The 115,343-nt window shown below is 68.8% G+C and carries 97 protein-coding genes, 2 tRNA genes and 2 pseudogenes (2 of these 101 only partly in view); 43 read left to right on the top strand and 58 right to left on the bottom strand.

What is annotated here, in order from left to right; genetic code table 11:
* The 5 genes from OV287_RS02220 to OV287_RS02200 all read left to right on the top strand — a co-directional run.
* Positions 1–1,654, top strand: the final stretch of a protein-coding gene (locus OV287_RS02220; protein WP_267532300.1) for a serine/threonine-protein kinase. The gene continues 1,670 nt to the left of window position 1, outside the view; only the last 1,654 of its 3,324 coding nucleotides appear in the window; its start codon lies off the left edge, out of view; it ends in the stop codon at positions 1,652–1,654.
* Positions 1,655–1,663: 9 nt separating this feature from the next.
* Positions 1,664–3,067 carry a sigma 54-interacting transcriptional regulator gene (locus OV287_RS02215; RefSeq protein WP_267532299.1) on the top strand — a complete coding sequence of 468 codons (1,404 nt, stop codon included), beginning with the start codon at positions 1,664–1,666 and terminating at the stop codon, positions 3,065–3,067.
* 185 nt (positions 3,068–3,252) lie between these two features.
* Entirely contained in the window at positions 3,253–4,113 is an 861-nt protein-coding gene (locus tag OV287_RS02210) for an FG-GAP repeat domain-containing protein (protein WP_267532298.1), read from the top strand.
* Between the two features lie 245 nt (positions 4,114–4,358).
* Positions 4,359–5,216 (top strand): Uma2 family endonuclease, encoded by an 858-nt coding sequence (locus OV287_RS02205; RefSeq protein ID WP_267532297.1) that lies wholly within the window; start codon positions 4,359–4,361, stop codon positions 5,214–5,216.
* A 98-nt stretch (positions 5,217–5,314) separates the two neighbouring features.
* Positions 5,315–6,115, top strand: a complete 801-nt coding sequence (locus OV287_RS02200; RefSeq protein WP_267532296.1) for a hypothetical protein — start codon at positions 5,315–5,317, stop codon at positions 6,113–6,115.
* Positions 6,116–6,324: 209 nt separating this feature from the next.
* Here OV287_RS02200 and OV287_RS02195 read toward each other — a convergent pair whose 3' ends face one another.
* Positions 6,325–6,909, bottom strand: a complete 585-nt coding sequence (locus tag OV287_RS02195) for a thioredoxin family protein (RefSeq protein ID WP_267532295.1) — start codon at positions 6,907–6,909, stop codon at positions 6,325–6,327.
* 71 nt (positions 6,910–6,980) lie between these two features.
* Positions 6,981–9,248, bottom strand: coding sequence for a protein-disulfide reductase DsbD family protein (locus OV287_RS02190; RefSeq protein ID WP_267532294.1), 2,268 nt, complete (start codon positions 9,246–9,248; stop codon positions 6,981–6,983).
* Between the two features lie 151 nt (positions 9,249–9,399).
* On the opposite strand from OV287_RS02190, the gene OV287_RS02185 reads away from it, so the two are divergent.
* Positions 9,400–9,597, top strand: a complete 198-nt coding sequence (locus OV287_RS02185; protein WP_267532293.1) for a hypothetical protein — start codon at positions 9,400–9,402, stop codon at positions 9,595–9,597.
* Positions 9,598–9,607: 10 nt separating this feature from the next.
* On the opposite strand, the gene OV287_RS02180 is transcribed toward OV287_RS02185, so the two are convergent.
* The 4 genes from OV287_RS02180 to OV287_RS02165 form a co-directional block, all read right to left on the bottom strand.
* A complete protein-coding gene (locus OV287_RS02180; RefSeq protein WP_267532292.1) occupies positions 9,608–10,846 on the bottom strand; it encodes a vWA domain-containing protein in 1,239 nt (412 codons plus the stop codon).
* 175 nt (positions 10,847–11,021) lie between these two features.
* A complete protein-coding gene (locus tag OV287_RS02175; protein WP_267532291.1) occupies positions 11,022–12,404 on the bottom strand; it encodes an AAA family ATPase in 1,383 nt (460 codons plus the stop codon).
* Between the two features lie 177 nt (positions 12,405–12,581).
* Positions 12,582–12,743, bottom strand: coding sequence for a hypothetical protein (locus tag OV287_RS02170; RefSeq protein WP_267532290.1), 162 nt, complete (start codon positions 12,741–12,743; stop codon positions 12,582–12,584).
* Positions 12,744–13,030: 287 nt separating this feature from the next.
* On the bottom strand, positions 13,031–16,852 hold the full coding sequence (locus OV287_RS02165; RefSeq protein WP_267532289.1) for an ELWxxDGT repeat protein: 3,822 nt from the start codon (positions 16,850–16,852) through the stop codon (positions 13,031–13,033).
* A 286-nt stretch (positions 16,853–17,138) separates the two neighbouring features.
* On the opposite strand from OV287_RS02165, the gene OV287_RS02160 reads away from it, so the two are divergent.
* Complete coding sequence (locus OV287_RS02160) at positions 17,139–19,337, top strand: (Fe-S)-binding protein (RefSeq protein WP_267532288.1); 2,199 nt, start codon at positions 17,139–17,141, stop codon at positions 19,335–19,337.
* 164 nt (positions 19,338–19,501) lie between these two features.
* Positions 19,502–20,527: a hypothetical protein gene (locus tag OV287_RS02155; protein WP_267532287.1), complete on the top strand. Its 1,026-nt coding sequence runs from the start codon at positions 19,502–19,504 to the stop codon at positions 20,525–20,527.
* On the opposite strand, the gene OV287_RS02150 is transcribed toward OV287_RS02155, so the two are convergent.
* The 5 genes from OV287_RS02150 to OV287_RS02130 all read right to left on the bottom strand — a co-directional run bounded on the left by OV287_RS02150 (position 20,508) and on the right by OV287_RS02130 (position 25,228).
* Positions 20,508–21,086 (bottom strand): hypothetical protein, encoded by a 579-nt coding sequence (locus OV287_RS02150; RefSeq protein ID WP_267532286.1) that lies wholly within the window; start codon positions 21,084–21,086, stop codon positions 20,508–20,510. The two genes, OV287_RS02155 and OV287_RS02150, sit on opposite strands and share 20 nt — an antisense overlap.
* Positions 21,087–21,229: 143 nt before the next feature.
* Positions 21,230–22,186, bottom strand: a complete 957-nt coding sequence (locus OV287_RS02145; RefSeq protein ID WP_267532285.1) for a TolB family protein — start codon at positions 22,184–22,186, stop codon at positions 21,230–21,232.
* A gap of 137 nt (positions 22,187–22,323) precedes the next feature.
* Complete coding sequence (locus tag OV287_RS02140; RefSeq protein ID WP_267532284.1) at positions 22,324–22,857, bottom strand: non-proteolytic archaemetzincin-like protein; 534 nt, start codon at positions 22,855–22,857, stop codon at positions 22,324–22,326.
* A gap of 28 nt (positions 22,858–22,885) precedes the next feature.
* Positions 22,886–22,959: transfer RNA gene (locus OV287_RS02135), tRNA-Gln, on the bottom strand.
* Positions 22,960–23,089: 130 nt separating this feature from the next.
* On the bottom strand, positions 23,090–25,228 hold the full coding sequence (locus tag OV287_RS02130; RefSeq protein ID WP_267532283.1) for a sensor histidine kinase: 2,139 nt from the start codon (positions 25,226–25,228) through the stop codon (positions 23,090–23,092).
* Positions 25,229–25,294: 66 nt separating this feature from the next.
* Here OV287_RS02130 and truB point away from each other — a divergent pair, with 66 nt between their 5' ends.
* Positions 25,295–26,194 (top strand): tRNA pseudouridine(55) synthase TruB, encoded by a 900-nt coding sequence (gene truB / locus OV287_RS02125; protein WP_267532282.1) that lies wholly within the window; start codon positions 25,295–25,297, stop codon positions 26,192–26,194.
* Positions 26,195–26,206: 12 nt separating this feature from the next.
* On the opposite strand, the gene OV287_RS02120 is transcribed toward truB, so the two are convergent.
* Together OV287_RS02120 and OV287_RS02115 are read right to left on the bottom strand one after the other, a co-directional pair.
* Positions 26,207–26,482 carry a hypothetical protein gene (locus OV287_RS02120; RefSeq protein WP_267532281.1) on the bottom strand — a complete coding sequence of 92 codons (276 nt, stop codon included), beginning with the start codon at positions 26,480–26,482 and terminating at the stop codon, positions 26,207–26,209.
* Between the two features lie 100 nt (positions 26,483–26,582).
* Positions 26,583–30,401: a serine/threonine-protein kinase gene (locus tag OV287_RS02115; protein WP_267532280.1), complete on the bottom strand. Its 3,819-nt coding sequence runs from the start codon at positions 30,399–30,401 to the stop codon at positions 26,583–26,585.
* Between the two features lie 302 nt (positions 30,402–30,703).
* On the opposite strand from OV287_RS02115, the gene OV287_RS02110 reads away from it, so the two are divergent.
* The 6 genes from OV287_RS02110 to OV287_RS02085 all read left to right on the top strand — a co-directional run bounded on the left by OV287_RS02110 (position 30,704) and on the right by OV287_RS02085 (position 37,500).
* Positions 30,704–31,444, top strand: coding sequence for an energy transducer TonB (locus OV287_RS02110; protein WP_267532279.1), 741 nt, complete (start codon positions 30,704–30,706; stop codon positions 31,442–31,444).
* A 36-nt stretch (positions 31,445–31,480) separates the two neighbouring features.
* A complete protein-coding gene (locus tag OV287_RS02105; protein ID WP_267532278.1) occupies positions 31,481–32,236 on the top strand; it encodes a MotA/TolQ/ExbB proton channel family protein in 756 nt (251 codons plus the stop codon).
* Entirely contained in the window at positions 32,220–32,639 is a 420-nt protein-coding gene (locus OV287_RS02100; RefSeq protein WP_267532277.1) for an ExbD/TolR family protein, read from the top strand. Before OV287_RS02105 ends, OV287_RS02100 begins: the two co-directional genes overlap by 17 nt.
* 6 nt (positions 32,640–32,645) lie before the next feature.
* Positions 32,646–33,086, top strand: a complete 441-nt coding sequence (locus OV287_RS02095; RefSeq protein ID WP_267532276.1) for an ExbD/TolR family protein — start codon at positions 32,646–32,648, stop codon at positions 33,084–33,086.
* Positions 33,087–33,380: 294 nt separating this feature from the next.
* Complete coding sequence (locus OV287_RS02090; RefSeq protein WP_267532275.1) at positions 33,381–36,128, top strand: TonB-dependent receptor; 2,748 nt, start codon at positions 33,381–33,383, stop codon at positions 36,126–36,128.
* 28 nt (positions 36,129–36,156) lie between these two features.
* Positions 36,157–37,500, top strand: a complete 1,344-nt coding sequence (locus tag OV287_RS02085) for a beta-helix domain-containing protein (RefSeq protein ID WP_267532274.1) — start codon at positions 36,157–36,159, stop codon at positions 37,498–37,500.
* A gap of 123 nt (positions 37,501–37,623) precedes the next feature.
* Here OV287_RS02085 and OV287_RS02080 read toward each other — a convergent pair whose 3' ends face one another.
* Positions 37,624–40,020, bottom strand: a complete 2,397-nt coding sequence (locus OV287_RS02080; protein WP_267532273.1) for a sensor histidine kinase — start codon at positions 40,018–40,020, stop codon at positions 37,624–37,626.
* A 253-nt stretch (positions 40,021–40,273) separates the two neighbouring features.
* Here OV287_RS02080 and OV287_RS02075 point away from each other — a divergent pair, with 253 nt between their 5' ends.
* Positions 40,274–41,035, top strand: coding sequence for a glutathione S-transferase family protein (locus OV287_RS02075; protein ID WP_267532272.1), 762 nt, complete (start codon positions 40,274–40,276; stop codon positions 41,033–41,035).
* Positions 41,036–41,159: 124 nt separating this feature from the next.
* A complete protein-coding gene (locus OV287_RS02070; RefSeq protein ID WP_267532271.1) occupies positions 41,160–41,348 on the top strand; it encodes a hypothetical protein in 189 nt (62 codons plus the stop codon).
* A 160-nt stretch (positions 41,349–41,508) separates the two neighbouring features.
* Here OV287_RS02070 and OV287_RS02065 read toward each other — a convergent pair whose 3' ends face one another.
* Entirely contained in the window at positions 41,509–42,033 is a 525-nt protein-coding gene (locus OV287_RS02065) for a hypothetical protein (RefSeq protein ID WP_267532270.1), read from the bottom strand.
* Positions 42,034–42,287: 254 nt separating this feature from the next.
* Between OV287_RS02065 and OV287_RS02060 the strand changes: the two genes are divergently transcribed.
* Positions 42,288–43,055, top strand: a complete 768-nt coding sequence (locus tag OV287_RS02060; RefSeq protein WP_267532269.1) for a hypothetical protein — start codon at positions 42,288–42,290, stop codon at positions 43,053–43,055.
* Between the two features lie 32 nt (positions 43,056–43,087).
* Here the strand turns inward: OV287_RS02060 and OV287_RS02055 are convergent, their stop codons facing one another.
* Positions 43,088–44,191 carry a metallophosphoesterase gene (locus OV287_RS02055; RefSeq protein WP_267532268.1) on the bottom strand — a complete coding sequence of 368 codons (1,104 nt, stop codon included), beginning with the start codon at positions 44,189–44,191 and terminating at the stop codon, positions 43,088–43,090.
* Positions 44,188–45,333: a hypothetical protein gene (locus tag OV287_RS02050; RefSeq protein ID WP_267532267.1), complete on the bottom strand. Its 1,146-nt coding sequence runs from the start codon at positions 45,331–45,333 to the stop codon at positions 44,188–44,190. Before OV287_RS02050 ends, OV287_RS02055 begins: the two co-directional genes overlap by 4 nt.
* Before the next feature lie 169 nt (positions 45,334–45,502).
* Between OV287_RS02050 and OV287_RS02045 the strand changes: the two genes are divergently transcribed.
* Complete coding sequence (locus tag OV287_RS02045; protein WP_267532266.1) at positions 45,503–48,223, top strand: protein kinase domain-containing protein; 2,721 nt, start codon at positions 45,503–45,505, stop codon at positions 48,221–48,223.
* 375 nt (positions 48,224–48,598) lie between these two features.
* On the opposite strand, the gene OV287_RS02040 is transcribed toward OV287_RS02045, so the two are convergent.
* The 3 genes from OV287_RS02040 to OV287_RS02030 all read right to left on the bottom strand — a co-directional run bounded on the left by OV287_RS02040 (position 48,599) and on the right by OV287_RS02030 (position 52,237).
* Positions 48,599–48,997 carry a hypothetical protein gene (locus OV287_RS02040; protein WP_267532265.1) on the bottom strand — a complete coding sequence of 133 codons (399 nt, stop codon included), beginning with the start codon at positions 48,995–48,997 and terminating at the stop codon, positions 48,599–48,601.
* A gap of 202 nt (positions 48,998–49,199) precedes the next feature.
* On the bottom strand, positions 49,200–51,653 hold the full coding sequence (gene gyrB, locus OV287_RS02035) for a DNA topoisomerase (ATP-hydrolyzing) subunit B (protein ID WP_267532264.1): 2,454 nt from the start codon (positions 51,651–51,653) through the stop codon (positions 49,200–49,202).
* Positions 51,654–51,778: 125 nt separating this feature from the next.
* The gene (locus tag OV287_RS02030; RefSeq protein ID WP_267532263.1) at positions 51,779–52,237 is read right to left on the bottom strand and encodes a hypothetical protein; all 459 of its coding nucleotides are present in this window, start codon (positions 52,235–52,237) and stop codon (positions 51,779–51,781) included.
* Positions 52,238–52,336: 99 nt separating this feature from the next.
* Here OV287_RS02030 and OV287_RS02025 point away from each other — a divergent pair, with 99 nt between their 5' ends.
* Positions 52,337–53,095: a GNAT family N-acetyltransferase gene (locus OV287_RS02025; RefSeq protein WP_267532262.1), complete on the top strand. Its 759-nt coding sequence runs from the start codon at positions 52,337–52,339 to the stop codon at positions 53,093–53,095.
* Between the two features lie 4 nt (positions 53,096–53,099).
* On the opposite strand, the gene OV287_RS02020 is transcribed toward OV287_RS02025, so the two are convergent.
* The 4 genes from OV287_RS02020 to OV287_RS02005 are packed head-to-tail and all read right to left on the bottom strand — an operon-like array spanning position 53,100 to position 56,912.
* The gene (locus OV287_RS02020; RefSeq protein ID WP_267532261.1) at positions 53,100–53,471 is read right to left on the bottom strand and encodes a response regulator; all 372 of its coding nucleotides are present in this window, start codon (positions 53,469–53,471) and stop codon (positions 53,100–53,102) included.
* Entirely contained in the window at positions 53,468–55,114 is a 1,647-nt protein-coding gene (locus tag OV287_RS02015) for a hybrid sensor histidine kinase/response regulator (protein WP_267532260.1), read from the bottom strand. Before OV287_RS02015 ends, OV287_RS02020 begins: the two co-directional genes overlap by 4 nt.
* Positions 55,111–55,563: a response regulator gene (locus tag OV287_RS02010; RefSeq protein WP_267532259.1), complete on the bottom strand. Its 453-nt coding sequence runs from the start codon at positions 55,561–55,563 to the stop codon at positions 55,111–55,113. The genes OV287_RS02015 and OV287_RS02010 overlap by 4 nt, the downstream gene beginning before the upstream one ends.
* Positions 55,560–56,912, bottom strand: a complete 1,353-nt coding sequence (locus OV287_RS02005; protein ID WP_267532258.1) for a sensor histidine kinase — start codon at positions 56,910–56,912, stop codon at positions 55,560–55,562. Before OV287_RS02005 ends, OV287_RS02010 begins: the two co-directional genes overlap by 4 nt.
* Before the next feature lie 375 nt (positions 56,913–57,287).
* Here OV287_RS02005 and OV287_RS02000 point away from each other — a divergent pair, with 375 nt between their 5' ends.
* Both OV287_RS02000 and OV287_RS01995 read left to right on the top strand, forming a co-directional pair.
* Positions 57,288–59,384, top strand: a complete 2,097-nt coding sequence (locus OV287_RS02000) for a serine/threonine protein kinase (RefSeq protein WP_267532257.1) — start codon at positions 57,288–57,290, stop codon at positions 59,382–59,384.
* Between the two features lie 163 nt (positions 59,385–59,547).
* Positions 59,548–60,051, top strand: a complete 504-nt coding sequence (locus OV287_RS01995) for a hypothetical protein (RefSeq protein ID WP_267532256.1) — start codon at positions 59,548–59,550, stop codon at positions 60,049–60,051.
* A 23-nt stretch (positions 60,052–60,074) separates the two neighbouring features.
* On the opposite strand, the gene sitI6 (OV287_RS01990) is transcribed toward OV287_RS01995, so the two are convergent.
* The 8 genes and pseudogenes from sitI6 (OV287_RS01990) to OV287_RS01955 all read right to left on the bottom strand — a co-directional run bounded on the left by sitI6 (OV287_RS01990) (position 60,075) and on the right by OV287_RS01955 (position 66,481).
* A complete protein-coding gene (sitI6, locus tag OV287_RS01990; RefSeq protein WP_267532255.1) occupies positions 60,075–60,791 on the bottom strand; it encodes a SitI6 family double-CXXCG motif immunity protein in 717 nt (238 codons plus the stop codon).
* A 25-nt stretch (positions 60,792–60,816) separates the two neighbouring features.
* Positions 60,817–60,990, bottom strand: a pseudogene (locus OV287_RS01985) (DUF2380 domain-containing protein); the annotation flags it as partial.
* Positions 60,991–61,044: 54 nt separating this feature from the next.
* On the bottom strand, positions 61,045–61,761 hold the full coding sequence (gene sitI6, locus OV287_RS01980) for a SitI6 family double-CXXCG motif immunity protein (RefSeq protein WP_267532253.1): 717 nt from the start codon (positions 61,759–61,761) through the stop codon (positions 61,045–61,047).
* Positions 61,762–61,784: 23 nt separating this feature from the next.
* Positions 61,785–62,462, bottom strand: a complete 678-nt coding sequence (gene sitA6 / locus OV287_RS01975; RefSeq protein ID WP_444546326.1) for a SitA6 family polymorphic toxin lipoprotein — start codon at positions 62,460–62,462, stop codon at positions 61,785–61,787.
* 78 nt (positions 62,463–62,540) lie between these two features.
* Positions 62,541–63,257 carry a SitI6 family double-CXXCG motif immunity protein gene (gene sitI6 / locus OV287_RS01970; protein ID WP_267532251.1) on the bottom strand — a complete coding sequence of 239 codons (717 nt, stop codon included), beginning with the start codon at positions 63,255–63,257 and terminating at the stop codon, positions 62,541–62,543.
* 24 nt (positions 63,258–63,281) lie between these two features.
* On the bottom strand, positions 63,282–63,959 hold the full coding sequence (sitA6, locus tag OV287_RS01965; RefSeq protein WP_267532250.1) for a SitA6 family polymorphic toxin lipoprotein: 678 nt from the start codon (positions 63,957–63,959) through the stop codon (positions 63,282–63,284).
* Positions 63,960–64,812: 853 nt separating this feature from the next.
* Positions 64,813–65,961, bottom strand: a complete 1,149-nt coding sequence (locus OV287_RS01960) for a pyridoxal-phosphate-dependent aminotransferase family protein (protein WP_267542273.1) — start codon at positions 65,959–65,961, stop codon at positions 64,813–64,815.
* Between the two features lie 82 nt (positions 65,962–66,043).
* Positions 66,044–66,481 (bottom strand): GNAT family N-acetyltransferase, encoded by a 438-nt coding sequence (locus OV287_RS01955; RefSeq protein ID WP_267532249.1) that lies wholly within the window; start codon positions 66,479–66,481, stop codon positions 66,044–66,046.
* A gap of 95 nt (positions 66,482–66,576) precedes the next feature.
* Between OV287_RS01955 and OV287_RS01950 the strand changes: the two genes are divergently transcribed.
* The 4 genes from OV287_RS01950 to OV287_RS01935 all read left to right on the top strand — a co-directional run bounded on the left by OV287_RS01950 (position 66,577) and on the right by OV287_RS01935 (position 71,151).
* Positions 66,577–67,599 carry a ChaN family lipoprotein gene (locus OV287_RS01950; RefSeq protein WP_267532248.1) on the top strand — a complete coding sequence of 341 codons (1,023 nt, stop codon included), beginning with the start codon at positions 66,577–66,579 and terminating at the stop codon, positions 67,597–67,599.
* Positions 67,600–67,754: 155 nt separating this feature from the next.
* A tRNA-Asn gene (locus OV287_RS01945) sits at positions 67,755–67,915 on the top strand.
* Between the two features lie 108 nt (positions 67,916–68,023).
* Positions 68,024–68,410: a VOC family protein gene (locus OV287_RS01940; RefSeq protein WP_267532247.1), complete on the top strand. Its 387-nt coding sequence runs from the start codon at positions 68,024–68,026 to the stop codon at positions 68,408–68,410.
* Between the two features lie 11 nt (positions 68,411–68,421).
* Positions 68,422–71,151: a M1 family metallopeptidase gene (locus OV287_RS01935; protein ID WP_267532246.1), complete on the top strand. Its 2,730-nt coding sequence runs from the start codon at positions 68,422–68,424 to the stop codon at positions 71,149–71,151.
* Positions 71,152–71,256: 105 nt separating this feature from the next.
* Here OV287_RS01935 and OV287_RS56180 read toward each other — a convergent pair whose 3' ends face one another.
* Positions 71,257–73,167, bottom strand: coding sequence for an ATP-binding protein (locus OV287_RS56180; RefSeq protein ID WP_308809541.1), 1,911 nt, complete (start codon positions 73,165–73,167; stop codon positions 71,257–71,259).
* Positions 73,086–74,390, bottom strand: coding sequence for an adenylate/guanylate cyclase domain-containing protein (locus OV287_RS56175; protein ID WP_308809540.1), 1,305 nt, complete (start codon positions 74,388–74,390; stop codon positions 73,086–73,088). Before OV287_RS56175 ends, OV287_RS56180 begins: the two co-directional genes overlap by 82 nt.
* 509 nt (positions 74,391–74,899) lie before the next feature.
* Here OV287_RS56175 and OV287_RS01925 point away from each other — a divergent pair.
* On the top strand, positions 74,900–75,856 hold the full coding sequence (locus OV287_RS01925) for a hypothetical protein (RefSeq protein ID WP_267532245.1): 957 nt from the start codon (positions 74,900–74,902) through the stop codon (positions 75,854–75,856).
* A gap of 36 nt (positions 75,857–75,892) precedes the next feature.
* Here OV287_RS01925 and OV287_RS01920 read toward each other — a convergent pair whose 3' ends face one another.
* Together OV287_RS01920 and OV287_RS01915 are read right to left on the bottom strand one after the other, a co-directional pair.
* Positions 75,893–76,225, bottom strand: a complete 333-nt coding sequence (locus OV287_RS01920) for a hypothetical protein (RefSeq protein WP_267542607.1) — start codon at positions 76,223–76,225, stop codon at positions 75,893–75,895.
* A gap of 59 nt (positions 76,226–76,284) precedes the next feature.
* Positions 76,285–76,653: pseudogene (locus tag OV287_RS01915) on the bottom strand (SAM-dependent methyltransferase); the annotation flags it as partial.
* Positions 76,654–76,714: 61 nt separating this feature from the next.
* On the opposite strand from OV287_RS01915, the gene OV287_RS01910 reads away from it, so the two are divergent.
* Entirely contained in the window at positions 76,715–77,542 is an 828-nt protein-coding gene (locus OV287_RS01910) for a metallophosphoesterase (protein WP_267532244.1), read from the top strand.
* 21 nt (positions 77,543–77,563) lie between these two features.
* Here OV287_RS01910 and OV287_RS56170 read toward each other — a convergent pair whose 3' ends face one another.
* The 8 genes from OV287_RS56170 to OV287_RS01865 all read right to left on the bottom strand — a co-directional run bounded on the left by OV287_RS56170 (position 77,564) and on the right by OV287_RS01865 (position 86,211).
* Complete coding sequence (locus OV287_RS56170) at positions 77,564–79,270, bottom strand: AI-2E family transporter (RefSeq protein ID WP_308809539.1); 1,707 nt, start codon at positions 79,268–79,270, stop codon at positions 77,564–77,566.
* Positions 79,267–80,628 (bottom strand): metallophosphoesterase family protein, encoded by a 1,362-nt coding sequence (locus tag OV287_RS01895; RefSeq protein ID WP_267532243.1) that lies wholly within the window; start codon positions 80,626–80,628, stop codon positions 79,267–79,269. The genes OV287_RS56170 and OV287_RS01895 overlap by 4 nt, the downstream gene beginning before the upstream one ends.
* Before the next feature lie 17 nt (positions 80,629–80,645).
* Positions 80,646–82,094 (bottom strand): glucose-6-phosphate dehydrogenase, encoded by a 1,449-nt coding sequence (zwf, locus tag OV287_RS01890; protein ID WP_267532242.1) that lies wholly within the window; start codon positions 82,092–82,094, stop codon positions 80,646–80,648.
* A 3-nt stretch (positions 82,095–82,097) separates the two neighbouring features.
* Positions 82,098–83,105 (bottom strand): phosphogluconate dehydrogenase (NAD(+)-dependent, decarboxylating), encoded by a 1,008-nt coding sequence (gnd, locus tag OV287_RS01885; protein WP_267532241.1) that lies wholly within the window; start codon positions 83,103–83,105, stop codon positions 82,098–82,100.
* Between the two features lie 298 nt (positions 83,106–83,403).
* A complete protein-coding gene (locus tag OV287_RS01880) occupies positions 83,404–84,141 on the bottom strand; it encodes a hypothetical protein (protein WP_267532240.1) in 738 nt (245 codons plus the stop codon).
* Positions 84,138–84,818, bottom strand: a complete 681-nt coding sequence (locus OV287_RS01875) for a hypothetical protein (RefSeq protein ID WP_267532239.1) — start codon at positions 84,816–84,818, stop codon at positions 84,138–84,140. The genes OV287_RS01880 and OV287_RS01875 overlap by 4 nt, the downstream gene beginning before the upstream one ends.
* Positions 84,819–84,873: 55 nt before the next feature.
* A complete protein-coding gene (locus tag OV287_RS01870; RefSeq protein WP_267532238.1) occupies positions 84,874–85,404 on the bottom strand; it encodes a hypothetical protein in 531 nt (176 codons plus the stop codon).
* Positions 85,405–85,440: 36 nt separating this feature from the next.
* On the bottom strand, positions 85,441–86,211 hold the full coding sequence (locus OV287_RS01865) for an SDR family NAD(P)-dependent oxidoreductase (protein WP_267532237.1): 771 nt from the start codon (positions 86,209–86,211) through the stop codon (positions 85,441–85,443).
* A 143-nt stretch (positions 86,212–86,354) separates the two neighbouring features.
* Here OV287_RS01865 and OV287_RS01860 point away from each other — a divergent pair, with 143 nt between their 5' ends.
* The 7 genes from OV287_RS01860 to OV287_RS01830 all read left to right on the top strand — a co-directional run bounded on the left by OV287_RS01860 (position 86,355) and on the right by OV287_RS01830 (position 94,959).
* Complete coding sequence (locus OV287_RS01860; protein ID WP_267532236.1) at positions 86,355–87,473, top strand: Kelch repeat-containing protein; 1,119 nt, start codon at positions 86,355–86,357, stop codon at positions 87,471–87,473.
* A 252-nt stretch (positions 87,474–87,725) separates the two neighbouring features.
* Positions 87,726–89,198: an ELWxxDGT repeat protein gene (locus OV287_RS01855; RefSeq protein WP_267532235.1), complete on the top strand. Its 1,473-nt coding sequence runs from the start codon at positions 87,726–87,728 to the stop codon at positions 89,196–89,198.
* A 126-nt stretch (positions 89,199–89,324) separates the two neighbouring features.
* A complete protein-coding gene (locus OV287_RS01850; protein WP_267532234.1) occupies positions 89,325–90,992 on the top strand; it encodes an ELWxxDGT repeat protein in 1,668 nt (555 codons plus the stop codon).
* Between the two features lie 124 nt (positions 90,993–91,116).
* A complete protein-coding gene (locus tag OV287_RS01845) occupies positions 91,117–92,832 on the top strand; it encodes an ELWxxDGT repeat protein (protein WP_267532233.1) in 1,716 nt (571 codons plus the stop codon).
* A 148-nt stretch (positions 92,833–92,980) separates the two neighbouring features.
* Positions 92,981–93,304, top strand: coding sequence for a hypothetical protein (locus tag OV287_RS01840; RefSeq protein ID WP_267532232.1), 324 nt, complete (start codon positions 92,981–92,983; stop codon positions 93,302–93,304).
* A 37-nt stretch (positions 93,305–93,341) separates the two neighbouring features.
* Positions 93,342–93,632: a hypothetical protein gene (locus OV287_RS01835; RefSeq protein WP_267532231.1), complete on the top strand. Its 291-nt coding sequence runs from the start codon at positions 93,342–93,344 to the stop codon at positions 93,630–93,632.
* A 70-nt stretch (positions 93,633–93,702) separates the two neighbouring features.
* On the top strand, positions 93,703–94,959 hold the full coding sequence (locus OV287_RS01830; RefSeq protein ID WP_267532230.1) for a hypothetical protein: 1,257 nt from the start codon (positions 93,703–93,705) through the stop codon (positions 94,957–94,959).
* Between the two features lie 2 nt (positions 94,960–94,961).
* On the opposite strand, the gene OV287_RS01825 is transcribed toward OV287_RS01830, so the two are convergent.
* The 10 genes from OV287_RS01825 to OV287_RS01780 all read right to left on the bottom strand — a co-directional run bounded on the left by OV287_RS01825 (position 94,962) and on the right by OV287_RS01780 (position 105,455).
* Positions 94,962–95,294, bottom strand: a complete 333-nt coding sequence (locus OV287_RS01825) for a pyrophosphohydrolase domain-containing protein (RefSeq protein ID WP_267532229.1) — start codon at positions 95,292–95,294, stop codon at positions 94,962–94,964.
* 45 nt (positions 95,295–95,339) lie between these two features.
* Positions 95,340–96,791: a flavin-dependent monooxygenase QhpG gene (gene qhpG, locus OV287_RS01820; protein WP_267532228.1), complete on the bottom strand. Its 1,452-nt coding sequence runs from the start codon at positions 96,789–96,791 to the stop codon at positions 95,340–95,342.
* 5 nt (positions 96,792–96,796) lie between these two features.
* Positions 96,797–98,185, bottom strand: coding sequence for a radical SAM/SPASM domain-containing protein (locus tag OV287_RS01815; protein ID WP_267532227.1), 1,389 nt, complete (start codon positions 98,183–98,185; stop codon positions 96,797–96,799).
* A complete protein-coding gene (locus OV287_RS01810; protein ID WP_267532226.1) occupies positions 98,169–99,041 on the bottom strand; it encodes a hypothetical protein in 873 nt (290 codons plus the stop codon). The genes OV287_RS01815 and OV287_RS01810 overlap by 17 nt, the downstream gene beginning before the upstream one ends.
* Positions 99,038–100,432: a hypothetical protein gene (locus OV287_RS01805; protein WP_267532225.1), complete on the bottom strand. Its 1,395-nt coding sequence runs from the start codon at positions 100,430–100,432 to the stop codon at positions 99,038–99,040. Before OV287_RS01805 ends, OV287_RS01810 begins: the two co-directional genes overlap by 4 nt.
* 34 nt (positions 100,433–100,466) lie before the next feature.
* Positions 100,467–101,918: a ferritin-like domain-containing protein gene (locus tag OV287_RS01800; RefSeq protein WP_267532224.1), complete on the bottom strand. Its 1,452-nt coding sequence runs from the start codon at positions 101,916–101,918 to the stop codon at positions 100,467–100,469.
* A 97-nt stretch (positions 101,919–102,015) separates the two neighbouring features.
* Entirely contained in the window at positions 102,016–103,269 is a 1,254-nt protein-coding gene (locus OV287_RS01795; RefSeq protein ID WP_267532223.1) for an MlaD family protein, read from the bottom strand.
* Complete coding sequence (locus tag OV287_RS01790) at positions 103,266–104,087, bottom strand: ABC transporter ATP-binding protein (RefSeq protein ID WP_267532222.1); 822 nt, start codon at positions 104,085–104,087, stop codon at positions 103,266–103,268. Before OV287_RS01790 ends, OV287_RS01795 begins: the two co-directional genes overlap by 4 nt.
* Before the next feature lie 7 nt (positions 104,088–104,094).
* Complete coding sequence (locus tag OV287_RS01785) at positions 104,095–104,793, bottom strand: MlaE family ABC transporter permease (RefSeq protein WP_373371901.1); 699 nt, start codon at positions 104,791–104,793, stop codon at positions 104,095–104,097.
* A 146-nt stretch (positions 104,794–104,939) separates the two neighbouring features.
* On the bottom strand, positions 104,940–105,455 hold the full coding sequence (locus OV287_RS01780) for a hypothetical protein (RefSeq protein ID WP_267532220.1): 516 nt from the start codon (positions 105,453–105,455) through the stop codon (positions 104,940–104,942).
* 191 nt (positions 105,456–105,646) lie between these two features.
* Between OV287_RS01780 and OV287_RS01775 the strand changes: the two genes are divergently transcribed.
* Positions 105,647–106,021, top strand: a complete 375-nt coding sequence (locus tag OV287_RS01775) for a hypothetical protein (RefSeq protein ID WP_267532219.1) — start codon at positions 105,647–105,649, stop codon at positions 106,019–106,021.
* Positions 106,022–106,074: 53 nt separating this feature from the next.
* Here the strand turns inward: OV287_RS01775 and OV287_RS01770 are convergent, their stop codons facing one another.
* On the bottom strand, positions 106,075–106,434 hold the full coding sequence (locus OV287_RS01770) for a hypothetical protein (RefSeq protein WP_267532218.1): 360 nt from the start codon (positions 106,432–106,434) through the stop codon (positions 106,075–106,077).
* Positions 106,435–106,578: 144 nt separating this feature from the next.
* Here OV287_RS01770 and OV287_RS01765 point away from each other — a divergent pair, with 144 nt between their 5' ends.
* Entirely contained in the window at positions 106,579–107,655 is a 1,077-nt protein-coding gene (locus OV287_RS01765) for a hypothetical protein (RefSeq protein ID WP_267532217.1), read from the top strand.
* Positions 107,656–107,805: 150 nt separating this feature from the next.
* Complete coding sequence (locus OV287_RS01760; protein WP_267532216.1) at positions 107,806–107,958, top strand: hypothetical protein; 153 nt, start codon at positions 107,806–107,808, stop codon at positions 107,956–107,958.
* A 6-nt stretch (positions 107,959–107,964) separates the two neighbouring features.
* On the opposite strand, the gene OV287_RS01755 is transcribed toward OV287_RS01760, so the two are convergent.
* A complete protein-coding gene (locus OV287_RS01755; RefSeq protein ID WP_267532215.1) occupies positions 107,965–108,843 on the bottom strand; it encodes a LysR family transcriptional regulator in 879 nt (292 codons plus the stop codon).
* A gap of 117 nt (positions 108,844–108,960) precedes the next feature.
* On the opposite strand from OV287_RS01755, the gene OV287_RS01750 reads away from it, so the two are divergent.
* Genes OV287_RS01750 through OV287_RS01735 form a run of 4 tightly spaced genes read left to right on the top strand, consistent with a single transcriptional unit; the run spans position 108,961 to position 112,472 of the window.
* On the top strand, positions 108,961–109,257 hold the full coding sequence (locus OV287_RS01750; protein WP_267532214.1) for a YiaA/YiaB family inner membrane protein: 297 nt from the start codon (positions 108,961–108,963) through the stop codon (positions 109,255–109,257).
* A 53-nt stretch (positions 109,258–109,310) separates the two neighbouring features.
* Positions 109,311–110,873, top strand: coding sequence for a Ycf46 family AAA ATPase (locus OV287_RS01745; RefSeq protein WP_267532213.1), 1,563 nt, complete (start codon positions 109,311–109,313; stop codon positions 110,871–110,873).
* 3 nt (positions 110,874–110,876) lie between these two features.
* Complete coding sequence (locus OV287_RS01740; RefSeq protein ID WP_267532212.1) at positions 110,877–111,614, top strand: hypothetical protein; 738 nt, start codon at positions 110,877–110,879, stop codon at positions 111,612–111,614.
* A 54-nt stretch (positions 111,615–111,668) separates the two neighbouring features.
* Entirely contained in the window at positions 111,669–112,472 is an 804-nt protein-coding gene (locus OV287_RS01735; RefSeq protein WP_267532211.1) for a hypothetical protein, read from the top strand.
* A 103-nt stretch (positions 112,473–112,575) separates the two neighbouring features.
* On the opposite strand, the gene recF is transcribed toward OV287_RS01735, so the two are convergent.
* Together recF and OV287_RS01725 are read right to left on the bottom strand one after the other, a co-directional pair.
* A complete protein-coding gene (gene recF / locus OV287_RS01730) occupies positions 112,576–113,727 on the bottom strand; it encodes a DNA replication/repair protein RecF (RefSeq protein ID WP_267532210.1) in 1,152 nt (383 codons plus the stop codon).
* Positions 113,728–113,774: 47 nt separating this feature from the next.
* The gene (locus OV287_RS01725; RefSeq protein ID WP_267532209.1) at positions 113,775–114,992 is read right to left on the bottom strand and encodes a hypothetical protein; all 1,218 of its coding nucleotides are present in this window, start codon (positions 114,990–114,992) and stop codon (positions 113,775–113,777) included.
* A gap of 111 nt (positions 114,993–115,103) precedes the next feature.
* Here OV287_RS01725 and OV287_RS01720 point away from each other — a divergent pair, with 111 nt between their 5' ends.
* A protein-coding gene (locus OV287_RS01720; RefSeq protein WP_267532208.1) for a LysR family transcriptional regulator crosses the window boundary here: on the top strand, positions 115,104–115,343 show its start. Its footprint extends 696 nt past the window's final position; only the first 240 of its 936 coding nucleotides appear in the window; the start codon lies at positions 115,104–115,106; its stop codon lies off the right edge, out of view.

Genomic DNA, 115,343 nt, shown 5'->3' with positions numbered 1-115,343 from the left:
CGAAGGGATGGCGAAGCTTCGTCGCCAGGATAGCGCCGGTGCCCAGGCACTCTTCGAGCACGTGCTCGCGCTGGAGCCGGACCCTTCGCTCCCCCGTTCGCGTCTCGCCTCGGCCCTGGTGTCGAAGGGAGATCGCGGCCGTGCCCAGGAGGAATTGCTGAAGGTCCTCTCTCGCCCGGAACAGCTCTCGCTCAAGGACCGTCTCAATACCGAGGCCCTCCACGCCGGGTATACGCTGGACCGGAGACGGGCAGCGGAGCTCTACCAGCAGAACTTCGACCTCTTTCCGGACGAGCTCGAAATTGGGCTGGCCCTCATCCACGCACAGATCGCCGCCGAGGACGCGGCGGCGGCCTTCGCCACGCTGGCGAAGCTCCGCGAGCGGCCCCCACCGCTCGTCTTCGCCGCCATGCTCGACAACGCCGAGGCGAAGGCCGCCCAGAATGCACGAGACTTCCCCCGGGCCCAGGCCGCGGCGGCCCGCGCGGCCTCCCAGTTCGAGGTGTTGAAGGACTGGTTCTCCGCTGGCGTCAATCGAAGCCTGGAGGCGGATGCCTTGTCCCAGCAGGGGGCCAGCGAGCGCGCGCGTGAAGCCCTGAGGGCCGCCATCCAGCTCTTCCGCCGCTCTGGCAACCAGCTCGCGGAGGCCGACGCCATGCGGAAGCAGATGGAGCTGCTGCCAGAGGGGGACCTGAGGGGAGGGCTCCAGGTGGCACGGGAGGCGAAGGCCCTCTACGCCGGGATCGGCCAGTCCAACGGGCTGTGCATGGTGCTCCTCGAGATCGGGGACTACGAACACCTGCTGGGCGAGCTGCGCGAGGCCCTTCGCTCCGCGCAGGAGGCGTTGCCCCTCTGCCACGAAGCGCGCCTGCCGAAACTGGAGATGGAAGGATGGGCGCTGGTGGGCAGGATCCACCGGAGTCTGGGGGACCTCGACGCCGCCGGCTCCTCGTTCCGCGAGCAGCTCCAACTCGCACGGGAGAGCGAGAACCTGGCGGAGACCCTCAGGGGCGTCACGGAGCTGGCGGAGCTCGCGCTCGTCCGAGGAGACCTCGCCGGGGCACGGCGGCTCCAGGAGGAGGCACGAGGGCTCGTCCAGAAGCCAGGAGGACGAGCGCTGGAGGATGCCGGGCTGCGCCAGGCCCGGCTCACCTTCGAGGAGGGCCACCTCGACGAGGCCGGGCAACTGGCGGACGCGGCCGTGACGAGCGTGCCCGAGTCCATCGTTCCCGACGTCCACCACCTGCGAGCTCGAATCTTCATGGCCCGGGCCCGGTACAAGGAGGCGAACCTTGCACTCCTGGAGGCCGGTGAGCCCACCTCGCTGCTGACGTGGCTCGGGCTGAAGATCCAGAGCGCCCGCCTTCTCGCCTCACGGGGGGAGGCCTCGGAGCGCGAGTCCGCACGGGCGAGCCTCCGGGAGCTCCTGGCCCGGGCCGAGAAGGTGGCCTGGCTGGAGGGGCAATACGAGGCGCGCCTGGCCCTCGCGGAAGTGGAGCTGGCCTCTGGAAGGAGCGCGGCCGGGCTCGCGCGGCTGGAAGTGCTCGAGCGAGAGGCCCGGAAGAGCGGCTGGGAGCTCTGGGCGAAGAAGGCCGCCAGTCTCCGTGCGGGTGGCTCCGAGGGTGGCTCGCGAGCCGGCGGGCAGAACCGCTAGATTTGGGCCGTGCCTCCGGACGACGAGACGCTTTCCAACCAAGGGCCTGAGTCCCAAGCGCCCGCGGCGCGCCCCCGGCAATTCCTGCTCGTCGTCATGGAGATGGAGGACCCCCTGGCTCCCCCCTGCCTGTACGGGCTGGAGGCGCTGGACGAGGTGCTGCTGGGCCGGGGCGCGTCGCGGGTGTGGAGCCGGCAGGAGCACGAGGGGCGCAGACAGCTCGTCCTCCAGCTACCGGATCGCTGGATGTCTCGGGAGCACGCCCGGCTGATGCGCGCGGGCGACCAGTGGATGCTGGAAGATGTGAACTCGAAGAACGGACTCCGGGTGAACGACGAGCCCCGGACGCGGGGCTGGCTGGCGGATGGAGATCTGCTCGAGCTGGGCCACACCCTGCTGCTGTTCCGCGAGACGGCCAGCACGGGACCCGCGTTCGCGCCAGACGCCAGCGCCGGGGAGCCGCGTGTACCGGTACCCGGGTTCGCCACGATGAACCCCGGCCTGCTCCAGGAGCTGGCGAAGCTCGCCCGGGTGGCGCGGACGCCCGTGCCGGTGGTGCTGGAGGGCGAGACGGGAACGGGCAAGGAGCTGCTGGCGCGCGCCTACCATGCGCTGTCGGAACGGCCGGGCGAGTTCGTGGCCGTCAACTGCGGAGCGCTCCCGGACACGCTGGTGCAGTCGGAGCTGTTCGGCTACCGCAAGGGGGCCTTTTCCGGCGCCAGTGAGGATCGCCTGGGGCTCGTCCGGAGCTCGGATCGCGGCACCCTGTTCCTGGACGAGATTGGCGAGCTGCCGCTGCCGGCCCAGGCTTCGCTGCTGCGCGTCCTCCAGGAGAGCGAGGTGCTTCCGGTCGGTGGGACGCGGCCGCTCCCGGTGGACCTGCGGGTGGTGGCGGCGACGAACCGGGATTTGGGGAGGATGGTGCGGGAGGGCACCTTCCGGAGCGATCTGCTCGCGCGGCTGTCGGGGCTGCGGCTGTGGATTCCCCCTCTGCGCGAACGGCGGGAGGACATGGGGCTGCTGGTGGCGGAGCTGCTGCGGCGCCTGGTGCCTCCGGGAGCCCGCAGCCCGTCGTTCACCCCCGCGGCGGCGCGGGCCCTGTTCCGCCACGACTGGCCGCGCAACGTGCGCGAGCTGGAGCACGGACTGGCCCTGGCCGTGGCGCTCTCTCCGGAGCGCATCGACCTCGAGCACTTGCCCGCCGAGCTCCAGGCGGAGCCTCCGGGCCGGGCCACGAAGGCGGAGCCCCCCAAGACGTCCACCCAGGAACAGGAGCGGGACGAGCTGCTCACCCTGCTGCGCAAGCACCGGGGCAACGTCAGCCAGATCGCCGAGGCCCTGGGGACCTCACGGGCGCAGGTGCACCGGCTCTTCAAGCGGCACGGGCTGGACCCTCAGGGCTTCCGTTCCTGAAGGGTGTACCAGGTGTACCAGTGGTCCAGGGGTGTACCCGCCTCGGAACACCCGGTGGGGTACAGCCGGGCCGCGGCTCCCTTCTGAAACCAAGGGGTTGGCACGCCGCGGGCGCTGGCGCATGGCTTGCTCTGGCGCCCAGGCGTCGTCTGGTCAGTCAACCCTGGGAGAAGTCACAGATGAGGATGAACACGTTGTGGGCCGCTGCCGTGGTGTCTTGCCTGGTTCCGATGGGGACGGTCTGGGCGCAGCGCCAGATGGCACTCGGAGATTTCGATGGAGATCGCCGTGCGGAGGTCTTCCGGCCGGATGGCGGCAATTGGTGGTTGGCGTCTCCCAGTCCTGGTTCCTGGAGCTACCTGAACGTCTCGGCTGCCACCCTGGCGAACACCCGGCTGGCGGATATGAATGGTGATGGAAAGCTGGATGTGTTCCACGCCAACGGGACGGACTGGATGGTCTCCTACGGAGGCACCACCGGCTGGAACTTCCTGCGCAGTTCCCCCCTCACCGTGTCTCAGGTGGCTCTCGGCGACTTCAACGGTGACGGGCAGGCCGACGTCTTCTACCCGGATGGCGCCAACTGGTGGGTCTTCTACTCGGGGAGCGGCAGCCAGACGTATCTGAACGTCTCGGCCGCCACCCTGGCGAACACCCGGCTGGCCGATGTGGATGGTGACGGAAAGACGGATGTGTTCCACGCCAACGGGACGGGCTGGATGGTCTCCTACGGAGGCACCACCGGCTGGAACTTCCTGCGCAGTTCCTCCCTCACCGTGTCCCAGGTGGCTCTCGGTGACTTCAACGGCGACGGGCAGGCCGATGTCTTCTACCCGGATGGCGCCAACTGGTGGCTCTTCTACTCGGGGAGCGGCAGCCAGACGTACCTGAACGTCTCGGCCGCCACCCTGGCGAACACCGAGCTGGCGGATGTGGATGGCGACGGAAAGACGGACGTGTTCCACGCCAACGGAACGGGCTGGATGGTCTCCTATGGAGGCACCACCGGCTGGAACTTCCTCGCCAACTCTTCCTACACATTCTGAGTCGGCGATGGGCCATCGCCACATCAGGTGACCTCCGTTGCTCCGCGGGCGCGACTCCACACTCCGGGCGCCAGGCCCGCTGTGACGGCGAGCGGCGTCGCGCGTCCATCGGATGAGACGTACCGGGCCCGAGAGGGACGGCATACGCCGCGCGCTGTTCCGCCGCTCACTCGGAGCGGCGCGGCTGTGTCTCCTGGCCCACCGCTTGCTCACGGGTCGCTCCGGGGAGGTTGACCGGACAGGTCATGTGCCGCACCCTGACGGGCATGGCACGCGACGAACAGCAGCGGGAGGACGCCTTTCCCCGGGCGCCCTCCCGGGAAGAGTGGGCGCGGATGAGCGAGGCGGAGAGGGCCCGGGTGGTGGAGGAGTTGCCCGGGGAGGTGACGTGGGACGAGATGGCGATGCCCGAGGGAGACCTGCACTCCCAGGCGAAGATGGGAGCGTTGCAGGCACTCGAGGGCTACTTCTCGCGGCAGCGGCGGCGGGTGTACGTGGGCACCGAGCTGCCGGTGTACTACCCCGCCGAGCGCCGCTTCGCGCCGGACCTGGTGGTGGTGCTGGACGCGGAGACCCACCCTCGCAGCAAGTGGGTGGTGCTGCACGAGGGCAAGGGGCTGGACTGGGTACTGGAGGTCCACGTCGGCGGGGACCGCAAGAAGGACGCCGAGTACAACGTGAAGCGATATGCCCGCCTGGGCATCCCCGAATACTTCATCTACGACCGGGCCCGGCAGCGGCTGTACGGCTACCGGCTGCCCTCGCCCGAGGCGCGGGAGTATGTCCCCATCGCATCGGAGAGAGGCCGGTACAGCTCGGAGGTGCTGGGGCTGCAGCTGCAGATAGAGGAGGGGCGGTTGCGCTTCTGGTCGGGGACCGCGCTGCTGCTGGAGTACAAGGAGTTCATCGACCGGATGCAGGAGTCGGTGGCGGGGCTGCAGCAGCGAGCGGACGAGGATGCCCGTCAGTTGGCGGAGACGGAGCGGCTGCGCCAGGAAGCGGAGCGGCGGCTGGCGGAAGAGACGCGAAGGCTGGAGGAGTTGGAGCGGCGCCTCGCGGAGTCACAGGCCGAGTTGGAGCGCCTGAAACAGCGCGGAGGATGAACCATCTCCAGGCGCCAGCCCGTGGAGGTGACTTGCCAGATAAGGTGCGGCCTCCCATTTCGAGAGGTGATAGAAGGACGGGCGGAAGGAGGCCGCACATGGCAGACGAACCACCCTTCAAGGGCGGGAAACTGGGGCCGTTCCACCTCGGCAGGCGCTACAAGCACAAGGATGTCGGAGCGGGCCTGGGCCGCCTCTACGAGGCGCATAACGTCCACACCGGCAACGCGGCCCTGGTGCTGATGCCCGACCGGCACGCGGACTGGGAGCCGACGGAGGACTGGCGGCTCTCCGCCTCCTCGCACGTGTCGCCGCCCTACGTCGCGCTGGAGGTGGAGCAGGCCCCGGCCTCGGGTCGGCTGCCAGCCTTGTCGGAGCTGCTCGACCTGCTGGCCTCCGCCGTCGAGCGGGTGGAGCAGAAAGCCGAGGCGCGCGCCCATCTGACCCGTGAGCCCATCGGACTGCTGCGCAGGTGGCGCGGACGCTCACTCAGGTGGCTGCGCTCCCGAAGGGGACTCGTCACCATGGGCCTCGCCACGGTGGCCCTCGGCATGGGCCTCTGGCTGGGTTTCACCGGCCTCGACAGAGGTCTGGAGCCCGAGCCCGGCGCAGTCCATGGAGTGGGCGCGGAGGCAGCGGCCCGGCTCCATTCGCCCGCCTCTGTCGGCACCGATGGCCAGAGCATGGCGGCCATTGCCTATCCCATGCCCGGGGGTCCCTTCCGTGACCAGGCCAAGGCCCCCTGCAGGCCCAAGCACGGTGAAGTGGAGATCAACGGCGGGTGCTGGGTGGAGCTCGCCAAGCGTCCGCCCTGCTTCGAGACCCAGGCCGAGTACCAGGGCAAGTGCTACCTGCCGGTCTCTGCGGCGACCCGGAAGCCCCAGTCCATCCTCCCCTGAGCCAGGGAGCTTGCATGACCCGAAAAGTCATGTTCCTATAGGGACTCTCGAAGTAGTCCACGAAACCCACTGACTGCCAGCGGTGGATTTCGTGGGCTCCCTCCGAGAGCGCAATCCCGGCGTCCTCTCGTTATGGCGGGGCGCCACCTCAACGCTCCCCAAGGTGCCTGGCAGCCCTCGGTGGAGCGTTGTTCCTTCTGGCCTCGGGCTCAGCTCTTGTACTTCACCGAGCAGCCGTACGGCTCGGTGGTGGAGGCCGGCACGGGCTTGCCGGACAGGAGCGCGTCCACCGCCGTCTTCACGTGGTTGGTGGTGCCCTCCTTCTTGCTGCCGCGCGGATCGTCGTCGATGGCGCCCGCGTAGCGCACCACGCCCTGCTCATCGATGACGTACATGTGCGGCGTCGTCTTGGCGCCGTAGGTCTTGCCCACCGTGCCGCTCGCGTCCTGCAGCACCGGGTAGCTGAAGCCCTCGGTCTTCCTCCAGGCCGCGGACTTCTCCGGCGTGTTGCTCGCGGTGGAGTCCACCGCCAGCCACACCACCTTCTTCGCATCCACACCCGCGAACGTCTTCTGCATCGTGTCGGCCGTGTAGTGGCGCTTCACGAAGGGGCAGTCCGGGTTGGTCCACTCCAGCACCACGACCTTGCCCTTGTACTGCGACAGCGAGTGCTCCTTGCCGGACTCGTCCTTCAGGGTGAAGGCCGGGGCGGGCTGGCCCACCTGGGCATCGGCGGCGAGCGCCGCCACGGGCAGCATCACAGCGAGGGCCACTGCGGTGAAGAAAGGCTTCATTCGCTCTGCTCTCCTCTTGTGGGGGTACTGCGAAAGAACTCCAAAGAACTCAGAAGATGCGCGAGCCGCCGCTACGTCGCGTCGGCCACCCGCTCGGCCGCGCGGCGCACGGCGTCGGTGACGGAGTCGGAGGTGAGCAGCTCGGGCAGCACCTCGGGCTTGTCGGGCGCCGCGGGGCTCACCACCAGGTACATGGGCACTCCGGCCCGGCCGAACTCGGCCAGCTTCGCGCTGATGCGCTCGTCCCGCCGCGTCCAGTCCGCCACGAAGAAGGCCACCTTGTGCTGCGAGAAGGCGGCTCGCACATCCTCGCGCGTCAGCACCGTGCGCTCGTTGAACTTGCAGGTGAGGCACCAGTCCGCGGTGAAGTCGATGAACACCGGCTGCCCCGCCTTCAACGCCGCGGCCACCGCTGCCTCGTCCCACGGCTGCGCCTCGGCCACCATCGAGGACTTGCGAACGGCCGGGCCCGTCTCCTCGAAGCGCAGGGAGAAGACGCCGCCCACCACCAGCACCGCCACCACCGCCGCCACACCCGCCGCCTTGCGTCCTCCCGAGGCGCCCTGCACCAGGCCGTACAGCCACGCGCCCAGGCCCACCACCGCGAGGAAGGCGAGCAGTCGCGCCATGCCGTCCACGCCCGTGAGGCCCCCCATCACCCATACCAGCCACACCGTGGTGCCCAGCAGCGCGAAGCCGAGCAGCTGCTTGCCGCGCTCCATCCACGCTCCGGGCTTGGGGAGGAACTTCCTCAGCCCAGGCACCAGCACCAGCAAGCAGAAGGGCAGCGCCAGGCCCAGGCCCAGCATGAAGAAGGTGGCCAGCACCGTGAGCGGGCCCGCCGCGAGCGCGAAACCCACCGCGGTGCCCAGCAGCGGCGCCGAGCAGGGCGTGGCCAGCACCACCGCCAACACGCCCTCGCCCGCGCTGCGCGAGAAGCCGTGGCTCGAGTCCACCTTCTCCACCAGCGCGGTGCCGTCCGTGCCCACGTGGAAGACGCCGAAGAGGTTGAGCGCGAAGGCCACCAGCACCGCGGCCACCGCGGCCACGAAGAGCGGCTCCTGGAACTGGAAGCCCCAGCCCACGCTGCTGCCGCCAGCGCGCAGGGCCAGCACCACCCCCGCCAGCACCATCAGCGAGCCCACGATGCCGCCCGCGTACGCCAGCGCATGCAGCCCCACCTTGCCCTGCTCGGCGTGCACCGTGCGGGTGAAGCCGTAGGCCTTGAGCGCCAACACCGGGAAGACGCACGGCATGAGGTTGAGCAGCGCGCCCCCGAGGAACGCGAAGAGCAACACCAGGCCCAGCGACAGCGATGACTCCGCCGCTCCGGCCGGGGCGACCACGGCGGGCTTCGGTGCATCCACGGCCTTCGTCGCCGAAGCCGCGGGAGCGCCGGGCGCGGCGGCCACCACGGAGGCCAACGGCAGGCTCAACGTCAGCGCGGTGGCACCCGCGGAGGCCGAGCCCAGGCGCAGCACGCCCGCGAACCGAGGCTCCTGCGCGGGTACGTCCGGAGCCGCCTCGCCCTCCAGCTTGAAGGTGCCGGGCCTGCCCGCCACGGGCGACAGGGCCAGGCGCGCGATGCCGGGGATGCGCTCGGGCACGAAGAAGTCCTTCTCCACCGCGGGCACCGGCTGGCCCCGAGGAGCCGTCACGGTGAGCGTTCCGGTGAAGGGCTTGCCGGCGGTAAGCGGCCTGGTGTCGAGCGCGAGCGTCACCTCATGGCCGGAGCTCTCGGGCGACACGGGCACGCGCGCGCGGGCCGCGTCAAAGCCGGGGGCGTGCGCAGGGTCCGACTGCGTCTCGGGGCCCACCGGCAGGTTGCGGGTGAGCATGAGCTGCGCGGGCAGACAGTGCACCTCGCACACCAGCACGTCCGCCGCGGCCGAGAGTTGCAGCGAGCCCTCGGCCTTCTCGGAGGCGCGGGCGTCGGCGAAGAGAAGCACCTCGTCCGCGTAGCCATAGGTGGTGATGTAGCCGTCCGAGGTGCGGAAGGTGGAGGGCGCGGGCCACTGCTGCGCCCCCACGGTGGTGCCCGGCGTGTCCCACGTCACCTCGGAGGCCAGGCCCGACTCTCCTGGATTCTTCCAGTAGATGTGCCAGCCCGGGTCCATGCGAAAGCGCACGCCCACGCGGAAGGCGTCTCCCGCCTTCACCTGGGCCACGTCCGTCAGGAGGGCGGCCTCCACCCGATCGTTGCCCTCGTCCGGCGCGCCACTGGCCACCGCCGTGGAAGACAATTGTGCCCGGGCCTCGCCGGCGCCGAGGCAGAGCCCCAGCACCGCGGCGAAGAGAAGCCCCCCCCAGTTCGAACGTCGTACCCGCTGCAGCGTCATGCGCCTCCCGTTAACCCACCGGCCCGCCATCCGCCAGCCGTCCGCCCGTAGATTGGCGCCCACCAACCCTCCAGGCGGGCAGGCATTCCCGGAGGGCTGGCTCCCGGTGGTATGGCTGGTACGCAAGCCCCTGCCCCAAGGTTACAGAGGGTTGAAGAGAGCCAAGGTGATGGGGGTAGACACCTTCCATACCGCTCGAATGCTTGCCGAGCGGCCACGCCTGGAGGACGTGGTGGCCTTCACGCTGACCACCAACAAACAAAGCCTCGCGGCGCGTGATGGAGAAGGTGGGCTCACCTCAGCGGAGTGGCTTCGCGGCCCGGTGCGCGAGCAGTTCCCGCTGGTCTAGCGCTGAGCGCTCAGTTCCCGGCCTTCCGAATGGGAATCGCAGGCTGGATGATGCTCAGTCCGGTGTGCGCATCGGCGGCCCGGGCCCGGCGCACCACCAGCGCCGGCAGCTCGCCCGCGCGACGCTCCACCGCGAGCTTCAGGTCCGTCAGCCGCTCCACATGGCGCTTCGCCGGCACCTCATCCACCGCCAGCCGCACCAGCTCGCGCAGCGCCTCCTCGGCCACCTTCAGCGACTGCTCGGCGGCGATCGGGTTACGCCGCACCAGCGCCTTCCACGCCGCGGACTCGGCCGCCACCAGATCCAACTCCGAGCCCACCGCGCGAATGAAGCGGCCCTCGGGGCTGTCGGGCAGCACGCGCTGCACCGGCACCGTCACCCGCCGCGTGTCGCCATTCTCCGTCCACGTCGTCGTCACCCCGAGCGTCCAGTCCGCCAGCTCCAGCCGCCCGGTGAAGAGCGCTCGGCGCGCGAAGGCGTTCGAGAGCGAGCCCAGCCCCGCGCTCAGCGCGTCTCCCTCCACCCGCGCAGGGTAGCGGTGGCGGCACAGCAGCTCGGAGAAGCCCATCGGCTTCACGTACAGGCGCGCGTCCGTCCCCACCTCGCCGAACAACTCAGCCACCAACGCCGCGGCCGCCACCGGCAGGCCCTCGGCGTCGTCCACGTGGGTGAAGCCCGTGCCCGCGGGGCCCGTGAGCGCCTCGAGAATCTCCGGCAGGTAGTGCCGTCCCAGTCCCAGCGCGTGCAGCGTAATGCCCGACTCGGCCACCTTGCCGCCCAGCGTGCGGAAGTCCGCCAGCGAGCGCGGGCCCACCGAGGGCTCGCCATCCGTGAGCATCAGCATCTTCGGTCGCGCCCCGGGGACGAACAGCCGGCGCACCGCGGCCGCTCCGGACTCCACCGCCTCATGCAGCGCGGTGCCCTCGCCAGCCTGCATCGCCGAGAGCGCCTCGGCCAGCTCAGTCCGCGCCTCTGCATCCATGGGCCGCAGTGGCACGAGCTGCTCCGGCACCCCGTCAAAGGCGAGCAGTCCCAGGTAGTCCTTCGAGCTCGCGCGCTCGACGAGCAGCTGCGCGGCCTCCACCGCCGCGGCCAACGGCGCGCCTCGCATCGACGCGCTCCGGTCCAGCACGAGGTTCAACGCCACGGGTGCACGGGGCGCGTCCGACTCGGCCTCCACGGTGACGAGCAGATGTACATCCCGGCCGCGCTCACTATCGCGCTCGACCGCCCAGGCCGTCAGCTTCATCGCTTCATCCTCCGTGCGAGGCACATACGTGTGCCCCGGTACCACCGCGTCCCCTCAGTATCGCCGGACTGGCCCCCACGGCCGCAACCCGCAGGCGCTCACATTCGAGCCGCTCGTTCGCGGGACTTCCGGACACTCTCCCGGAATGCTGGACTCGGACGCCCCGCGAAACCCCTTACGAGCGGGTCCCAGCCACCCCACCCGGCTGCGTGCCCGGCTCCAACACCGCGCGCCCGTCCACCTTCTTCATCAGGGCTACCCTCTCGGGGGGCAGCCCGGCCAGGAGCGCGGGAGACTGCGTGGCCATGAGCAACTGCGTCTCGGAGGAAGCGCGCCGGAGCAGCCCGGCGAGCACCGGCAACACACGCGGGTGGAGCCCCAGCTCGGGCCCGTCGAGTCCCACCAGTGTCGGCTTCCGAGGCGACAGGCACAGCACCGCCAGGCACAGCAGGCGCAGCGTGCCGTCCGAGAGGTCCGCCAGCGTCAGCTCGTCCCTCACGCCAGCCTCTCGCCACACGCCAATGACAGTGCCCGGCCCGCCCCGGGGTTTGACGGAGAGCGACTGGAAGGACGGATGAGCCTCGCGCAGAGTGGCCTCCAGCTCGCGCCAGCGCTCCGGCCACTCCACCATCAGGTGGAAGAGCACGGCGCTCAGGTTGGAGCCATCCGCCGCCAGCAGGGGCTCGGGCTCCGAGGGCACCGGCCGCCGGAGCACCGCGTTCCGCGAGACATCGAAGCCCGGGTAGAAGCGCCAGCCGGAGACGAACGCACGGAAGCTGGCGGCCGAGCACAAGGCGGGCTCCAGCTCCTCACGCAGCGCGAGCACGTCCGGCGGCAGCGTGTGGGGCGCCGCTCGCAGGTGGGGCCGGGGCGACTCCCAACGCACCGTGCGCACCGTCCCTCTGCCATTCTTGAAATCCAAGAACGCGAAGGCCTCCAACTCCTGGCCGCTCGCGTCCGTCTCCACGGAGGCGAACCGCTCCGAGATGACGCGGGGCGCACTCTCCGGCCCGCCCAGGCCCAGCGAATACCGGAAGGCCCGGCCGGTACCGCTGGTGACGCGCAGCGACACGTGGGCGCGAGGAGTGCCCGAGGGAAGCGGATGGCGCACCGCGAAGGCAAGCAGCGCCAGGCAGTCGAGGAGTGAGGACTTGCCCGAGCCCGATTCACCCGTGAGGACGGTCAGGTCGCCGAGCCGCACGTCGAGCCCCTCGAGCACCCGGTACCCATCCACGCGCAGCTGCGTGAGACGGAGAGGAGCCTCCAGCGGACCCTGGGCCCCGAGCCGCGCACGCACGGTCTCGAAGGACTCTGTCTCCAACACGGTGGTCGCGAGCTGGATGGCGCCAACGAGGCCCACGTCATCCCCGAAGAGCACCTCCGCGAGCTCCAGCTCCGCGGCGAACCGCTCCAGCGTACGAGCCACCTCCGCCACCGGCAGCCCGGACAGCTCGCCGAGCTCCTCGGCCGACCAAGCCTTGCCTCGGTTGCGCTGATACGCCTCCTTCAGCGCGGGCAGCAACCGGTCGAAGCCCGCGAGCTCCTCCTCGGGACGCACCGCCGCCGCTTCACCTGTGCTCGATTCGCTCGGAGACCCCACGTGGGGTGGAAGATACACGGAGCCGCGGATTCCATCCCCGGAACGGGTGCCAGGCACCGGCTCGACAGGGAGACGCGTCCCTCCGCGTCATACTCGCGCCCCCGCGTCATGTCCCCAGACGCGGGGGCCCTGGTGCTACTCGGCGTCGTACCCGCCGTAGGCTTCTTCAGCCCCCCACAGCCGGCCTCCGGTGGTCACCCGGACCGGCATGATGGACCCCGACTCCTCGTCCTCGCCGCCTGGAACGACGTACGCCAGACCCTCGTCGTCCACATACGTCGTGTCGTCGTGCACCATGGCTCCTCCTGGGCGCTTTCCGTGCTGCTTCAGGTCGCCGGCCAACTGGCTCGCCGCCCCCACGGGCGCCTCTCTCTCGGTCTCCTGGGGCCCACCCCATGCGGTGCCCCTCCCAACATCGTTTGACCGATTTACCGACCATGGTGAGCATTGGCCGCTGTCTTGTAAAGTCCTTGAGCTCCCAAGCAGCCAGCTTCGTCTGATAGTGCACGCCTGCTTGCTTTTACACACCTACTTGTGCCTGCCCGCCCGACGCACCCCGCAGAGGAGCCGGGCGGGCCGTTTTTTCAGCTCCGTCGGGCTCGGGCCCGCCCGAGGGACGGCCAGGCGAGCAGGAGCAGCAGCCCCAGCAGCCCCGCGGGAGAGCCCCCCGCCGCCGCGCAGCCGGAGCCCTCTTCGTTCCCACCCGGCGAGCGCTTCACGGTGACGCCGAAGGAGCACGTGGCGCTGTTACCCGCCGCGTCCGTCACCGTAGCGGTGACCAGGGTCGTGCCCACCGGGAAGGCGTTGCCCGAAACGTGGCTGTACGTCACCTCGGGAATGGCCGTCACCGCGTCACTGGCCGTGGCCTCCGGGTACTCCACCGCGCGTCCCGAGGCCTCCCGTGTCTCCACCTCCACGTCCGCCAGGCAGGTGAGGACGGGGGCGGTGGTGTCGCGCACCACCACGCCGAAGGAGCATGTGGCCGCGTTGCCCGCCGCGTCCTTCGCCGTCACGGTGACGGACGTCTCCCCCATCGGGAAGGTGCCACCCGGGGCGGGGCTGTACGTCACCTTGGGGTGGACGGTCCCATCGTCCGTGGCGGTGGCGGCGAACGTCACCGGCGCACCCGAGGGCCCAGTGGCCTCGACCGTCATGGCCGCCGGACACGTGACCGAAGGCTTCGTGGTGTCCCTCACGGTGACGCGGAAGGTGCACGTCCCGGCGTTCCCAGCCACATCCCTCGCCGTCGCCGTCACCACCGTCTGTCCCACGGGGAAGGCGCTACCCGAGGCATGGCTGTACGTCACCTCGGGGCGGGCCGTCACCCCGTCGCTCGCCGTGGCCTCCGCGAAGGTGACCGGGGTGCCCTCGGGGCCGGAGACAGCCACCTCCACGTCCGCCGGGCAGCTCACCACCGGGGCAATGGAGTCGCGCACCACCACGTCGAAGGCACACCCGGCCTCGTTGTCCGCCGCGTCCCGCGCCGTCACCGTCACCACCGTCGTCCCCAGCGGGAACGCCGTGCCCGGGACATGGCTGTACGTCAGCGGGATGGATGCGGAGACATCATCGGAGACCCGGGCATCCGGCCAGGAGGCGGTTGCGCCAGAGGCCGAGGAAGCCTCGAGCGTCACCGCCGCCGGGCACACCAGCACGGGCAGCGTGGTGTCGGGGGACACCGGCGGCAGGGAGAGGAGCCACAGCTCGGAGCCATGCACCCCGTCGTCAGCGCGGAAGAACACGCTGTCGCCGCTGCGCGTGAACGCACGGGGATCGCTGGTCCGGGGCCCCGGCGCGACATCCGCGACCAGATAGCTCCCCACTTCGGTCCCATCCGATGTCCACATCTCCACGCCACTCGCCCCCTCCGAGGAGCGGAAGAGCACCTGGCCGCGGTCCGCGAGCCCCAGCATGGAGGAGGGGTAGTACGAGCCATCCAGGTGTCCCGGGGACCCGTCCATCACCGCGTACGTTCCAGCGGCCGTGCCATCGGTGCGCCACAGCCCCACGCCGCCCAGGCCGCTCCCCGCCTGGAAGTAGAGCACCCTGCCCGCGACCGCCGTGTCCACGAGGATGTAGTGCTGGTTCCTGGAGAGCAGGGTCGCATGCTCGGACGTTCCGTCGTACGACCACAGCGCCGGCACGAAGGAGGCATCGGTGAAGACGAGGAGCGTGCCGTTGACGACCCTCAGCACCTGCTGCTCTCCCATGGACAGCCCGGGCTCCTCGAGCGCGATCTTCCGCAACTGACCATCCAGACCCAGCCGCCACAGCACATTGCGGCCCGTGGGGACGGCATCGCTCGCGGTGAAGACGAGCGACCCGTTCAGGTTCTCCATCTCCATCGGAGAGGAGCCCGTCGCGCCCGGGACGAGGTCCTTCACCAGCACCGTGCCCGCCGCGGTCCCATCGCTCTTCCACAGCTCGCGGCCGTGCACGCCGTCATCCGCCGCGAAGTAGAGCGTCCCTCCCACGTTGAGCATCACCGAGGGGAGGGACGACGCGGGGCCCGGGCGGATGTCCTTCACCAGCACCGTGCCCTCGCGCGTGCCGTCGCTCACCCACAGCTCGGCGCCATGCTCGGCCGTGGTCGCGAAGAAGAAGAACCGGCCCGCCACCTCGACGCCGGTCTGCGCCATGCTGCCGCTGCCCACCGTGTAGAAGTCCCGGAGGAGGAAGGTGCCCTCCGGCGTCCCATCGCTCCGCCACAGCTCGGCACCGGAGTCATTCGTCGTGGACGCATTGAAGTACCGCACGCCGCCCATGCGCAGGCTCACACGGCCGAGGTAGCGCAACCCCGCGTGGAGCCGCCGAGTGCCCGCGTCCGTTCCATCGCTCGCCCACAGCTCCAGGCCGCTGCCCTCGACGGGAACCGAGAAGAGGACCCGCCCCCCGCCAACGTCCATCACATCCCGTGGAGCGCTGCCATGCGCGCCCCTGTCGAGGTCCTTCAGGAGGACGGTACCCTCCGGCGTCCCATCCGTCTTCCACGGCTCCACGCCGTGCACGCCATCGTCCGCCACGAAGAGCAGGCTGCCATCCGCGAAGCCCAGGGACTGGGAGAGCCCGGCACTCGAGCTCTCCGGCGCGAGGCTCCGCAGCTCCCGAGTCCCCACCGGAGTGCCGTCAGTCATCCAGAGCGCGTGGTTTCCCCAGCCGCGATCGGCGAAGAAATACGCGCGCGAGCCGGCCACGGCGAACCAGCTGTTCACGGACTCGGTGCCCCCGCCCGGCTGGATGTCCGTGAGGCGCACGGTTCCATCGGCCGTCCCATCACTCGTCCACACCTCACGTCCGGTGTCGGGGTGCCAGGCGAGGAACAGAAGGACCCCATTGGCGTCGGCCATGAGGGAGGGCCTGGAATCGCCAGAGGGATGGATGTCCTTCACCTGCACGGTCCCCTTGGGGGAGCCATCGCTCTTCCACAGCTCGTACCCGGCCGTGCCGTCATCCGCGGAGAAGTAGAGCGTCCCGCCCGAGACCTTCAGCCAGCCGGGGCCGCGAAGGGAGGGGCCCTCCGAAACAATGGGGCCCCCGAGCACGTTGGTGAGGGGCACGGTGCCCTCGGGGGTGCCATCGCTCTTCCACAGCGAGCCCGCCGTGGTGAAGTAGAGCACGTCCCCCGCTCCGGCGAGCTCCCCGAGCGTGGTGCTGGCGGCCCCCGGGGCGAGGTCCTTCACCATCCCCGTGCCCGCCGCGGTCCCATCGCTCTTCCACAGCTCGCGGCCGTGCACCCCGTCATCCGCCGTGAAGTAGAGCGTCCCTCCCACGGCGCGCAGCCCCTGGGGCGCTGTGCCTCCCGACGTGTAGACGTGCCTCACCAGCTGGGTGCCCGCGTTCGTCCCATCGCTCGTCCACAGCTCGAAGCCGGAGCCGCCATTCGCGGAGAGGTAGAGCGTGTCGTTGACGGCCTCGAGCTCCGAGATGAACAACGGCATCCGCCGATCGCCCAGGAGCGGCACCGTGCCCTCGATGGTTCCATCACTCCGCCACAGCACTCGTTGATACCCGTGGGTCGCGAGGAAGTAGAGCACCCCGTGGGCGACCGTGAACTCGCCGATGTTGGAGCCCTGGCTCCCCGGGACGAGGTCCTTCACCAGCACGGTGCCCTCGGGCGTCCCGTCGCTCGTCCACAGCTCGGCCCCGTGGAGCGGGTCGGACGCGACGAAGAAGCGCGTCGAGCCCACCGCCACGAAGTCCGAGGGATGACTGCCCGCCTGCGGCGATGGCGGCGGGGTCGGCTGGAGATCGCGCACCAGCACGGGCGCTCCCAGGGTGAGCGCGCTCCGCTCCTGGCCCAGCGGCACCTCGGCCGTCTTCCGGGCCTCCGGGCCCGAGTCCACACAACCCCCCATCGCCGCCAGCACCACGGCCAGGCGGCCCACGCTTCCTCGTCGGCTTCTCATCGGTCTGGAATCCCCCCGTGCGGAATGGCTTCCCAGTATGGAAGCCCCCCATCCGGCCATGGGTCCGCGGGGCGGGCACCGTGGGCGATGCACGTTGTGCTGTCAACGATGCTCCGCCTGGGGTACGTGCAGGCTTCGCCCCGAGTAGAAACGAGGCGACGCCTGACTCGGACAGGTGCTTGATTCGAGAATCAATCTTGTTAGGGTTGCAGGGTTACAGCAGTGCCGCAGCGCGGCAACCGGTCCTCCCCACCGCGCGCACCTTCGCGAGGTTCACCGAACCGCCATGAGCCCCATCATTACAGGCCTCCTCCTCGCCGTCGGCCTCTCCGTCTTCGGCATCACCATGTCCGGACGCATCGGCGTCCTGCTGGCGATGAAGAAGGAGAACCGGCTGGACAACATCCCCCAGCGAGCCTCGGCGCTGCTGCGCTTCGGCCTGGGGCAGAAGCGCATGGTGGACCCGGAGGAATTCACCCCGGGCCTCATGCACGTCTTCATCTTCGCGGCGTTCATGGTGCTGGCGCTGCGCACCATCATGATGTTCGTGATGGGCTTCTCCGAGACGGGCCTGGTGCTGCTCACGGACCTGGGGCACCCGTTCTGGGGCGGCCAGCCGGAGCTGCTCACCGCCTACCGCGTCTACCTGCTGATCAAGGACCTGGTGGCGGCCGGAGCGCTGCTGGGCTGTGCCTACTTCGTCTACATGCGCGCCGGAGTGAAGCCGGACCGCATGAGCCCCTCGTGGGAGGCCTTCCTCATCCTCGGCTTCATCTCGGGCCTGATGGTGACGGAGTTCCTCTTCGGCGGCAGCCACATGGTGCCCCGCGAGCAGACGATGCCGGTGGCCACCAGCAACTTCGTGTGGTGGGAGCCGGTCACCAGCGTGGTGGGCATGGGGATGAAGCCGCTGGGCTGGACCGCGGCGCACGTGCTGGGCGTGGCGGGCTTCTGGATTCACCTGACCATCATCCTGGCGTTCCTCAACTTCCTGCCCGTGGGCAAGCACTTCCACGTCATTACGGGCCTCTTCAACGTCTTCTTCCTGCGCCTGGGGAAGGACTCGCAGACCTCGGGGAGCGCGAAGCTGCCCACGCCGAACCTGGAGAAGGAGGAGTTCGGCGCCGCGACGGTGAAGGACCTCACCTGGAAGCAGGGCATGGACCTGTACTCGTGCACCGAGTGCGGCCGCTGCCAGACGCACTGCCCCACGTACATCACCGGCAAGCCGCTGACCCACAAGGCCGTGAACCAGGACCTGAAGCATTGGATCTGGGACCACGAGATGTGGGTGGAGGAGGGCCGGGGACCGTCGGGCACGGCGGAGCCGCTGCCGGAAATCATCGGGAGCGCGCTGAAGGCAGAGACGGTGTGGGCATGTACGAGCTGCGGCTGGTGCGAGACGGCGTGTCCGGTGTTCATCGAGAACGTGCCGCGGCTCATCGACATGCGGCGCTACCAGGTGCAGGTGAAGGCGGAGTTCCCGCCCGAAATCCAGCGCGTGTTCGAGGGCATGGAGCGCCAGGGCAACCCCTGGGGCCTGGGCCAGGACCGGCGCGACGAGTGGGCCGAGGACCTGGCGCTGCCCACGTGGGGTGATGGAGGCGGCCCGTACGAGTACCTGTTCTTCGTGGGCTGCGCGGGCAGCTACGACGACAAGCAGAAGAAGGTGAGCCGGGCGCTGGTGAAGATTCTGCGCGAGGCGGGGGTGAGCTTCGCGACGCTGTCCAAGCAGGAGATGTGCAACGGGGACTCGGCGCGCCGCATGGGCAACGAGTACCTGTACCAGACGATGGCGAAGACGAACGTCGAGACGTGGAACTCGATGGGCGTGAAGGCGGTCATCACGCAGTGCCCGCACTGCTTCAACACCATCAAGAACGAGTACCCGGAGTTCGGCGGCGAGTACCGGGTCATCAACCACACGCAGCTGATCAACGACCTGCTGAAGGAGAAGCGCATCAAGCTCTCGCAGGTGATGAACGAGAAGCTGACGTACCACGACCCGTGCTACCTGGGCCGGCACAACGGGGTGTACGACGCGCCTCGTGAGGTGCTGAAGGCGATTCCGGGGCTCGAGGTGGTGGAGATGCAGCGCAGCAAGCGCGAGGGCTTCTGCTGCGGCGCGGGTGGCGGACGGATGTGGATGGAGGAGCACATCGGCACGCGCATCAACCACAACCGGTTGAACGAGGCGGCGCTGACGCTGAAGCACGCCGAGGATCCGAGCACGCCGTACCCGGATGCGGCGGACAGGAAGAAGCCGGGCCTGGTGGGCGAGTACAAGGAGCCGGGAGGAAAGGGCATCGTGGCGGTGGCGTGCCCGTTCTGCTCGACGATGTTGAACGACGCGGTGAACGACACGGAGCGCGGGGAGCGCATCAAGGTGAAGGACATCACCGAGCTGGTGGCGGACGCGCTGGAGGTGAAGCAGGGCGCGGGCACGGTGGCGCCGAGCGCGGTGGTGAACGCCAAGCCCGAGTAGTCTGAGCACGCCACTCGAGCACCAACCCAAGCACCCCACTCGAGCATCAACCCCTCTCCCCCCGGGAGAGGGACGGGGTGAGGGTATCGAGATCCCAGGTTGAACCCGGAGGCCCGGAGACCCGATATGAGGGTCCCCGGGCCTTCGTTCATCGAGCCATGAGCATGAGCACCGTCCTGCGCATCCAACTCCTCGCGAGTCTCATCCTGGGAGCGCCGAGCGCCCTCGCTTCGGAGCCAACGCCACAGCCGGCCCCGACCGAACTCCCCGCCCCCGCCTCGGAGCCCGAGGACGATGACGCGAGGGAGACAGCGGCGCCCGAGCCCACCATCGCGGACGAGGCCTTCACGGCGGCCATGAAGAAGCCGCCGGAGGAAGTAGCGAAGCGGTGTGGTGCGGCGGTGGCGGGGATGGAGGAGGTGCTGACGCCGGGAGGGGTGCTGGTGCTGGGCGAGCTGCACGGCACGCGGGAGGTACCGGCCTTGGTGAGAACGGTGAGCTGCCACGTGGCGAGCGCGGGAGTGCCGGTGGTGGTGGGGCTGGAGGTGCCGCGAGAGGAGCAGCGGGCGCTGAGGTGCTACCTGAAAAGCAACGGGGGCAAGGAGGCGCGCGCCTCGCTCACAGAGGGAACGTTCTGGCGCCGGCCGCACCAGGATGGGCGCAGCAGCGAGGCAATCGCCGCGCTGATGGAGAGCCTGCGCGTGCTGCGGAGCCAGGGGCTGAACGTGTCGGTGTTCGCCTACGACGCGCCTGGGCAGGGGAGCCAGCGCTCGGCGCTCATGGCGAAGCGGGTGCTGGAGGTGCACGAGACGGCACCGAAGAGCAGCTTCGTGCTGCTGGGCGGCAACGTCAACGCGAGCACCGTGCGTGGCACCGAGTGGGACGAGACCTTCACGCCCATGGGCTGGCACCTGGTGAGGGCGAAGCTGCCGGTGCGCTCGCTGGACATCCGCTACAGCAAGGGCACGGCGTGGAACTGCAGCCTGGGCGAGGAGCAGAAGCTCTCCTGCGGCGCCGTGCCCGCCGTGCCTCCGGCGGCCCGCCGCAACGACAAGGTCGTCTACCGCGGGCCTCGGGCCTTCATGGAGCTCACGCCGGAGTCCAAGCACGAAGGCTTCGACGGAGTCTTCTACGTGGGCCCGCTGACGGCCTCACCGCCAGCGGTGTCCTTCACGGCGAAGTCCCACTGAGCACGCTCGCCTCGAGGCGCTGGGCCTCCTGGGGATCGAGCCGCTTCAGCAGCTTCCACTCCAGCTCCACGTCCCGGGTAAAGACGCGGTTCTGCGCTCGGGGCGTACCCATGTCGTAGCCGGCGCCCATCGAGCCATCGAGGGGATTGACCTCGTCCGCGGTGAGGACCATCAAGGAGGAAGCGTTGTTGCGCTCGCGGTGGGAGGGCCGCCCCTTGAGGCCCGTCATCCGGGACTGGCGATAGATGAGCACCTGGGTGTTGGCACGGTTGAGCTGCAAGCCACGCACGAAGATGCGCTCACCGGCACTGGCCACCCGGCTCTCACCGAACGAGGTCACCCAGTCCGAGAGCAGCACGTACTGCCCGGGACTCTCCTGAAGTGGGTAGCCTTCCTCGACGACGAACCTGCGCACCTCGGGCCAGATTTCCTCCAGCGGGCGCGCGTAGGTGTACTCGTACATCTGCTCGACAACGGGCTGCTGCTTCATGGTGGCGCAGCCGGACAGCGCCACCCCGGCGCCCAGTCCCAGACAGAGAGTCAAAGCCTTGATGCGCATGGAAGAGGTTCCCCCCTCACAGGAAGATGTAGGGGAGAACGCTCTTCCGCCCACCACCATATCGGCCGCCTCGATGGCGCCCGGGCCTGCTCCTCCCGACGAGCGCACAGCGGGAGGAGCATCCGGTGAGTGGCGACGAACGACTAACCGCCGTAGGAGGGCTCCAGGGCGCCCGGCACCACGAGGGTGCCCGCGCCCGTGGAGGCAATGCTGATGCGGTAGACGTTGTCGTTGCCGCCCGAGTTGGACAGGAAGGACAGCTCGGTGTTGCCGCGCCAGCTCGGCCAGGTGTCCTCCACGCCGAACTCGCCCGTGTGCGCCGTCACCTGCGTCACACTGGTGAGCGTCTGCCCGAGCTGCCCCACGAAGATCTGCGAGCCGCTGCTGGTGCGCCCATCGAAGGCCACCTTGGTGCCGTCCGGCGACACCACGGGGCGCGACACCACCACCTGCGCCGTATTGCCCAGGTTGAAGGAGATCTCCGTCGTGGCGCCGTTCGTCACGGCCACCTTCACGAGGAATTTGAGATCGCTGGTGGAGTAACCGCCCGCCGCGAGCACGTTCTGCCCGTCCGGGTAGAAGGAGGCCGCGCCGTAGACGTAGGAGCTGCCATTGGTGAGGAGCTGGAAGCTGCTGCCATCCGCGTTCACCCGGGCCAGCTTCGCGTAGCCGCCCTGGTCCAGGGTGAAGACGATGGTGCTGGCGCTGGGGTTGAAGGTGGGGAAGCGGAAGTTGCTGCAGCCCGAGCAGGCGGTGCTGGTGCTGGAGAACACCGTGGAGGGCTGGCCCGTGCCCGTGGTGGGTACCGTGCGAATCTCCGACGTATTGCCCGACCTGTACGCGAAGACCACCGACCGGCCATTGCGCGACACCGTGGGATGGTACGCCCCGCCCTGCGTGGTGAGTTGCAGCGGAGAGTTCGGATCCCCCGTGTCATCCACCGCGTACACGTTGCGGCCGCTGCTGCCGTTGCGCACGAAGACGAAGCCACGGGTGAAGGAACCGCCACCGCCGCCGCCACCACCGTCGTCGAAGTCGAAGCCCTCACAGCCCGACAGCCCCACCACCGCCGCCAACCCGAGAATCCGCAACACCTTCATACGCTCGTGCTCCTGTTTCTTCCGGCCCCGAAGACGTCGCCCCGGGAAGACCCGGGGCTGCTGCGCATGGAGACGTCCATGCGGGCGCGGCATTCAAGCACGAGTGGGAGTCGGGCGCGCGTAAGCGGCCGACGAGGCTAGCGGTTGAGCTTGTTCAGCTCGTTGCGGCAGTTGTTGCACAGTGACATCTGCTTGCGATCGCAGTCCTGTGGCGTCTGGGCGAAGAACATCACGCACCGAGAGTCCTCACAGTAGGACAGCCCCACCAGGTGTCCCGCCTGATGCACGGCCTCCACCTGCAGCCGGCGCCGGAGCTGCTCGCCGTCGGCGCCCTGGCGCAACCGGAACAGGCTCATCACGGCGCTCTTGGACTCCCGGTCCGCCTCGCCCAGCACGAAGGGGGAGTCCGGCACGAAGAGGTCCACGTCCGTGACGCCCAGCACCATGGACTGCCCCGGCTCCAGCAGCGTCACCAGCCGGCGCATGATGGCGTTGCAGTGGTACTGACCCCGGTCCTTGTTGAAGGCGTAGGCAGGGGCCGGCAACGACTGCTTGCTCACCACCGAGGAGAGGCCGAGTTGCAGCGAAATGGGGCCCTCTAGCTCCCTCAGGAGCACCGGTGTCGGGCTACCCAGGGGAACCAGGAGGAGCACCTTCTGCGGCTGCGGCATCGGCCCACCGTCCTTGAGAGAAGAAGGGTGGCTGGGGCGCAAGGATTCGAACCTTGATAATCAGATTCAAAGTCTGACGTCCTGCCATTAGACGACGCCCCAGCAAGATCGCACGTTTACAGCTCGTCACGGGATTGTATGCCATCCAGCGGGAGGCGGAAACATTTCCGTACATCGGTCGGCTGGAAGACAGCGGAGGGAGCCAGCGGCCACCCGCTGTGTCCCCTACTCTTCACGTCAGGTGCGGGTCGGCGACCGGCCGGGACCAGGACGGGGCGGACGTACCAGACAGGTAGGAACCCACCGAGGAAGCGGGCAGCTCCAGGACGAAGGTAGCCCCCTCGCCCGGCTGGCTGGTGACCTGAATGGTACCGCCATGGGCCTCGACAATCTGCCGGGTGAGGAAGAGGCCGAGCCCCAGGCCGCCATACTCCCGCGAGGGGACCGCCCGCTCGAAGCGGCCGAAGATGCGCCCCAGCGCCTCGGGGGAGACACCAATGCCCTGGTCCTCCACGATGAGCCGGGCCATGTCACCCCCCTGCTCCACCTGAATCCCGATGGGCCGGCCGGCGCCGAACTTCACGGCATTACCCAACAGGTGGGAGAGGGCCTGCTCCAGCCGGTTCCGGTCCCACAGACCGGTGACGTGTGGCTGGAGGGACAGGGACACCGCGCAGCCGGCGCGTCCCAGGTCCTCGGAGAAGCGCTCCACCACGTCCTGCACCAGCCCGCCCAGCTCCAGCGGCTCGCGCTCCAGCTGCAGCCGGCCGGTGTTGAGGCGCCCCACGTCCAGGAGGCTCTCCACCAGCCGCCCCAGGCGCGACACCTGCCGGGACACCGAGTGGAGGCGCGCCAGGAGTGGCTCGGCGTCGGGACTCTGCCTCAGCGGACGCTGCAGGCTCTGAAGCTGCAGCTTGAGCGCGGTGAGCGGAGTGCGCAGCTCGTGGGCGGCGACGGTGATGAACTCGTCCCGGATGTGGACCGCGGCCTGAAACTGCCCCAGCAGGCGCGCGTTCTCCAGGGCGAGCGCGCAGTGATGCGCCAGGTCCTCGGCAAAGGCCAGCGAACGCAAGCGGACCAGGTGAGTGTGTCCGGCCTGCACCAGCGCCAGGCCTCCCAACAGGCGACCTCGGTGCTGGATGCGCGCCAGTACGCAGGCCCCCTCCGGACCGAGCTGCCGCTCCGAGGGCCTGGCCAGCGAACGCAGCGCCTCGCGCAGCCGCTCCTCCACCTCCCTCGACAACCCCGTTCGCGCCGCCGGGACGAGCCGACCGTCCTCGTCCGCCAACCACACGACGAAGCCGGAGAACAGCTCGGGCGCGAGGAGCCGAGCCACGCGCGGCAGGGTCTCCTGGGGGTTGAGCGACTCGGCGAGCACCGCACCGGACTCCGCCAGCAGTCGCTGCTCCCGCTCCACCCGCCGACGGTCACACACCAGCGCGGCAAGGATGAGCGTGGACAGGCCTGCCACCGCGAGGAAGAGCTGCACCGAGAGCACGCGCTCGGGAATCGTGGCATCCATCACGCCGAAGGGCCCTCGTCCCGCCGCAGTGTGCCAGACAGCGAACGACCCCAGCACCATCGTGGCGGTGGCCGCCCCCCGAGGCCCCAGCCGCAGCGTCGACCAGAGGACGAAGGGCAGGCACAGGTAGGGCATCGACAGGGCGATGCCCCGGGGCGCGGGCCCGCCAAAGGCGGCATGGGCCACGAGCGCCAGCAGCACCATCGTCCCGAGCAGCTCGACATCCTCGCGGAAGCGCCAGGTCCAGGGCCGCCGGGCCGCCCAGGTGAGCAGCAGGGGCGCGACCAGTATCCCCCCGAGTCCATCGGAGAGGTACCAACCCAGCCACCCCTGTGCGAAGGCCTCGCGGCTCAGGGGAGCGGGGCCAAAGAGCGCGACGGCCCCCATGCCCAGCGTGGCACTGAGCAGGGGGCTGAGCAGGCCTCCGGCGATGAGCAACGCCACCACTTCCCGAGGCCGGGAGAACGTCACCGGACCGTCCAGCCAGCGCCGCATCAGCCCTGCTCCCACCACCGTCCTCAGACAGTTGGCCAGCGCAAAGAAAGGAACCGTGCTCCAGGTGTCGCCATGGAGGTGCACCAGGACGGACTCCGCGGAGAAGACGGCGACCAGGTACAAGGGCCAGCGGCGCGGGTCCTCGCGCAGGAAGACGGCGAGCGTCAACCCGCCGGGGAGCCAGACCGAAGAGGCCGCCATGCCCGGGAAGAGGAAGAAATAGCTGAGCGACTTCAGCCCGCAGAAGGCCGCGAAGAGCAGGAGGGCACGCCACCACACTTCCCCTGGTAGCACCCGCGCCTTGCCCCGCCCCAAGTAAGCCATCGAGTTGTCCTCGGAAATAAAGGTATGCATGCGCAATCTCCGGCGGCCCGCGAAACATCCCGCTGGCGCCGATGACCTTCCGAGGAATTCCGACGCATGAAGCCCGGCATCTATCTGGCCCACAAACAAGTTGGCGCCACCAGCTTTTCCCTGGTGCAGGCCTTCATGGGCGAAGTGGAGGCCGCGGGCCTCACGAGGAAGCAGCTTCCCGTCTGCCACGGCGGCACGCTCGACCCCTTCGCCGAGGGCCTGCTGCTGCTCCTGGCGGGCCCCGCCACTCACCTGATGGACCTGCTGCACGCCGTGCCGAAGACGTACGAGGCCGAGGTCATCTGGGGCGTGGAGACAGACAACGGAGACCTGCTCGGCCAGGTCGTCCGTGAAGGAGATGCTAGTGAGCTGAACGCCGAGACGCTGGATGCCGCGCTCGCTCCCTTCCTGGGCTGGACGGAGCAGGTGCCCCCCGCCACCAGTGCCAAGAAGATAGGAGGCGAGCCAGCCTACAAGAAGGCCCACCGGGGCGAGGCCGTGGAGCTGCCCCCTTCGCGCGTCTACCTCCACGAGGCGCGCTGGCTCTCCCACGAGCTGCCCCGCCGCAGCCGTCTGCGCATCACCTGTCGCGGCGGCTACTACGTGCGAGCACTCGCCCGGGACCTCGGCCGAGCGCTTGGGTGTGGAGCCCACTTGTCCCGGTTGCACCGCACCGCCATCGGCCCCTGGAAGGACCCGGGCCCGGGAGCGCGCGTCTGGCTGCAGGGTCCAGAGGTGCTGCCCTGGTGCCCCTCACGCCTCATTGCGGGCGACGAGGTGAACGACCTCAAGCACGGGCGCTCCATCCCCCTCGGCGAGGTGCGGCCCCCGGACTGGCGCCTGCCCGAGGGCTTCCCGGACCCCGAGGCCCCCGTGCGAGCCCTGCAACGTGGCCGGTTGGTGGCGCTGCTCCGCGAGCAGGACGGACGCCTGAGCACCACCACTCCCCTCTGGCCCGGGCTGTGAGTTCGCGCGCCGTCACTGCACTCGCGAAGCCCGGTCCGCCCCTGTCTCCCGCTTCCACCGCTCGAAGTCCCGCGTCTCCACCGGCTCCGCCTTGAAGAGGCCCCCGGATTCGTAGCGGTTGCCGTCCATGCGCAACCCCGGCCTCTGCCGGCCCAACCGCACGAGCTTCTCCGTCCGCACCTCGTTGCCCACCACCTCCAGCTCCTGACTGGGCGCACCATTGGCTCCGAGCCCGAGCATCATTCCGTAGCCGTCCGTATCCTCGATGCGGTTGTCGAGGACTTGCACCTTGCGGGCGTTCTCGACGCGAATGCCGGCGCCGTCACTGCCTCCCGCGGAGGAGATGTCACGGATGCGGCGGGGGGTGAGGGTGTGCCCTGCCTGTAGGCTACCGCGCCCGAAGCGCCTCGGCCTCGCGCAGCAGCCCGACACAGCCCAGCCGCGAGAAGCCCTCCACCGCCTGCCGCAGGGACTCCTCGCACTCGGGGCTCCCCGGCGCCGCGGCGCGCCCCAGCTCGAGCCAGGCCATCGCCTCGTCGTAGGGCATGCCCATCTCCCGAGCCAGCCGCGCGCTGCGCCTCCACGCCGAGCGCGCACGCCAATTGTGGCCGAGCAGCCAGTGCATCCGCCCCGTGCAGCGCAGCGCCACCGCCCGCGACAGCGGGAAACGGACCGCGAAGGACGACAGCCGCGCGCACGCTCTCCGCGCCTCCTCGGCCACCGGCGGGGGCGGCTTGCCGGGCACCCGCTCCCGCTCCCACAGCGCCAGGTACACCCGCGCCGCGCCCTCGTAGCCGTGGCTCTCCGTGTACAGCATGGGCTGGAAGCACCTCGCCAGCACCATCACCTTGTCGGCCTCGTCCCGCGCCCGCTCCCACTCCTCGCGCTGCAGGTACGCCATGCCCAGCAGTCCGCCGCAGATGAGGTGCGAGAGCGGATCATGCTTGCCCTTCAACATGACGCTCGCCTCACGCAACAGCGGCATCGCCTCATCCAGCCGGCCGAGCGGCAGCAGGCTGCGCGCCATGGTGTACGTGCTCCACACCTCGTGCTGGAAGTGGCCCCGCTTCCGAGCGGACTCGCGCACCCCGGCGAAGCGCGCCAGCGCCTCCTCGAAGCGGCCCATGTAGTAGTCCACGTGCCCCAACAGCACCTCGGACAGCTCCAGCTCGCCCTTGTCCCCCAGTCGCCGCAACACCTGCTGCGCCTTGCCCGACTTGTCCGCGGCCAGCGTCCAGCGCGCGAAGCTCGAGTGGAACATGGACTCGAGGATGAGCCCGAAGGCCGTGGCGCTCGGGTCCTCCAGCAACTGCCCCTCGCCACGGGCGCGGCGGAAGTAGGCGCGAGCCAGCGCATTCAGCCGTCCCAGACCCGCGATGGAGCCGAGCTGCCCATACAGCCGCAGCACCTCCGAGTCGCGGCCCGCGCGCTCGGCCAGGTTCGCCGCCAGCAACGCGGTGGCCACCATGCGCATCGGGTCGTAGCGCCAGTAGTAGCACTCGGCCAGCCGCATCGCCGCGAGCGCCGAGGCTCCCAGCGACGCGCGTTCCTGCCGGTCCTCCTCACGCACCCACCGCCGCGGCAGCACCAGGTGCAGCACCTGCCGCACCACCTGCGCCAGCAGGAAGCGGCCCCATCCGCCCTCCGTCTCCGGCAGCGGCTGGCCTAGCTCCTCCATCGCCCGCAGGCAGTGCGAGATGCACGCCTCGAAGTCCGACAGCCCGTGCATGGCCTCGGCCAGCAGCCGCTCCCAGCGCGCGCGCCGGCTCCCATCCACCCGCACGCCCGTGTCGCGCCCGCGCTGCACTTCCAGCTCCAGCGCTCGGCGCAGGTACCCGGAGGCCTCCAGGTTCGCCCCCGCTTGCAGCGCGTGCGTCCCCGCCTTCTCCAGGTACTCGAACGTCCACACGTCGTCCTGGGCCAGCTCGAAGTGGTGCGCCAGCACCGGGTAGAGCGCCGGCGGCACCCCATCCTCCGCGTGGTGCTCCTCCAGGGCCATGGCCGCCGCGCGGTGCAGCTTCCGACGCCGCTCGGGGAGAATGCCCTCGTAGGAAATCTCTCGCAGCTTGTCGTGGACGAAGCGCAGCCGCCCGCCGCCGATGTCCTCCAGCACGTGCCGCGCGCGCAGCTCCTCCAGGGCCTCCAGCTCCTGCAAGTCCCCCAGCCCGGCGGCCACGGCCAGCACGTCCGCGTTCAACTCTCGGCCCAGCACCGCCGCCACCTCCAGCAGGCCGCGCGCCTCCGAGCCCAGGCCCTCCAACCGCCGGCCCACCAGGTCATGCATCGAGCCGGGCAGCGGCAGCTCCTCGTGCAACCGCTCCAGGGTGTTGCCCCCCGCCGCCACCTGCCACCGGCCGAAGACATCCCGGAAGAGCAGCCGCTCGTCGATGGCCGTGCGCAGGTACTCGGCCACGAAGAAGGGGTTGCCTGCCGAGCGCGTGGTGAGGAAGCGCACGAAGGAGTCCGGCGCCGAAGGCAGCGCCAGCATGTCCTCCACCATCCGCGCCACCATCGACTCGTCGAGCTGCCCCAGCGCCCGGTGCATCACCCCCGGGGAGGCCAGCAACAGCCGCAGCGCCGCGTCCAGCTCCTCGGTGCGGTAGGTGCCCACCACCAGCACGCTCGACTCGCCGAGGAATCCGGACTGCAAGAAGTCCAGCACCCCCAGCGACAGCTCATCGGCCCACTGCAGATCGTCGATGACGAGCAGCAGCGGCTCCTTCTCGCAGAAGGCGGCGAGCGTCTCGGCCAGACAGCGCATGACGCGCTCTCGCGCGGCCTGGGGTGGGAGCCGGGGAGGCTCGGGCCAGGCGTCCTGTCCGGGCAGCGCCGCCAGCGCGGGCTCGTAGCGGGCCAGCAGCCGCCCGCGCTCGCCCAGCAACCGCTCCGTCGCCTCCAACCCTCGTTGCCGACACTCGTCGGTGATGGCCTGCAACAGCGGCTTGAAGGCGTGAAGCGGCTCGCCGTAGAGCTGCTCGCCCGAGCCGCCGCCGGAGAGCGGGAGACAGCCACCGGTGACGACCCGGAAGGCCGTCCGACTGGCGGACACCGCGCACTCCATCACCACGCGCGTCTTGCCCGCGCCGCTCTCGCCACCGATGAGCAGGCACCCTCCGCCGCCATCCCGAGCCCGCGCCAGACGCTGCTCCAGCTCCGTGAGCAGTTGCTGACGCCCTACGAACTCCGGCCGGTAGAGGTACGGCCGCGGTGTCCCCGGAGGCGGCCGGGGCAGCTCCTCCGCGCCCAGCTCGGCAAGCACGGCCCCCACATCCGCGGCGTAGCCGATGCGCTCGCGGGCCATCTTCGCCAGCATGCGCTGCACCAGCGCGTCCAGCTCCGACGGCACGCCGCACACCCACTCCGACAGCGTGAAGGGCTGCTCCTGCAGGTGCCGCCGCAGCACCTCCCAACCCGAGCCCGGGAAGGGCGGCTGCCCCACCACCAGCTCATACAGGATGCAGCCCAGCGAATAGAGGTCCGCCCTCGCATCCACCAGCCCGCCCTTGATCTGCTCGGGGGCCATGTAGACGTAGGAGCCCTCCATGCTGCCGGAGACGTCGAGCGACTCGCGGCCCAGGGGCCCTCCGAAGGCGGAGGCCAGGCCGAAGTCCACCAGCACCGGCGTGCCGTCCGCACGGACGACGATGTTCTCCGGCTTGAGATCTCGATGGACGATGCCCTCGCCATGGAGGAAGGCCAGCGAGGAGCACAGGCGGCGCGTGAGGGTGAGCACCTCGCCCAGCCGTGTTTGGGCGGCATCCCGCCGCTGCTCCTCCGGGGGAGGGCCGTAGGCGCGGAACGAGACTCCCGAGGGCGAAGCGCGCGGGGACTCCGGCGTGGAGACGACCTGGGTGACGACGTCCGTCACCGTGCGCGGATCACGCTTCCACAGCTCGTCGACGTAGCGCCGCAGGGTGAGCCCCTCGATGAGCTCCATCGCGTACCAGGGCAGCCCGTCCTGGACGCCCTCGGCGAGCACGCGCACCACGCCCGGGTGCTGGATGCGCCGCAGCGCGTGAATCTCCCGGCGGATGCCCCGCAGCATGGCGGCCTCCGGCACCCGCACCGTCTTGAGGGCGACCCGCTCGCCCGTCTCCTCGAGACAGGCGCGGTACACCACTCCCATCCCCCCCGAGCTCAACTTCCCCAGGAGGCGGTAGGGACCGATCCTTCCCTCCTCCGACTCCTGGAGCTCCGCGGCCGACATGGTTGGTCACGAGACTCGCACGGTTCGGTCTACCCCTCCAAGCCAGGCGCCTCCCGAGGGAAGCGACCGCCTGTCTCCCTGCTTATGGAACAGTCCAGATTGGGATGACTTTTGAAGTAACCCCCTCCATCCCACCGTGACCCATTCGTCACATTGAAGGTGAACGTGACAAATCGTGCGCGAAACGTCACCTCGTGACCCGGTTGTGAAGGGCTCGTAAGGAGGGCGTGACGCAGGGCGTGATGAACTGTTGCGGGGGGTGCACGTAGCTGAAACGTGACGTCGCTATACGGCTGGACGTCATGTTCGAGACCTTCGACAGCGCCACGGACGTGCAGTCGGCCCGCCGGTTCGCGCTCTCTGGCGTCGCCTCCATCGGGGTGTGCGGCCTGCTCGTGCTCACCGGGATGGTGGTGGGCAACCAGGTGAGGGAAGTCATCAAGGAGAAGAAGGTGGACGTGGTGTTCCGTCCGCCGCCTCCGCCTCCCCCGGTGGTCGAGGTGAAGCCGGCCCCGCCGCCTCCACCCCCGCCGCCCAAGCCCAAGGCGAAGCCGCCTCCTCCGCCCACCGTCGCCGCGCCCGCGGCCATGGTGGCCCCCAAGGAGATTCCGGTGGAGAAGCCGCCCGAGGCCGACGCCGAGCACGCCGTGGCCGCGGCCCCCGTCGCCGTGGGAGGCACGGGCCAGCTCGTGGCGGGCGCAATCGTCACGGGCGTGGACAGCCCCGGCGTGGCCGGTGGCACCCTGCGCCCCAGGCCCATCAACCTGCCCGAGGCCGCCACACCGCCCAAGGAGCTGAGCTCCAACCTGCTGCCTGAGTTTCCCTCCGACATGCGCGCGAAGGGCCAGGAGGGCATGGTCATCCTCAAGCTCGTCGTCGAGGTGGACGGCCGCGTCAGCAACATCAAGGTGATGCGCGGAGAGGAGCCCTTCGTGGGCGCCGCCATCGCCGCGGTGAGGACGTGGCGCTACGAGCCCGCGCTCGTGGACGGCCAGCCCACCGCCGTCTTCCGCATCGTGAAGGTCCCCTTCCGCCTCAAGTAGCTCGCAACGCCTGTCTTTCCCGCCGGAGCCCCCCAGATGAACTTCAATCTGATTGAGATCTACCACCACATGGGCTTTTTCGCCCGGTGCATCGCCTACACGCTGGTCGCCTTCGCGCTGGCGTCGATGGTCGTGTTCTTCGAGCGACTGCTCTACTTCTTCCGCTCGAAGGCGGCGGACCGGAAGTTCGCGGCGCGCGCCGGCAAGCTGCTGGAGTCGCAGCAGCACGAGCAGTTCGTCATCGAGGCCTCGACGGCGAAGGCGAGCAGCCTGGCGAAGCTGCTGGGCGGTGGCGTGAAGACGTACCTGGCCAAGAAGGCGGCGCCGCAGGGCAAGCTGGGCGCGGTGGAGCTCACCCGGAGAGACCTGGAGCGCATCTACGAGCGCGTCACCGCGGACGTGCGTCGCGGCATGAGCGTGCTGGCGTCGGTGGGCTCGGTGGCCCCGTTCGTCGGTCTGCTCGGCACGGTGGTGGGCATCATCGAGGCCTTCGCCGGTATCGCGAAGACGGGCTCGGGTGGCCTGGGTGCGGTGTCCGCCGGTATCGCCGAGGCGCTCGTCGTCACGGCGCTCGGCCTGCTGGTGGCCATCCCCGCGGTGCTGATGTTCAACTTCCTCACCACCCGCGCGGACGCCCTGCTGCTGTCGCTGGACCTGGCGCGCAAGGAGTTCATGGACCACCTGGAGGACGTGCACGGCGTGGTGGCTCCCACGGTGCGCGGCGAGGGCGCGGTGGCCCTGGACGTGGAGCGCGCCACGCGCAAGGAGGGTATCGATGTCCGCCCGGCGTAGCGGTGGGCTCGTGCCCGAGATGAACGTGACGCCGCTGGTGGACGTGGTGCTCGTCCTCCTCATCATCTTCATGGTGGTCACCCCGCAGCTCGAGGCAGGCGCGGCGGTGGAGCTCCCCGCGGTGGTGAACCCGGACAAGGGCGAGGACAACTCGCTCACGCCCACCACGGTGAGCCTCACCGCTCAGGGCGCCTTGTTCGTGGACAAGAAGGAGGTGCCGAAGGACCGGTTCGCCGAGCAGCTTCGCGCCGTCCACGAGAAGGACCCCGAGGCCCGCGTGGTGCTCAAGGCCGATCGCGCCGTGCGCTACGCCGAGGTGCGCGGTGTCTTCAAGACGCTGCAGGAGATTGGCTTCCCGGGCATCTCGCTCCAGGTCGTCGACCTGAAGAAGGGCCAGGAGTGAACCGCCATGGCGTTTGATCTCGGTGGTGGCAAGGCCGGCATCCGCCCGGCGATGAACGTGACGCCCCTGGTGGACGTGGTGCTGGTGCTCCTCATCATCTTCATGGTCGTCACCCCGCTGATGACCAAGCAGATGTGGATGGATGTGCCGGGCAAGGCGGACGAGCAGACCGAAGTGGCTCCGCCTCCTCCGGGCGCACTGCCTCCCGTGGTGCTCACCGTCACGAAGGCGGGCGCGGTGCAGATCAACCGCGAGGATGTACCGCGAGACCAACTCGTGGCCCGGCTGCAGCGGATGATCAACGCGCGCCCGGACAAGATTGTGTTCTTCGACGCGGAGAACGACGTGCCGTACGGAACGGCCATGGAAGTCATGGACCTGGCACGCGGCGGGAACCTCACCGTCGCCGTGGTCCCCGACGCCGTCGCCGAGCCCTCGGCGCCGTGACCTGAAGTCTTCATTCCGTTCTCCCCCTTTTCACCTTCCATCCATTTCGTTGCCACGGGCGTCGCGTTCTCTACGCGCGCCTGTCGGTGAGGTGCACCCGTCTTGTCTCTTCGTCTCCATTCCATTCGCGCCGCGCTGGCGGCGCTCGCACTGTTGGCCGCGCCTGTGATGGCCCAGGCGCCTGCCTCCGAGGATCCCGCGCCTCAGGTTGAGGCGGACTCAACCCCAAACCCTCACCCCGACCCTCTCCCAGAGGGAGAGGGAGGAGTGGGGGCACAGGAGACCACTGCTGACGTGGCCACTGAGGAAGTTGCCACGGATGATGTGGCCGAGGACGAGCTGATGGCTGAGTCGGCCACGCCGCCCCCGGGCTTCACCGGCATCTATGGACAAGTAACGGACGCCCAGACGAAGGAGACGCTCATCGAGGCCACGGTGAAGGCCGTCACCGGCGGGCAGAAGAGCGTGCTGACCGACGTCGACGGCAACTACCAGCTGGCCCTGCCGCCCGGGAAGTACGACCTGCGCGTCTTCTATGACGTCTACGAGGGCCGCCGCATCACCGGCCTCGTCGTGGAGCAGGGCAAGGCCACGAAGTTGGATGTGCAGCTGAGCGCCGACGCGGGCGCCGTGCAGGAAGTCGTCGTCGAGGCCCGCGCGGACCGCCGTGCTGAGGGCGCCATCCTCCAGGAGCGCAAGAAGGCCGCCGCAGTGTCCGACGCCATCAGCTCCCAGGAGATCGCCCGCACGCCAGACTCGAGCGCCTCGGACGCCGTCAAGCGCGTGGTGAGCGCCACCGTGGTGGGCGGCCGCTACGTGCTGCTGCGCGGCCTGGGCGGCCGCTACTCCACCACCCTGCTCAACGGCGCCATCCTCCCCAGCCCCGAGCCGGACGAGCAGGCCGTTCCGCTCGACATCTTCCCGACGACGCTGCTGGCCAACCTCAACATCCTCAAGAGCTACACCGCGGACCTGCCCGGCACCTTCGCCGGCGGCGTGCTGCAGATCGAGACCAACAACTACCCGTCCCAGTTCGAGCTCAAGCCGCGCATCAGCTTCTCGGGTGACACGCAGAGCACCTTCCGCGATCGCACCTCCTATAACGGTGGCACGCTCGGCTGGCTGGGCTTCGACGATGGCACGCGCCAGCTGCCCGCCTCGGTGCCGCGCAATGGCCCGCTGCTCGCCGGCCGGGGTGGCCTGACCAGCGCGGACGTCAACCGCATCACCCGGGACTTCCCCAACACCTGGGCGCTGAGCACGGCCCGGGCCCTGCCCAACATGACACTGGGCGCGTCCATGGGTGACACCCTGCGCATCCAGAACCAGCGCCTGGGCTACCTGGCCAGCGTCAACTACAGTCACCGCGAGGGCGTGCGCATCAGCGACATCATCCGCCCCGAGGGCGATGCCGACGGCACCGGCGTCATCGTGGACCAGGTGGGCCGCAGCGTGGAGGGCACCGAGAGCGCCAACCTCAGCGGCCTGTTGAGCGTGGGCTACCAGCCCGAGCGCAACCTGGACCTGTCCTTCTTCTCGCTCTTCACCCGCACCGGCGAGAGCCGCGCCCGCGCCATCCGGGGCGAGGAGCCCAACGGCGAGCCCAACAGCCGCAGCACCGCCGAGTTCGTCAGCCGCATGCTCACCTTCAACCAGCTGCGCGGCTTCCACCGGCTCAACGTGCTGGGGGACATGGAGCTGGACTGGCAGGCCAACTTCTCCAACGTCCAGCGCGACGAGCCCGACACCCACAGCATCTCCTACCGCCAGACCGAGTCCGGCGAGATGCGCTTCAAGTCCGACCCGGGTGGCGAGCGCTGGTACAGCACGCTGAACGAGTCCTCCTTCGGCGGCAGCCTCAACGCCACCGTCCCCCTGTCCGGCGTGCGCGTGCGTGCGGGCGGCCTGGCTCAGGGCTCGGTGCGCACCTTCGGCATGCGCCGCTTCCGCTACATCTACGCGGGCGGCAACCTGCCAGTGCTCAGCCAGGACCCGGACCGCATCTTCTCCGCGGACAACATCGGCAACGGCATCGAGATGCAGGAGTCCACCCTGCCCGAGGATGGCTATGACGCCCAGCTCGGCCTGTTCGCCGGCTACGTCAACGCCGACGTGAGCCTCTGGGAGCCGCTGCGCTTGGTGGCCGGCGTCCGCTACGAGGCCAGCTTCCAGAACCTCACCACCGGCACCGACTACTCCATCGTCGCCTCGCAGGCCAAGAACACCCGGCAGAGCTACGGGGACGTGCTGCCGGCCCTCAACCTCATCTACGCGCTCGGCCCCCAGGTGAACCTGCGCACCGGCTACAGCTACACGCTGGCCCGGCCCACCTTCCGCGAGCTGGCCCCCATCCTCTACTTCGACTTCGTCCGCGGCCGCGCCGTCACCGGCAACCCGGAGCTCGTCGAGACGCGCATCCACAACGTGGATGCCCGCGCCGAGTGGTTCCTCGGCGACAACGAGGTGCTCGCGGCCAGCGCCTTCTACAAGCGCTTCCAGAACCCCATCGAGCAGATCATCGTCACCCCCGCCCAGCTCGACCTGAGCTTCGACAACGCGCCGGCCGCCACCAGCTACGGCCTGGAGCTGGAGTCGCGCGTGGGCCTGGGGCGGCTGACGCCGGTGCTCGAGTCGCTGCGCGCGGGCGCCAACCTCACCCTCACCCGCTCCGAGGTGGACCTGGGCACCTCCGCGCCCCTGCAGACCAACCAGCAGCGCCCCCTGCAGGGCACCTCGCCGTACGTGCTCAATCTCAACCTCACGTGGGCCCGCCAGCAGTCCGGCACCGAGCTGACGCTGCTCTACAACGTGTACGGCGAGCGCATCGCCGAGGTGGGCACCCAGGGCCTCCCCGACGTGCTCGAGCGGCCCTTCCACCGCGTGGACCTCGCGCTCAGCCAGCAGCTCGGAAAGAACGCGCAGCTCAAGCTCACCGCCACCAACCTGCTCAACCAGTTCATCGTCCTGCAGCAGGGTGACCTTCAAGTCTTGAAGTACCGCCCGGGCGTCGCGTTCTCCGCGTCGCTCGGCTGGAACCTGTAGTCCCTTCCCTCTGAAAGGAAGTCACGCAATGAAGATGTCCCTGAAGATGGCCCTCCTCAGCGGCCTGGCGGCCTGCAACCTCACCGCGTGCGACCCGGACGATGGGAACCCGGATCCCGATCCGACTCCGACGGGCGAGCGCATCGAGGTGTCGGCGAAGATCTCCGCCGACACCACGTGGACGGCCAACAACGTCTACGTGCTCAAGGACCACATCTTCGTGGAGAGCGGGACGCTGACCATCGAGGCGGGCACCCGCATCGAGGGCACGGGCCGCAGCTCGCTGGTGGTCACCACCGGCGGCAAGCTCAACGCGGTGGGCACCAAGGAGAAGCCCATCGTCTTCACCGCCCCCACGGACGCGGGCAAGCGCCTGCCGGGCGCCTGGGGTGGCGTGGTGATGCTGGGCAAGGCCCCCATCAACGTGTCCAGTGGCAACGCGCAGATCGAGGGCTTCCCCGCGACCCAGCCGGGCATCGTCTACGGTGGCAACGACGAGGCGCACAACTGCGGCACCCTCAAGTACGCCCGCATCGAGTTCGCCGGTTTCAAGCTGACGGACAACAACGAGCTCAACGGCCTGACGCTGGGCGGCTGCGGCACGGGCACGCAGGTGGACTACGTGCAGGTGCACAAGGGCGCGGATGACGGCGTGGAGATGTTCGGCGGCACCGCCAACCTCAAGCACATCCTCATCACCCAGCCGGACGACGACGGCCTGGACTGGGACACGGGCTACCGCGGCAAGGTGCAGTTCCTCATCGTCCAGCAGAACGCGGACGTGGGCAACATGGCCTTCGAGAGCGACAACAACGCGCAGCAGGCGGCCACCGCCGTCCCCCTCTCCCAGCCCGAGGTGTGGAACGTCACGCTGATCGGCTCCAACGCGGACCCCACCAAGGCCGGCAAGCTCCAGGGCGGCATGCACCTGAAGAACGGCACCGGCGGGAAGCTCAACAACGTCATCATCGCCCACTTCGCCGACCTGGCGGTGGACATCGACAAGACCTCGACCGTCACCCGCTACGACAACGGTGAGCTGTTCATCAAGAACAGCATCTTCTGGGACAACAAGAACGTGGCCGACGGCAACACGCTCGGCGCGGATGGCACCGACAACGACGGCGCTTTCGACGAGGGCTCCAAGTTGCTGGAGTCCGCCACGGGCAACCGCATCGCCGACCCGATGCTGACCGCGGCCCTCAATCTGGACGCGCCCAACTTCGCGCCGAAGGCCGGTTCGTCGGCGCTGGATGCCGCCAAGGCGGGCTCGCCCACCAACGATGGCTTCTTCGACACCACCGCGAAGTTCGTCGGCGCCGTGGGCACCGAGGACTGGACGGCCGGCTGGACCGCGTTCCCCAAGGAGTAGTCACACGCAATACGAGGAATGCCGCGCCCGGAGCTGCCTCCCGGGTGCGGCCCCATCGCCCGGAGGTTCGTTCTTCTGACGGAGGGGGCTCCGGCAGAAGCCGCGCCTCCGGGCGGTGTCTTTTCACCTCCGCATCGTGCACAACGGCAGCTCCACGATGAAGGTCGCGCCCCGCGCGGGCTCGCTCTCCACGCGGATGCGGCCTTCCATGGCCTCGACGATTTGCTTGGAGATGAAGAGTCCCAGCCCCAGGCCGCCGTAGTGCCGCTCCGACACTGCACGTCCGAATCGGGAGAACAGGCGCGGCACGTCCTCGGGGGAGATGCCGATGCCCTCGTCCTGGATCGTCAGCCGCACCCACTCGCCCTCCACCGCCACACACACGCGGATGGGCTTGCCCGCCCCATACTTGGCCGCGTTGGAGAGCAGGTTGACGAACACCTGGTCCAACCGCAGTGGATCCCAATACCCACGCACCAGCGGCGTGACGGGGAAGTCCACCTCGCACCCGGCCTGGGCGAACACCTCCGAGAGCCGCTCCATCACCTCGCGCAGCAGGTGGGTAAACTCCATCTCGACGGGCTCCAGCCCCAGCCGACCCGCGCCGATGCGGCTCACGTCCAGCAGGCTGTCCACGAGCGAAGAGAGCCGATCCACCTGCCGCACCGCTTTGGGGAGCCTCGCGCCGACGGACTCCCTGCATTCCGGCGTCAGGTACTTGTCGATGAGGGTGTGTTGAAGCTTGAGCGAGGTGAGCGGCGTCTTCAGCTCGTGGCTCGCGACGGAGAGGAACTCGTCCCGTAGACCCACGGCCTGCCGCGCCTCCTCGTAGAGCCGGAGGTTCTCCAGCGACATGCCCACCCGGTGGGCCAGCTCCTCCGCGAGCGCCAGGTCCTCCTCGTCGAACCGCCGCTGCGAGCCGGCCGCCGCCAGGATCATGATCCCGTGCACCTTCCCGCCCGCCCTCATCGGAACGGTCATCACGGAGTGAGCATCCAGAGTGTTCATCAGCTCCAGGTGCTCGGGGCTGACAGCGAAACGCTGGCGGGTGGCCTGGTTGAAGTCCCGGAAGAGCGCCGACTTGCCGGTGTGGATCCCTTCTAGCAATGGGCTCGTCCCCGGCAGCTTGGGCATGAAGCGCAGGACCGCCTGAACGAGTGGCTCGCGGGACGGCTCCCGGTGCGCCCCGGCCACGCGCGGCAGCGCCCCATCCGGCTGCGTCACGCCGATGATGCAGTAGCTGCAGATGGAGGAAGCGGAGAGCCGGGCCACCTGCTGGAGGATGTCCTCTGCCCGGTCCAGGCGATCCGCGAGCAGGCGGCTGGCCTCCGAGAGGAAGCGGGCACTGGCCTCGGCCCGCTTGCGATGGGTGATGTCCAGCACCGTGCCATTGAAGCGAACGAGCTGGCCCTGGTCATCGAACCAGGCGCGCCCCTGGGAGAACAGCCATCGCTCGACACCACCCCGGACGCCGATGACACGGTACTCGATGCCAAAGCATCCACCGCTCTCTGGGCTCAAGGTCCGCTCGATGACCTGCCGCGTGCGCTCGCGGTCCTCGGGGTGAATGACGGAGAAGAACAGCTCGCAGTCCATCACCTGGCCCGGCGGGACGCCGAAGAGCTCCTCGGTGCGGTCATCACATAGGAATTGGTGAGTAGCCGGATTGTAGTCCCAGGTACCGATGGCGGCCGAGGCGAGGGACAACCGCAGCCGCTCCTCACCGATGCGGAGAGCCTCCTCGGCCTCCTTGCGCTGGGTGATGTCGAAGAAGGACGACACCACGCCCAGGGGACCGTCACCATCGGGGACAGAGAGCAGTAGGGCGTTGATGGACAACCAGACCCGCGTGCCATCCGGGCGCACCACGCCCATCACCTTGTCGAGCTGGGAAACACCCGTGCGCAGGGCGAGCATGGCCGGGTGCTCCTCTCCGGGATAGGGGCTGCCGTCTTCCTTCACCGCACGCCAGCGGGGATCCGCGCTCGTGCGGCCCTGCAACTGGTCCTGAGTGAGGCCAAGCAGCCGGGAAGCCGCTGCGTTGGAGAACTCGATGGCCCCCGACGGGTCTTGGACGACGATGCCCTCGCTCAGCGCGGCCATGATGCCCCCCAGCCGCGCCTCGCTCTCGCGAACAGCCTCGCGTGCAAGCCCCGGCTCGAAGAGCTCCTCCAGATACAGGCAGAGTCCCACCACCTCCGCGCCGTCGTGTAGGGGATGGCAGCTCACCCGGCCCCATTCCAGCTCGTGCCAGGTGAAGGGCTGGCCCGTCGCGAGGACCTGCTGGGAACGCCAAAGGACGTCTTGGGTGGCTTCTCCCGGAGGAAGTACATCGGCCAGGGGAATGCCCGACCAGATGCGGGCGCGTAGGCAGTGAAGCTCGGCCAGGGCCCGATTGAAACGCACCACCTGGAGCTCCCGGTCCACCAGGGCAATGCCAATGGGCGCGTTCCACAGCACCTCCAGCTGGAGCGACTCCAGATCGAACCGTGGGGCCGGCTCCATCAGGGCCCCATTCATTCCCGTGTTCCTCTGTCCATCCAGCCACCCCCAGCGGTAACAGCCACCGACCCGGCCCGAATGCCCTGGGCCTCCTCAACCGCCAGAACACGGAGTCACCTCCCTCGGGCGCGCTCCCGGAGCCCAGGCGTCCCAAGGAGCGCTCCAGACTCCCAGACGAAGTGTCTGACACCCTCTGACGAAGTGTCTGACGAAGAGTCTGACACCCTGTACGGGACCCGCAGAACGGCCCGTGCGGCTATCCTCGCGGAGCATGAGCCGCCCCATCTTCGTCGCCGCCTGGTTCTCGCCCTGGTCGGAGCGGGCCCGCTTCGCGCTCGACCACCACCGCATCAACTACCGGGAGGAAGCGTATGTCCCCCTCCTGGGCGAGCCGCTGCTCCGGCTGCGCACCCGGGTGTTCCGCGGCCCCCTCTCGGTGCCCGTGCTCTTCCACGACGGACGCGTCATCCGAGACTCCGTGGAGATCGCCCAGTATGCGGACAGCGTGGGCACGGGAGCGCCACTATTCCCCGCGAGCGCCAGCGCGGAGATCGCCCGCTACGTGGAGCTCGCCACCGGGCTGATGGAAGCATCGCGAGCGCTGAGCATGCCCCGGATGGCGCAGAACGAGGCCGCGCAGCGTGAGAGCCTGCCCTCGTTCATGCCCGCACCGCTCCGCTCGGTGCTGCTGCCGCTCGCCGGGATGGGAACGGCGTACATCGCTCGGAAGTACCGCCTGGACTCGCACAATCCGAACGAAGCTCGGGCGGCAATCCGGCGGGGCCTCGAACGGCTCCAGGCAGATCTCCGTGGGCGCGACACGCTGCTCTCCGACTTCACCTTCGCCGACATCGCCATCGCCGTCGCGCTGACCATGGTGCGGCCGGTGGAGCACCCTGTCCTCCCTCTCGGCCCCGGAATGCGCGCGGCCTTCACCGAGCCGGCCCTGGCGGAGGAGTTCGGAGACCTCCTCGCGTGGCGGGACAAGCTCTACGCCGAGCGTCGTTCCGCGCCAGGGACTGCGCGTGCTTGACCCGCGCTTCGCCTACGAACAGTTCGTCCGGACGGACGATCGCACCCGGCTCTGCCGCGAGCTCGAGCAAGTGCTGACCGAACGACTCCGATCGGCGCCTGCTCCCGACGCGGAGGGGCACAGGATGGCAATGGAGCTGCGGGAGCTTGGTCACGATCTCTGGAGCTTCGACGAGTCCACCCATTTTCAGGCCTGGTGTGGGAACTGGTCGAACCCGTCGCGCCCCACCGAGCTGATCGTCGAGTTCACCTACCGGGACGAGGAGGCGCCACGAACGGTGTCGGTGACCTTCCGCGACCGTGAGCCGGCCTGAGCGTCTAACGGATGGAAGCCGCCCTCACTCCACGTGAAATTCGAGACTCCTCACGTGCTACCCGTGAGCGACGAACCCGGGTGGAGATGACCCGGGAGAGAGAAGGAGCCCCGGCCTCCCTGGGAGGGGCCGGGGTGGAGTCCCTCTCCGCCGCTCGGACTCAGGCCGCCACGGGGCGGGCGACCACGGGCGCCTCGTCCGACTCGAGGGCGGCGGCGGTGACGGCCTCGGGCTGGCTCCCATCGGCGAACAGCGGGGCGCTCGGACGCGACTTCGGCGGACGACCCCGACGCTTCGGCGCCGACTCGTCATTCTGCGCGGGAGCCTCAGTGGCCACGCCACCATCCGCACGCGCCAGCTTGCGCCCGGCCCTCGGCAGGCTGATGGCCTCCAGCTTCGTGCTCAGCTCCGCGTCCTCCTCGGCGAACACCCGCGCGTACGCCAGCGCCCGCTGGCCCTTCTGCACCAGCGCCTCCTGGCCCTCGGCCAGTACCTGACGTGCCGCCTCCAGCGCCGCCTGCGCCTTCGCCACCGCCTCGGCCTGCGCCCTCACCCGGCCCGCCGCCTCCTCCAACACCTCCGCGTCCACGTCCGGGAACTTCACCTCGGACAGCTCCGTGGAGAACACCTCGAGCAGCGCCCGCATCGCGGGCGAGATGGGATCATTTTCCGTCGCGTCGAACATGGGCAGGGACTCCCCTCCAGCGTGCTGCGTGGGGCCCTCATGTGCACAGATGTTCAGTGCCATTTCAAGGGGGTCTGCTGCGAGGCCGATTTATCGGCCCCGCGCCGTGTTCACGCCCCGTCATTCCAGCGACGCGAGGCCCGGATGACTCCCGACATGTGGGCGAGGGACCCTACATCCGCGGTCTCATCCGGGCTGGCGGGGAGAGGTAGACTTGGGGGAGGCCGGGGCGGCTCAGCCCTTGGGGGGTCCACATGCAGCCAGAGACACTGGAGTTTCTCGCGGACACGGCGCAGTACGTCGCCGTGGTGTTCATTGGTGCGTTCATCGGGATTGGAGAGCTCGTCTCCCGCTACAAGGACGACCCCTACGAGGCCATCACCAACCGCCACGCGATCACCTACACCCTGCTCAACATCCTCGCCTCGGCCGTGGCCCTGCTCGCGCTCAAGACGATGGACATGGGCACCACGCCCCACGGGGAGGGTTCAGCGTCGGAGCGGGTCGGTTACACGCTGCTCGCCGGGTTTGGCGCCATGGGGGTCCTGCGTTCCTCGGCCTTCACCATGCGCGTGGGGAAGGAGGACATCGCCATCGGCCCGAGCGCGCTGTTGCAGGTCATGCTCGCCGCGACGGACCGGGCCGTGGACCGGGCTCGCGCCAGGGTCCGGGCCGAGAATATGGCCAGGACCATGCAGTCCATCCCCTTCGAGCAGCTCGAGGAGTCCCTGCCGCAGCTCGCCTTCACGATGATGCAGAACGTGACGGATCAGGAGAAGCAGGGCTTCGCCAACGAGCTCGCGGCGCTCCGGAACAAGAACATGGACGCGGTGGCCAAGAGCATCTGTCTGGGGCTCTCGCTCAGCAACATCGTCGGACAAGGCGTGGTGGACGACGCCGTGTTGGCGCTACGCAAGACCCTGGCCGCGGCGGGAGACCCCACGTTCGCCAGCACCCTGGCGACGCCGCCATCCCCGCCCACCGAGGGACAGCAGGCGCCGGTGCCTCCCGCCGGGAAGTGAAGCCGCGCACGGCCCCGCTCGACCCGGGCGTCTCAGTCCACGCGCACCAGCGACACGGTGCGCACGCCCTGGGAGGGGTCCACCTCCACCGCGAGGAAGTGCCGCCCCACGCCGTCGAACTGCTCGGGGATGGCGCCGCCGCCGCCCGAGATGAAGGACGGAATGCCCGCGTTGGAGAATGAGTAGTACGAGTGCACGTGGCCGTAGAGCGTGAGGTCCAACTTGCCATTGGCCAGCTTCGCCAGCAGTGCGGCGGCCTCGTTGCGGCTCGCGAAGGCGCCGTTGCGCACGCCAATGGGGTCCACAATGGGGATGTGCGTGCCGAGGATGTGCACCGCATCGCGCCCCGCCGCCAGCCACCCGTCCAGCATCTCCTCGGCCCTCGGGTCCAACGAGCCGTTGCCCGAGTCGATCATCGTGAAGTGCGCGCCGTGGAAGGTGAAGTGCAGGTTCCCCCGGCCAAAGTACTCGTGGTAGCGCGGGTCCGGGGTGATGAGCTCGTGGTTGCCCAGCGTGGCGAACAGGGGGATGCGCGACTCCAACAGGCGCGACTGGAACTCCTCCAGCTCGGCCACGGAGCCCCGCTGCGTCAGGTCTCCTGAGAAATAGATGAAGCGCAGCGTGGGGTCCGCGTTGATACGCCGGTAGATGTCGCCCACCCGGGGCAGGGCCTCCTGCACGTCCGCCAGCGCCGCGAAGCGGAAGGGCTTCGGCTGGTCCCACTCCGGAGGCGCCACCGTCAGCCGGACCTCCGCGCCTGCCGGCACCTGCACTCGCCACGTCTTCACGGTGGGCACCACCCCGGGCACGTCCTCCACCAGGAGTAGCTCGCCGGCCGCCACGGCGGACAGCTCCGCGTCCGGCATGGCGTTGCGCACCACCACCGTCCACGCCTCGGGGGCCCCGGCCGAGGACACCGCGCGCACGTGGAAGGCCGGCGCCGAGCCCCACAGCGTCAGCGTGCCCGGTGCCACCTGGCGCACCACCGCCAGCCCGTCCTCCACGGTGAAGGTCACGCCGCCGGCCTCCACCTGTCCGACCTGCAGGTCCTTCAGCGCGCGCTCCTCGGATGGACGCATGCTGCAGCCCGAAGCCAGCAGCGCGAGCACGGCGGCTCCCCAGCGAATGCTCCTCATGGCTCACCTCCCAACGCGTAGACGAGCGACACCCGGCCCACCAGGGCCGAGCCCGCCTGAAAATCCGCGGACAGGCCCCATCGCTCGGTCAGGAGCATGCGCCCGCGCAAACCCACGAACCCTGGCACACCGCTGCCTCCCTTGATGCCACCGGGGAAGTCGTCCTTGCGGTGGTCGTAATAGAGGAGCGCCTCGCCCCGGAAGGGCCCGCCGCGGCCCAGGTACACGCCGTACCCGAAGGTGAAGAGGAGCTGCTCGAAGAGGATGTCATCCACCGGGCCCGCGTAGACGTAGCTCTGCATCGCGAAGCCCACGCCCATCTCCGCGAAGGAGCCGGCCATGCGCGGACTGAAGCGCGCCATGTCATAGCGACCTCGCAGGAAGAGCTCGCCACCGGCCAAGGAGAAGTCCTCCGAGGAGTAGCGGTGGACGAGGGCCGCGGCCTCCAGATCCAACGCCGTGCCATCCGCCCCCGCCCGAACGCCCTCGGGAGCCCCCATCAGCCGGTACGCGCCGCCCAGGCGCACGCGCAAGTTGCCCTCACCTGGCGACAGCTTCGCCCCGGCCTCCAGGCGCACGCGCTCCAGCCGCGCCAGCGCGCCCACCGAAACGAAGTGCCGGTAGCTGAAGGCCGGGTCCGCCACATGCTGGTAGCCCACCTCCAGCTCGAGCGGGGGTAGGCGTCGGGGCACCTCGCCGGGAGGGAAGGCAGGTGCCAAGGCTCCGTAGAGGTTGGCCAGCGTGGAGATGGACAAGAGGCCCACCCCGGCCAGCGTCACCGCATACAGCGGGCCGATGATGCGGCGCGAGGCCCCGGACATCGCGATGGGCACGCCGCCGGCGGCCAGCAGCCCGAGGCCCGAGCCCTCCAGGAGGAAGTGCCGCGTCGCCGTCTGGGTGTCCCCCGCGACGAGGGGCCCCATCCCGTGCAGCAGCAGGCCGGGCACCACCGAGACGGCCGCGGGCAGCACCTCGAAGCGGGGCCGGGTTGGGTCTCCCATCGCCTGGGGAACGGGCTCCACCCGGGTGGGGACGGCCTGGACGGGGACGTCCAGGGCTCCCACCGCCTGCGCCTCGGACGTCTGCGCCTGGACTGCGCCCGGCAGCACCGCCAGGGCGAGCACAAACATTCGTACCATCATGGAATCCCCTTGTGCACAGGCGGTCCGGCCCTTCCGCCCAGGACCCGGGCTGCCACCGGGTTGGATTCCAGGATAAAACGTTGGCTGGTGGATTCGCAGCCTGCCCGTGAGGGTAGGCAAGGAAGCCACCGGGGGGGCCCCCCTTCGGGACTTTTGGGTGAAGCGGGGTATGCTTCGTCCTCCCCTCTCCTCCAACAACGCGACGCGCATCGTGGCCGCCAACGAAGCTCGGGAGTTTGGCAAGTACGAATTGGTCTCGAAGCTCGCTGCGGGCGGGATGGCCATCACCTACCGCGCGCGGATGAAGGGCGCTGCGGGGGTGACCAAGCCAGTGGTCATCAAGCAGATCCTCCCGCACTTCGCCGATGAGTCCGACTTCGTGGAGATGTTCATCAGCGAGGCGCGCGTGGCCGCGGGGCTCACCCACGGCAACATCGCCCAGGTCTTCGACTTCGGAGAGATCGACGGCCAGTACTTCCTGGCCATGGAGTTCGTGCACGGGCAGACGCTGAGCAAGCTGCTGCGCCGCGCGCAACGCGCCGGACTGCCGGGCCTGCCCATGCCCCTGGCGCTGTACGTCGCCACGCAGATGTGTGACGGGCTGGACTACGCGCACCGGCACATCGGAGATGACGGCCGGCCGATGGGGCTCGTCCACCGCGACGTGTCTCCGGACAACGTGCTCATCTCCTACGAGGGCCAGGTCAAGGTCATCGACTTCGGCATCGCCAAGGCGACGAGCGTCGTGGAGTCACGCACCTCGCCCGGCACGCTCAAGGGCAAGTACCCGTACTTCTCCACCGAGCAGGCCCGGGGCGAGCAGGACCTGGACGCGCGCTCGGACATCTTCGCCGTGGGCGTGGTGCTCTACGAGATGCTGTGCGGCCGGCGTCCCTATGAGGGCGAGCTGGCCGTGGTGCTGCCGCGCATCATCTCTGGGGACTACCCCCCACCCTCGTCCTACAACCCCGCCATCACCCCGGAGCTGGAAGCGGTGATGTCCACCGCGATGGCGATGGATCGGCAGGAGCGCTACCCCACCGCACAGTCCTTCTCCGAGGCGCTGCGCGAGCAGCTCTACTCGGCCTGGCCGCGCTTCTCGCCCACGATGCTCTCGCAGCTGCTGGGCCACCTCTTCGCCGAGGAGCTTGCCGCCGAGGGCCGCAAGGTGGAGGTGACGCCCGCCTTCCTGGAGCAGCTCGCCGCGTGGCAGGCCCAGCCCGTCAGCGAGCCGATGGGCGCCCAGGCGAAGTCGCCGGGCTCGGTCGGCGGCCGGACCAGCTCCAGCGCCGGGGTGCGCGCCGTGCAGTCGAGGCCCGGCAGTGACAGTGGCCGGCCGGGGAGCAACACGGGCAGCCGTCCCAGCCTGAGGCCCACCACCAACGGCGAACGGCCTCCCAGCAACGGGAGCGCACGCACCGTCAGCTCGGCCACCGGGCGCCGGGTGACCTCCAGCGCGGGCGTGACACGCGCGCAGGGCTCCTCGACCATGGCGGCCCCGCCACAACTGGACGAGGAGGAGACCGCCACGGCCGTGTCGCCCTCCAGCGCTGCGAGGGGCGCCCCCGAAGCGCCGCACGACACCCCCGTCGAGGTGCCGGCCGTCTCCGTGGCCAAGCCGGTGCCGGACCCCCTGCGCTCCGTGCGCGAGACCCAGACACGTGAGGAGCAGGAGCGTGCCGAGCGGCGCCAGCGGCTGGTGATGCTCATCAGCGTGCCCCTCTTCGGACTCGCCCTGGTGCTAGGCCTCCTGCACTACTTCTTCTCCGGCAGGAGCGAGGGGGCCCCGGCAGGCTCCCAGTGGCTCACCTCCACGCCGAAGGGCGCCACGGTGAAGCTCAACGGCCAGGAGGTGCCCGGCACCACGCCGCTCGTCGTGCCGAACGTTCCCCTGGATCAGGCCAACACCCTCGTCCTCACCCTGCCCGGCTACCGGCCCTGGACGAAGCGCTTCACCGTCACCCAGGAGGCCTCGCCTCCCATCCACGCGGATCTCGAGCGCATCGATCCGGAGCCGTCCGCCCAGCAGGTTCCGCCCTCCCCCACCGAGCCCACGTCCGCCCCGGACAAGGCCGACACGCAGCAGACCGTCGCAGCGGACCCGAAGGCCGCCCCCCCGGCAGACCCGGCCGCTGCGGCAGCACCGGTGGATCTCAAGAAGTACAACGAGGTGGACTACCCCACGCGGGTGTTCGTCCTCCGCCCCCAGTACAACGCCTTCCCGGTGGAGAAGTACGCCACGGCTTCCATCGACCTCAATTCGGGGGCCAGCTACTCGGTGAACACCACGGGCAGCGCCCTGCTCGGCGAGGGACGGGGGAGTGCGACCGGCACACTGGTCTGGTTCGCCGAGGGGGAGAACCTGTCCGTGGAGGACTCCTTCGGGCTGCTCAACGCTTCGCCGCGCACCTTCAAGGGCGTGCGCAAGCTGCACGTCTTCCTGCTGGACGACAACGTGGCGGACAACGCCGGCGCGATTCGGGTGAACCTGCGCCAGTCCAAGTGGGTGCCGCCGCGCCAGCTCACCTTCGATCCCACCCGGAACGCGCTGGTGCTCGAGCCCCAGCATCAACTCGCCCTGCGCGGGCTCAACCCGGAGGCCACCTACCTGCTCACCGTGCGCGACGACTTCGCGGAGCTGCGCTCTGGCACCACGGGCCGTACACGTAGGGTGCTGTGCGCGGAGCTCACCCAGAAGACGGGCCGACGCAACCACCGCCTCCTGGAGGCGGGCAAGCGCTACCAGATGACGGGCGCGGACACCCTGCTGTGCACCTTCCCGGACGCCCGGGTGGAGGACAACGCGGGGGCGATCGAGGTGGACATCGTGGATGTCACGGAGATGTCTCGCCGGGAGCGCGCGGCCGCACTCCGTGGCGCTTCTCGTTGACCACAAAACAGCACCTGGGTTAAACAAGGCGGGCGGACAATCAGGCGCCGGGCGCCTTTTTCGTCCCTCCCATTCGTACCCTCCAGCCGGGCACCAGGCACCTCCGTTCGCATGTCGGAGGTGATGCGTACCCTGTCTGTCATAGGGGGCCCACGCAGGTGGGCCACAGGGCTACAACAAGTTCCTTCCGTAAGGGCTCATGGGGGTCGTAGCAGTTCCGCGACCCAGCTCAACAAGGACGGGAAAGGCACGTGGGCGCGGAGCCGATTTCGGCACCGGGCCCACGGGTCTTTTTGGGCCCTGGAAATGCCACGGGGCCGCACCCGGGAGTTCCAGGCACGACCCCGATCACCGGCAGGACGGCTGCTTGCCTGCTCAGTCGCACATCACATCAGGGCAGCCGCCACCCGTCGGGGCGCACACACCGCAGCCCGGGTTGCAGCAGAAGTAACCCTTGCCACAGTAGTTGGTGCCGCAAGGACCACCGGAGCCGATCGAGATGGCGGCGGGCGCCTCCTGCTTCGCCTCGACCTGCGCCTCGGGCTGGGCGCTCACCTCACACATCACGTCCAGACACGCGTTGCCCTTGGGGGCGCAGGTGCCACAGCTCGCGTTGCAGCAGTAGGTGCCCGCGCCGCACACGTTGGCGCCGCACGAGATGCCGCCGATCGCCAGGGCCTCCTCCACGCTCGCGGGGGCCTGCTCCTGCTGCGTCGAGCCACCACACGCCGCCACCAGGGACACCAGTGCCACCACCACCAGTTGCATCTTCATGATTCGCTCGCTCCTCATTGGGGGGGAGCGGGCGTCTACCAAAACCCGACAGGTCGGAGCAACGGGAATAGCGTGGGGCTTAAAACGGGAACCCGATACCCTCACCCCGTCCCTCTCCCGGAGGGAGAGGGGTAGTCGTCAGGGTGAGGAGTTGCAGGCCTGACTCTGGTCGCCTTGGCTCTGGTGAGCAGGCTCTGGTGGCTCAGATGTCCAGGTTCTGCACGTCCAGCGCGTTGCGCTCGATGAACTCGCGCCGCGGCTCGACGGCCTCGCCCATGAGCAGCGAGAAGATCTCGTCGCTCTCCACCGCGTCCTCGATGCGCACCTGCAGCAGCGTCCGGGTGACCGGATTCATCGTGGTATCCCACAGCTGCTCCGGGTTCATCTCGCCCAGACCCTTGTAGCGCTGCAGGCCCAGCCCCTTCTGCGCATCCTTGCGCACCGCGGCCAGCACCTCTTGCACCGACAACGCCACCACCTCGCCATCGCCCACCTTCACCCGGTAGGGAGCCTTGCCCATCGCGTTGAACGACTCGCGCAGGCTCACCAACTCCTGGTACTCGGGCGACGACAGGAAGCCGTGGTCGAACACCGTCTGGCGCATCCCACCGTTGATGTCCGTCTTCACCACCAGCTTGTGCGTGTGGTGCTCCGGATCCAACGGGGTGGTGTACTCGAAGCGGCCCAGCGTGTCCGGCATGCGCGCCTTCAGGTAGGCCACCATCTTCTCCACCTGCTCGCGCAGCGTCACCTCGTCCGCCAGCGTGCCCGCCTCCACCCGAGCCCCCTGCACCAGCGCGTCCACCACCCGCGCATCCCGCCGCGCCGCCAGCTTCTCCAGGCGCTCCTCGTACGTAATCACCTTCTCCAGCAGCTCGCGCAGCTCCGAGCCACCCAGCTCCCCGCCCGCCGTCACCACCCGCGAGTGCTCGGAGGCAATCCGCAGCAGGTAGTCGTTCAGCCCGCGCTCGTCCTTCACGTACATGTCCTTCTTGTTGCGCGTGACTTTGTAGAGCGGAGGCTGCGCGATGTAGAGGTAGCCGTTCTGGATGAGCTCCGGCATCTGCCGGTAGAAGAACGTGAGCAGCAGCGTACGGATGTGGCTGCCGTCCACGTCGGCGTCCGTCATCAGGATGATGCGGTGGTAGCGCGCCTTCTCCGGGTTGTAGTCCTCGCGGCCAATCCCCGTGCCCAGCGCGGTAATCAACGTCACGATTTCCGCGCTCGTGAGCATCTTCTCGAAGCGCGCCTTCTCGACGTTCAGAATCTTGCCGCGCAGCGGGAGGATGGCCTGGTTGCGCCGATCCCGGCCCTGCTTCGCCGAGCCACCTGCGGAGTCACCCTCGACGATGTAGAGCTCGCTCTCGCTCGGGTCGCGGCTCTGGCAGTCGGCCAGCTTGCCCGGCAGCGAGCCTCCATCCAGCACGCCCTTGCGCCGCACCGTCTCGCGCGCCTTGCGAGCCGCGATACGCGCCCGCGTGGCATCGCCAATCTTCGCGACGATCTTCTTGCTGACGGTCGGGTTCTCCTCGAGGAAGGTGGCCAGTTGGTCGTTCACCATCTGCTCGACCAGGCCCTTCACCTCGCTGTTGCCCAGCTTCGTCTTCGTCTGCCCCTCGAACTGGGGGTTGGACAGCTTCACGGAGATGACGGCGGACAGACCCTCGCGCGCGTCCTCGCCGGTGGGCGTCTCCTTCAGGTCCTTCCACTGCCCGCTCTTCTCGGCGTAGCTGTTGAGCGTGCGCGTGAGCGCCGCCTTGAAGCCGGACAGGTGGCTGCCGCCCTCGTGCGTGTTGATGTTGTTGGCGAAGGTGAAGATGCGCTCGTCGTAGCCATCATTCCACTGAAGGGCGATCTCCAGTGACACGCCCTCCTTCTCCGTGCGGAAGTGGATGGGCTTGTCGTTGAGCGCCTGCTTCGCCTTGTTGATGTACTCGACGAAGGACACGATGCCGCCGTCGAACTTGAAGTCGTGCTCCTTGCCGATGCGCATGTCGCGGATGATGATGCGCAGGCCGGCATTCAGGAACGCGAGCTCGCGCATGCGCTGGCTGAGCGTGTCGAAGTTGAAGTCCACCGTCTCCATGACGGTGGTGTCCGGCTTGAACCAGATCTGCGTGCCGCGCTTGTCCGTCTCGCCGACGACCGCCGGGGCGCCATTGGACACGCCGCGCGCGTACGACTGCTCGTACACCTTGCCGCTGCGCTGCACGCGCACCTTGAACCACTCGGACAGGAAGTTGACGCAGGTGACGCCCACGCCGTGCAGGCCGCCGGACACCTTGTAGGCACCGTTGCCGAACTTGCTGCCGGCGTGCAGCTCCGTGAGCACCACCTCGAGGGTGTCCTTGCCCTTGAACTTGGGGTCCGGGTGCGGACCTACGGGAATGCCTCGGCCGTTGTCCTGCACGGACAGCGAGCCATCCACGTGGATGATCACCTCGATGTCAGTGCAGTGGCCCGCGAGGGCCTCATCGACGGAGTTGTCCACCACCTCGTAGACGAGCTTGTGCAGCCCGTACGTCATGGTGTCGCCGATGTACATGCCCGGGCGCTTCCGGACGGCCTCCAGGCCCTCCAGCTTCGTGATGGCACTCGTGTCGTAATCCGGCGGCGTCGGCGCCTGGTCGGCACCGGTGGCGGGGATGTTTTCCATGCGCGAAAAATCCTTGGGAAGACGCTTGGCGGGAACAGGTGTGCCTACCACTTCGGGGCACCCTGGACAAGATTGTTGAGAACACGCAAGGCAGCGAAAAGATTCACGAAATGCCTCACGCAACGCTACGCGTCAAAACGCGGGGCGGGCTTCCTTTCTTCCAGCGCGGCCGCCAGCTCGCTGAAGACCGTTCGCGAGGGGAAAAGATGACGGGTCACCAGCACCCGGCCCCCCTCTTCCAAGAACAATCCGAGCACGTCTCCCTTGCCCCCGATGCGGCGCACGGAGTCGATCTGCCCCCAGGAGAGCTGAAGCTGGCTGCCGGAGAAGGGACGGGCCAACGCCACGCCTCGGGCACTCAAGGTCACGCCCCAACCGGGACGCGGCCGCAGTCGGTGCCAGGCGAAGACGAAGGCGAACATGAGCCCGCCGGTGATGCCCGCCCGGGCCACGGCCAGGGGAGCGTTGCCCGTGGCCCGCGCATCCGCCAGCGCCCAGGCGCTGAGAATGGCGAGCACGCACGCCCCCACGAAGAGGGCTCGGCGCGTGGGACGGGGATCAAAAGCGTAGAAGCGGGGCTCCATACGAGCATCCGCACCCTATCCTTCCGAGCGGCCGGCCGGGGATTTTCCGTACGCCGGCTGTCCACCCGCGAGCGTCTGGGACGGCCTACCCTGCTGCCCATGACGGACGCTGAACTCACCGCGCGGCTGCGCGACAACCTCCGCGGCTACAAGGCCCTCCAGGCCCATGGGGGTCCGCTGCGGATGTTGGACCTGCCCGGGGTGTGCGCCTTCGCCCTGCCGCTCCCCGGGGCGCCCCTCTTCCAGCAGCAGGTGCTGTACGCGGAGGCCCACGCGCTCGCCGAGGCCCTCATGCCCCTGGAGGCATGGTACCGCGAGCTGGGAGTGCAGGCCTGGCGCGTGAACGTGTATCCGGGAGATGCCACCGCTGAGGCCGTGCTGGCCCGCGCCGGACACCGGCCCGAGGGCTCCAGCCCCGCCATGAGCATTGCCCTGTCGCACCTGCCTCCGCAGCTCCCGCCAGGCACCACGCTCGAGCACCCCGAGGGCCTGGAGGACGTGATGAAGCTCAACGGGCTCTGCTACGGCCAGGAGCACGTCGGCTACTTCGAGACCTGGCGCCCCCAGCTCTCCACCCAGCTGCACGCCGTGCTGGTGCGGCAGGGGGGCCGTGCACTCGCCGGCGGCGTCTCATTCGAGCAGGGGGACACCGCCGGCATCTACCTGGTGGCCACCCACCCCGAGGCGCGCCGCCGGGGGCTGGGTGCTCTCGTCATGCAGGCCCTGCACGCGGACGCGCGCGCCCGCGGCTGCGGTGTCGCCGTCCTACAGTCCTCGCTCCTGGGGTACGACCTGTACCAATCGCTCGGCTACCGAGACCTGGGGGCGTGGACGAGCTGGGTGCGCCGCGCTAGCTGAGGGCTCACTCGCGCAGCAGGTGCTGGCCCACCGTCTCCACCAGCACCTCCACGTCCACCGGCTTGCGCAGGTAGGCACATGCGCCCACCTCGCGCGCGACGGCCTCGTTGCTGGCTGAGGCGGAGAAGATGACGATGGGGATGGCCGTCCAATCAGGCACCGCGTGCATCTCGTGGGCAAAGCCCAAGCCATCCAGCACCGGCATCATCATGTCCAACAGCACCAGTCCGGGCAGCGGCCGGGCGCCTGCGAGCACCTCCAGCGCCTCGCGACCATGGCACGCGCCCAGCACGGTGTAGCCCGCGTCGCGCAACACCTCCTCGAGCGCCTCGCGCAAATCTCTATCGTCATCCACCACCAGCAAGGGACGCGTCATGCGGACTCCTCCACCGCCTGCTCCACCGCACGCAGGGGCAGCTCCAGGGTGAAGCGAGCCCCTCCGCCCTCGCGCTGCTCGGCCCACACGCGGCCGCCATGTGCCTCAGCCGCCCGTCGCGCCAGGTACAGCCCCAGCCCCAGCCCTCCGTAGGAGCGCGAGGACACCGCCCGGCCGAAGCGCTCGAAGATGCGCTCGAGCTGCTCCTCCGGAATCCCAATTCCCCGGTCCTCCACGACCACTCGCGCCACCTCGCCGTCCGAGGTCACCCGCACCTCCACCGGCTGGCGCGCTCCGAACTTGAGGGCATTGGAGAGCAGGCCGGACACCACCTGCTCCACCCGCATCCGGTCCCACAGGCCAACGAGCCCCGGAGCGACCTCCAGCCGCAGCGCGCAGCCCATGGCCTGAGACTCCGCCTCGAAGCGCTCCAGCACCTCGCGCACCAGCTCGCCCAGGTCCATGCCCTCCAGAGACAAGGGCAGCTCCCCAGTGGACAGGCGCGACACATCCAGCAGCATCTCCACCAGCGTCCCCAGGCGCCGCACCTGGCGCAGACCTCTGTCCAACCGCTCCACCATGTCCGCGGACGACTCGCGCCGTGCCCGCTGCACCAGCGTGCCCAGCTGTAGGCCCAGCGTGGTGAGTGGGGTGCGCAGCTCGTGGGCGGCCACGGCGAGGAACTCGTCGCGCAGGCGGATGGCCTCCTGAGACTCTCGGTACAGCCGCGCGTTCTCCAGCGTCAGGGCGCCGCGGCGCACCAGCTCCTGGACCACGGGCAGATCCGTCGGAGTGAAGTGCGGCCGGCTCCCGGTGGTGCCGAGCATCACCACCCCCAGCGTGCCCGTGCGTCCCACCAGGGGCACGTGGATGGTGGAGCCCAGCTCCAAGGCGAGCATCCGGCGCAGATGCTCCGGGGAACGCGCCAGCGCCTCCAGCCGGGCCCTGGGGACATCTGGGAGCAGCTGCGGCTCACCGGTACGGAACACCTTCGGGGGGCCCACGTTCGCGTCCGGGTCCAGGGGGAAGAGGCGGTCCGTCTCGAGTCCCCGCGCCACCTGCTCGGGGTCCACGTGCGCCAGCGCCGCCACCTTCAGGTGCCGTCCATCCTCGGAGAAGTAGACGGCGCACCAGTCCGCCAGCTCCGGCACCGGCAGGTGCGCCACCCGGTCCAGCGTCTCCTGGAAGTCCAGCGAGCCTGCCAGCACCTCGCCAGCGCGGGCCAGCAAGGCACGGTCCCTCTCGGCCCGGGCACGCTCGTAGCGCAGCCGGGCCTGCTCTACCTCGCGCAACACCGCGGCTGGCAGCCGGGTGAGGAGCGTCTTGGGGAAGTAGTCGCGAGCGCCGGCCTTCATCACCTCTACGCCCTCGAACTCGCCCACGCTGCCGGAGACGACGATGAAGGGGATGTCCAGGCCGCTCTCACGCAGGATGCTGAGCGCGGTGGGCGCATCGAAGCCGGGCAGGCAGTAGTCGGAGAGGACGACGTCCCAGGCCCCGGGCCGGAGCGCCGCGCGCAGCTCCTCACCCGACTGCACCCGCTGACTGTGCACCTCGAATCCCCCCCGACGTAGCTCTCGCTCCACCAGCTCCTTGTCGTCCGGGTTGTCCTCCACCAGCAGGACACGGAGCGGCATCGTCATCCAGACCCCCCCGGCAGCGGGGAGCGGTTGAGCACCAACCAATAGACGCCGAGCTGGCGCGCTGCCTCGACGAACTCGGTGTAGCTCACCGGCTTGCGCACGTAGCTGTTGCAGCCATGGCTGTAGCTCTCCACCAGGTCCTTCTCCTCGTCCGAGGAGGTGAGGATGACCACGGGGAGGAAGCGGGTGCGCGGGTTGGCGCGAATCTGGCGCAGCACCGAGTGCCCATCCAGGCGCGGCAGCTTGAGATCCAGCAGGACCAAGCCAGGCAGCGGCTCACCGGCGCGGTGCGCGTGCGCGCCACGCGCGAAGAGATAGTCGAGGGCCTCCACTCCGTCTTCCACCACGTCCAGCGGCTGGGTGAAGCCCGCTCGCTGAAAAGCACGTTGCGTCAGGTCGACGTCGTCCGGGTTGTCTTCCACGAGGAGAATGGACTGAGAGCTGCTCATGCTCGCGCCTCTTGAAGGGAGAAACGGAAAGTGGCGCCACCCCCCAGGGTGGCCTGAGCGGAGATCTCCCCGCCGTGCCGATGGACGATGCGCTGCACCGTGGCCAGCCCGATGCCCGTGCCCGGAAACTCGGAGGGCTTGTGCATCCGCTGGAAGGGGCTGAAAAGCTTGCCCGCGTAGGCCATGTCGAACCCCACTCCGTTGTCGCGCACAGCGTAGTGAGTCACCCCGTTGGCCGTCTCCGCGAAGAGCTCGATGTGGGCCCCGGAGCGCTTGCTGGTGAACTTCCAGGCATTGCCCAACAAGTTCTCCAGAAGCACTCGGAGCAGGCGTGGATCCCCCTGCACGGTGAGGCCGGGCTGAAGCGAGCACGTCACATCGCGCCCGGGCTCGCGCTGGCGCAGTTCCTGAAGCACGGACGCGGAGAGCGTGCTGAGGTTCACCGGCTCGCGCTGCAGCTCGGCACGGGTAACGCGCGAGAGCTGCAGCAGGTCATCGATGAGCTGGCCCATGCGCGTAGCGGCCCCCTGCAGGCGAGTGAGAAGCCGCAAGCCCTCGGGAGACAGCCGCGCCCCCTCGTCCTCGCGCATCGCCTGGGCGAAGCCGTCGATGGCACGCAGGGGAGAGCGCAGGTCATGCGAGACGGAGTAGCTGAAGGACTCCAGCTCCTTGTTGGCGGCAGTGAGCTCGACAGTGCGCTGGGCCACGCGCGACTCCAGCCGGGCCTCGCTGGCGCGCAGAGCGTCCGCCTGGGCACGCACCTCGGAGAGGCTGGCGTCATAGTCCCGGGCCAGGGTGATGAGCTGGCGCCGGCTGAGCCAGGCCAACAGCACGCCCACCGCGAGCGTCCACAGTCCCCCCATGATGAGCACGACCCGGCCCGCGCGCTCGGCCTCGAGTGCCTGGAGGGTGGCGCGCTGGCGCTCCTCGGCCGCGATGGCCTCCAGGGTCGCACGCATCGCATCCATGCGGGTTTTGCCAGCGCCCGAGCGCACCAGGGACAGCCAATCGCCCTGTTGATGGAAGCGGGAGAGCATCTGATCAGCCACCTGCTCCCATTCCTGCCGGCGCTCGCGCAGCGTCTGTATCCAGGCTTGCTGCTGGGGCTGGCCCACCAGAATCCGCTCCAGCTCCTCGAGCGCCAGGGGGAGCTGTTGCCCGGCCGCATGGTAGGGCTCCAGGAAGGAGGGCTCACCCGTGAGCAGGTAACCACGGACGCCGGTCTCCCGATCGATGAGGAGTTGGCGAACCCGCTCCAGTTGGGTGAGGGCGACCTGGGAGTGGCGCGCATTCTCCTGGGCCTGGATGAGGTCGCCCACCGCCCATAAGAGGACCCCCGCGAGCAGCAACAGCCAGCCCCACTGGGAGCAGGATGGCTCGCAGCAGCAGGCGGCGGAAGCGACGTGGGTCGGTCAGGAGCATGGCAGGGGAGAAGGACACTTTCCCGTGAAGGGTGAGTCCACCCTGGAGACCCTTCAACCCGTGCCGCTGACCACGAGGCACGCGCGAGGCACGAAGGCTCGCCGGGGAGGCGGGAGGTGCAATCCGGAGGCCGGAGACGCCCCACCGTGGAACCTCCGTCACGCGAGGGAATGTGACCTGAGCAGTAGCCCTCGGGGTTATTCCGTGAGTAGTGTCACCGGCCATGACTTGTCACCTCACATGCACGAGCCGGTGGAGACGCGCGGCCTTGCAGGGTGGGGACGACTCTGGAGGTATTCCGCATGGCTGAAGAATCGACGCCCCCGCCCCGCCCCGTCCGCCGAGGAGATCGCCCGCGCCCCCGCCGACAACCCCCTCCCGAGCTGAGCATCGGTACACGGGTGGCCGGCTATCTGGTGGAGCGCCGCCTGGGCGCGGGGGGCTACGGCACCGTGTACCTGGCACGCGGTGACACGGGACCCGTGGCCCTGAAGGTCCTCCCGCTGGAATCCTCCGCGGGGTGGGAGGAGCGGGAGGTGGACGTGATCCGCCGGATGAAGCACCCCCGCGTGGTGCGGCTGCTGGGGTACGTGGACTGGCCGGAGGGTAAGCCCCACTTCCGCGTGCTCATCATGGAGTACGTGCCCGGACTGCCCCTGGACGAGAGCGTGCGAAGGACGAACCCGTCGGCGCTCGAGGCGGTGGACGAACTGATGCTGCCGCTGCTGGAGGCACTGGAGGCCGTGCATGGCTCGGGCGTGGTGCACCGGGACGTGAAGGCCTCCAACATCCTGGTGCGAGCCTCGGACAGAAAGCCGGTGCTGGTGGACTTCGGCGCGGGCGCCTACGAGGGAGCTCCCACGCTGACCACCTCGGTGCTGCCGCCGGGGACACCGGAGTACCGCAGTCCCGAGGCCTGGGACTTCTTCCGGCGCCATGTGGGCGAAGCGGGAGCGCGCTATCAGCCAACGCCGGCGGACGACCTGTGGGCAGTAGGAATACTGCTCTACTGGGTGCTTACGGACCGGCTGCCGTTCTCCGGTGGGGACTTCCTGGCGATCGGCGCGGCGGTCCTCAACGAGAGGCCCGTGCCCCCCCGTGAGCACAACCCCTGGGTGCCGGAGGCACTGGAGCGCGTGTGCCTGCGCATGCTGGAGAAGTCACCCGGAGCCCGTTACGCGGACGCGCGCGAGCTGCGCACGGTGCTGTGCGAGCTGAAGGCGACGGCGGACGCATCGTGGCGGGAGCCCCTGTTCGAGCACCACGGTCCCCACAACGCCACCACCGGGTCCATGGAACAGCTCGCGGAGGGAGAGGATCTATCGCTGCGACTGAGCAGGCTCGCACAGCAGCCTCCGCGGCGGGGCGAGGGGCCAACACAAGAGGCGAGCGCTGTGCCGGAGGCAGCGCCCCCGACGCAGACGACCTCCCCGACGCCCCCTGTGGTGGACGCGGCGATTCCGGCGGAGGCACCCGCTCCTGGCCTCCAGACGGGGCTCGGAAGGAGGCTGAGAGCGCTGACGCCGGGAGTCCTCGTCCTGGCCGCGGCGCTGTGGTTCCTGCCCTCGTGGAGCACGCAGGTGTCTTCGGAGGTAGGGTCCGCAACCCAACCTTTCATGTCACCCGAAGTCTTTCCCATACAATGGGATGCTTTTTTCCCAGATGTCGTGCCCTCGCTGAAACCGTCGGATGTTGTTGGAAACGCGGCGCCCAACGGACAGGCCGTTGCCGCGCCAGTTCTCAACGCCAGACACAGCGAGAAAGACATGCACGAGAAGAAGACCGCACGGAAGCAGACCCCTTCGCCGCAGGCCAGAAAGGCGCACCCGAGCCTCATGTTCTGCCTGAGCCTCAGCGTGACCGCCGCCCTCGCCGCCGGCTGCGCCTCCACCTCCCCCATCACCAGGGCCTTCTACGAGGAGTACATCAAGAACCCGCCCACCCCCTACTTCGATCCCGATGACGCGTGGCTGGTGGAATGCCCGCCCGAATCGGTCAAGAACATGAAGGAGAATGGCGTTACTATCGGGAGCATCCATCCGCACGCGACTTTCGGGTCTGGTTATGACCAGGAAGAGAGTCGGGTACCTCTTTCCGAGCTTCGTGACACGATGTCAGTGCCCCTGAACGGCACGGGCGTCGAGCTTCGCGAGAGATGGGGCAACTTCATGATGGTTGGCGTCATCCTGGGGGCGAGCATCATCAAGGGAGATCGTGTCTACACCCGGCTCGTCAACTACAGCGGACAGGAGGATAACAACCGACAGGTACCGTTGTGCATGGAGGTCTGGCATGAGGGGAAGCTGGGTGCTCCCAACTTGGGACTGGACCCCGAAAAGCGGGGCTTCGTCAAAGTCCCGTCCCGCATCCAACTCAAGGCCGTGAGTCACTTCGACTAGGCGCACTCGTGCGCTTCCAGGAAACGAGCCACACGTGTTCTCAATGTCTCTCGGCCCTGTCTTGACCATGGTGCTCCTCATTGGAAGCGCTCCCTCCTCAGGAGTTCGTTCGCATGAGCAGGACGGACACCGCCTTGAGCCATCGCCTGAGGCTCTCCGTGAGTTGCACGACGAAGGGAGCAATCCTGGGCCGAGCCGCATCCTCATAGAGCAAGCGCAGGCGATACAGGAGTGCCCTCGCCAGCAAGGCAGCCTCACGCTCGAGGCCTTCTCCAGAATGGCTATCGGCGGTGTATTCTCTGTCTGGCATATCACGGGGAGTGTCACGAAAAGCCCCGAGGTGCAGGCGCTGCGAAGCTTCATCGGGTACCACAGCACGCGCCCTTCAGACTCCTCCCAAACACACGTGCTCCTGCAGGTGGAACTGACCCTGTCTGCTGCCAACGGCTCCCAGCGGGTGACCATGGCGAAGTTGGTGGTTCACAGGAAAACCTACACACTCCAAGTATGGCAGCCCCCTGCTTCCGAGGGTGAGGAGCATCGCCTCCTGCTGGAGGGCTTCGTGGATATCCACAATCTTCAAAGCACTCCCCACAAGCTCACCTTGAGTGGTGGAGAACAAGGGTCCGTGAAGATGGCCATCCTCGAAAACATCATGATTCGCTAAGCCCCTGCACCCCAGCAGTTGGCTCAGGCGACGCGCAGGGGTTGGAAGGTCACGCCGTCCAGGCCCAGACGGAGGCAGGCCTCGACGAAGCGATCGGTGCAGACAATCACGGTAGAGAAGTCCTCCAGCCGGAACAGGTCCAGGTGACTAGGAATCGTGGACGCATCCAGCAGCATGTCGTTTGGCAATGTGAGGCCATAGCGACCACATCGCGGGCAAGGGGGCTTGCGGTCCGGCGGCAAGCAATCCGGGTGCAGGCGGCCCACGGGAAGAAGCTCGAGCTCGAGCAACACAGGTGAGTTTCGCTGGCGAGAGCGTAGCTCGGTGCAGCAGCCCTTGAGTCCCCGCAACCCCTCGGCCTGGAGCTTGTCCAGCGCCTCACGCCGCGCAAGCAACAACCACGGGAAACGAGCCACAAGAGCCCCGAAAGGACCCTGGAACTTCCCCACGAGCGGACCCAGTTCTGTCCCTGGTTCTACCAGGGCTCCTGGCGGCAACAGAGGCCGCACCAGCTCACGCAGCCGCTCATATTCCTCGATGGGCTCGGCCCTGGGCTCCTCGAAATCGGCCAGAGTGGCTACTGGGGTGAGGTCCACCGAAGGATACGATTTGGCTCCGGCGCTCCAGCTGACCTTGCATCCAGGGCAGCGCAGGATGCCGGGAAGCCCCCACTTGTGGGTACAACCGATGTCTCCCAGGTACCCCAGCGACTTGTCTTCATCGAGGGTGAAATAGTCCATACGTAAAGCGCCTCTTCGCCCTTACTCATTCACAATAATAGGAAACGAGCGGACCCATGACTCCAAATCGAGTCATGAGCTCACCCGCGAATCGCCAGATCTCCTCCGGAGCGGCGCCATTGTTGCTTTGCTGGAATTGCCTCCAGGCCGCATTCCACTTGCCCCCTTGCGGCCCGCCACTGTGCAACCACCGATGGTATCCTCAACTTCGACACCGCCCTCGGTTCCACCATTATCCAACACGAGCAGATTCCTACTTCATCGGCAGGGGTTGGAAGGTCACGCCGTGCAGACCCAAACGGCGGCAGGCATCGACGAAGCGTTCGGTGCACACAATGACTGTGGAGAAGTCCTCCAGCCGGAACAGGTCCAGGTGACAGGGAAGTGTGGCTGCATCCAGCAACATGTCATCGGGACGCGTGAGCCCACGCCGGCCGCAGCGCGGACAAGGAGGCTTGCGATTGAGAGGAAGGCAATCCGGATGCAGACGTCCAATGGGCGGGAGCTCCAATTCGAGCAGCTCGGGGGAGTTGCGCTGACGGAAACGCAATTGTGTGCGGCAACCGTTGAGTCCGCGCAGACCCTCAGCCTGAAGTTTCTGCAGTGCCTCGTGCTGTACTAGCAGCGCCCACGAGGATGGCGCCACGAGAGGCCCGAAGCGGCCTTGCGCTCGACCAACGAGCGGCCCAAGCGCCGCACCTGGTTGCAGCAGCGCCCCTGGAGGTAAGAACGGGCGAACCAGTTCGCAGAGCCTTTCATACTCCTCAATGGGCTCAGCGCGAGGTTCTTCAAAATCGGCCAGAGTAGCCACCGGACTCAGGTCCACCGAGGGGTATGCTCTGGTGTCAGTACCCCACGTAGCCTTGCAGGCAGGGCAGTTGCGGATTCCAGGAAGCCCCCACTTATGGCTGCCCTCGACGTGTCCCGTGTAAACCGATGAGTTGTCTTCTTTGACTCTGAAATAATGCATGAGTAAGCGCCCTTCCTCTCTCCTCATTCGCAGTAGTAGGGCACAAGTGGACCGTTCACTCTGAACCGAGGCATGAGTTCGCCCGCGAACCGCCATATCTCCTCTGTGGTGACTTCTTCGCTCTTGTCCTTGAACTGACGCCAGGCATCATTCCACTGACCACCTCTGGACCCACCACTGTGCAGCCACCGGTGAAAGCTCCTGGGCAGGCGAATGGTGAAGGAGTGAAGCTCGATCCCCTTGAGATTGAACCAGGCGGCAAACTCCTGCGGGAAGATGTGGTGCTTCTCAAGTGGTTCCCACGAGCGGACGCACGGGGGCATCAGCACCCGTGGCGCGTACTGACCGCGGACGTTCCAGTTGTGCCAGGGAATCTCGAAGACGGCTTCCCTGCCGCCAGGTACGGCCAGTGGGCGACCCCACCACCGGGTCGGATTTGGAGGCGGTCGCAGGCTGCCATGGGCGAAGGCCAGGACCACCGGGTGGTCCTCCACCTCCACCACGTCCTGGCACCGCCAGAGGGCACAGCGCTCCTCCTCGCACAGCGGTACCACACAGCTCGGGTCCTCCCGCGCCTCCTCCCACGAGGCCACGGGGTCCACGTCCTCGACGTACTCGCTCACTCCGGGCGCTGACGTCGCGCACGCCGTCAGCAGCAGCCCAAGGAGGGCCAACCATCTCTTCCAGAGCGGGGGGCTCATCTCTCCCACGCTACACCATTGGCATCCGCAACTTCGACACCGCCCTCGGTTCCGCCATTGCCCAACACGAGCAGATTCCTACTTCATCGGCAGGGGTTGGAACGTCACGCCGTCCAGGCCAAGACGGTGGCAGGCCTCAACGAAGCGCTCGGTGCCGACAATCGCCGTAGAGAAGTCCTCCAGCCGGAACAGGTCCAGATGCGCAGGAATTGTGGACGCGTCCAGCAGCATGTCATCGGGACGCGTGATCCCATGTCGGCCACAGCGAGAACAAGGAGGATTGCGGTCCGGAGGCAGGCAGTTCGGGTGCAGTCTGCCTACTGGTAGGAGTTCGAGCTCGAGCAGTTCGGGCGAGTTTCGCTGGCGGAAGCGCAATTGGGTGCGGCAGCCTTTGAGTTCTCGCAACCCCTCGGCTTGGAGTTTCTTTAGCGCTTCGCTCTGAACCAGTAACAACCACGGGAAGAGCGCCACGAGCGCTCCGAAACGGCCCTGGGCCTTGCCAACGAACGGACCAAAAGCCGCGCCCGGCTGCAGCAGAGCTCCTGGCGGAAGCAGGGGCTGAACCAGTTCGCACATCCTATCGTACTCTTCGACGGGCTCAGCCCTGGGCTCTTCAAAATCGGCCAGGTGGGCCACTGGGGTCAGGTCCACCGAGGGGTACGCTCTTGTATCGGTCCCCCAGGTAACACTGCAACCGGGGCAGTTGCGGATACCTGGAAGCCGCCACTTGTGTGTGCCGCTAATGTCCCACGTGTACTCCGACTTCCTGTCTTCATCGATGAGGAAATAGCTCATACGTAGGCGCTGTTTCTTCTTATCTCAAGAGCAGTAATAGGGCACGAGTGGCCCATTCACGCCAAAGCGCGACATGAGCTCTCCCGCGAAACGCCAGATTTCGGCTGGGCCAGCAGCATCGTTATTCTTCCGGAATTGCCTCCAGGCATCATTCCACTGGCCGCCTCGAGAGCTGCCACTGTGCAACCAACCATGGAAGCTCCTGGGAAGACGAATGGTAAAGGCGTGATGGTTGATGTCCTTGCTCTTGAACCACTCGGCAAACTCCTGCGGGAAGATGTGGTGCTTCTCAAGTGGTTCCCACGAGCGGACGCACGGGGACTTCAATACCCGGGGCGCGTACTGGCCGCGGATGTTCCAGTTGTGCCAGGGAATCTCGAAGACGGCTTCCCTGCCGCCAGGTACGGCCAGCGGGCGTCCCCACCACCGGGTCGGATTGGGTGGCGGACGCAGGCTGCCATGGGCGAAGGCCTGGACCACCGGGTGGGCGTCCACCTCCACCACGTCCTGGCACCGCCAGAGGGCACAGCGCTCCTCTTCGCACAACGGCACCACACAGCTCGGGTCCTCCCGCGCCTCCTCCCACGAGGCCACGGGGTCCACGTCCTCGACGTACTCGCTCACTCCGGGCGCTGACGTCGCGCACGCCGTCAGCAACAAGCCGAGGAGCACCAGCCATCTCTTCCCGGGCAGGAGGCTCATCCCTCCCACGCTACACCATTGGCATCCTCAACTTCGACACCGCCCTCTTCAGCCATTGTCCGACACGTTCGGTTCGGAGGCGCCTCCTCAATGCACTCTTTCAGGTAGACTGGTAAAGAGCGCATGAAAGAGAGTGGTCTCAGGCGGCTCTCGGGGCTCCACAATCAGCGGGATTCGAGTCTCGGCGATCTCGCGAGGAAGAGCCTCAACCCCAAATATCGCCTCAATCTTCCTGGCCACGACCTCCGCAGGAGCCCGCATCTCAGGCAGAAGCAGCTCAAAAATGGCCCTATCGGCGACTCGCTCTTCACCTCTATAGTCGTACTGCACGCCATAAATAGTATAGACAGGCGCCAGTATGCTAACGCAGCCGACGACACCCCAGCGGCTCTTTGTCTTGGTTCGTATATACGGGCTCCCGAGCCGTATACACGGAACAGCGAAAACAAGCATCACAGGTGGCCGTGGCATCCCCGATGTTGAATTGAGGCAATGCCGCCCTCAACTCGTCCAGGAGCACCCCCCATTGCTCCATTCTCTTGAGCTCTTGCTCCCACAGCTCCTGGAACCTCTTTGCCTCGGGGCTCCTCTCCAACTTGCCATCAAACTCATGGTCCGAGCGCCAGTAGTTCCGAACAACAGAAAGCAAATACTCCACTGAGATTGGCATAAGCTTAGAAGTCAACGCGGATGGGGCTTGTTCTCTTTTCGCACAGGGCCGTCACTCTCGAGCCAAGCACAGCTACCTCCCGGGCCTCTTCCTACGAGGCCACGGGATTCACGTCATTGACGTATTCGATCACTCCAGGCGCTGACGTCGCACGCCGTCACTTCACCCGCGACAGCCTCAACTTCACCGCGCCGCGAGCAGCTCCGCCTGAGCGGCGGCCACGGCGACACCCGGCTCGGACCGATGGCCCGCGGCCGAGAGCGCCCGCTCCACCGCGCCCACCGTGGCCAGCACGTCGCTCGGGCCCACCACGTTCATGTGCCCCACGCGGAAGTAGCGCGTCTTGAGTTGCGGGTGCAGTCCTCCGGCGAGCACCACGCCCTGCTCTCGCGCCCGTCCGAGCACCGCGGCGTCCACTCCCTCCGGGTAGTACAGGGCGCTGAGCGTGTTCGCCGTCACCGCCTCGCTCACCGGCAGCAGCTTCAACCCCAATGCCCGCCAGCCCGCGCGGAAGGCCTGCGCCATGCGACGGTGACGGGCGAAGCGCTCCTCCATCCCCTCGCGGAGGATCTGCCCCAGGCTCACCTCCAGCGCATACACCAGGTTGACGGGCGGGGTGGCGAAGTAGGCGGGCCGGCCGGCCTCGTACGCCTCCATGATGGGGAGCCACTCCGCGAAGTCCGCGTACAGCGAGCGCACCGGCGTCCGGCGCGAGCGCCACGCATCCATGGCCCGCTTGCTCACGCAGAGCAGCGCCAGCCCCGGCGGCACTCCAATCGCCTTCTGGCTGGCCGTGAGGTACACGTCCGCGCCCCACGCCTCCTGGTGGAACGTCTCCCCCGCCGTGGCGCACACCCCGTCCACCACCGACAGCACTCCCTGCCGGCCCGCCGCCTTCACCAGCGCCTCCACCGGCGCCAGCACCCCCGTGCTCGTGTCCACGTGGGTCACCGTCATCACCTTGAAGCGCCCACCCGCCAGCACCCGCTCCACCTCCGCCACGTCCGGAGCCTCTCCCGGCGCGCACTTCGCCTGCACCACCTCCGCCCCGTAGCGCTCCAGCAGCGTGGCCATCCGGTCGCTGAAATACCCCGTGTTCACCACCAGCGCCCGCTCGCCCGGCTCCACCAGATTGGCCACCGCCAATTCCATGGCCAGCGTGCCGCTGCCGGCCACCACGAAGGGCTGCGCCGAGGGCGCCAGGCACACCTCGCGGAACCGCTTCAGCGCCCGGCCGAACACTGTGATGAACTCCGGGGCCACGTGGCTGGCCGTCTTCGTGCCCAGTGCCCTCATGACCTCCGGGTCGAACTCCACCGGGCCGGGAATCATCAGCAGGTCTCGCTCGCTCACGGAAACTCCTCCTCGCGGTTGGTGGCCAGGGCCTGGTGCGGCCCGGACCGGGACGGCTGTATTACTGCGTGAGGCGCTTGCGGAGGAAGTAGCGACTCTCGCCGCGCGGATAGTCCGGCAGCGTTCCGAAGCGCGTGTAGCCCTGCTTCTCATAGAAGCCCAGCGCCTGGAAGCTGAACGTATCCAGGTGCGCCGAGTGGCACCCACGCCGCACCGCGGCTTCCTCGATGTGCGCCATCAGCCGCCCGCCCCAGCCGTGTCCCCGCAGGCGCTCGTCCACCCAGAGGTGGCTCACGAAGAGCCACTCCCAGTGGGTGTAGCCCATGGCGCCTCCGAGCAGGGTGCCATCCTCTGCTCGCACGAAGACGGCCAGGTCCCGCGCGTTCTCCGGCGCCGCTCGGGTCTCGTTGTACCGCACCAGGCTGCGAACCAGCGCCCGGAGCTCCTCCTCGGAGGGCTCCTCCACCACCGTCATCTTCAGCTCATTCAGGGAATCCATCGCGCCATGGTAACGGCTTCAGGTGTTCGCCGTTGAGCGTCCGTTCCATCGGACCGTGGCTCCACCCGGAGGCGCGTGGCGCACTGCACCCCGCCATGTCCCTCCGACTCTGTCTCGCCTTCCTGCTGGTCTGCGGCTGTGCCTCCTCCCCCTCCACCCATCGCGCCACCCCAGCCGAGCCCCGCACGGAGTCGTGGCGAAGCCCGCTGCACCAGGACCACCCGCTCGCCGGAAGAATCTGGGACGTGAAGCAGGGCCGCTATGTGGAGGAGCCAGCGCTGCTGGCGGAGCTCTCCCAGGCCCGCTTCGTGCTCCTCGGCGAGCAGCACGACAACCCCGACCACCACCGCCTCCAGGCCGAGCTCGTGCGGGCGCTCACCGCTTCCGGCCGCTCGCCCGTGCTCGCCTTCGAGATGCTCGATGTCGAGCAGCAGTCCGCCGTTGACGAAGCACGCGCCCGCTCGCCCGGGAATCCGGATGCCATTGCCCAGGCCGTCGCCTGGGAGCAGAGTGGCTGGCCCGACTGGTCCCTCTACCGCCCCATCTTCGCCGTGGGCACCGAGCGCGGCCTGCGCATCGTCGGCGCCAACCTCCCGCGCGCCCAGGTGAAGGAGCTCGTCACTCGTGGCCTCGACGCCCTGGCTCCCGAGACGCGCGCCCGGCTCGGGCTCGAGACCCCACTGCCGGAGGACGTCGCCCGCGCCATGCACGCGGAGATGCACGAGTCTCATTGCGGCCACCTCCCCGAGTCCATGCTCGAGCCCATGGTGCTTGCCCAACGGGCGCGCGATGCGCAGATGGCCGATCGCCTGCGGACCACCGCCTCGGAGGACGGTGCCATCCTCATCACCGGCGCCGGCCACGCACGCACCGACCGCGGTGTTCCCGCTCAGCTCGTCCGGCTCGCCCCGGGCCTTCCGGTGCGCAGCCTCGCCTTCTTCGAGGTCGCCCCCGAGGCTCGCGAGCCTCGCGACTACGTGCCCTCCGACAGTCCCGGAGGGCTTCCCTATGACTATGTCTGGTTCACACCGGCCGTGGAGCGGGAGGACCCCTGCGCCGTGTTCCGCAAGCAGAAGCCGTCAGGCCCGAATGCACCGGAGAAATCCCCCGGGAAATAGCGTGTCAGGTCCGGCGAGAAGGCCGCGTCTTTCAAAGTGTAGGCGGGAGCAACGGCGGATTCGCCCGAGCCCTCGCGAAAACTTTGAAGCGCCCGGCAGGAGAGGTCATACACGCACCTCTGTTGGTTCGAATCCAACTCCCGGCACCATGCGCCGGGATAGCCTAATGGTAAAGGCACTCGACTATTAATCGAGCAGTCAAACGGCTTTTCCACTCGGGCGTTTCATTCTTCTCTGACAGCATTTGCGTCCAGCCGAAGAGGCCATACACGCCCATTGGCTCTCGGGGTCGCCGGTTCGAACCCGGCTTTCCTCCCTCCCTTCATGGAGGAAATAGCTCAGTGGTAGAGCACGAGATTAAAAAACGGCTTCCTCACTCGGACGCAGACCCCTTCTCCTCGCATCCGGTAGCATTCCCGGCCTCATGGCCCACCCGGTGCGAATCCTGCGGTTGAATCACGTGCAGCTCACCATTCCCAAGGGGATGGAAGACGCCGCACGTGCCTTCTATTGCGGCACCCTCGGCATGTCCGAGATCGCCAAGCCGGACGCCCTCAAAGGGCGAGGAGGCTTCTGGCTCCAGCTCCCCGGCATCCAGGTTCACATCGGCACCGAGGACGGCGTCGAGCGGCTCCGCACCAAGGCACATCCCGCCTTCGAGGTGGAGGAGCTCGATGCGGTGCGGCATGTGCTCGAGCAGGCGGGCCTCCAGCCCGAGGACGGCGTTCCCATCCCCGGCATGCGGCGCTTCGAGTGCCGGGACCCCTTCGGCAACCGGCTGGAGTTTCTCCAAATCGAGCCGGGCAGGTAGCCTCGCGCGCCATGCGCTGGCTCCTCATCGCTCTCATCGCCCTCGTCTCCCTTCGCTGTGCCCACGCTCCCGAGGCTCCACCGGTAGCCCCCACAGCGCCCACGCCCGTGGCCGCCGCCCCGGAATGGCCCGAGCCCCAGCCCCCGCAGCTGCGCCTGCCCGACTCCGTGCGGCCCGTGCGCTACGCGCTGGACCTGACGCTCCTCCCCGCGGAACCCACCTACTCCGGCACCGTCACCGTCGACCTGGACGTTCGTGAGCCGGTACGCCAGGTGTGGCTGCATGCGCAGGACCTCCAGGTGACTCAGGCGCGCGTCCTCACCAATGGCCGCACACTGGAGGCCAAGACCGTCACCGCCACAGAGGGCCGGCTCGGCGTGCTGCTCCCCGAGACACTCGGCACCGGTCAGGCTCAGCTCCTCCTCTCCTTCACCGGCCGCGCGGACCGTGAGCGCAGCCAGGGCATCTACGCCGTGGAAGAGGGCGGCGAGCCCTACCTCTATACCTTCTTCGAGCCCATCGACGCGCGACGCGCCTTCCCGTGCTTCGACGAGCCGGGCTTCAAGGTGCCCTGGCGCCTGCGCTTCACGGTGAAGCAGGAGCACGTGGCGCTCGCCAACCACGCCATCGTCTCCGAGGAGCCGCTGCCCGGGGGCCTCAAGCGCGTCACCTTCGCCGAGAGCCGTCCGATGCCGAGCTACCTCGTCGCCTTCGTGGTCGGCCCCTTCGACCTGGTGGACGCCGGCTCCGTCGGGCGCGCCCTCGCCCCCCTGCGCTTCATCGTCCCCCGCGGCCGCGGCCCCGAGACGGCCTACGCCGCCAGCGTCACCCCGCGCATCATCACGCTGCTCGAGGACTTCTTCGACCAGACCTATCCCTACGAGAAGCTCGACGTGGCGGTGGTGCCCCACTTCTGGGGCACCATGGAGCACTCGGGCATCGTCGCGCTCGGCCAGCCCCTCACCCTCATCCGTCCTGGCGAGGAGACGCCCCAGCGCCGCAAGTCCTACGTGAACATCGCCATCCATGAGCTGGCCCACTACTGGTTCGGCAACGTCGTCACCTGCCGCTGGTGGGACGACACCTGGCTCAACGAGTCCCTCACCACCTGGCTCGACCACAAAATCACTGGCCAGTTCGACCCGGCCTGGCAGTACACGCTGGAGAGCCAGGCCAACTCGTCCACGTTCGCGCTCGAGACGGACTCGCTCGTCACCTCGCCTGCCGTCCGCAAGCCCATCACCACCAACGACGACATCATCGGCGCCTTCGACAACGGCACCACCTACGCCAAGGGCGCCGCGCTGCTCTCCATGCTCGAGGGGTGGCTCGGCGAGGAGCGGCTTCGCGACGCGCTGCGCACCCATGTGCGCAAGCACGCCTGGCGTGTGACGAACTCGGACGGCTTCCTCGCCACGCTCGACGAGTCGCTCGGGGCCGACGCGGCCCGCGTCTTCCGCGGCTACGTTGACCAACCGGGTGTGCCCCGCGTCTCCGCCACGCTCCAGTGCAAGCCGGGCACGGCTCCACGGCTGACGCTCTCGCAGGACCGCTTCCTCCCCGCCGGCTCCACCGGAACCACCGGCCAGACGTGGGACATCCCCGTGTGCGTGCGCGCGGGCAAGGGCAAGGACGCCACACGCGCCTGCACGCTCCTCTCCAGCTCCACGGGTGAGCTGGAGCTGCCCTTCCAGGGCTGCCCCTCGTGGCTCCTCCTCAACGCGGGCGGCACCGGCTACTACCGCGTGAGCTACTCGCGCGAGCAGCTCGCCCAGCTCCTCTCCGCGGCCCCGGGGACGCTGAGCACCTCGGAGCGGCTCGCCCTCCTGACCGACGTGAAGGCCGCCGTGGACCGGGGCGACGTGCCGCTCGGCGAGGCCATGAAGCTCGTCCCCGCCACCGCCGCGGACCCCCACCGCCTCATCCTCCAGCGCGGCATGCAGCTCCTCTCCGACATCAAGCTCGATCGGCTCCCCGAGGCCGACCGCCCGCTCTACCGGGCCTGGCTGCGCGACCTCTACGCCCCTCGGGCCCGTGCCCTGGGCTGGACGCCCAAGCCGGGCGAGGGCGATGAGGTGAAGCAGCTGCGCTCGGCGCTGCTCGGCATCGCGGCCGTGGGCGGACAGGATCCGGCCCTCATCCAGGAGGGGAGCCGGCTCGCCCGCGCGTTTCTGGCGGACCGCAAGGCCGTGCACCCGGAGGTGGCCTGGACGGCTGTCCGGGTGGCGGCACGCAGCGGCGACCGCGCCCTCTTCGACACGCTGCTCGCCCAGGCCCGCACGGCGAAGGACCGCAACGAGCGCGTCCGGTTGCTCAGCACGCTGGGCGCTTTCCGCGACCCGGCGCTCGTGAAGGAGGCGCTCGCCCTGGTGGCCGGCGACGAGTTCGACGTGCGCGAGACGACCTCCATCCTCTACCAGGCCTTCTTCTCCGCCGAGTCGCGCGAGCAGGCCTGGGACTTCTACCGGCAGAACTTCGACGCGCTCTCCAGCCGGATGCGCTCGGATGAGCTGAATGGACTTATCGGGATGGTGGGAGACCTCTGTGACGAGCAGCGGCGAGCTGAGGCCGAGGCCTTCCTGCGCTCCCGCGTGGAGAAGATCGAGGGAGGGCCGCGCTCCCTGGCTCGTTCGCTCGAGTCCATCCAGCTCTGCATGGAATCGGAGCGCCGCAATCAGCCGGGTGTGCGGGAGTTCCTCCGCACCCGCGGCAAGGGCGTGAACACGGCGACGCAGCGCTGAGCGGGGAAGACCCTCACCCTAGCCCTCTCCCAAAGGGAGAGGGGACATCCACAGGGTCTCGGGAGCAGGTTCAAGAGCTTCGTGGACAGGCGCCCAGGGCACCGCTCACGCTTGGGCGGTGTCCCCGTAGGCGCCCAGCACGCTCCGGCCAAGCACCCGCAGGGCCTCGCGCAGATCAGACGAGGCCGCCTCCGCCGGAGCGACTCTCGCCCGCTCCACGCGTCGCCTCGCCTCCGCGAGGGACTTCAGCCCCGCTTCGCTGCCCGGCGTGCTCCTCGCGGCCTCGGCCAGGTCCAGCGAGGCCCGCAGCAGCGAGGAGAGCTCGCGCAGCACGGTGTCGTCCCTCAGCTCGGGCGTCACCTCCAGCGAGGCGAAGCCGTCCCGGGCCGCCTCCAGCTCTCCGAGGGCCGCCTGCACCGAGGCCAGGTGCGCGGTGAAGCGCAGCGCATGCCAGCGCGACACCCGATCCAGGATGGAGATGGACTCCGACAGGCGGGCACGCGCGTCCTCCAGCGCTCCGAGCGCCACCAGGGCCCGGCCCAGCTCCCCCAGCGCGGCCCCCTCCAGGATGCGCATGCCGAGCTGCCGCCCCATCCGCACCGTGGCCTCCAGGTGCTCGCGCGCCTCCGCCGCCCGGCCCGCGTCGAGCAGGAAGCAGCCCAGGTTCACTCGCGCCAGCGCATGCCCCGCCCTGTCTCCCACGCGCGAGGCCTTCTCCATCGCCTCCTCCAGCAGCGCCACCGCCTCCGCCGTGCCCCCGCCCTCGCCAATCGCCATGGCCTGGTTGGTGAGGAAACCCACCTCGAAGGCCACGTCGCCCACGGCGCGGAACAGCTCCAACGCGGTGCGCAGGTGAGGCACCGCCGCTCCAGCGCCGCGCCGCCCCATCTCCAGGATGCCGAGGTTGCCCACCGTGTACGCGTCCAGCCACCGGTCTCCCAGCGAGGGCAGCTCGTGCGCTTCCTGCACCAGCTCCCAGGCCGTACCCGTGTCCCCCTCGTCGCGCGCCACGATGCTCAGGTCCACCAGCACGCGCTTGGCCCGGTCCACCGCGTCGAGCGCGTCAAAGGCCGAGCGCGCCGCCTCCAAGTCCCTCCAGGCCGCGGCGAGCTGACCCGCGCCGTGGTGCGTCCGGCCTCGCACCGCGAGCGCCTCGGCCCGCAGCAGCGGCTCCACCTTCACGGTGGACGACAGCTCCAACGCCCGGTCCAGCCGCGACTGGGTGATGCCCACCGGGCCCCGAGCCGTCACGTCCGGCTCCAGCGCCACCAGCGCGCCCAGCGCCCGCTCCAGGGAGCCCTCGTTGGCAGGCACCACCGCCAGTGCGTTGTCACACGCGGCCAGCAGGTTCTCACGCTCCAACGACAGCCGTCGGAAGGCCAGCTCCCCGCCCTCTCCTCGCATCCGTGCGCTCAACCGCCGCGCCATCGCCAGGTAGCAGCTCGCATGGCGTGTCGCCAGGATCGCCCCCTCGCCCCGCTCCGCCAGCCGGGAGGACGCGTACTGGCGGATGCTCTCATACAGGCCCAGGCGCAGCTCTCCGGGCAGCCCGTCCGGCGCATAGGCGCGCAACAGCGACTTGGAGCGCAGCGAGTGGATGATCTCCATCACGTCCGGCCCACCCGGCGGGAACATGAGCACCGCCTCAGCCGCCTCCAGGGTGAAGCCGCCCCGGAACACCGAGCACTGCGCCAGCGCCGCCCGCTCCGCGGGCTCCAGCAGATTCCAGGACCAGTCGATCGCGCCCCACAGCGTACTCTGCCGCGCTGAGCCGTCGCGCCGGCCTCCGCGCAGCAGCTCGAAGCGGCGGGAGAGCCGCTCCTGAATCTGGGACACGCCCAGCAAGTTGGTGCGCGCTGCTGCCAGCTCGATGGCCAGGGGAATGCCGTCCAGCTTGCGGACAATGTCCGCCACCAGCGGGGCCTCCGCGTCCGTCAGCTCGAAGCCGCCGCGCACCGACCGGGCGCGCTGGACGAACAGCCGCATCGCATCGCAGCGGCCATCAGCTCCTTGCACGTCTCTCCCTCCTCGGGCACCTCCAGCGGCTCCAGGTCGATGACACGCTCCTCGGGCAGGAGGAGCGACTCGCGCGACGTAACGAGGAACCGTGCCTGGGGCGCCAGCGCGCGCCAACGGCCCAGCGTGGCCGGAAGATGCTGGATGACATGCTCCACGTTGTCGACGATGAGCAGCACGTCCCCGCGCCCGGCCAGGGCCCGCCCCAGCCGCTCCGCCGGCTCGCTGTCCTCGCCGCTGCGGGTGAGCGCGACACCCAGCGCCTGGCCGACGGCGTGGCAGATGTCGCCCACCGTCGCCGCGTCCGTGAGCTCGCACATCCACACCCCGCCCTCCCAGGTGCGCGCCGCCAGCTCCAGGTTGCCGAAGCGCGTGGCCAGCCGGCTCTTCCCCATGCCTCCGGGGCCCAGCAACGTGACGAGCCGCGCCCCCGAGTCGAAGCACCGCCGCAGCTCCGCCAGCTCCTCCTGCCGGCCGATCAGCTCCCCCGTCTCGCCCGGCACATGGCCCCGCAGCACCCGCTGCACCCGGAGCGCCTCGAAGCGCCGTCCCACCAGCGCCGCGGGCAGCACCTCCACGAGCGAGACGGCCTCCTCGACACCTTGCAGGTGGTACTCGCCCAGCGCGTGCACCCGGGGCCGGCCCAACACCTCCAGCTCTCCCTCCACCCGCGCCCAGGCCATCCCGCTCACCAGCACCTGCCCGCCCTGGCCAGCCGACGCCACGCGCGCCGCCACGTTCACCACTCGCCCGAAGTAGTCCACCTCGCCTGTCTGCGCATCCAGACGGCACTCCGGCTCTCCCAGGTGCACGCCCATCCGCACCCGCAGGCCTCGGTACACACACCCGCCCGGCCCCAGCTCCTCCGCCGCATCCGGCTCGGCCAGCAGCTCCTCCGGCCAGGGCGCGCGCAGCAACTCCTGCTGCGTCCGGAGGCACCAGCACACGGCCTCCACCGCCGAGGGGAAGGCCACCATGAAGGAGTCTCCCTGCGTCTTCACCTCGTAGCCGCCGTGCTCGGCCAGCAGCGCGCGCAGCACCCGGTCGTGTATGTCCAGCGCGGCCCGCATGCCGCCGCTGCACTGCTCCCACAGCCGCGTGGAGCCCTGGACCTCCGTGAAGACGAGCACCACCGTTCCGGTGGGAGCCGCGACGGTCGAGGAACGTCGCCGCGGAGCCCCCCCGAATCCAGGGCCCTCCATGGTGCTGAGAGGTGAAACCATGCGCAGGACGCTCCCCATCACCACTCTCCCTCGCCTGCGATCATGATGACCGTGAGGCCGTAATTTCGCGCCCCCCCTGCGCCCCATCCGTGCACCAGCATACGGAGCGCACTGACCTTCGCCCGCGAGCCCGGCTCCCACTCGCACTCCCTTCTGTCCACACCCCCGGCGCGCTCGACAGAAGAAGCCTCCATGGCTAGGGGCCACTCACCTCGGCTGACAACCCTTCACGTGGGGCAGCATGGTGCCAAGCCAACAGTGCGCCCCAGCCCGAGTGACGAGACTGACCACGCCTTCACCGGGCAACACCGGGCGTCCACTGCCCGACGACTCCGCCATGGGGTGTCCTGCACTCCACGCGGCGATCGTTCGCCGACAACGCTCCGGCACAACCTGAGCTCCGACCTGTATCGGAGTTACAGAAACAACGTCAGTTTCCTCTTGGAGCCCGCTTCGCACCGGCGCAACCCGGAGCGGAGCATCCACGAGTGGGCTCCGGGGGGTAGCACATGAAGAGCACTTCGTTCACGAAGACGCGCCGTGCGGGAACCACGGCATCCACCCTGCAGTCGCTGCTGGGAGCGTTGCTGCTGACACTCGCCGGGGGCTGCGGCCCGGTGGAGGAGGCGGCCCCCCACCCGCCCCTGGAGCTGAGCACCACCAGCGTGGGCACCTCCATCCAGGGACTCGAGGACGAGAACGGACTGACCATGAATGGGCTGACCATGAATGGCCTGGCCTTCAACGGGCTGGCCTTCAATGGACTGGCCTTCAATGGACTGGCCAGCAGCGCCTTCACCACGTGGTTCCAGGAGAGCCCGCTGACGACGAGCCTCTTCATGAAGTACCTGGTCCGCTGCGCCGTACCGGCCGGGCAGTCCCGCACGTTCAACGACGGCGGGCTCACCTACTCGTGGCCCGGGAGCCTGGGGCTGGCGCCGAGCTGGTCGGGAGGCGCACCGGCCACCGCGGCGGAGCAGCAGGTGGTGACGGCGTGCATCGCGGCGCTCGTCAACAAGTTCGGGCGCTCGGTGGGCGTCTCCGTGCTGGGCGCCAACGCGCAGGGGCAGCTCATCCCCTACTCGGCCGCGGAGCTGTCGATGTACTCGCTGCGGGAGGCGTGCTTCTTCGGCAACATGTTCACCGACGAGGGCCTCTTCGTCGGCAACGACCAGGCCCCGCTGGCCCCATGGCAGAGCAGCCTGCGGGCCTGCGCGCTCGAGGGCAGCGATGCGTGCCCGCCCCTCGTCCACATCGGCAACTGCCGGGACAGCTGCACCCTGGACCCCACCGGGACGTACTACACACAGTGCACCCGCGACGGCAGGACGTACCGCCCCATCACCACTCGGCTGCGCGCCCAGGAGGTCGTCGTGTGCGGTGACGACATCTGCCAGGCCAGCGAGTCCTGTGGCAGCAGCAACCGCTACGACGACTGCGCGCTGGACTGCGGCCCCTGCCGCTGAGCCCCCGGGCACACCTGGCCCGGGGCCCGACGCCGCTCAACTCCCGCCCTGGCCCTGGGCCCGCAGCAGGTAGAAGACGTAGCCGTAGGAGGTGCCGTAGCGGGTGTAGAGGTCAATCTCCCGCTCCGTCTCAACAATGGCGGTGGCGAGGTCCGCGTCCCCTCGGGAGCGCTCGCGCAACGAGGCCATGCGCGCCTCCAGGGGGTGGTAGTACTCGTCCCACCACGCCGGGGCCGGCAGCACGAAGGTGTCCAGCACCTCGAAGCCGGCCTCGCGCGCCGTGGCGCTGTTGGAGGCGGTGGTGCCATGCGCGGGTAGGCCTCGCGCCAGAAGTCGGCGGCCTCGGCCGGAGGCGAGTCGGTGAGCCACGTCGCCTCGCTGGCGGCCAGCAGGCCTCCGTCCTTCAGCAGCGGACGCCACCGCCGCAGTCCCGCGCCCCAGCCCAGGATGTAGATGGCTCCTTCGGACCAGATGAGGTCCACGCTGCCCGGGGCGTCCTCGAGCGCCGCGAAGTCCGCGCGCCGCGTGCTCACCAGGTGCCCGAGCCCCTGGACCGCCGCCTCGGTCTTCAACCGCGCGAGGAAGGGCTCGTGCGAGTCCACGGCGATGATGGAGGTGCCTAGCTCCCTCGCCAGCACGAGCGTCTGCCGCCCGGGGCCGCACCCGAGATCCAACACCCGCGGGGAAGGAGAAAGGAGCGAACGCAAACGGCGAAGTGCCTCGCGGGTGCAGTCATCGCTCCCAGGTCCCTCGCGAGGCAGGTCCGTGTGCAGCAACAGGAAGGCGTCACCGAGCATGACAAGAGCGTAATGTCAGGTGCGCCCCGCGTCTTCGTCGAAGTGGCCCGAGGTGCCACCCATGGACAGCCGTCCGGAAGACTTTTGCTTCGCCGCTGTAGGAGACGTGCACGGGCACATGCACCGGATGGTGCGGTGCGTCCAAGACAAGGCGGCGAAAGCTCGGCGGGTACCTGCCTTTGTGCTGCAGGTGGGTGATTTCGAGCCCCACCGCCACGAGGCGGACCTCGCCACCATGTCCGCGCCCGCGAAATACCGGCACCTGGGCGACTTCCCCGCGTACCACGCCGGCAGGGCTCGCTTTCCCTGGCCCGTCCACTTCATCGGCGGCAACCACGAGCCGTATGGCTTCCTGGAGCAACAACCGGACGGCTTCGAGCTGGTGTCCCAGTGCCACTACCTCGGCCGCGTGGGCGTCATCGAACTGCACGGTCTCCGGGTCGTGGGGCTGTCGGGTATCCACCGCGAGGAGCGCTTCCAGACTCCGCGCCCCTCGGTGTCCCTGCTCGGCCGCGTCTCCCCCAAGGACTTCATCTCCTTCACCGAGCAGGACGTCGAGCAAGCCCTCGCGCTCGAGCGGGCCGACGTGCTGCTGCTGCACGACTGGCCCTCGGGCATCATCGATCCGGCTGACGCGGGCGACTTCGAGCACCAGCGCCGCAGCCCCAGCCATGAGGCTGTCGGCAATGCGTATGCTCGGCTGCTCGTGGATGCGCTGCGGCCCCGACTGGTGCTCTGCGGACACCTGCACAAGCCCTACCGCGGCTACGTGAGACATCCCACGGGCGAGCTCACCACGGTGTGCTGCCTGGATGAGGTGGCCCAGGGGCCAGACTCGGTCGCCCTGTTCCAAGTCACCCAGGCGGGCATCCGAGAGCTCACCGGGTAAGCGCTCCCTGGGCCCATCACCTCAGGCGTGGACCTGTCGGCGCAGCACACCGCGCACCGCGAGCGCACCCGCCATGATGGAGATGCCACGGGAGAGGATCTCCACGCCCACCACGATGCCCAGCGCCCACATCGAGGAGGAGGGGAACTGGGCGAAGATGATGGCGCCCAGCGCCACGGACACGATGCCGTAGGCCAGGTCCCAGCCCCAGCCCTCATAGCGATCGGCCACGGAGGTGATGCCCCGGAAGAGCCCGCTGGCGAAGAAGTACCCGGCCATCAGGAGCGTCAACGCCAACAGTCCGGCATCCGGCCGAGCCAGCAGCATCAGGCCCACCCCGATGGAGAGGACGCCTCCCAGCAGGAACATCACGAAGGGTCCCCCCTTCTCCCCCTTCTTGCGGATGCGGAAGGCGTGGACGATCTCAAAGGCGCCCGCCACCACCAGCATGGAGCCGTAGAAGATGACCGAGACGAGGCTGGTGAGGACAACTGCCCCCAGCGCCACGACCCCGAGTAGCGTCAGAAGCAGCCCCATCACGAAGGGACCACCCCAGAGGCTCGCCGTGGTGCGGGGGCGCGGGGTGATGGAACCAATGTTGGAGTCTGTGATGGCCATGACGGACCTCTCAGGAAATCGAGTTGCATCATCACGAACCTGGGAGTGCTCCAGAGACCCGGCAAGCCTCACTCGCCACTGAGCCTCGCGGCGAGCCCGCACGTCTTGCAGCACCACCTGGACGGCAGCGGCGACGGGAAGCGCCAGCAGCGCACCAAGCAGGCCCGCGACCCCTGCCCCCAGGAGCACCACCACGGTGATGAGCAGCGGGTTCATCTGGATGGTGTGCCGCTGCACGAGCGGGCGCAGCACATGGGCGTCCACCTGCGCATAGAGGAGGTAGACCCCCAGCACCACGAGGGCGGCGTGTAAGCCAGCAGAGACCAGCGTGGTGACGGCGAGGAGCACAGCGGACAGCACGCTCCCGAGCAGGGGCACGATGGCCAGCAATGCCACCAGCAGCGCGAGCGGCAAGAAATAGGGCACCCCCACAGCGAGCAGGACGAGCCCCACCCCTGCCCCTTCCACCAAGGCGAGCAGGAGAGCCCCTCCCACGTAGCCACCCACGCGGCGGCTCATCTGCTGTGCCAACCCGAGGAGGCGCTCGCGCCGGTCCGGCTCGAACCAGCCCAGCAGGGAGTCCACCACGTCGCGCCCGAAGAGCAGCATGAAGAGCGAGAGGAAGGAGACGGCGATCGCCGCGCCTACGCCGATGAACATGCGCCGGGCCAGCTCCACCATCGGGCGCAAGGAGCTACCGCTCCCCTGTCGCAACCCCTCATGGAGCAGCTCCCCTACTCCGAGGTGCTCATCCAGCCAGGAGAAGACGCTGGTGCGGCGAAGCTCACCGAAGAGGACGGGGGCCTCGTCCACGAGCAGACGGGCCTGGTGCAAGCTCAGGGGAACGACACTCCGCAGCAGCACCACGAGCAGCCCCACGAAGGCGAGATAGACAGACACCACTGCCAGCCCGCGCCGCAGCCCGCGCCGCTGGAGCCAAGAGACCAGTGGCTCCAGCGCCAACGCGAGGAACAGGGCCACCAGAATCCAGGTGATGACCTGCCACGCCGCGCGCACCAGCAGCACCAGCGACACCAGGGCCACGGCGTTGAGGCCCACCATCCACACCATCTTGGGACCGAGAGGCGGAGCACGGGAGGCACGGCTCATGGCGCACCTGAGGTGGAGAGGGTGACGGTCTCCTCGTGGAGCGCCGGCCCCGGAGCGGGCACATGCCCAGGCACCAGCAACCGGTTCTCCATCTGGAAATAGCGCACGGTGAGCTGGGGACCTCGCAACGAGAGGATGGCGTAGGCGTGGTGGTCCAAGAAGCCGTCGTTGCCCAACCGGGTACCCGGCACATGGCGCGGAGGCCCGGACTCTCCTGGCGCAGGCACCAGTCCCGGGATGGGGCTGTTGTGCTGCTCGTGCAACAGCACCGGCACTGCCCCCGCGCCGATGCACCGACCCCGCGCCAGCCCCGCATAGGGCTCATAGATGTGGAGGTTGTGCTCGTGCCCCCAGAACCAGAGGGAGACTTCCCCGAGGATGGAGGCGAGCGCTCGCCCCAGACGCGGATTGAGCGCCAGCTTCCGGCCCTCCGCATCATGGCCCACGCTGGCCAGGGAGAAGAGCGGATGATGGGAGAGCAGCACGGTGCCCCGTCCCTCGGCGTTGCGGACCTTGTCCAGCAGCCAGTCCACCTCGGAGTCCTCCAGCCAGGTGACGGTGTCCGCCAGCGCGCGCGGGTTGAAGTCGTGAAGGCCGGTGTCCATCCCGAGCAGCTGCCAGTACCGGTTGCGCAGGCAGAAGTAGCTGGCCGGCTGGCCGAGCCCCTCCAGCAGCACTCGGTAGCCCTCGCCTCCCGAGTAGCGGTCATGGTTGCCGGAGAGGGCGAGCACCCGAGGCCACCGTGAGCCGAAGACACGCGTGAAGACGTCGAGGAAGTGGGCGCGCACCTCGTGGGGCGTCCCCGAGTAATAGATGTCTCCCAGGTGGAGGATGGCGTCCGGCTGGAAGGTGGAGAGCTGCTCCAGCAGCGCCCGCGCGTCCGGCATGCCCGTGCCCCAGTCCGCGAGCAGGGCCACCGTCGCCTCGTCCGGCAGCGCTGGCAGGACAAAGTCCGCCAGGGACGTATGGCGACGGTAGAAAGGCTGGTGATGGAGCAGGAGCGCGCGCTCGTACTCCACCAGCGACTCCACCCAGAGCGGGTCGCACGAGGTGAAGCGCAGCTCGCTCATCAGCCGCTGCACCTCCTCATGGTCCCCATGAAAGCGGGCGAGGGCCAAACGAGCGCAGAGCCGGGCACAGGCGCTGGCCCGCTGACGACGGGAGGGAGGGACATCCACCTCGTGCGAAGGCGCGTGCTCTTGCGCGGCGGCGCTCGCCTCCTCCATGGCGGGGTGCTCCACCGAGGACTCCAGCCCCACCGCGTCCCGTGCTCCCGCCTTCCGAGAGAGCACCCGGTGGAGACAGGACTGCCAGAGCGAGAGGGCTGGATGACGTGCAGTGGAGGGAACCTTCGGCATGGGACAGGAACCAGGCGCTAATGCATGGCCGTCATGGCGTCACCCGTCGCTTCGGGGTGAGCCGCCTCTGGCAACTCCGCTCTGCCCGAGGGGCACAACGCAGGGCGCCAGGTGCCATGAGGAGCGATGAGTGCGTCCGCCTCGCGCGGGCCCCAGGTACCGGGCTCGTACTCGTAGAGCGGCGTGGTGCCACCCACGACGGGGTCCACCACCCGCCACGCCTCCTCCACCGCCTCCTGGCGCGCGAAGAGCGAGACATCGCCGTGCATGGCGTCGCCGAGCAGCCGCTCATAGGGCTTCATCGTCCCACCAGGGTGCTGGATGGCCACCAGGTCCACGTCCTCGCCCCGCATGACACCGCCAGGCCGCTTGGCGCGCGCGCCGATGGAGATGAGCACGTCGGGGCCGAGACGGAAGCGCACGGAGTTGGGAGCGGCCAGGGAGGACTCCTCGAAGATGGGACGAGGCGGATGGTTCAGCTCCACGAAGACCTCGGTGGCGGTGGTCGGCAGACACTTGCCCGAGCGGATGTAGAAGGGCACATCCGCCCATCGCCAGGAGTCGATGAACAGCCGCACCGCGGCGAACGTCTCCACCTGGGAGGTGGGGGACACACCTCGCTCGCCCCGATAGCCGCGGAACTGACCCCGCACCACGCTGGCCGGGTCCAACGAGCGCATGGCCTTGAAGACGCGCGCCTTCTCGTCGCGCAGGTTCTCGGGGTCCGAGCAGAAGGGCGCATCCATGGTCAGGAGTCCGACCACCTGAAGCAGGTGGTTCTGCAACACGTCACGGATGGCGCCCACCTCCTCATAGAAGGCCCCCCGCCCCTGGACGCCGAAGCTCTCGGCCAGCGTCACCTGCACGCTGCGCACGTGCTGCCGGTTCCAGATGGGCTCGAGGAAGACGTTGGCGAAGCGGAAGAAGAGCAGGTTCTGCACCGGCTCCTTCCCCAGGAAGTGGTCGATGCGGAAGATGGCGGACTCGGGCAGGAAGCGGTGCAGCGTCTCGTTGAGCTCGCGCGCGGAGACCAGGTCCCTCCCGAAGGGCTTCTCCACCACCACCCGCGCCTGCTTCAGGCAACTGGCTTGGGCCAGCCCCTCCACCACCGTGGCGAAGAGACTCGGAGGAATGGCCAGATAGTGCAGCGGGCGCTTCGCTCCCCCGAGGGCCTCCCTCACCCGGGAGAACGTCTTTGGCTCTCGGTAGTCCCCGTCCACGTAGCGCAGGAGTTGACACAGGCGCTGGAAGTGCTCTTCGTCGAACGTGCCGTGCTCCTGGATGCTGGCGCGCGCCCGCTCGCGCAGCTGCTCCAGACCCCAGCCCGCCTTGGCCACGCCGATGATGGGGACCGACAGCCGCTCGCGGACCACCAGGGCCTGCAGCGCGGGAAATATCTGCTTGTACGCGAGGTCCCCCGTGGCTCCGAAAAAGACGAGTGCGTCCGAGACAGGTGCGGCGGCCATGGCTCACCCTCCTCCCTTCTTCTCCAGGTGCCCGCCGAACTCGAAGCGCATGGCGGACAGCAACTTGTCGGCGAAGTCCCCCTCCCCTCGACTGCTGAAGCGTTGGTTGAGGGCACTGCTGAGCACCGGCGTGGGTACGCCCTCGTCGATGGCCGCCGCCTGGGTCCACCGCCCCTCGCCGGAGTCGGAGACGTGGCCGGAGAAGTGGCTCAGCTCGGGATTGCCACGCAACGCATGAGCCGTGAGGTCCAAGAGCCAGGAGCCAATGACACTGCCGCGCCGCCACAGCTCGGCCACCTCGGGCAGATCGAAGCTGTACTGGTAGTCCTCGGGATTGCGCAGCGGCGTCGTCTCCGCGTCGGTGTCGTGCCGGTGCAAGCCAACATCAGCGTGGTGCAGGATGTTGAGCCCCTCGGCGTAGGCAGCCATGAGGCCGTACTCAATGCCGTTGTGCACCATCTTCACGAAGTGGCCCGCTCCGTTGGGCCCGCAGTGCAACCAGCCCTGCTCGGCCGGGGACGGAGAGCCGTCGCGTCCAGGCGTGCGCGTTGCGGCCTCGACGCCTGGAGCCAGCGCAGCGAACACGGGTTCGAGCCGACGCACCGGCTCCCGCTCGCCACCAATCATCAGGCAATAGCCACGCTCCAGCCCCCACACTCCGCCGCTTACGCCCACGTCCACATAGTGCAGGTCCCGCGCGCGCAGCTGCACCGCGCGGCGCAGGTCGTCGTGGTAGTACGAGTTGCCGCCGTCGATGACGGTGTCGCCAGCCGAGAGCAACGGCACCAACCTCTCGAGCGCATCGTCCACCACACCCGCAGGCAGCATCATCCACACCGCGCGAGGTGCCTGGAGCTGGCGCGCCAGCTCCTCAAGCGAGAATGCCCCCACCGCCCCCTCGCTCTGAAGCTCCTCGACCACCTCCCGGCGCACATCGGTAACGACACAACGGTGCCCGGCCCTGAGCAACCGTCGCACCATGGCGGCGCCCATCCGGCCGAGGCCGATCATTCCCAACTCCATTCCCCTCATCCCTTCTCGGGGAGCGTGGCCAGTCCGCCCTCGCGAACCAGGGAGAGCCCGGGTGCCCGTCCGGCCCTCCACCCCGTGTGCCTGTGCAGCACCCGGGGAGCCCTCCTCAACCTGTGCACCTGGCGAGTGGCGCGGCAGCAGGGGACGGGTGACGCCCCCGACGGAGGACGTGACGGCCAACCAGCCCTGGCTCGCCCGCTTGTCCGGCGTCAGCCAGTAGGATGGGTGGCATGGCCTTCCCTTCGCCAAGGCCTGCAAGCGTCTGAAGTTGGATGGCTCACGGAGCCGTGCCCGCGGCCACCTGCCCCTCCGAGAGCAGCCGCGGCAACTCCGCCGCCTGCACGGACTCCCGCGTCAGCCCGCCCCCGCAGCGCGCTCCACCCACCCGCTGGCGCTTGATGGGGTCGCGCGGGAAGACGAGGAAGCCCGCCTCGCCGCCGGCCCCCCGCCAGGGCACCACGTGCATCCGTTCGGCCTCGCTCCGCGTCACCAGGTCTCCCCTCAGCAACACCTGAGCAATCCGAGCGTCGGGCACGCCGGACCTCGACAGCTCCTCGGCCTTCCGGCACAGCCCCTCGTTGTCCCACTCCAGGTGCGTGAGCGAGTAGCGCCACGAGCTTTCCGCCAGCGGTGCCTCGCCCGACGCCAGCCAGCCCACATGGTGGCCGATGCCCACCGTGGCCATCGTCGCGCAGAAGAGCAGCACGAGAAACGCCACCAGCGACACGCTCCAGCGCACGGGCCACGGGCGCGCGTCCTCGGGGCGAAGCTGCCTCCACAACCGGCGCAGGAACAGGTGCGTGCCCACTCCCAGCACCGCCCCCACGAGCACTGTCTCGGCGATAGCGCCCCACCGGAACGTCACCTGCGGCACCACCCCCAACAGGAACCCGCACCACCCCACCACGAGCGTCCCGGCTGCCTGGAGCACCCACTCCTGGCCCATGCAGATGAAGAACGACATCCCGAAGAGCGCGCCGAGCACCCACCCGATGGCCTTCATCACCTTCTTCACGGCGTGCCTCCCGCGAGCGCCGTGTGGATGGACTCGATGGGAAGCTGGCGGATGTCTCCGTCCGTGAAGAGGACCCACCGCTCGCGGCCAAAGAGGCCCGGCTCGTAGGCCAGGGGCGTCGCGGGGGCGTCCGCCTTGTACCCGCTCACGTAGACGAAGTGCAGGCCCGAGCTGCCCAATACCTTCCAGCGCTCCTCGGGGACTCCCGGGGCGAAGTCGCTCGGAGGGAACTCGCCCCCGTGCCCAGCCGCGTAGGCCCACAGCGCCACGCGCAGCTCCTCCAACCGCTGGCGCCGCGCCTGGAGCACCAGCTCCTTCTCCGAGGGCAGCGCCGACTCCTTGAGCTTGTAGGTGACGCCCTGCTTCTCCCACGCCCCAGGCGTCATCAGCTCGCGCCCGCCGGCGATCATCGACAGCACGAGCTGGAAGCCGAGCCCCCAGAGGAACACCAGCGCCAGCGCCGCCCCGAAGCCGAGCTTCGGCAGCTTGGGCACATCGCGCCCCAGCCGATTCCACAGCGCCCTCACCGCGAGCGTCACCACCAGAAAGAGGGCCAGGAAGAAGGAGATGGCCTGGAAGCGCTGCGAGGCCACGTCCGTCAGCAGGAAGCTCGGCATCCCGGCCAGTGCCACGGCCGGGGTGAGCAAGAGCAGGACGAAGGGGAGACGCGAGGACACGGACGGCAGTCTGCCCCGGCCACGCCCCGGGAAGCCATCCACCCCCCAGCGGATGTCAGATGCGGAAGGGGCCGGAATGGTCCTCGGGCCAGAGCACCCGGGGCTCCTCGCCCTCTTGCACCAGGGCAATGACCGCGCCCTGCAGCAGGTCCTCGTCGTCGAGCACCTCGAGGAAGGTGCGCACGGCGATGTCCGGATCCATCACCCGGCAGAAGACATTCATGCGCCCGGGCTGCGTCTCGCCACCCTCCACCTCGCCATTGCCCGTCCAGCCCAGCACGTCGGTGAGCACCTCCTCCACCGAGTGGCGCTTCTCGAAGTCGTGCCCCGAGCCCTTGCCCTGCAACGGGTATTGCACGACGAGCGGCGTCATGGCCTCCGGGTCCGGCTCGTCATAGCCCTGGTCCACCAGCGGCTCGGCCGCCTGGGCGATGACCATGTCCGGGTCCTCGTCGGCGGGGACGGGGCTGTCCTTCTGCTCGCCCATCTCGCCCACGACGCCCTGGTGCACGGTGAGCGTGTCCTCATTCACCCACGCCTCCCAGTAACGGAGCGTGTCGCCTTCCTTCTTGTAGAGCCTCAGCACGCGCGCACTCTACACGCCAGGGGCTCCCCGCCCGAGTCAGAAGGCACGGCCCTGTCCACCATCCACCGGCACGGTGGCCCCCGTCACCCAGCGCGCCCGCTCCGAGCACAGGAAGACGACCACGTCGGCCACCTCCTCGGGCGTGCCGAAACGACCCCAGGGCAGCTCCTCGCGCACCATCTTCTCCACCTTCTCCGGCTGCGCCTGCCGCCTGCGGTCCCAGCTTCCCCCGGGAAAGAGGATGGAGCCCGGCGCCACCCCGTTGACGCGGATGCGGTGGCGCGCCAGGTCCAGCGCCATCTCCTTGGTGAGCGCCATCAGCCCCGCCTTGGCCGCCGTGTAGGGCGCGCTGTTGCCGTACTCACGGCCGTAGATGGAGTTGATGTGCACGATGCAGCCGCCGCCCCGGGCCTTCATCGCCTCCACCGCGTGCTGGCTGCACCACACGGATGCCATGAGGTTGCGGTCCACCACATCCTTCCACTGCGCGGCGGTGGCCACGTCGAAGGCTCCTGCACCACCACTGCCGCCCACGTTGTTGACGAGGATGTCCAGCGAACCGAAGGCCCGCACCGCCGCCTCCACCGCTGCCGCCGCGCCCTCGGGCGTGGCCACGTCTCCCACCACGGTGACCACCTCGGCGCCAGAGGACCGGAGCTCCGCCGCAGCCTTCTCCAAACCCTCCGCCCCGCGGGCGCTCAGACACACCCGCGCACCCTCACGCACCAGCGCAGTGACGATGGCCCGGCCAATCCCACGGCTGCTGCCCGTGACGAGTGCGGCCCTGTTCTTCAATTCCAAGTCCATGAGACGCCTTCTACTCCGGTGCTCCATCATGCATCAGGGCTATCCACTAGCGGGCTCGTCACAGGCGGCATGCGCAGTCCCTCCCGCTACACTGACAGCGCGGCCCACCCCCAGGCCGCATATCCCCCATAGGGAGGGTACTCATGAAGACAACTCGTTGGTCGTTGCTGTTGGCGGGCCTCGCATCCATGGCCGGTGGATGCCAGCCCGAAGAACCCGTGCAGGCGCCCCCCGCCGCACTGGAGTCACAGAAAGCCGCGCTGACCGCCGGCGCATGGACGAGCAATGCGTCCTCACTGCTCGGACACGCGGGCGGCCACAGCGCCACGCTGCTGAACGGCCCGGGCGATGTGCTGGTGGCGGATGGCAACGGCTCGGAGGTGTACAATCCGTACACGAACGCGTGGCGGCGCACGGCGTCCATGAGCACCCCGCGCTACTACCACACCGCGACGGAGCTCTCCTCGGGCAAGGTGTTGGCGGCCGGTGGCCGCGCCAGTGACTGGTCGGACATGTTCTCGAGCGCGGAGTTGTATGACCCGGCCACCGGGACGTGGAGCCCCACGGGCACCATGGGCGCGTTCCGCGCCCACCACACCGCCGTGCGGCTCGACTCGGGCAAGGTGCTGGTGGCGGGCGGCAACATGTACTTCAACCGGAACGGGCCCATCGGTCCTCCCGGGGAGGTGTATGACCCGGAGACGGGCACGTGGAGCGCCGTCCTGGGCAGCTTCACCCCCCGCAGCCGCGCCTCCGCGACGGTGCTCTACTCGGGCAAGGTGCTGGTGACCGGCGGCTACATGTGGTGGACCTCGACCGCGGGGACCACCTCCTCCGAGGCGAACATCTACGACCCGGCGACGAACTACTGGTACCCGGCCGGAAATCTGGCGAAGGCCCGCCACGGCCACTCCGCCATCCGGCTCTACTCGGGGATCGTCCTCATCGTCGGTGGCATCGACGGCGGCAACACGGTGGAGCTGTACGACCCTTACAGCGAGCAGTGGTCGCTGGGGCCGCCCCTGCCCTTCAACATGACCCCGTTCTTCTCCGCGACGATGCTCTACTCGGGTGAGGTCCTGGTGACGGACGGCATCGGCCAGGCGGCGCTGTATGATCCCTCGACGAACTCGTGGCTCACCACGCCGAACATGAACACGAGCCGCAGCGACTCTTCGACCACGCTGCTCCACACCGGCGAGGTGCTGTTCGTGGGCGGCAACAGCAGCAGCCCCCGCTCCGTGGAGCGCTTCACGCGCTGAGCTGACTCCTGTGAGCTGACTCCTGGCGGAGCGGGAAGCACCACCGCTCCGCCAGTTTCTTCTGACAAAGCAACTCAGGCAGGCCACCGACAAAGCGCCCACCCGCCCGCTCGGCGCTTTTCTTCTCCAGCTGCTTGCCATCGCAAGGAGGGAGCTCCGTCGCCCCCATGCACGGGTGGGCAACCGGGCCCTCGTGAGCACATTGCAGCCCCACGCGGCACCGGCCGCGCATCCACTCGGGAGCTGCACACGATGAGATACTGGAGAGCCCTTCCAGCCCTGCTGGCACTCGGCACGGGTTGCGCCCTTCCCCTCGATGACGAGCCCACAGCGAGCGAGCAGCCGTCATCCCTGGAGGCGCCACTCACCTGGGAGCCCTGCACGACACGGGCCCGCCTCTTGAAAGACATTGCGCCCGGAGCCCCCGGCTCGGAGCCGGAGAGCCTGGTGCGAGGAGAGGATGGACTCTTCTTCACCGCGGATGACGGCACGCACGGTCGCGAGCTCTGGGTGAGCAGCGGCACGGGAGGCGCGGGCTCCTTCCTGGTGAAGGACATCCGCCCGGGCCTCGACAGCGCCGAGCCCAACGAGCTGACCCGGGTGGGCGACAAGCTCTTCTTCACCGCGGATGACGGCACGCACGGCCGCGAGCTCTGGGTGAGCGATGGCACCGCCACTGGCACCTTCCTGGTGAAGGACATCCACGCGTCACCCTTGGAGCTCGGCCCGAGCGGGCTGGTGGAGTTCAACGGGCGGGTCTACTTCGCCGCTGAGGACGAGGTGAACGGGCGCGAGCTCTGGGTGAGTGACGGCACGGCCTCGGGCACCTTCATGGTGGAGGACCTGTACCCGGGCGACGACATCTTCAGCCCGGGCACTCCCGGCTCCTCCAGCCCGCGCCGGATGACGCGCACTCCGGAGGCCTTCTATTTCGTCGCCAACGTGGGCCGCCGGGTGAAGCTGTGGCGCAGCGAGGGCGTGCCAGGCGCCACGCCGGTCTTCGATGCCGTCGAGGACAACGTCGTCTTCAACATGACGCCGGTGGGCAGTGGGCCGTTGTTCTTCCTCGTGGACAATGACGAGGGCGAGGCGAGCCTGTGGGTGACGCGGGGAACGCTGGCGAGCACACGCGAGCTGCGCTTCTTCCCGGGTGCCTATCCGCATGACATGACGGCGCTGAACGGGAAGCTCTACTTCAGCGCCGGGAGGGCCCGGGGTGGGCTGGAGGGAGACCCAGCGGGCGAGGAGCTGTGGGTGAGCGATGGCTCGGTATCTGGCACGCGGAGGCTCAAGGACATCCACCCAGGCCCAGGGGACTCGAGGCCGGGCTCGCTGAGGGTGATGAACCGCAAGCTCTTCTTCGCCGCGGATGATGGGGTGCGCGGGCGCGAGCTCTGGGTGAGCGATGGCACCTCGGGCGGTACGAGACTCTTCAAGGACCTCGAACCGGGCGCGGCGGGCTCGCTGCCCACGGAGCTGGTGCCAATCGAAGGCACGCTCTTCTTCAGCGCGGAGACGTCGGGGCGAGGCCGCGAGGCCTGGCTGAGCGACGGCACGGCGGGCGGCACACGCGCGCTCACGGAGATAGCCCCAGGGGCGGCGAGCGCCAGTCCAAGTGGCTTCATCCGCTCCGGCTGGGACGTCTTCTTCACCGCGGATGACGGCACACACGGTCGCGAACTGTGGGCCCTGCCCTTCCGTCCCGAGGATCGCTGCAGCCGTTAGCAGCGTGAGCCCAGCACACGTGCGGTAGCAGACCCTCGCGCGCGTCCCACGGCCACTGGGACGGCGCGTGCCTCCTCGCCAGATTCGCCGTGCCGCATGAATCCTCATGCGGCGGAGGGGGAACAAATGAGTCGATGTCATTCCTGGCTCCGGCTGGCCGGAGCCTGTCTGCTATTCGCCGCTTGCGGCCCGGTGGCCCCGGAAGAAGAGGCTCCGCAGGTGGAGGCACCGGTAGTCCCGGAGGAGGGGGTGCTCGAGGCCGCCCATGCGCGTCCCGGCTGTGCCTGCCGGCCTCCTGTCCTGGCCGCCGAGCTCACGCCAGGTGCCGCGGGGACGAACGTCCGCGCCATCTTCGACCTGGACGGAACACCGCTGGTCGCCGCGGAAGATGTCATCACGGGCGAAAGCACCCTGTGGAAGCTGGTGGAGCGCAGGGACGAGGGCTGCGAGGAGCCCACCTGGGACGCGGTCCTGCTCCGAAGGGGCTTCTTCAATCTCCCGCTGGACGTCGCCTTCGCCATCACGGACAGGACGCTCTACTTCGCCGCCGATGACGGGGAGCACGGCGCCGAGCTTTGGAAGACCGATGGAACGCCTGAGGGCACGGTGCTGGTCGAGGACATCTTCCCCGGCCCCGCGGGCTCCCAACCGCTGAACTTCTTCCTCGTAGGCAGGACACTCTTCTTCACCGCCGACGACGGGGAGCACGGCCGCGAGCTGTGGAAGAGCGACGGCACCATGCGTGGCACGCGGCTCGTCGAGGACATCGCTCCTGGCGCCGCGAGCTCCGAGCCCCTGGGAATGGTGAGGGTGGGCAACCAGAGCATCCTCTTCACCGCCGAAGACGGCGTGCACGGCCGCGAGCCGTGGAAGAGCGACGGCACCCGGGGCGGCACCCGGCTCGTCGAGGACATCTTCCCCGGCCCCACGGGCTCCAATCCGGACTCCCTGCGCGAGATAAAGTCCCACGTGGTCCTCTTCGCCGCGGACGACGGCGTGCACGGCCGGGAGCTGTGGAGGAGCGACGGCACCCGGGGCGGCACCCGGCTCGTCGAGGACATCCGTCCGGGCCCCGAGGGCTCGGACCTGCTGGTGAACAGCATCCTGATCGCGGTGGTGGACCGGAAGCTCTACTTCTCGGCGGATGACGGGGAGCACGGCCACGAGCTGTGGAAGAGCGACGGCACTCCGGGCGGCACCCGGCTCGTCGAGGACATCCGCCCCGGCCCCGAGGGCTCCCTGCCCGCCCTCCTGAAGCCGCTGGACGGGCAGCTCTTCTTCACGGCGGATGACGGGACGCATGGCCGCGAGCCCTGGCGAAGTGAGGGCACCTCGGGCAGCACGCTGCTGCTGGCGGACGTCTTCCCGGGCCCGATCTCCTCGCTCCCGAGCGGCTTCTCGGCACGCGGGAAGGTCTACTTCTACGCCTTCCATCCCGACTTCGGGCACGAGCTCTGGGTGACGGACGGCACCCGGCGGGGCACGCACCTGGTGAAGGACATCCGGCCGGGGCCCGCCAACGCCTTCGCGGGAGATCCCAACGACCCCTTCCCCGTGGGCGGAGGCCTCATCCTCTCGGCCTTCGAGGACGAGCATGGAGTCGAGGTCTGGTGGACCGACGGAACCGAGGAGGGGACAAAGATGGCGGACATCTTCCCGGGGACCGCGGGCTCGGATCCGATCAACTTCTCGCGCGTCGGGGCGTGGGTATTCTTCACGGCCGATGACGGCGTGCACGGGCGCGAAGTCTGGGCCCTGCCCTTGGCGTGCTTCCCGAAGACGGGCGAACGCTAGCCGCCACTCCGCACATGTGAGGTAGCGGACCCTCGCGCGCCTCCCGTGGCCAATGGGAGGGCGCGCACCTCCTCGCCAGATTCGCCGCGCCGCACGCAGACACGTGCGGCGGAGGGGGGAACAAATGAGTCGACAACATTCCTGGCTCCGGCTGGCCGGAGCCTGTGTGCTTTTCGCCGCCTGCGGTCCGGTGGGGGAGCCGGAGGTGGTGACGTCCGAGGCGGAGTCCTCTGGAGTGGAGGCTCCGTCCGTGCCGCGGACAGAAGCGCTCGAGGTGGCCTCAGACAGTTCCGGCTGCGCCTGCCAGCCTCCCATTCTGGTCTCGAAGCGCCCACCGCACCCCGACGGTCCGGCTGCCGGCACCTTCTTCGCGCTGAACGGAAGGCTTCTGTCCTTCACCACGCAAGACACGCTCGGCGGAGCCCTGTGGGCGTTGGTGGAGCGCGAGGACGCGGGGTGTGGAGAGCCCACCTGGGACACGCTCCTCCTCAAGCATGGCTTCGTGCGACTCCTGCTGGCCCAGGATTTCGCCATTGCGGGCAGGACGCTCTATTTCACCGCCAATGATGAAGTGCACGGCTTCGAGCTCTGGAAGACCGATGGCACACCCGAGGGCACGGTGCTGGTCAAGGACATCATCCAGGCCCAGGGCGGCGGCTCCATGCCGCGAGACTTCTTCCTCGTGGGCGAGACGCTCTACTTCACCGCCGAAGACGGTGTGCACGGCCGCGAGTTGTGGAAGAGCGACGGCACCGCGCGTGGCACCCGGCTCGTCGAGGACATCCGCCCCGGCCCCGTGGGTTCTGAACCCTTTGGAATGGTGAGGGTGGGTGAGCAGAGCATCCTCTTCACCGCGGACGATGGCAGCCATGGCCGCGAGCCATGGAGGAGCGACGGCACCCGGAGAGGCACCCGGCTCATCGAAGACATCCATCCCGGCCCCGAGGGCTCCGAACCGAGTTCCCTGAGCGTGGTGGCACCCCACCTCGTCCTCTTCACCGCCGACGATGGCGAGCACGGCCGCGAGCTGTGGAAGAGCGACGGCACTCCGGGCGGTACCCGGCTCGTCGAGGACATCCGCCCCGGCCCCGAGGGCTCGAACCGCCTCGAGTACTTCAGCACCCGATTCACCGTGGTGGGACCGAGGCTGTACTTCTCGGCGGATGATGGCGAGCACGGCCAGGAGTTGTGGAAGAGCGACGGCACTCCGGGCGGTACCCGGCTCGTCGAGGACATCCGCCCCGGCCCCGAAGGCTCCGTGCCGGCCGGCCTGAAACCGCTGGGTGGGCAGCTCTTCTTCTCAGCGGACGATGGGACGCATGGCCGCGAGCCCTGGCGCAGCGACGGTACCGCCAGTGGCACGCTGCTGCTGGCGGATGTCTTCCCCGGCACTGGCTCCTCGTCTCCGAGCGGTTTCCCGGCGCCCGGGAGGGTCTTCTTCTACGCCACCAGTCCTGACTTCGGGCAGGAGCTCTGGGCGACGGACGGCTCCCGGAAAGGAACGCACCTCGTGAAAGACATCCGCCCGGGCCCCGCCAGCGCATTCCCGAGATATCCCAGCGACCCAATCCCTGTGGACGGAGGCCTCATCTTCTCGGCCTTCACGGACGAGCATGGAGACGAGCCCTGGTGGACCGATGGGACCAGGGAGGGAACCAGCATGATGGAGCTCTTCCCGGGGCCCACCAGCTCGACCCCATTCGAGTTCATGCGCGTGGGCGAGTGGGTGTATTTCACGGCCGACGCTGGCGTGCACGACTGGGAGGTGTGGGCCCTCCCCGTGGCGTGCTTCCCGAAGACGGGTGGACGCGAAGCCCTCCGGACGCGAGGGCCTTGGTGAACTCCGGGCGGGCGGAGCATGGACGTACCGCCGCCCGCCCAGGAGGCTGCCGAGCGAGACCGTACCTGCGTGCCCCTGTCACGTCTGGGATTGCCCACCTCTCGGAGACTCCCCACGTTTGCGGCGGCGAGGGGAAGAGGAGTGCTCCATGGTCCGCGGAAACATCCGCCCGAGCAGCTACTTCACCACCCGGACACTCGTGGCGTACGCCGTCGCGTATGCCATCGCCGCGGGGGCGTGTGTGCTGGGCTACCTGTTGCGCTCGGTACCTTGGCTGGCCGTGGGCATCTGGCTCGCAGCCAGTCTCTCCGTGTTGCTCATCGACCGGGCCATCAGCGAGCGGACGCCCCAGGGGCGCCACGAGGCCCCGGAGAACTTCGGCTCCATCTTCCAGGGCACCCCCGCGGCCCTCACGGTGATTGGCCTCATGGCCCTGGCGGCGCTGCTCGTCTCCCTGTTGGCGCACTGGTAGGAAAAGATTCCCGTCACAACTGAGCGCAGCGCCATCTGTGAAGAAGACCCCCTCACAGCATGGAGCACTCGTTATGACGACGCCGCCCAATAGCAACAAGACCTTCGCGCTGTACGCCCTGGGCTACGCCCTCACCATCGCCTCGCTCATCGTCGATGTCCGGCTCGGTAGCGCGATCTTCGCGCTCATCGGTTTCGCGGGGTCGCTCGTCATCACTACCCGTCTCATCTACCAGGCGGCCCGCGCGATGGCCTACAGCCCGACGCCGGCCCGCCTGCAGATGGTTCCCGTCCACGTGACCTCGGGCAGCCAGCGCATCGCCGCCTGAACAGTGCAACGAGAGTCTCTGGCTCGCATTCCGGGAGAGGAAGTTACTCTGATGGCGCTACTGCTCGCTCATGACGCCCTCCCCCTCCTCCAACATCTCCGTAGCCCGAGGGACGCGCGAGTTGCACCGCCTGCTGCGGCGGGCCGTCGACCTCCGTGTCCTCGACCTGGAGGGCTTCCGCCGCTGGCTCACCCAACAGCTCCCTCTCTGGGAGTCGGATCCGGCCTTCGTTCAGCGCACGAGGATCCGCGACCTGCGCCGGGCTCATCCCGAGCTTCGTGCGTTGGAGCAGACCCACCGTCGCGCCGCTGCCACGGATGAGACCTCTCCCCACGGGGCACGGCTTCTCCAGGTGGAAGAGGCGCTCCTCCGGACCGGCAAGGCCATTGCCGGGCTGGGGGCTGCACTGTCTCGGGCCGAGCCTGAGGAGCAACCGAGCCTGCGGCAAAAGCTCGCCGTCTTTCAGGACAGACAGCAGACACTTCAACACGAGCAGGTGACGCTGACCCGAGAGAGTCCTCCGCGTCAGGAGTTGCTCCGGGCCGATGCGGAGTTGCAACGGCTTCGCTCGCGCCTGGGGCTGGAGCGTGCGGAAGCCGAGCTGGCCACGCTCTTGAGGCACCAGGGACACCGCTCCGGGCAGACGGGCGGAAGCTTCGAGCAACAAGCCCTCGCGCTGACGTGGCAATACATCGAGCCCGACCTGCTCGGGAGGGCGAGGACCGGTGCCACGGCGCGCCTCCGGGTGCTCACGGGCGTAGGTCTTGGTGCGGCGCGAACCGAGCTCGATCAACTGCTCATCCGCCAGCCGCGTCACCCCGGGCAGCCAGTGGAGGTGCTGGCCCTGGTCGAGGTGAAGCGCAACCTCAACGATCTCGCCCATGGCTTCCGTCAACGCCAGGAGAACCTCGCCTGGCTCACGGGGGATACCAGGCACTACGAGCCCGCGCAGTACCGGACCCGATTCTTCCGCTCCGGGCACTTCGACCGCGAGGCCGTGCACGAACAGGAGGGCGAGCAGTTCGTCTTCGCGCGCAGTTCCTTCCGGCACTTCCGCCGGGAACCCGGCATCGACGTGTTCCTGCGCCGCCTGTACTTCATCACCCGGGAGGGCACACTGGCAGGAGTCTCCGCCTCAGCGATGGCCCGCCTCCGCCACCGCGTCGCGACCGATGAGCGGTGGCAACCCCAGGACGACGCCTTCCTCCGTGAGCTGCTGCGCTGGTGCCAATCCCTCGCGGAGCCCCTGGAGGCCCCGGACGTCCTACGGCTGTACTGCTCAGTGCCCGGGCGAGCCCGTCAGGTACTGGTGGTCGGCCGGGAGTAGCCTCAGCTCCACGTGCGCTGCTGGTTGCGCTCGTTCTTCTCCCGAAACGCCTGCTCCAGGTCCACGCCCACCCGGTTGGAGATGGCCAGCAGGTAGTTGAAGACGTCCACCAACTCTTCGGCGAGGTTGGCTCGGGCCTGCTCGGTGGGCGTGCCCTGTCCCTCGTCGAAGAGCTTGTTGTAGCGGCGCACTGCCTTGAACAGCTCGCCCATCTCCTCGCCCATGAGGAAACAGTTGTGCACCAGGTCCACCTTCAGCCATCCATGCATCGTCTCGAGTTCGTGGATGTACCGCTGGTAGTCCTTCATCGCCGCGTTCTCGGGGAGCTTGATCATGCGTGCCTTCCTCGCTGGCGAGCCTCCGGCTGTCAACCACGGCGGTCAGCGGAGACCGCTCGCGGCGACCTCCGTGAGGAGCCCCTGACGGTAGAGCCAACCCATGATGGCAACCCCCTGGCGGAGCGGCACCTGCCGAGCCCATGTGTCCGCAAGCTGCGGCATCGTCAGCCCCTCGGTGGATGCCTCGCCGAGCCGCTCCACGAGCGGAGCCAGCTCGATACCATCGAGGTAGGCCACGGGTCTTCCGAGCCGGGGATGGCTCAGGGCCCGGCGGAGTTCGATGACGTCACCAACGATGCAGGGCGTGTCCACCAGGGCGGCCTCGCTCGCCAGACGCCAGCGGCGGTGGAGCAGCTCGTCCTCTGCTACTGGCGGCCTCACCTCTGCCGACACCGGAGCAGTCTGCGCGAGGGCCCGGCGCTTCCAGAAGGGCCGCTCCTGGTAGTCCCGCGACTCCCGGTAGTACCCCGCCGCCCAGGCCGCGTGCTGTTCGACGGAGTAGCGCTGGTCCTCCGTGTAGTAGCGCAGCGCGGCCTCCGCGTTACCGCGCCGGCTGAGCAGGGTGTGGACGGCCACCGCGCCGCTCAGGGCCGTCTGTAGTGCCTTCTGGACGCCCGAGGAGGACAGCGGATCAATGGAGAAGCTGGCCTCGCCCACCTTGATGCAATCCTCCTCGATGGGCACAGCGTCCCGGTAACAGGTCGCATCGCAGGCGAGCACGCCGCTCACCAGGCGTGGCGCCGTCCAGGCCTCCAGCAGGCCCGAGCGGCCCAGCAACTCCCGGTAGAAGGACTTCAGCGTCCGCCGTCCGATGCCCCGCTCGCGCAGCAGCTCCGGGTCCACGAAGGCCATGGCGTTGAAGGTGCCATCCGGCAGGTGTGCGCCCCAGTACCAGGCGTCCGGTCCCGCCTCCACGCGGGTCTCCGGGCCATGAGGCGTCTCCCCTCTCCAATAGCCATACAACGCCAGGGTGCGCGCGGAGACGGGCAGCTTCCTGCCACCCAGGCACGAGGTCCGTCCGCTCGCGTCCGCGAGGAACCGCGCTGACACGAGGAGCCGCCGCCCCTCGTGGAGCACCGGGAGTGCCCAACCGCTCGACGTCCTCTCGGGCCGCTGCGCCACGGCTGGCTGGAGCACCCTCACACCCGCCGAGGCCGCCGCACCCAGCAGCAGCGCATCGAAACGTCCTCGGTCCACCAGCAGTCCAATCGCCCCCGACCGCCCATGGACGCGCCGCCCGCTGGCGTCCTCCCAGCGCACGAGAGCCTCCAGCGCGGGCAGAAAGCCACCCCGCCTCACCGACTCCACCACCCCGAGCGCGTCGAGAAGCGGCCATACCCCCGGCGTCAGCGACTCGCCCACGTGGGGCCGGGGAAAAGCGTGGCGCTCCACGACACAGACCTCATGGCCAAGCCGCGCCAGCCGCAGGGCGAGCGCGGCTCCCGCTGGCCCTCCGCCGATGACGCACACCTCCGTCTCGAGCCGAGCCTCCACGCCACTCACCTGGCGGCAGGGGCCAGTCCGAAGTAGTCCGGCCGGGCGTGGGAGAGCCGGCTGTACGCCTCCAGGCAGTAGTGCAGCCAGCCGCGGATGTAGTCGCAGGCCGGGCGGCCCCGTTGGATGACCTCGTGGTGGCACCCTCCGCTGCACATGTACCGCGCCCAGCACGAGCGGCACGGCTCCTGGCGGTGCACGTGGCGCTCCGTGAGCCAGCGGGCCTGCCGCTCTCGGTCCACCCCCGTGGCCAGATCGCCCATGGCGCCCTCCTCGTCCCCCACGAAGCGGTGACACGCGGCCAGCTCGCCGCTGGCGGAGACTCCGAGGTAGCCCGCGCCGGCTCCGCAGGGATAGGGCCGGTGGGTGCCCTTGTGGATCTCCCGCATGGCATTGACCATGTTGGAGAACGGATAGCGCTGACCGGCGATGAGCCGCCGCTCGAACTCCTGCCCGCAGTCCACCATCTGTTCGAGCATCAGCTCCAGCTCGGCGTGCCCCAGCTCATCACGCCCCGTGGGAGAGCTGAGCATGGGTGAGAAGCCAACGCTGTGAAACCCCATGGCCACGAAGGCGTCGAGCGTCTCGCGCAGCTCCAGATTGCGAGGCGTGACGGTGACGCGCGCGGAGACCTGCATCCTCCGCTGCCGGGACAACAACGGCGTCACGTTCTCCATCACCCGCGCGAAGCTGCCCTGGCCTCCCTTGAAGGCACGCAGCCGGTCATGCACCTGCTGCGGCCCATCCAGGCTCACCGTCACCGCGAAGCCGTGCTCCTCCAGGAAGTCGGCGTCCTCGGCGTTCAGCAGCGTGCCATTGGTGGTGAGCGACAGGGTCAGCGAGACGCCCCGGGCCCGTGCCAGCTCCTGGGCCCGCTGCGTCGCGGCCCGGATGACGCTCCGGTTGAAGAGGGGCTCCCCTCCGAGGAACGAGAGGTTGACGCGCTCGCCCCGGCCCACGTCGCGCAGCAGCAGGTCCACCGCCTCCAGTGCCGTCTGGAGTGGCATGTTGCGCGCCGGGCCGCCGAAGTCTCCCTGCTGCGCGTAACAGTACGTGCAGCCCAGGTTGCACTTCTGAGCCACCGCCAGCGAGAGCGCCCGCACCGGCGGGGACTGCACCGGCTGGTCATCGATGAAGGGCGCCTCGGAGACACCCAGCTCCTCCAGCAACCGCCGCAGCATCGCCTCATCCCGCGCCAGCCGCGCACGGTTCAGGGCCTCGAACACCTCGGCGTCCACGTCGAAGAGGCGACTGCCGTTCACCACCAGCAGGTGCCGGCCCTGCTCCGTCTGGAAGAGGTGTACAGAGGGCGCGTGAGGCGCGGACAGCGCGAAGAGCCGCCGCGCCTGGGAGGTGGTCTGGGGACTGGCCAGCGCCTCACTTGGAGCGCTCATCCGTGGACGCTCCCTCCGGCAGTGTCACCACGTCCCGGTCCCGGCCCTCCACCTGGAAGTGCAGGGACTCCTGCCAGTGGCGGAACAGGTCGTCATAGGAGAGGAGCCGGGTGTCCTCGCGGTTGTCCAACACGTACTGCTGGGGAGCCTCGGGGCCGCGCTCCTTCTGGAGCCAGTTGATGCCCACGCTGGTGCCCTGCGGGCCCTGCTCCACGCTCACGTAGTCCGGGCGACTCGCGGCCCAGTAGTAGCAGGCGCACTCGCGGTAGTCGTTCTGCCACGGCGAGCACAGGCCCTGGGTCAACTCGCCCGGCTCGGCCAACTCCTCGGCGATGACGGCCAAGGGGCCCTGCGCGCCCCGCGCGAAGAAGGGCCTCAGTTCCAAGTCCACCGCGAGCAGCTTCTTCTTGTCCTTGGGGATGGCGGCCGGCTTCGGCGACTCCTCCAGGGTGAACTCGCACCGGACCTTCTTGCCCGCCTTGGCCTGCAGCACCTCCGCCAGGACGTTGGACCACTCCATGAAGGCGACGCCCTCGGGGTTGGCCGAGTTGGTCAGCTGGATGGGATCGGCTCCGGGGCGCTGGGGGCCCATGACGGGCACGACGAGCGGATGGCCATCCACGCGCAACAGCCGATGATGAAGCAGGTGCTCGAAGCCGCGGTCCGTCTTGAGCACGTAGTTGTCCGCCTCGTGCATCTCGATGCCGACGAAGATGCGGCGCCACACGCTGCGGAAGTCGAACTCCAGCCCCGGGAAGCAGTTGGAGATGGCGGACGAGGGCATCGTGCCGGGAGGATTGCCGGCGGCCCGATAGTGGAGCTGTGCGGACAGGTTCTTCGGATCCAGCTTCTTCATTCCGTCTCCTCCCCGTCCTTGCCCGACGCGGCCTTCTGGAACTGGGCCTTTCGCGCGGCCTTGCGGATGATGTCCACCTGCCGGCGGGTGAGCGTCAGGGCCCGTCCGTCCGCCCCTCGCATCAGCGCGGGCATCTTGCGCCGTCCCTTGTTGCTCAGGTCACCCACCTCGTCATGACGCCGCAACACGTCCGAGAACCAGGGCGCCGCCCCGCTGCGCAGCGCCGTGAAGACGTTCTGGTGCAGGGCTTTGATGGTGAGGTTGTCCACCAGCGAGGGAGCCATGATGGGCTCGAAGAGGCGGCCGGTGTCCGCCGTGTCCTGGCGCACCATGGTGCTGGCCACGTCCACCTGGCCGTTCACCGTGTTGCCATTCATCACCGCGGTGTTCATCAACCGGACGGTCTCGAAGGCCCGCCGGACGATGTCCTCGGCCGCCTCGAGCGAGGCGTCGCGCGCGCTCGCATCCGTGCCGTTGAGCGCCTGGTCCAGGTCATCGGCCACCGTGCGCACCGGGAAGCTGTCCGGCGCGAAGGCGGGCGGCCCCGCGCCGATACGGGCGAAGGCCTTCAGAGGCTCCGCCGCGCCCTTGAGCTTGAGCTGCACATGGACCAGACCATCGCACTCGTCGTCGAGGTACCCGAAGCTCACCTGCTCATCACCCCGCGCGAAGCCGGCGTAGATCTGCGCGGGCATGGTCAGCGTCGGGCCCGAACTCTCGGCGTAGCCCTGCCACTTGCCCTTCTTCGGGTCATAGATGACGTCCGCGATGTTCTCGTCCCGGGTGGGCTTGCCGTCCGACCCCGGCGTCTCCTCGCTGGCGCCGTACACCTTGCCGGCGGCGGGGGTGAAGCGCAGGCGGATCTCCGGGAACTCATCGGTGGGGCGGATGTAGCGCACCGAGCCCAGCGGCAGCACCTTGCCCGTGCGGAAGTTGCGGCACTCACCCCGCAGCGGGTGGACGTCGTGGTCGGAGAAGCGTCCGGTGCTCGCGAGGATCTTGTCATTCTTGTCCCCGGTGCGCCGGAAGGGCTTGATGTTGCCGACCCGCACCTCCCACTTCACATCCGAGGGACGCAGCCCATTCTGCGCGAGCAGCTCCTGGGTGAGCGGCACCAGGCTGTCGTTCGAGGTGACCGCCCACACCTCGAGGAAGGGAGCCACGGGCCGGATATGGCCCTCGGGCGACTTGAAGCGGATCTCCTCGGGCATGAACGCCGAGATGGCACCCGTCACCGGGTCCACGCGGAAGGTGGGGGCCGGCCGCAGGCGCCGGTACCCGAGTGGATCCTCGGGGTCCACCTCCAGCTCGTAGTTGTCGAGCGGCTCCGAGGCCTCGCCAAGACGCGCGATGGCCAGGGGGGGAAGGATTCGCAGTTCCTTGATGGTCACGCCAGGTCCTCCGGTGAGGCGGAGCGGGTGCGGCTCAGGACTTCGGGATCATCTTCCGGACGCTCGCCAGGGCCTCGGCGTCCAGGTCCTCCAGGGCGCGGAGGTAGTCGGTGTGCCGGTTCGGGTAGAGCTCGCGAAGCTGCCGGGTGAGGTTCTGGGACGCCTCCAGCAGGTCGCGGTGGAGCCGCCACCGGTCCGCCTCCGTGGGGGGCAAGTCCAACGAGTAGGGCATCTCGAAGGGAGGCGCGGCCACCACACCGGACCCCGACTCGTCCAGCGGCAGCTCCACCAGGATGTTGGAGATGGAGCGCACGTTGTACATCTCACCGAAGGTGCGGTTGATGAGCAGGCCGCGTGCGGTGAGCACATCCCCCTGGCCGATGGCTCCGGCGAGCTCATAGGCGTGCGAGAGGTTCACCAGCAGCATCCGGTAGCGCAGGTTGAACAGATGCGCCCACCTGGAGGACTCGGGGTGGGTGATGTTGGCGCTCGGGGGTGCGGCGCCACCGCGGGACACCGCCTTGAAGGAGCGCACCACCTGGTTGGCGTTCAGGTCCATCACCGTCTTCGGGTTGATGGGCACCGGCCTCGTGGGCGTCCACTCGCCCTCTGGATACTCCCGGTAGATTTCCAGGAAGCGGCGGAAGTGCGAGCGCTCCTCCAGGTCCTGGTCGTAGAAGCGTGCCTCGCCCTGCTTGCCGACAGCGGCCAGCGCCTCGACGGCTTCGTCCCGAGAGCTCACCGGCTGAACGATGACATCGGGCGTGCTCTGGCGACGGGAGGAAGTGGCCTGTCCCCGAGCGCCGCGCATGTAGCCGCGCCCCCACTCGTCCCACGAGGCCTGGAAGGTCGTGGTGGCGGCCTGGAAGTCCGCCTCCTTCACATACTCCGGGTTGGCGAGGATCTTCTGCATCCGGTCATACAGCTCACCAACGCGGTGCAGAGGCTGGCCGGAGGAACCCTTCGCCGCGCGCTTCTTGATCTCCCGAGCCTCCTCGGTGTCCCAGCCGGCCGGCATCTCCGCGAAGATGTAGCGGGCCAGCGAATCCTTCGTCAGCGGCTCGAGGGTGAACTCGAAGGGGTAGAAGTCATTGCCCCACGGGTAGTCCTCGCGGTCGAGGTTCAGCGGCCCACCAATCAGGCGCAGCACGTTCTGAACGGTGATGAGGTGCCCCATCTCCTCCTTGGCGATGCCCAGCACCACCTCCTGCCAGTGCCGCACCCGATCGCGGTGCTTCGGAGGCACCTGCGGTCCACCCAGCGAGTAGGCGGCATACAGGTACTGCACCATCAGGGCGTGCTCGACCTCCGCGGCGATGTGAAGCAACAGGACCGCGTAGTCATGCCAGGAGAACTCGGGGGGAAGCACCGGCTCGGTACGAATCAGGGGCTTCACCCCCCTGGCTTCCACCGCCAGGGCGCGAAGCGTCGGAGCCTGCTCGAGCCGAAGGATCGAGCCCAGGTGCCTGCTCATCCGTGAACGCATGTCCCCTCCGAGACGTCGTGGATGCAGCGCGCGCACGAGACCACCCGGGTCTCGCGAGAGTCAATCCACGATGACGTCTCTCAAAGAGAGATAGCGTTTAGGGAACACTTCCCCCTGAAGGCACGGGTGGCGGCAGCGGCAGGATGAGCGGCGGCGGCTTCGGAGATTCTGGCGTGGGCTCGCCCGCGCCTCCGACTCCCCGCCGAGACTCGTCATCCTTCGGCGGCTCGATGGGCCGCCCCACGTACTGCACGTTCTCGTTGTTGCTGATGGCGAAGCGCACCAGCGTGCGCAGCACCTTGTTGCGCCGCATGTTGCCCACCACCTCCCGGAGATCCTCGTACACCGTTGGATCCTTCAGGATGCCGCCCAGCGAGCCCTCGCCCCGCGCCACCATGGAGGTGATCTGCTTGATGTCCGCCGCCGCGCTCCCCAGGTCCGCCAGCATGTTGCCCGCGTCCCCGTAGACGAGCTTGTGCACCGCGCCGTCCGGATTCTTCCTCGCGTCCTCCATCAGCACCGCGAGCTGCTCCGCCGCGGCCCCCAGCTCGCCCAGCGCCTTGGCTCCCTCCTGGCCGTAGATGAGCGCGTGCGCCGTGCCGTCGCCGTTGTGCACCTCATTGAGCAGCCCCTCCACGTGCCCCATCGCCTTCTCCATCCGCAGCGCCGTGCGCGAGGCATTCGCCAGCAACCGCTTTATCTCCTTGCCCGTCTGCTTGTCGTAGATGAGCGCGTGCAGGGCGCCGTCTCCCTTCTCCACCTCCTCGAGCAGCATCCGCAGGCTGTGAACGCTGGCGGCCAGGTCCTCGGCCACCTGGGGCTCGGCGAACTCCTCCACCATCTCGCGCACCGCGCGGCTCACCGCCACCGAGTCCTCCATCACCTGCGCCGCGTTCTTCATCAGCGAGGACATGTCCGCCCCACTCGAGCTCGGAATCTCCCCGCCCGGCGGCACCTGCGCCTGATTCGGCGAGCCGACGGTGATGTCCACCGCCTTGTCTCCCAGCACGCCCAGGCTCGACAGCCGCGCCACCGAGTCCTGACGCACCCGCTGCGCGTGCTGCGCGCTCATCCGCAGCTTCACCTCCAGCCGCTTGTCCCCGGGCTTGGAGGGGAAATCCACCCCGGCCACCCGTCCCACCTCCAGGCCGCCCAGCCACACCGGCGAGTCGTCCGACAAGCCCTCCACGTTCTCGAAGTAGGTGTGGAACGTCACCTCCTTCTCGAACATGCGCGACTCCTCTCCAATGAGGAAGACGATGAGCCCGGCCAGTGCCAACACCACCGCCACGAACGTGCCCACCCGCAGCGCGAGGCGCTTCTCCGCCAATGTGGTGCTGAAGAGGCTCATTGCGCCACCTCCTCCTGAGTCCGGAACTCCTGCCGCCGCGCATCCAGGAAGGCCCGCACCTCCGGCAGCGTGGAGTCCCTCATCTCCTCCGGCGACCCCACCTGGACGATGCGCCGGTTGGCCAGCATGGCGATCCGGTCCGAGACCGTGAAGGCACTCATCATGTCGTGCGTCACCACGATGGACGTGCACCCGAGCTGCTTCTGCATGGAACGAATCATCTGGTTGATGTTCTCGGTGGTGACAGGATCCAACCCCGTGGTGGGCTCGTCCCAGAGGATGACCTCTGGATCCGTGGCAATGGCTCTCGCCAATCCCACCCGCTTCTTCATGCCGCCCGACAGGTCCGCGGGCCGCATCTCCTCGACGCCCGGCAGGTTCACCAGCTCCAGCTTCCGGGCCACCCGCTCGCGAATCTCGTCGGGCGACATGTCCGGGAAGTGCTCGCGCAGTGGATAGGCAATGTTCTCCCCCACCGTCAGCGAGTCGAACAGCGCCGCGCCTTGGAACACCATCGCCACGTGCCGGCGCACGCCGATGAAGTCCTCCTCGTGGAAGCCGGTCAAATCCTGCCCCTCGAAGAGGATGCGTCCGGCATCCGAGCGCAGCAGCCCGATGAGGCATTTGAGCAGCACGCTCTTGCCCGTGCCCGAGCCTCCAATCACCGTGAGGGTCTCGCCCGCGTACACGGAGAGCTGCAGATCATCGAAGACGCGCTTGGGCCCGAAGGACTTCTGCAGGTGCTCGAAGCGAATGAGCTCCTCGCCCTGCTGAGGCGGCCGGAACTGCAAGCGGGGTGGGCGGTGGCGGAAGAGCATCTCGGAGTTACAGGGTGAGCTTGGTGATGAAGAAGTCAGCCAGGCAGACCGTGACGGAGGTGGTGGCCACCGTCTGGGTGGTGGCGCGGCCCACGCCCTCGGTGCCGCCCTCGACGGTGAGCCCGCGGAAGCAGCCCACCACTCCGACGATTCCCCCGAAGACGAAGCCCTTGATGACGCCGGAGATGAAGTCACTCATCAACACCGTCTGCAGCGCGCCCTGAAAGAAGAGGTGGTAGCTGATGTCGTATTGCACCTTCACCACCAGGGCGCCGGCCAGCATGCCGATGACGTCCGCGAGCACCGTGAGCGCTGGCATGAGCACCAGGCATGCGAGCACCCGGGGCACCACCAACTTGCGCAGCGGGTCCGCCCCCAGGGCGCGGATGGCATCCACCTGCTCGGTGACCGTCATGGAGCCCAGCTCCGCGGCGATGCCCGAGCCCACGCGCGCCCCCACCGTGAGGGCGATGAGCACCGGGGACAGCTCGCGGAACAGAGAGAGCACCACCACCCGGCCCACCGTGTACTGCACGCCGAAGCGCCCCAGGAAGAAGCCGAACTGCAGGGAGATGACGAGCCCCGCGAAGATGGCCGTCAGCAGGGCGATGGGCAGGGAGCGCACGCCCAGCGCCTCCACCTGGTAGACGAGCGCGGAGGGGGAGAACGGCGGGCTCACCGCGCGCACCGCCACCTGGCCCGTCATCACGATGAGCGAGCCCAGCCGCTCCAACCGCGCCCGCAGTCGCTGGCCAAAGGTGCCGACCTCCGTGCCAATGGCCCCCGCCTGAGAGGACTCCACTGGCCGGTGGTGCCGATAGTGAGGATGGTGCAGCTCGGTCCCTGTCGCCATCACACGTCCTCCGCGTGGAAGCCGCGCACCAGCGACTCGAAGCCCTCGAGCCGTTCCTCGTAGCGCCCCAGCGGCGCCACGTAGGTGAAGTCGTAGATGCACTGGTTCTTCTTCAGCACCAGGAAGAGCAGCTCCACCGGCACGCCGTCCAGCTTGGCCCGGTAGCGCGAGCGCAAACCCTCGCGCTCATCCACCACCACCTTCTGCTGCTCCAGCTCCAGCCGCTCGGTGAAGCCCATCACCAGGTGGCGGGTGAGCACGTCCAGCGGCGCGTCCTCGTGCTCGCGGCAGGTGGAGTTCACCGACAGCGCATGGCCCGTCTGCTCGGTGTACCAGGCCAGGTCGTTTTGAGAGAGCTTCACCCGCTCCCAGACATGCGGCAGCGCACCCACGCGGTAGCGCACCCCGGGCTTGGAGAACACCTGGTTCTCGAAGCGCACCCCTCGGTGGCAACCCACGGCTGGCGCGAGCAGCAACAACAGCGGAAGGACGTGGCGGACGGCTCCCCTCATCATCGCCGCGAGGGTAGGCACCCGTGCAAGGGGTGGTGAGTTCCCGCGGGAATAAAAGGTTGAATGCCTGCCACGCGGAGGGCTGCCGGACGTGCCGGGCGCACGCCGCGCCGAGCGTTCCTCCACTGGTGGACAGATGCGGATGTTAGGGCCTGAACCCTTGCTACTGGGTACTCCAAAGGAGGAGGCACCTCATGGACGGTGGGTTGGGCCTGTTCGGATTGGGATTGTTCCTGCTTTCGATTGCCCTCCTGTATGCCCGGGAGGCCTTCACGCTGGCGTGGCTGCTGTTGGCGATGGCACTCATCTCCATGGGCCTGGCCATGTCGGAGTCGCCCCGGCGCCGAGATGTTGCGTTGGGCATCGGGGTGGTGTGCGTGGTGTCGGCGCTGGTGAGCCTCGCCTTCGCGGTGTCGTGGTGGTCGGTGGTGGCCACGGCAATCTTCGGGGTGGCCTACGTGGTGCTGTGGGCGGAGTACCGCTTCTCCTACTTCCAGCACGTGTCGCAAGAGGCGGCCGGGCCGGGCACGCATCCGCTCCGGCGCTTCCGCATGCGCAAGCGGGCGTGAGAGAGCGAGGGCCCGCCGTGGCCCTCACGGCGGGCCGGTGAGGGAGCGAGCGACTAGAGCTGCCCCTTCTGTTCGAGTACCCAGAGGGTGGCGGCCACGATGTCCGGGCAGTCGTAGATGCGCTGGGCCTCGCTCACGGAGCCCCAGGTGGAGCCGCCCTTGTAGATGCGGCCGTTCTCGATGGTGGCCTGGGTGCTGCCACCCACCTCGACGGCGTAATCACTCCCGCGTTTGACGGCCCTGCCCCGAGTGCCGCCCCCCTTCTCAATGGCGATGTCCGAGCCCGAGGTGCGCACGGTGTATTGGGTGCTGCCGCCCTTCTCCACCCGATTGCCATTGCACTTGTAGTCGGCGGCAAAGGCAGGCGCCGAAGCCAGGGAGAGCACGGCGAGCAGCATCGACAGCTTCTTCACGAAACTCCTCCAAGGAATGGGACGCGCGGTCCCGCATGCCCATGGACCGGACGTAACATCGGGGCCTGACATGCCGCGTCGTAGAGGCGGACTCCCCACCGTGAGACGTCCCGCGCCCGCCTTGGCTCGCTCATACTGCGGCCCATGCCTCGCCTCGCCGCCACCGTGCTCGTCCTGTCGTTGGTGCTCCCATGGAATGCCGTGCTCGCGGCGCGGCTGGAGTTGCCTGATGGACAGAGCGTCGACCTGGAGGTGCTCCAACGACAGGTGGTGGGCCCGGGGTGCTCGGGGCGGCTGCTGGGATTGAAGGAGCACCCGTTCTCCGAGGCCCAGCTCTCGTGCGATGCCTTCCTCTCCTTCGCCCTCGTCCAGGCCTCACTCGAGGGCAAGGCGCCGCCGGACGTCCGCGAGCGGCTGAAAGCGCTCCTCACCGATGCGCTCGGCCGGGCCCGCACGCCCTTCCGCAATACGGGCAGCACACAGGTGGCCGGGTACTCGCTGCCTCGCAGCGTGTTGTACCGAGGGTTCCTGCTATTGATGCTCGCGGGACTGGAGCGCGCGGGCTTCTCGGATGAGGCGCACCGGACGCTCTTCGATGCGCTCGCGGCGCAGACGGTGGAGGCGTTCTCGAAGCAGCCGCTGCTGCCAAGCTTCGGAGAGAGCATCTGGCCCTGTGATAACGCGCTCGCGGCCTCGGGGCTGTTGCTGCACGGAAGGCTGCGGGGCAACGAGGCCTCACGTGCCGCGGGCGAGCGGCTCGCTGCTCACCTGGTGAAGCTCCTGGAGTCACCGGGCGGGTTTCCCACGCAGGTGGATGCGAAGGGACGCATCCTGAAGAAAACGCCGCGAGGGACCGTGCTGGCCTGGAGCGCCGCCTTCCTGGCGATGAGCGGACACCCGGGGGCGAGCACCTTCGCCAACGTGCTGCTGAAGGACTTCTGCGAGCGCGTCTTCCCAGGAGCCGCGGCGTGCCGTGAGTGGCCTCGCGGGGTGGAGCGGGCAGCGGATGCGGCGAGCGGCCCCATCATCGGCGGTTACGGGCAGGGCGCGACGGCGCTGGCGATCGCCGCCACACGGGCCTCGGAGGAGCTCGCCGGGTGGCACACGGACCTGCGCACCACGGCGGTGCTCGGAGGCATCCAAAAGCATGTCTCACAGCCTGGGAAATACCCGCTGGAGACAACGCTGTACGTGTGGGCCTCGGGTCTGCGATCCTGGTAGCCGGGGACGTTCGGACCTGAATGTCCCCAGATGGCCTGTTTTCTCTCAACAGGCTGGCTGTTCAGTGCTCGGACCTGGCGGGAAACTACGGTCCTCCGCTGTTGTAGAGGAACGTTGCCGCTCTTGAATCAGGGCGGTGTGGAGGAACGAATGAGTGAAGTGATCGTCGTCTCCCTGGTGGGCATGGTGGTGTTCGGAGGCCTCTTCGTCCTCCTATGCCCGGAGTGGTGGAGCAACAGCCTGGGCACCATCAAGGAGAAGCAGAAGGGCCAGGCGGCCAAGGGCTCCGAGCAGGACAAGTAGACAGCCTCACGGCTTGGGAGCGAGCCCCAGCAGCGCGTCGATGAGTGGATTGCGCTGGGGGCTCTTGCGCCAGGCCATGTAGATGGGGAACTCGCGAGCCGGCTCGGAGAGCGGCTGTGCCACCACGCCGGGCACCTTCGGCCCGCGAGGCAGCAGCGAGGCCAGCAGCGAGTAGCCGAGCCCCGCCGCAACGAAGCCGAGGATCGTCTCGGACGAGTCCGCCGCGTACATCCGCTGCGGCACCACGCCGAAGTGCGACAACGCCGCGAGCTGCAAATCCCTCAGCTGAGGATCCGAGCTGTAGGTGATGAAGGGCTCGTCTCGGAACTGCTCGGGGCTGACGGGGCCCTTGCGCGCGAGCCGGTGGTTGGACGGGAAGACGAGGAAGGCGCGCGTCTTGCCCACCTGCTGCGCCTCCAGGTCCGCGGGCACGTCGGGCAGGTGGTCCACCAACAGGTCGGCCTCACCCGAGCGCACCAGGGACACCGCGGGCACCTTCGCCTCGAAGAGGAGCACCTCGATGTCGGGCCGCTGTCCCTGCAGCCGCCTCAGCCACGGGGGCAGCAGGTGGCGCAGCGTGTGCCCCGAGGCGTGGATGCGCAACCGCCCTCCCACCGTGCCCGAGCGCAACGAGCGCTCCAGCGAGGACAAGCCCTCGTAGAACGGCGCCATGTACTCGTAGAGCGCGCGGCCTTGCGGCGTGAGCACCACGCGGTCCTTGCCCACCCGCTCGAAGAGGCGCACGCCCAGCTCGGACTCCAGCCGCTTCACCTGCTGGTGCACTCCCGGTTGGGTGATGGGGTACGGGAATGCGCGGGCCGCCCGGGCGTAACCCTCGCACCGCGCGACCCAGTAGAAGCCCTCGAGACGCTGGAGTTGAATCATTCACTGGAGCTTATCGAATGACGAGCCATTAGTTCCATGCAGTTTGCGAGGAACAGGGGCATCTTGTGTCTCGTCAACGCGCTTCCACCGGAAGCGCTCTTCCAAACGAGGTCCATCATGTCCCGCCCCAACACCACCCCCGTGCAGCAGACTCACAGTGGCGCCTGGGTCATCCAGACCTGGCTCTCCTTCGCCCTGGCGGTCGGCGTGATGGCCGTCGGCATCTACCACCTGCCCATCGACGGCTGGCAGAAGGCTTTCCTGGGCATGGGCCTGCTCTTCACCATCGGCTCCACCTTCAGCCTGTCCAAGACGGTGCGCGACCAGCACGAGCAGGAGCGCCTCACCGCCCGCATCGACGAGGCCCGCGTCACCAAGCTGCTCGCCGAGGTGGACCCTGTAAGTCTCAAGTAGTCCCACCTGCCCCCCGGTGCGCGAGGCACACCCGGACTGGTATATCCAGGGGCATGGTGTCCAGTCCCGCGCTCCCTCGTCCCGGGTCCTCCTCCGCTCCCTGGCTGGAGGAGCTCGACATCCTCATCCGCGCCCGCTACCCCCTCCTCTACCTCGTCTCGTGGGAGGAGCACCGCGTGGACTCCCTCCTCGCGGACCTGGCACGCGCGCACGGCAAGGTGCTCCTGTCCTGGTCCATCGCCCGCGGCCTGCGCTACCTGGGTGGCTCCCGCGGTCCCGCCCTCCCCGAGGACACGCGCAACCCCATCGACGCGCTCGCCGCCATCGAGAAGCTCACCGAGCCCTCCCTCGTGGTGCTCAAGGACTTCCACCCCTACCTCGAGGAGAAGTCCGTGGTGCGCGCCCTGCGCGAGCTCGCCCACTCCCTCAAGAGTACCTTCACCACTGTCATCCTCCTGTCTCCCACCCTCGTCATCCCCACCGAGTTGGAGAAGGAGGTGTCTGTCCTCGACGTCCCGCTGCCCGGGTTCCAGGAGCTGATGAACCTGCTCAAGGAGATCGTCGCGGTGGTGCGCCGCAGCAACAAGGCCAGCATCGAGCTGTCGCGCGAGCACGCCGCCCAGCTCATCCAGGCGGCCCAGGGCCTCACGCTGTCCGAGGCGGAGAATGCCTTCGCCAAGGCCATTGCCCACGACGGCAAGCTGAGCGCAGCGGACATCCGCCGCGTCCAGGACGAGAAGCGCCAGGTCATCCGCAAGAGCGGGCTGCTCGAGTACTACCCTCCGGAGCAGGACCTGGGCCACGTGGGCGGCCTGCAGAACCTCAAGCAGTGGCTCACCCAACGCACCGCCGCCTTCGGAGAGCGCGCCCGCCAGTTCGGCTTGCCCGAGCCGCGCGGCCTGCTGCTGCTCGGCGTGCAGGGCTGCGGCAAGAGCCTCACCTCCAAGGCCATCGCCGCGCACTGGAACCTGCCCCTGCTGCGGCTCGACATGGGCCGCATCTTCAGCGGACTGGTGGGCTCCTCCGAGGAGAACCTCCGCAAGGCCATCCGCGTCGCCGAGAGCATCGCCCCCGTCGTGCTCTGGGTGGATGAGATTGAGAAGGGCCTGTCCGGCGTGGCCTCCTCGGGCACCACCGACGGCGGCGTCACCGCGCGCGTCTTCGGCACGCTGCTCACCTGGCTCCAGGAGAAGACGTCCCCGGTGTTCGTGGTCGCCACCGCCAACCGGATTGAAGGCCTGCCCCCTGAGTTGCTGCGCAAGGGCCGCTTCGATGAGATCTTCTTCATCGACCTGCCCGAGGCCGCCGAGCGCCGTGACATCTTCCGCATCCACCTGCAGCGGCGAAAGCGCGACCCGGCCACGTTTGATTTGAACGCGCTGGCTACCCTGGCCGAGAACTTCAGTGGCGCGGAGATAGAGCAGGCCATCATCGCCGCGCTCTACGAGGCCTTCGGCCAGGGCGTGGAGCTGGAGCAGCGCCACATTGCCGGCGCCCTCCAGGAGACCTTCCCGCTCGCCGTCACCATGCGGGATGAGATCGTCCGGCTGCGCGAGTGGGCCCGCGGCCGCACCCGTCCTGCTTCATCGTCCGGAAATAGCGCCAGGAAGGAGTAGGCGATGTCCTCCAACAAGTTCTCCCGCTTCCTCCACCTCGAACGCTCGCGCGGCGAGAAGCCCCAGTCCGACGGACAGGTGCGGCTGCAGGACGGAGGCCGCTTCGAGTCCGTGGCCGGGCCCAGCGGCGACGTCCCTGCTTCCGTCTCCGTCCCCGAGGCTCATGTCGAGCGATTCAAGCTCCATGGGCAGACCCCGCTGGCGCTCGATGCCGAGTCCACTCGTGGACAGCTCTTTCCGCGCTGTGTCCGGTGCGAGGCCGAGAACGGCCGCTTCGCCCGCGAGTGCACCACGTGCGGCTCGGACCTCCAGTCGCCCGAGCAGCTCGCCTACAACGAGGAGCGCTGGCGCGCCCAGGCGCAGGTCGAAGCCCAGACTCGCGAGCAGGTGCAGGTCCTCCAGCAGGCCCGCGCACAGGAGGAAGCTGAGCGGCTTGCCGAGCGGCAACGGTTCGTGGAGCAGCTCCATCAGGAGCTGGTGAGGGATCGCTCGTTTCTCAGCAGGCTCCAGCCCCTCTTCGATCCGTGCCTCGGCCTGGGGCTGCTGCGGCACATTCCTCATCCGCTCGCGCGCTGGATGACGCTCGCCTCGGTCATTGGCCTGCCCGTCCTCCTCGTGCGCTTCGGCAACGGGCCCCTCCGATTGTTCGGGTTGTATCTGGGCGTGCTCGTCGTCGTGAGCTTCATTCCCACCTCGATGCTCACCGCCGGGCGCGGTGGGCGCTGGGGACGCTGGCACTGAGCTTCACTGTCAGGAACCCGCTGCTCGCTCCGTCCTCCCCGCAGGGAGGACTCCATGGTCTACGGAGAAGAGAAAGCGCGGGATATGACCCGCTCGCTGCTGCCCTCGCGGCATCGCGATTCGGCACGTGCTGAGCGCGCCCGCATCCACCGCTCCGCGCGCCGCCAGTCCCGTGTGGAGGTGGCTCAGCTCACCCGCGACCCGGAGGCCTTCGAAGACCTCGCAGGGCTCGATGATGATGCGACCGGGGACATTCGCTACATGGTGTGTCGGCGACGTCAGGCAGACAAGGTCGCCCCCTTCATCCGCTGGGCCCGCGCCATCGCCCGCCCGCTGCCCCAGCACAGCCGCCTGAGTCACCTCCGGGGCCTCGTTCCCCAGGGCGTCATCAGAGACCACGCGCTGTTCCATCTCTCGGCTGAGAAGGATTTCGAGCACCCCGCGGAGACCGCGCGCAAGGAGGCCCTGCGGCGAAGGTGGGCCCGGGACCGCAACCGCCCCCCCTCGTGGATGGAGCGCGGAGAACAGGCCGAGTTGCTGCGTACCCTCCTGCGTGCCCCTGGCGGGCACCGCGCCTTCAACCGGTTCGTCACCGGGCGCAAACTCCTGGGTCAACATGACGTGCTGCCGTTCCTCGCCGCGATGTGGGGACAGCCACGTGGCACCCGGCACGACCGGTGGACGCAACCCTCGGGTCCCTACGCCAACCAGGCCTCCTCGGTGAATAAGTTCCTCCGGATGTTCAAGAAGCACCGGGGCGATGTGGAGGCCACCGTGAACGCTCTGGAGCTCGAGTCGCGGGCCTTCTGGATGTTCGTGCTCGGGAGGCCCTCTCCATACGGAAGACCCTCACCCTAGCCCTCTCCCAAAGGGAGAGGGGACATCGCACAGGGGCAACCTGGGATGCTCGATACCCTCACCCCGTCCCTCTCCCGGAGGGCGAGGGGATATGTGCACGGTGTCAGGCGGGCTCGTCCGCGGGTTGCGCCTGCTCCGGGGTCACGTTCGTGACTTCTCCCGTTCGCACTCCCAGCCATAGCGTGTCCTGCGCTGCGGCTCCTCGCACCAGCCCCGCATCCGTCGTCGACAGGAAGACCTGCGCCCCGCTCGCCGCCAGGTAGTTCATCAGGTACGTGTTGCGCTCTGGGTCCAGCTCGCTCGACACGTCGTCCAGCAGCAGCAACGGCAGGAAGCCCATCGCCGCCTCGAGGTTCTCGATCTCCGCGATCTTCCACCCCAGCACCAACGCCCGCTGCTGGCCTTGGCTCGCGTACGCCCGCGCGCTCCTCGCGCCCAAGGTCACCGTTACGTCGTCCGCGTGCGGCCCCACCGACGTGAAGCCCCGATCCAAGTCCCTCCGAGACCTCGCCGCCAACGCCTCCCGCAACGCCACCGCCAGCGCCGCCTCGTCCGCCCCCGGGAAGTCCACGTCTCCCAGGTGCGCCGGGTGGTAGCCATAGGCCGCCGGCTCCGGCGTCCGCCCAATGGAGGCGAATGTCGCCTGTGCCCTCGGCGCCAGCTCCGCCATCAACGCCCGCCGCCGCGCGTATACCCGCGCCCCCGCCTTCGCCAGCGTCTCGTCGTAGGCGTCCAGGTACGCCGCGTCCACCGGGCCCGAGCGCAACAGCCGGTTGCGGTTCTTCAGCGCCCGCCCGTACTCACGGCTCTCCCTCAGGAACGCCGGGAAGCGGTTGAACACCGCCCGGTCCAGGAAGGCCCTCCGCGCGTCCGGCCCTCCCTTCACTACCTCCAGGTCGTCCGGTGTGAAGGCCACCACCGACACGCCCCCGAAGTACTCCTCCAGGCTCGCCGCCTTCTTCCCGTCCACGAAGGCCTGACGCACCCCGCCAGCCACCTCCACGGAGATTTCCCGCTCCGCCCCCTTGAGCAGAAAGCGGCCCGTCACCCGCGCCGACTGCGCGCCCCACCGCACCAACTCCGACAAGCGCCCCGCTCGCAGCGGCTTGAGCGTCGCCAGGAAGTAGAGCGCCTCCAGCAGGTTCGTCTTCCCCTGCCCGTTCTGCCCCACCGCGATGGACGCGTGCGGACTCGGCGCCAGGGTGACCTGGCCAAGGTTTCGGAAGTCCTGGACGTGGAGTGCCAGCAGCCGCACGGGAGGCCTTTCTCCCATCCGTACACGTGAGCGTCCAGGTTAAAGACCTACCCTGACACCCTTCCCGTCCGAGGCTGCCCGGCCGCCTCCCGGGCCCGCTGCACCAGCCCCGGCAGATCCTCCGGCTCTCTGCCCGTCTGTCCACCCGGCAGCCCGGCGAGCTCCGGACGCCCCGAGGAGAAGAGCCGCGCCGGCGTCTGCCCCTGCCCCCTCAGCCGGATGAAGAGGCGCAGCGACTCTCGCAGCCGCTCCGCATCCGCCCCAGTCTCGGACTTCGCCCGCTGGGCCGCCGTCCACAGTCGCACCCACGCGGCCTCCTCGTTCCATGGCCCCACGGGACGCGCTCGCGACAGCGCCGCCACCTCCGCCGCCACCTCCAGCAGCCCCGCCCGCCCCTCGCTCAGCACCTCCGAGGTGGGCAGCCCCACCCGCGCCGAGCCCTCCCTCACCACCAGCCACCCCAGCAGTTCCGGCCACTCCTCCTCGCGAGGCATCACCGGCGACAGCCGGGACTCCAGCAGCGCCCTCAGCCGCGCTCGCGCCAGGTCGTGCCAGAACGCCGCGTGCAGCAGCAACTCCGGCCCGCTGCGCGGAGGCCGTACCGGCGCCCGCTTCATCCGCTTCTCCAGGAAGGCACTCACCCGACCCGTGCCGTCGAAGCGCTCCAGCCGAGACCACAGCGCCTCCAGCGCCTTGTCCGCCACGAGCAGCGCCCGCCGCACCTCGTCCGCCTCCACCGCGTCGAAGGGCAACGCACCCTCGGCGGCTGGACGCTTGAAGACACGCTCGAAAACCTCCCCCGCCGCGCAGGCCGCCCTCAACTCCTGGAGGTTGCGCGGCAATATCTCCACCGCCTGGATCCACAAGCGCCGCCCCAGCAGCGGCCCCGCGTCCAGCACCTCCTCCTCCAGCTTCAGCAGCGCCTCGCCGAGCAGGGCCGGCTTCTGCTTCGCGATGAGCCGCCGCTCCACCGCCGCCGCGACGGCCCCGCGCAACCGAGCCACCTCGGCCAGCAGCACCATCGGCGCCGAACGCCTCGGCCAGCCCTCCACCGCCGCGCGCCGGGCCACCGCATCCAGCGTGGTGTCCACCTGCGGCTGCGCCAATGCCACCTCGCGCAGGAGCTCCAGGTTGGCCCGCACCCGATCCTTCCAGAAGAAGGCCCGCAGCATCTTCTCCAGCGCCCGGTAGCGCAGCCGGGTGGCTTCGAGCAGTTCTCCGCGCTCTTCCAGCCGCGCTCGCAGGTTGTCCGGGTGGGTGGCCACGATTACGTCCACTATAGAGATACACGAGCGCGGAGGCAGGCCCCCGGTAGCCTCTCGGGGTAACGAGTGAACGATGACACTCCGCGGCACTCGACGTAAGGATGAGTCTCCATGCCCCCGCGCAAGCTCCCCCGGCACCTCGTCTGGCTCGAGTCCTTCGCGGCCGCCGTCGAGTCCGGCAGCATCGAAGGTGCCGCCGAACACCTCGGCGTGGCCCGCTCTGTCGTCAGCGAGCACATCCGCGCCCTCGAGGAGACCCTCGCCGATGGTCAGCCTCTCCTGGAGCGAGGCCCCGGCCGCCGCCTCCAACTCACCGCCCGCGGTGAGAAGCTCTACGAGGGCACCCAGACC

Origin of the sequence: Archangium lansingense (assembly GCF_026626635.1) — a bacterium.
In the GTDB taxonomy this organism is placed as follows: domain Bacteria; phylum Myxococcota; class Myxococcia; order Myxococcales; family Myxococcaceae; genus Archangium; species Archangium lansingense.
Note: the sequence above shows the minus strand (reverse complement) of the source record. Positions and strands in the feature narration are given on the sequence as shown.

Coding starts and splice junctions, on each gene's coding strand:
- OV287_RS02210 (WP_267532298.1), top strand. CDS start 3,253: ATGAACACGTTGTGGGCCGCTGCCGTGGTGTCTTGCCTGGTTCCGATG.
- OV287_RS02205 (WP_267532297.1), top strand. CDS start 4,359: ATGTGCCGCACCCTGACGGGCATGGCACGCGACGAACAGCAGCGGGAG.
- OV287_RS02200 (WP_267532296.1), top strand. CDS start 5,315: ATGGCAGACGAACCACCCTTCAAGGGCGGGAAACTGGGGCCGTTCCAC.
- OV287_RS02195 (WP_267532295.1), bottom strand. CDS start 6,909: ATGAAGCCTTTCTTCACCGCAGTGGCCCTCGCTGTGATGCTGCCCGTG.
- OV287_RS02190 (WP_267532294.1), bottom strand. CDS start 9,248: ATGACGCTGCAGCGGGTACGACGTTCGAACTGGGGGGGGCTTCTCTTC.
- OV287_RS02180 (WP_267532292.1), bottom strand. CDS start 10,846: ATGAAGCTGACGGCCTGGGCGGTCGAGCGCGATAGTGAGCGCGGCCGG.
- OV287_RS02170 (WP_267532290.1), bottom strand. CDS start 12,743: ATGGTGCACGACGACACGACGTATGTGGACGACGAGGGTCTGGCGTAC.
- OV287_RS02165 (WP_267532289.1), bottom strand. CDS start 16,852: ATGAGAAGCCGACGAGGAAGCGTGGGCCGCCTGGCCGTGGTGCTGGCG.
- OV287_RS02160 (WP_267532288.1), top strand. CDS start 17,139: ATGAGCCCCATCATTACAGGCCTCCTCCTCGCCGTCGGCCTCTCCGTC.
- OV287_RS02155 (WP_267532287.1), top strand. CDS start 19,502: ATGAGCACCGTCCTGCGCATCCAACTCCTCGCGAGTCTCATCCTGGGA.
- OV287_RS02150 (WP_267532286.1), bottom strand. CDS start 21,086: ATGCGCATCAAGGCTTTGACTCTCTGTCTGGGACTGGGCGCCGGGGTG.
- OV287_RS02145 (WP_267532285.1), bottom strand. CDS start 22,186: ATGAAGGTGTTGCGGATTCTCGGGTTGGCGGCGGTGGTGGGGCTGTCG.
- OV287_RS02140 (WP_267532284.1), bottom strand. CDS start 22,857: ATGCCGCAGCCGCAGAAGGTGCTCCTCCTGGTTCCCCTGGGTAGCCCG.
- OV287_RS02130 (WP_267532283.1), bottom strand. CDS start 25,228: ATGCATACCTTTATTTCCGAGGACAACTCGATGGCTTACTTGGGGCGG.
- truB (WP_267532282.1), top strand. CDS start 25,295: ATGAAGCCCGGCATCTATCTGGCCCACAAACAAGTTGGCGCCACCAGC.
- OV287_RS02115 (WP_267532280.1), bottom strand. CDS start 30,401: ATGTCGGCCGCGGAGCTCCAGGAGTCGGAGGAGGGAAGGATCGGTCCC.
- OV287_RS02110 (WP_267532279.1), top strand. CDS start 30,704: ATGTTCGAGACCTTCGACAGCGCCACGGACGTGCAGTCGGCCCGCCGG.
- OV287_RS02105 (WP_267532278.1), top strand. CDS start 31,481: ATGAACTTCAATCTGATTGAGATCTACCACCACATGGGCTTTTTCGCC.
- OV287_RS02100 (WP_267532277.1), top strand. CDS start 32,220: ATGTCCGCCCGGCGTAGCGGTGGGCTCGTGCCCGAGATGAACGTGACG.
- OV287_RS02095 (WP_267532276.1), top strand. CDS start 32,646: ATGGCGTTTGATCTCGGTGGTGGCAAGGCCGGCATCCGCCCGGCGATG.
- OV287_RS02085 (WP_267532274.1), top strand. CDS start 36,157: ATGAAGATGTCCCTGAAGATGGCCCTCCTCAGCGGCCTGGCGGCCTGC.
- OV287_RS02080 (WP_267532273.1), bottom strand. CDS start 40,020: ATGAATGGGGCCCTGATGGAGCCGGCCCCACGGTTCGATCTGGAGTCG.
- OV287_RS02075 (WP_267532272.1), top strand. CDS start 40,274: ATGAGCCGCCCCATCTTCGTCGCCGCCTGGTTCTCGCCCTGGTCGGAG.
- OV287_RS02070 (WP_267532271.1), top strand. CDS start 41,160: ATGGCAATGGAGCTGCGGGAGCTTGGTCACGATCTCTGGAGCTTCGAC.
- OV287_RS02065 (WP_267532270.1), bottom strand. CDS start 42,033: ATGTTCGACGCGACGGAAAATGATCCCATCTCGCCCGCGATGCGGGCG.
- OV287_RS02060 (WP_267532269.1), top strand. CDS start 42,288: ATGCAGCCAGAGACACTGGAGTTTCTCGCGGACACGGCGCAGTACGTC.
- OV287_RS02055 (WP_267532268.1), bottom strand. CDS start 44,191: ATGAGGAGCATTCGCTGGGGAGCCGCCGTGCTCGCGCTGCTGGCTTCG.
- OV287_RS02050 (WP_267532267.1), bottom strand. CDS start 45,333: ATGATGGTACGAATGTTTGTGCTCGCCCTGGCGGTGCTGCCGGGCGCA.
- OV287_RS02045 (WP_267532266.1), top strand. CDS start 45,503: ATGCTTCGTCCTCCCCTCTCCTCCAACAACGCGACGCGCATCGTGGCC.
- OV287_RS02040 (WP_267532265.1), bottom strand. CDS start 48,997: ATGAAGATGCAACTGGTGGTGGTGGCACTGGTGTCCCTGGTGGCGGCG.
- gyrB (WP_267532264.1), bottom strand. CDS start 51,653: ATGGAAAACATCCCCGCCACCGGTGCCGACCAGGCGCCGACGCCGCCG.
- OV287_RS02030 (WP_267532263.1), bottom strand. CDS start 52,237: ATGGAGCCCCGCTTCTACGCTTTTGATCCCCGTCCCACGCGCCGAGCC.
- OV287_RS02025 (WP_267532262.1), top strand. CDS start 52,337: ATGACGGACGCTGAACTCACCGCGCGGCTGCGCGACAACCTCCGCGGC.
- OV287_RS02020 (WP_267532261.1), bottom strand. CDS start 53,471: ATGACGCGTCCCTTGCTGGTGGTGGATGACGATAGAGATTTGCGCGAG.
- OV287_RS02015 (WP_267532260.1), bottom strand. CDS start 55,114: ATGACGATGCCGCTCCGTGTCCTGCTGGTGGAGGACAACCCGGACGAC.
- OV287_RS02010 (WP_267532259.1), bottom strand. CDS start 55,563: ATGAGCAGCTCTCAGTCCATTCTCCTCGTGGAAGACAACCCGGACGAC.
- OV287_RS02000 (WP_267532257.1), top strand. CDS start 57,288: ATGGCTGAAGAATCGACGCCCCCGCCCCGCCCCGTCCGCCGAGGAGAT.
- sitI6 (WP_267532255.1), bottom strand. CDS start 60,791: ATGGACTATTTCACCCTCGATGAAGACAAGTCGCTGGGGTACCTGGGA.
- sitI6 (WP_267532253.1), bottom strand. CDS start 61,761: ATGCATTATTTCAGAGTCAAAGAAGACAACTCATCGGTTTACACGGGA.
- sitA6 (WP_444546326.1), bottom strand. CDS start 62,462: ATGAGCCCCCCGCTCTGGAAGAGATGGTTGGCCCTCCTTGGGCTGCTG.
- sitI6 (WP_267532251.1), bottom strand. CDS start 63,257: ATGAGCTATTTCCTCATCGATGAAGACAGGAAGTCGGAGTACACGTGG.
- sitA6 (WP_267532250.1), bottom strand. CDS start 63,959: ATGAGCCTCCTGCCCGGGAAGAGATGGCTGGTGCTCCTCGGCTTGTTG.
- OV287_RS01960 (WP_267542273.1), bottom strand. CDS start 65,961: ATGATTCCCGGCCCGGTGGAGTTCGACCCGGAGGTCATGAGGGCACTG.
- OV287_RS01955 (WP_267532249.1), bottom strand. CDS start 66,481: ATGGATTCCCTGAATGAGCTGAAGATGACGGTGGTGGAGGAGCCCTCC.
- OV287_RS01950 (WP_267532248.1), top strand. CDS start 66,577: ATGTCCCTCCGACTCTGTCTCGCCTTCCTGCTGGTCTGCGGCTGTGCC.
- OV287_RS01940 (WP_267532247.1), top strand. CDS start 68,024: ATGGCCCACCCGGTGCGAATCCTGCGGTTGAATCACGTGCAGCTCACC.
- OV287_RS01935 (WP_267532246.1), top strand. CDS start 68,422: ATGCGCTGGCTCCTCATCGCTCTCATCGCCCTCGTCTCCCTTCGCTGT.
- OV287_RS56175 (WP_308809540.1), bottom strand. CDS start 74,390: ATGGTTTCACCTCTCAGCACCATGGAGGGCCCTGGATTCGGGGGGGCT.
- OV287_RS01925 (WP_267532245.1), top strand. CDS start 74,900: ATGAAGAGCACTTCGTTCACGAAGACGCGCCGTGCGGGAACCACGGCA.
- OV287_RS01910 (WP_267532244.1), top strand. CDS start 76,715: ATGGACAGCCGTCCGGAAGACTTTTGCTTCGCCGCTGTAGGAGACGTG.
- OV287_RS56170 (WP_308809539.1), bottom strand. CDS start 79,270: ATGAGCCGTGCCTCCCGTGCTCCGCCTCTCGGTCCCAAGATGGTGTGG.
- OV287_RS01895 (WP_267532243.1), bottom strand. CDS start 80,628: ATGCCGAAGGTTCCCTCCACTGCACGTCATCCAGCCCTCTCGCTCTGG.
- zwf (WP_267532242.1), bottom strand. CDS start 82,094: ATGGCCGCCGCACCTGTCTCGGACGCACTCGTCTTTTTCGGAGCCACG.
- gnd (WP_267532241.1), bottom strand. CDS start 83,105: ATGATCGGCCTCGGCCGGATGGGCGCCGCCATGGTGCGACGGTTGCTC.
- OV287_RS01865 (WP_267532237.1), bottom strand. CDS start 86,211: ATGGACTTGGAATTGAAGAACAGGGCCGCACTCGTCACGGGCAGCAGC.
- OV287_RS01860 (WP_267532236.1), top strand. CDS start 86,355: ATGAAGACAACTCGTTGGTCGTTGCTGTTGGCGGGCCTCGCATCCATG.
- OV287_RS01855 (WP_267532235.1), top strand. CDS start 87,726: ATGAGATACTGGAGAGCCCTTCCAGCCCTGCTGGCACTCGGCACGGGT.
- OV287_RS01850 (WP_267532234.1), top strand. CDS start 89,325: ATGAGTCGATGTCATTCCTGGCTCCGGCTGGCCGGAGCCTGTCTGCTA.
- OV287_RS01845 (WP_267532233.1), top strand. CDS start 91,117: ATGAGTCGACAACATTCCTGGCTCCGGCTGGCCGGAGCCTGTGTGCTT.
- OV287_RS01840 (WP_267532232.1), top strand. CDS start 92,981: ATGGTCCGCGGAAACATCCGCCCGAGCAGCTACTTCACCACCCGGACA.
- OV287_RS01830 (WP_267532230.1), top strand. CDS start 93,703: ATGACGCCCTCCCCCTCCTCCAACATCTCCGTAGCCCGAGGGACGCGC.
- OV287_RS01825 (WP_267532229.1), bottom strand. CDS start 95,294: ATGATCAAGCTCCCCGAGAACGCGGCGATGAAGGACTACCAGCGGTAC.
- OV287_RS01815 (WP_267532227.1), bottom strand. CDS start 98,185: ATGAGCGCTCCAAGTGAGGCGCTGGCCAGTCCCCAGACCACCTCCCAG.
- OV287_RS01810 (WP_267532226.1), bottom strand. CDS start 99,041: ATGAAGAAGCTGGATCCGAAGAACCTGTCCGCACAGCTCCACTATCGG.
- OV287_RS01800 (WP_267532224.1), bottom strand. CDS start 101,918: ATGCGTTCACGGATGAGCAGGCACCTGGGCTCGATCCTTCGGCTCGAG.
- OV287_RS01795 (WP_267532223.1), bottom strand. CDS start 103,269: ATGAGCCTCTTCAGCACCACATTGGCGGAGAAGCGCCTCGCGCTGCGG.
- OV287_RS01790 (WP_267532222.1), bottom strand. CDS start 104,087: ATGCTCTTCCGCCACCGCCCACCCCGCTTGCAGTTCCGGCCGCCTCAG.
- OV287_RS01785 (WP_373371901.1), bottom strand. CDS start 104,793: ATGACGGGCCAGGTGGCGGTGCGCGCGGTGAGCCCGCCGTTCTCCCCC.
- OV287_RS01780 (WP_267532220.1), bottom strand. CDS start 105,455: ATGATGAGGGGAGCCGTCCGCCACGTCCTTCCGCTGTTGTTGCTGCTC.
- OV287_RS01775 (WP_267532219.1), top strand. CDS start 105,647: ATGGACGGTGGGTTGGGCCTGTTCGGATTGGGATTGTTCCTGCTTTCG.
- OV287_RS01765 (WP_267532217.1), top strand. CDS start 106,579: ATGCCTCGCCTCGCCGCCACCGTGCTCGTCCTGTCGTTGGTGCTCCCA.
- OV287_RS01760 (WP_267532216.1), top strand. CDS start 107,806: ATGAGTGAAGTGATCGTCGTCTCCCTGGTGGGCATGGTGGTGTTCGGA.
- OV287_RS01755 (WP_267532215.1), bottom strand. CDS start 108,843: ATGATTCAACTCCAGCGTCTCGAGGGCTTCTACTGGGTCGCGCGGTGC.
- OV287_RS01750 (WP_267532214.1), top strand. CDS start 108,961: ATGTCCCGCCCCAACACCACCCCCGTGCAGCAGACTCACAGTGGCGCC.
- OV287_RS01745 (WP_267532213.1), top strand. CDS start 109,311: ATGGTGTCCAGTCCCGCGCTCCCTCGTCCCGGGTCCTCCTCCGCTCCC.
- OV287_RS01740 (WP_267532212.1), top strand. CDS start 110,877: ATGTCCTCCAACAAGTTCTCCCGCTTCCTCCACCTCGAACGCTCGCGC.
- OV287_RS01735 (WP_267532211.1), top strand. CDS start 111,669: ATGGTCTACGGAGAAGAGAAAGCGCGGGATATGACCCGCTCGCTGCTG.